Consider the following 112,258-nt stretch of genomic DNA (forward strand, 5'->3'; position numbering starts at 1 on the left):
ATCGAGCACGAGCCCGAAACTCACACAGCCGAAACCGAATTCGGCCCTCCTATCTGCGAGTTCACTCGCATCGAGCGACATCGTGTCGCAACGGCATTTCCGGACGTTCGGTTGCCGTCGCCTTGGTCGGTCGGCATATCGAATCTGGAACATGTTCTCCCAGTGGATCACCTGCTGTCGGTGGTCCCACGACTGCCAGTGGAACCTGCGTTCGCCTATCTGCTCGCCGAACTCGTCACCGTCACCGCCACCGTATGGAAGACGGCCTACAGTTTCCGCCACGACACGATCAGCGATCTCGGCATCACCACCTGCACACCGAACATGTGCTCACCAATGCATCTGGTCATAAACGCGACGTTCGTCGCGCTCGGTTCACTGACCATCGTGGGAGCCATCGGATTTCGCGACTACATCCCCCACGGGCCGCGCCAGTACGCCGACCCGATGTTGTTCTGCCCCAAACTTATTCACTGAAACCAGGTAGCTGACATGACCGTGTTGATCCTCGGAGCCGCCCTGCTCGTCACCGGGTTCCTACTCGGCATTTCCCTTCTCGTCACCGCAGGGATCGTGATCCTCCTCATCGGAGCAGTAATGATGTTCATGGGAATCGGGGGCGGTTCCGGACGCGGCTGGCGCCACTACACCAGCCGACCCCGCCGCCGTCGGGCGCGGCATAGCTGGTAGACCAAAAGCCCTCCTCGTCGTGGTCGCCGAGTTCGAAGCCGATCTCGGTGATATGCGCACCCACGACGGCATGGCAGAGGCCCGCCTCGAGAGCAAACAGCCGAAACTGGCTCTCGCCACCTGTGTTTGCGGATCGCCGCATGTGACGAACGCGGTCAGCAGCGCCTCGCGAAACGCGCCCTCGAGATCAGCCAGTGCGTCCCCGGGCCGCGACGCTCTCGACTGTCGGGTTCCACCTCGACCCGTATCGCAAGGGGAGGGCGGGCGAAATCCAGCCGAGCGGCGGATCGCGGGAGTACCGACATGCACTGCCTCAGCCTGGCTTTCACCGGGCAAATTACTCGACACCTCCCGAGCTGAAACAGTCGCTGGCCTGTTCCGCGGAAACCGTACGGCCTTGTGCCCCAATGTGTCACGCTGCCGACATGGCTTTCTTACGGGCAGATCGCATGCGCGTGCTGGTGACCCTCAACCAGTTCGAATCCCACTTCCGTGGACTGGTCACACTGGCCGACGCGATAAGCAGGCATGGCCACGATGTCCGCGTTGCGGCACCCCAGAAGTGGGGCGCCTGGCTGCACAGCAACTACGGAGTCGAGACCGTGGACGTGAACATACGGCGGGCCAACCGCGAGTTCGATGCAGCCATCTTCGGACTTCTGCTCGACCGGGACATAGACGCGTTCGACCGGATGTACATGACGGAGTTCCTCGGCGACCGGATCGCCCTGCGTATCGCGGAAGACGTACTGAACCTCTCCGAACGGTGGCGGCCCGATGTCGTCCTGCACGAGTGCTCGGAATTCGGCGGTTACCTGGCCGCGGAGGTGCTCGGAATACCACACGTCACGGTGGACATCGGCCCGCTGCAGCTTGTGCGAAACCTCCACGAAGACCTGATCCGACCCGCTCTGACCATTCAGCGGGCCAAACTCGGGCTTCCGGAAGAACCGTCGACACCGGGAATCCTGCGGCATCTCACGGTCTCCTTGACGCCGAAAGAATTCAATAACGCCGATCTCGACACCCCACTGGTCCGATACCGGCACGAACCACCGGTACGTCACAATGATCAACTGCTCCCGGACGTGTTCACGTCGATGCCTGGCGATAGGCCGATCGTTTACCTCTCACTGGGCTCGATCGGACCCTTCTCACCGCGGTTCAGGGATCGAATGGCCGAAATCTACGGAGAGGTCTTCGCGGCCTTGGCCGAACTCCGGTGTACCGCGGTCGTCTCGCTGCCGTCGCTGTACCAGGACATATTCCGGTTGCTACCGCCACACATCCATGTCCTGCCGTACGTCCCCCAGTCCCTCGTATTGGCGAACGTGGACCTGTTCATCACGCACGGTGGATTGAATTCGATGCGCGACACGATAACCTACGGAGTCCCGCATGTCGTACTCCCCTTCTTCGCCGATCATCCCGGAAATGCACGACGCTGCGAAACCCTCGGCACCGGCATCCACATCGATCCCATGACCGTCACCGCCTCGGATGTTTTCACCGCCTGCCAGCGGACCCTCGACGACCCTGCCTACCTGCAGGCCGCGCGAGCGCTCAAACGACATATGTGGGCACTGCCGCCACAATCTGCATTCGCCGATGACCTCGGAGATCTCGTTCTAGGCTCGCACCGGGAGAAAATAGAATGAATGATAGAGACAATCTGCTCACGATAGTCCGACGGTTCCACAATTCGCAAACCGAGCATCCCTTCGTCGCAGGCGTCACTGAGATCCAATCATCCGGCGCCTGCCTCAATGACGACGACCGCGTCGCCGTCGTCGAGGCCGCACTGGATATGCGTATCGCGGCGGGAATCCTGGCACATCGATTCGAGAACGAATTCGCCAGAAAAATCGGACTCCGCAAGGCTCGACTCACCAACTCCGGATCATCGGCGAACCTGCTCGCGGTAACCGCATTAACCGCCCCGGAGTTCGAGGATGCCCGGCTGCGCCCCGGGGATGAGGTCATCACGGCTGCGGCCGGATTCCCGACGACAGTGAATCCGATACTGCAAAACGGATTGAAACCGGTGTTCGTAGATATCGATTCCGCCACATACAACACCACACCGGAAGCCGTGGCGGCGGCAATCGGCCCGAGAACCCGTGCCGTCGTACTGGCACATACGCTCGGTAACCCGTTTCCGGTGGCAGAGATCTCCGCGTTGTGCGCGGAGCACGGCATGTTCCTGATCGAAGACAATTGCGATGCAGTCGGATCAACATACCAATTACGCGCTACCGGCACATTCGGTGACCTGGCCACCGTCAGCTTCTACCCGGCACACCATTTGACCACAGGTGAGGGCGGATGCGTCCTGACCAACAACCTGACAACAGCTCGCGTCGTGAAGTCTCTGCGCGATTGGGGACGCGACTGCTGGTGCGAGCCGGGCGAAAGCAACAAATGCGGAAAGAGATTCAATCAACAGCTTGGCGGGCTTCCCTACGGATACGACCACAAGTACATCTATTCGCATATCGGCTACAACCTGAAAACAACAGATATCCAGGCTGCGCTCGGGCTCTCCCAGCTGGCCAGACTAGACGATTTCTGCGCCCGTCGGCGTCATAACTGGCGTCGGCTTCGCGAAGGCCTGGACGGGATCGGCCATCTCCGCCTGCCGGAACCAACATCCCACAGCGATCCGAGCTGGTTCGGATTTGCCCTGACGGTGCTGCCGGACGCGCCTTTCGGCCGTATCGACATCGTCAATTTCCTCGAAGGCCGCAAAATAGCGACCCGTGGCCTCTTCGCCGGAAATCTCCTGCGCCATCCGGCGTACTCGAATATCGAGTGCCGGATTTCCGGAAGCTTGGCGGCCAGCGACTACGTCGCCGACAACACCTTCTGGGTCGGCGTATACCCGGGCATAACCGACGAGATGACCGACTACATGATCGCCTCGGTCCGAGAGTACGTTTCCGGCTACCAACGCTCCCGGGTCCGGCTCGTGGCGACCTCGCCCGAGGACAAGCGGTGAACAGGCTGGTGGTCACCGGTGCGGACGGACTGCTCGGCAGCGGGATAACGAGGGCGACCAGCCCGTTTCATCGTGCCGATCGACAGGTGCTCGGGTTCGGATCGAAAGAACTCGACATCACCGATGCAACGGCGCTGCACGACACCGTCGGCCCCGGCGATGTGGTCATCAACTGCGCGGCATACACCGGCGTAGACGCCGCCGAGACCGAAGCCGATAAGGCGTTCGCGGTCAACGGGGTCGGCCCGGGACTACTGGCCCGAGCCTGCGCGAACAAGGGAGCGCGACTGCTGCACATCTCGACCGCGTACGTCTTCGACGGGTCGGCGTCGAGTCCATGGGAGACCTGGTCACCGACCGCCCCGTTGAGCGTGTACGGAAGATCCAAGTTGGCAGGTGAGGAGGCCGCCCGAGCAGCGTTGCCCGATGTGCGGATCGTCCGCACCATGTGGCTGTACTCGGGGACCGACAGGGATTTCCCGGCCGCACTCGTGCGGAGATGCTCCCGGGGCGAGCACGTCGCGGTCGTCACCGACCAGATCGCGTCCCCAACCTACGTCGACGATCTCGTATCCGCTCTGTTCGACCTCGTCGCCCACCCGAATCCACCGCGACTGCTCCACGCGACCGGAGGCGGCGCCGCATCCAAATACCGATTCGCTCATGCGATTATCGAAGCGGCGGGACTCGATGCGGACCTGTTACGGCCCTGCCGGACATCGGATTTCCGAGATGCCGCAACCCGACCCCGGAATGCCGTTCTGTCGAATTCATCGTGGATCGACTGCGGCCTTACACCACTACCACACTGGCGTGACGGACTGCGTCGCGCTGTCAGGGCTGCAGTTCGGGACATCCGGCCGTGAACGGAGCGAACCGATGACACAGCGCTCGATGTCCGCGTACCTACGGCTGCGGCTGACTTCGGCCTACGCCGGTATCCGGCGCAGGCCTCGACCAACGATTCAACCCCGGCCACAAAACATTTGAACCAGACAACAACCCGAAACCGATCCAACCAACAGAACCCGACATCAACCTCTTCCGCTCAGCTACCTCCACTGGAATGCCGAAAAGTATTGCAGCTCAACAGAATGCCGGCGTCTCCATGTGATCACAGATTCTGTACTACGCTCTAGCGACGCACAATAGAAGTACTCGTGCACACATCTGCACCAATATTGTTGCGGCTCCATGATCGATTCCCCTCTCGCGCACAGATTCCTGACAGATCTGCCAAATTGCGTCACATCTGCCCCCTCGCGGAAGTTTGCGGGCGCAGGTTATCGCCGATGATCGCGGCCGTCATCCCGCCCCATTCCCCGCTACAAGAACTCATCCACGGCCACCTCCCGACATCCCGGACGGTGCGCCCTGCCGACGGTGATGTCGTCTACGGGATCTGCACCCTCGGCGACGGGGGCCGCGTCCTCGACAAGCTCGGCTTCGCCGCCCTCGACTGGCGACCGGGCACCCGCCTGGAGCTCACTTGTCTCGACGCTGGATTGCTGCTGGCTCGACCGGCCATCGACGGACATACCGTCATCGCCGCGGGTGGGTACTTCCGTATTCCAGCCCTTCACCCGGATGCTCCGCGCTACCGGTAACCAGAAACTGCTCCATAGGCCGTTGATGTATCAGCAGGACAGCACACCGACGAGCAAATTCGTTCGAGGAGCGACCCCTGCGCAATCGGTTTGCAACGCATAGCATTCGGGACATGCACCGTGGCAACTGGTTCCGTGTCCTGCTGTGCCTGGCAGTGCTCGGCAGTACCAGCGGATGTATCGGGGCGGTGGACCGCGCGGATTTCGAGGACCAGATTCGAACGCGCGGCGGCGGTCTGGTGAGCGCCCTGCCGCAGGCCGCGATCGCCGCGCTGGCCCAGCGCATCGACGCCAGCGACCCGGATGTGAACGTTATCCTCCTCACGGCACCGAACTCCACCCAGTTTCGGCTCGTCCTGAACAACCAGCCTGCCCAGGTGACCAACTTCCTCGCCGGAAGCGATTTCACCGCCCGCGAACCCACTGTCCGCCTGCGCGTCCGGCCGCACGGTCTGTCCCGCGTGATGGACGACTACTCCTTCACCCTCGGAGACCTGAGTGCCCCACGCCCCGTGCGGGTTTCCTCCTTCGACGACCTGGACGGCGAGAACTTCACGATCAGCGAGGTGCCCGGCCTCTCGCGTATCGAAGACATAGTCGATACCGCCCGCACGCGCAGCGAAATCCCCGACGGACAGGTCACCGCCATCGTGGTGAGCCGCTTCGGCCGCGACATCCGCATCGTCGCCAACGTGGTCTCCGCCCGCTCGGAGGTGGTCGCCGAATTCGACCGCACCGGCGTCTTCCTCCGAGCCCAGCAGGTATAGCCGATGCCCCGTGTAGTGACAACCCTCTCGACCGGCCTCCTCGTCGGTGCCTTCAGCCTCGTCGTGCCCGTCGCCATCTGGCCTGGCGAAGCGAAACTCACCGCGCCCCTGTTCTGTTCATCCCCGGCCACCGAACCCATGGTCGTCTCCGACACCTTCCACGACTCCGAAGGCACCTCCACCAACTACACCCTCTACTGTGTAGGAGACCACGGCATTCTCACCAACGAGGGCTTCGCCCTCCCGATGTTGGTGATGCTTACCGCGCACACCGTGATCGTGACCACCCTGGTACTGCTCGCCACATTGTTCAAAACCAGGACAGAGCCTGTGCGCGATCGGCCTGTACAAGGTCCCCTTCAATCAGAACCGAATCCGCACATCAGTACTGAAGACTACTTCGAACACTGACCCGCCGGCCGCCGCTCGGCGGCGGGCATGCAATCCCAGACTCGGGCTGCCCTGGCGCATCCGCGGTCTGCGGTTGCAGGCCACCGAGCTGGACTGGTCGACAGGCAACGGCACCGCGGTCGCGGGCACCAGCGAAGCATGGCCATGGCCATGGCCGGACGCCCCGCCGTGATCGGCGAACTCAACGGCCCCGGCCTACCACCCTCGCCGCACGGCTCGAGCGCTGACCGCCTGTCGTCGCACGGACGCTGGTTGCCGTGGCCGCCGGCCAGGCCGGGTGGCCCCGGTGCCCAAGGCTGGTGCCGGGCCGGTGAGTCGGACCCGAAATCCGCTGGCAGGCGGCATGGATTCCGCTAGCCTCGGGTTGTCCTTTCCGGCCCTGTGCTCAACAGCGGGCTGACCGTGGTGTTTCATCCCAGATCGTTCATAGCTGGGGGCTTTGTTCTCCAGATGTCGATGGACGTGGATTGGAGGCATGTGCGCAGCTCATCAGTGGTCCTCGCGAAGCGGCGCGCTGGACGTGAGAGTTCGTTGTCATCGAGCAGGTGGTGGCGTCGATGATCGGCCCCGTTATCGAGTTGGTAGTCCGCATAGGTGTGGGTGGCTTGCTCATCCTCGCCGGGTCCGCGAAGGCCGCTACTTCGGTGTCGTGGCGGGTGGAGTGGCTGGACTCTTATCAGTTGCTTCCTCATCAGGTGCTGCGCGCGACCGCATGGCTGCTCCCGGCGACCGAGGTGGTGGTGGGGGCCATGTTGGCGCTCGGAGCCTTCGATCGCGGCGGCGCACTCGCCGCCGCGGCAGTGCTGGCGATGATGACCCTCGCGGTGACGATCGCGCTGCTTCGTGGACAGCAGGTCTCGTGCGGGTGCCTGGGCAAGCTAGGAACGCTGATCTCGTGGCCGGTCGTGGCACGCAACCTGGTGCTCATCGCCGCCGTGGTCTGGACCGCCGCACGCGGGATGACCGGCCCGGCCATCACCGAGTTCGCCCCGGCAGTCCAGATCACCATCATCGGCGCTCTCGCCGCAGCGCTGAGCCTGCTGGCCTACCGACACCGCACGCCTGAACCGGTGCAGGACCCGTCGGCGCACCCGCACGCCCATGCCCCTACCGAACCGGCCGATCTGCCTTTCCCACAATTGAATTCGACTCGGCAGGCCCACCGGTGACCACCCGCCGAGATCTGCTCCGACGCCTCGGAGTCACCGCCGCGCTGGCCGCCACCATGTCGGCGATAACCGCGATCTTCCCCGAAATCGCCAACGCCGCCTGCGACTCGAACGGCTGCAAATGCGCGCCAGGAACGAAAGGCGGGGTGTACTGCGGCTGGTGTTCTGCGGTGACTTCCCCCGGTCAAGGCGGCAAATGGAGCGACGCCTTCCTGTGCAACGGAGAGCAATGCTGCCGCTACGGTCCTCGATCAAGCTGCGCCGACTCTTCGAATTTCTCGCCGTGCGGCTGAAAGATCTGAAGACCCCCGCCCGCAGCGGACTCGCTCGTCGCCACGTGCCCCGTCTCGCCGCAGGAATTGAAAGGAGAGTGTTATGACCCACCCCCGCAGGACTGTCCTCCGCCACGCCGGATACGGCACGGTCGGGGGCGCGCTCCTGGCCGCTCTGACCTCCGTGTTTCCGGAGTTCGCCTCCGCCCGCGCACAAACTCGAGGACCAGCCCAAGGGGTCTCGGCGGTGGACGATTGCTCCGATCCCCGTCGGTGCGAAGCACGATGCAAATGCAACGGCTACCAGATCGGCAAGTGCCAAACTATCAACGGCCAGGCAAAAGCCTGCTGGTGCAGCAACGATAACCAGCGCTGGTCTACGGCTCCGTCCACCTGCCCCTGAACATCTGACACCGCCGTCACTTACCGAACAGCACAGACTGGAACGCCCATGGTTCACCCTGCTGGGTTGGTCTGAACGGCGTCGCGTGGCCGCTTGCTGAAGTTTGCCGGGTCGGCGATCTGAATCCTTTACGGGCCAACGTCAGATCGGCTCGACGGCAACGTATTCAGACCGCAGCCCTGCGCTCGGCGCGAGCGATAAAAGCCAGAAGCGGACTTTCCCGGCTACGGTCGCGGTGTATGCGGTGGTGGCTAGCTCCGCGCCGATACCGGGCATGAAACCTACCTCGGTTCCACGCCCAATGGGATGCCTGGCCATTTCTGGTGGGGCGCGGCAGGCAAACAATGACACCGACACCGGGCTGTATACGAACAGTGGTTGTACTTCGCCCAGCAGGTTCCTCGGGTCTCGGCAGACGGACGAATACGCCGCGCCGTTCCAGACGTTCGTCAAGTTCGGATAGCAACCTGCCTCCAACACCGTCCGGCTGACCCTTTCGAACCGGGTCAGCCGGACGCACGCTCGTCGGCATGAACGCGCACAGCGGCATGGACGTGCGTTGCCGTTGTGGGAAGGCTGGGCGTCACCTGATCAAGCTGTCCACGAACGATGGCCGTAGCGTCGCATCGGTGAGTGGTGAGAGCCGTTACCAGGCATACGAAGCAGACCTATGGGAACGATTGGCCGCGCTGCTGCCCTCGGTCGACGACACCGAGAACTTTCGCGACTGCAGAAAGACCGGCCGACAGGAAGCCGGCCTGTGGATCTTGACGCGACAGTTACTCGAGCACGAAGTGCCCATCAACGATCGAACGCGCGCCGAGATCGAAGTGCTGGCCGAGCATTGGGCCGAACGACTGGTGCGTCACGACGAAATCATTGCTTGTGCACGGGATTCCGATGGCGAGGCTTCCATTCGACTGCTGCCTGACGATTCTTCGACGCCGATCGACCCAGCACAACTCGGCATCACAGACTCCAGCCTGACAGGTTTGCTCGTCGTTCCGTGGCTCGAATGCCTACGATGCGGGCAGGTGCTGGATCGCGTCCATGCATTGGAGCCGTGGGGCGATCTGCGGTATCTGGCTGCCTACTACACCGTCCGGCATCGTGCCGGGTCGGACGCTGCTCCCGAGATCTTCGACGGGGCGGACCTACACAGCGCGTTCGAGTTGCTACTGACCTGTAGCTGACCGCCAATGACCTCGATTCGGCTACCGCGTGTTCGACAAACCCACGCCGATCGCAGATGCGAGAGTTCCCCAGCGCAGCCACGGGAATAGCACACGGTTGTCCGTGGCCATGAGAAAGTCGCCACTGGTGGCCGGTCGTAGGTCGCCGTTGGCGGCCAGGTAGAAGTCTCCATTCCCTTGCTCGTCGTTTCATGCCCGGAGCTCGTGGCCTGGGCAGTGACGGTGATAGCGCCAACTGTCATCCGTCACTGCCCAGGGAGTTCCATTGAAGTCTGCGAGGGAGCGAATGGACATTATTTCCGCCTATCGAGAGGTCGGAACCTATCGTGGGGCCGCCGAGTTGTGCGGCACTACGCACAAGACCGTGAAACGGGTCGTCGAGCGTGTCGAGTCCGGCGGTCGGCCGCCGGAGCGGGTGCCGCGGCTGCGCAATTACGATTCGGTGCGCGAGCTGGTCGCTGAGCGGGTCACCAAGTCGAAGGGCCGGATCTCGGCTAAACGACTGCTCCCGGCGGCGCGGGCCGCCGGTTACGAGGGGTCGCCACGGAATTTCCGTCGGCTGGTTGCCGAGCAGAAAGTGTGTGGCGCAAGGATAATCATCGGGGTCGTCGCCCGGCGGTGTGGTCGCCGGGTGAGTATCTGGTGATCGACTGGGCGCAGGTCGCGCCCGGGTTGCAGTTGTTCTGCGCGGTGCTGGCGTTCTCGCGGTGGCGGTTCACCGCGTTCGCCGCTGATCAAAAGCAGTCGACCACGCTGGCCTTGATCGCCGAAGCGTTCGCCGCGATCCCCGTCATCAAGACCCTCGACAACTTCGACGTCGCCTCCTCGTCCATCGGCCAGGCCAGCTTCGACTACCTGTCGAGCCTGGAATGGGTTCGCGCGCAACACAATCTCGCGCTGATCGGGCCACCCGGAACAGGCAAAAGCCACACCCTGATCGGGCTCGGACACGCCGCCATCCACGCCGGACACAAAGTCCGCTACCTCACCGCAGCCGACCTGATCAACACCCTCTACCGCGGCCTCGCCGACAACGCCGTCGGCAAAATCATCGACAACCTGCTACGCGCGGACCTGGTGATACTCGACGAAATCGGATTCGCACCCCTGGACGACACCGGAACACAACTGCTGTTCCGGCTGGTCGCAGCAGCCTACGAACGCCGCTCACTCGCCGTCGCGTCACATGGCCAGCACCATCTCGATACCAGCGACGTCGCGATCGAGATGCCGACCGGTGAAGGCAAGACCCTCGTGGCGCTGTTGATTGCCGACTACGCGCTGGATCAGGGTTTTGTCGGTGGCCTACTTGACGGGAACTCGTCACCTAGCGGAGCAGGTCCAGGAAGAGGCCGACAAGCTTAACACTTCACCCGGTGCGGAGTGTTGATCGGCCCGTCCGGCATCGAGATCCGCCCCTATCATCCGCCGACCGCGCTTAATGCGGGCTACAGCCAAGCCAGACAACGGATCTATCTGTCGGCGACCCTCGGGTCGATGGATGACCTGCAGCGCCGCGTCGGCGGTGGCAAAGTCACCCGGCTGGTGACCGAACAGCCCTTGCCGACCGGTTCGACCGGCGAGCGGATGTTCGTGCTCAACCCGAGCCAGAAAAAGCCCTCGACCCGGCAGTGATCGCCTGGGCGGTTCGGCAGACCATCGCCGCCGGTGGGCGGGCAGCGTGGTTGTGCGCCAGCCACCCCGAAGCCGACGACGTTCAGATGCTTCTTACTGGCTTCGGCCACGACGTCTACCGGCTCCGCGCGGGAGATGACTCCAGCGTGGATGCCTGGAGCCGCGCCCCATTGGGCCACCTGGTTACCGCTGGCCGCTACGACGGACTCGATCTCGCCGGCGATGTGTGCGAGCTGGTAGTCATTACAACAGTCCCGCAATCCAGTAGCGAGTTCGAGCGATTGGGTGTGAATCTTGTTGTGGTCACACCTGATAACGTGTTGACGTTGAACGAGGTGTTTGCGACGTAGCTGACGCCCAGGTAGAAATGTTGCTCACGTGCGCACTGGTGGTAATTTCCCGGCATCTCGACGACGCGGTGTTGTCGGTGGCTCGGGTCGAACGCGCCGCCCTGCAGCGCCTCATGTCGGAACTGCTCAGCGCACCTGCGGTGCAGGTTCTCGCGCTGCTGGGAATAGACAACCACCATGATCATGTGGAGGTCGCCGTGGTGGCGATGCACGCGGTGATCGATCACGCGGCCGCCGACAGGATGGAGTTTCTACAAGGACTTCAACGCGTTGTCGGACCTGCGGCGTCGCCGGCAACGCCCGGGACCAGGTGTGGGCGATGGCTCGCTCGGGCCGTCTCGGACATCGACTGCGAGTTGGCGAAAGATTCGGGCAATCACTCGGTACCGGACCCGGCTGCCGGTGGGGGCGGTACCGACCGGATCACTAAGATCATCCGGCGCTCGCATAGCTCTTGCGGCGGAGACATCCTGTGGTGGCTGGATCCGGCGCCCGAACCGCACCCCGCCGACACGGTCGGCCCCGGAGTGGGGGCACTCCGATGCGGGTGATGTTCGTAGCGACACCGCTGATCGGGCATCTGTTCCCGATGATGCCTCTTGCTTTGCATCTGCGTGCGGAGGGGCACCGGGTGCTGGTAGCAACCGGTGGCGATGCCGCGACGGCGGTTTCCTCCGATGTCCCGGTTGTCGACGTCGCACCGCGCATCGGACACATCCGTGCCGTCGCACAGGGATTGGGCTTGCACCCGGTCCTCGCACTGCGATCCGCGGCGGGAATGGCCGACGCTCGCGGCGGCGCCCACGTGTTCGCCGTCACCAACAAACCGATGATCGACAAGCTCATTCGAGTGGCGGCCCGGTTCGCGCCCGACATTGTGGTGCACGAACCCTTCGCGTCTGCCGCGGCCATTGCCGCGGCCCACCTCGGCGTCCCCACAGTGCTGCACAATATCGCGCTGGACGACGGCACCGTAATTCGACGGGAACTGTTGCGGCTGCTCGGCGGTGCCGACATTCCCGCGAGCACGGCCACCCTATCGATCGCGCCGCCCAGCATCGTCTCTGTCCCGGGTTGGCCCCTGCGATACATCCCGTATTCGACACCGGGCGCATCCACGCCACGATTCCTCCTCGACTCCCCCCGCCGACCACGCATCGTCGTAACCCGAAGCACCATGCTCGGCGACGGCCCCGACGCGATGCTCCGATCGGTGCTACGGGCCGCGCCCGACGTCGACGCCGATATCGTTATCGTCCGCCCGAACCGAACAGTCATGCGCGCCACCAACCTTCCCGGCAACGTCCGAACAGTCGGGTGGATCGCGCTGCACGCCGTGCTCCCAACCTGCACCGCGATGGTCAACCACGGCGGCGCCGGCTCGGTGTATGCGGCTCTGCGCGCCGGAATCCCTCAGCTGGCGACCCCCGCCCCCGGCGACCGCAGGTGGAACGCGGTATCGGTGCATCGCCGCGGAGCGGGTATCGCGGTGCTGGGAAGAACGATCACTGCGGCGCACCTGCACACCTTGATCACCGACGCGCGCCTCGCCGACGCTGCCCGCGCCGTCGCGGCCGAGGTGGCCACCATGCCTGCCATCGACGAGGTCGCAGCCCAAGTCCTCGCATTGGGCAACAACCGGCCGCCCCTGCGACACTCCTGACCGACGACCGGGGGAACCCGGAGGCGATTCAGATCGACAACGACAAGACGAAGGCGCGGATCCGAGGATTGTCGCGGTGTCGCGTCAGATGGTCCAGCAGCTGCGGATCCCACCAGTCGATGGTGCCGCGGAAGCGATTGAGCAGGACCAGCGGGACACCACTTCGCGGACCGAGGCCTAAGATCGTCGCCCGGGAGTTCCATGCTCGCGTGACTGCGGCGCGCAGCGTCGGCGTGTCCAGGAACTTCATCGCCTTCTACTCTGGGGAAGCACTGGACGAGATGGGCAGCGATTCGATGCTGACGCCGATCTTCAAAGTTGCGCACACTGTTGATGTCGACCGCCCCGATCGCGCTGCCCTGGATCTGCTGCGGTTGATGCACAAGTGAGAAATCACCCAACCTCCTACCTCCACAACACCTCACTCCGGCCGGAAGTCGATGTGATCGGCCCAGGTGTAGGCGAGGAACCGCAGCATCGGGTCGTCGAGTCGCCACGGCTGCGCATCAACGCGCTTGTGAGGATGTGCTGCTTTCCCAAAGTTTCTCGCACTTCCCTTGCGGTGTTGGTGTAGCTTCCGCTCGCCAGCGCGGCGGCCTTGTCCTCCCAGATCCTTGCCCGGTGAAGTCGTCGATAGCGCGCGGCCGAGAATCCATTTCCGCGGTGTGCCTACCGCCATCCGTTGGGTTCCATGCGCATAACCGGCTGGGCATCGAGCATTTGGCGCAGCGCAGCATCGAGGGGCCAAGGAAACAGCAGGTCGTGGCCGAGCCGATTGTCCACCGCAGACACCGCTCCCCGCAGCATTGACGTGGTACCGACCCGGTCGACGATCGATTCGAACAATGGGGGCGGCGTCGCCAGGTAATACAGTGGCCGCCGCATTGTCCCCGCCGCTACTCGGCGAGTGGCCCCTCGCCGCAACGGCGCGCTCAATCCGGCGGCATAGAGCAGACCGTCGGGTGTTATCAGCAAACGCTCCGAGGTAACAGTGACGTTGCCGGTGGATTCGCCGCTGCCCCATTCCATCGCCGCAAGTCGGCCGTGCATCACACGCCATCGGGCGTCGTCGGACAGCACCCTTTCGACGTCGTCTCGGCACAACCACGGATACGGCCCGGCGCCGGAATCGAAGCATTGCCGCAGAGCCTCGTCGATGAAATCGAACAGTCGCTGGTTCATCACATGCTCCTCGATCGCGCGACATCCGGACAAGCTGCGTGTCGTCCGGCATAACTTCGTACTAGAAGCATCGCCTCGGCGGAGCGGTCGAGATCCATCATCGCGGCCTCGATATCGAGACTGGCTGGTGGTCGAACGACGGTTCCGCCGCACTCCGGTCCACTGCACCGTGACGCCCTGCGGCTCGGGGCGCGATTCTTCCTTCTTCGGCCAGATCAGCGGGACCCATGTGGTACGTCCGGATAGCTTCGGCTTCTCCGTCGACGCTCGTCACTTCGAACGCGAAGATGGCAACGCGTTCTCCCTTGGCCGGACGCCCGAACGGCCAGGGATTGTCGTACTGTTCCCCCGACGGATTCCCGATCGTCTTCGCGATTATCGTTGTCGGCTCACCCATGATTCTCGTTCCTCACTTTCCGCGGCTTCCGAAGCGTGGGGCCCGTCGCGGATCGAAAACAGCTGGTCAGCTCGACCATGACCGCATAGTCCACCCTATCGCCGGGGCGCTGGGCCGGCCGCCCTTTCGGTCGAGATCTGTGCAATCCGCCAGTCCGAAGCGTGCAACGAGTTCACCGTTGTCGGCATCGAGGGTGATGGTGGCACCGTCGTCGATGTCGCCGGACAACAGCGCCCGCCCAATGCGTGTCTCGACTTCGTGAGAGATGAAGCGCCGCAACAGCCGCGCGTCGTACACCGGGTCGTATCCCTCCTTTTGGGAGTCCGCATCCCTCGCGCTTCGCGCCGGGATCGCAAATACCACCAGGCCAATCCAGGAGCCGTCTGTGGTTTGCCCCCACGCATAGACCAGGCCGGACACCACCTGTGCAGTCGAGTCCGGACGATTTGACGCGTATCGTCACCGCATCACGACGGAATGCACCCTGCGGCGGGATCGCGATGCCCAAATTCACGTTCGCCGTACCGGTGGCCGAACTCGTTGCGGCCGTTAGCGACTCGGGTGGTGGTGACTAGTGGCCCGATTCCGCCTGGAAGAAGACCTCCCGATCCCCGGGCACGCCGTCCTGTCCAGCCGGCTGGGCTCGGAGGATCTGGACGAACTCATCGAAACCACGCGGCTGTGGGCGTTGCGGGCATCGTCGACTATCTCGCCGACGAATTCCAGCGCGCAGAGCACATCGACCTACGTGCCGATCCGCAAGCGCTGCAACGACTTTTCGAGGCGGCAGAGAAGGCCAAGGTCGAGCTGTCCTCGGTGTCACAGACACAGGTGAATCTGCCCTTCGTCACCGCCGACGCGAACGGACACTGAACGGGAGCGGCCCGGCGCGTCGAGGAGACTCGACGCGCCGGGTGTCGCGTTCCAGTTCCAGGACTTGGAACAGCGAACCCCGCCCGCCGCCACGATAAAACTCGAGCGTTGATAGCCGGAATGGCTGGCATGTTATGGGCGTAACGGCGCTGGCTCTGTCGCAACTGTAACTGCGGCTGCGGTTGTGTGGATCATGTCGAAGTTTCAGAAGAGGGGTGGCTCACGCCTCTGCGGGATGGCGAAACCCTAGTCCTCAACAGCAATTCAAAGTAGATGTCGACAACCGGCTTTCCAAGACGGACCGTCTGTCTTCCGCAACCATGCCTCCCGGTAGGCGTCCCGGTCAGCCTGGATCTGGCGGCGTGACTCGTCCGTCTCGAAGATCACGAGCGCGTACCTCATGAAGGGTTCTTCTCCTGAGTCAGGCGGTGATGCGGGCGAGTGCCCCGGTTTCGAGGGCTGTCCACATGGCACGGTCGGGGCCGAGGGTGATGCCGTGCGGCTCGGCGCCGGGGGTGGGCAGGTCGTGTGTTTCGATCACAGCGTCCGGCGTGACGGTGCCGACGCGGTTGCCGCCCCATTCGGTGAACCACAGGGTGTGGTCAAGGCCGGGGGTGATGGCGTGCGGTCGGCCGGAGCGGTCGGGTAGCGGGAACTCTGTGACGGTGCCGTCGGTGGTGATCCGGCCGATCTGCCCCGCGGCGATCTCCACGAACCACAGTGCACCGTCGGGTCCCGCGGTCATCCCGACCGGTGCGGCTGCCGCGGTCGGGAGCGGGTGCACGGTCACGATGCCGTCCGTGCCGATGCGGCCGATGGCGTTGGCCTGGTTCATGGTGAACCACATTCCGCCGTCCGGGCCCAGGGTGATGGCGGACGGGAACGCCCCGGTGGCCGGAAGCGGGAACTCTGTGACCTCACCGTCGGTGGTGATCCGGCCTATTCGGTCAGCGGCGGTCTCGGTGAACCACAGCGCCCCGTCGGGACCGGCGGCGATGCCGAACGGCCCGCACTGCGCCGTGGGTAACGCGAACTCCCGGACCGCACCGTCGGTGGTGATCCGGCCGATCCGGTGTGCCTGGTACTCGGTGAACCAGAGCGCACCGTCCGGGCCGGGTGTGATGATCGTCGGCCCACAGCCTGGGTCGAGTTGATGGTTCTCCGGCTCGCCGCCCGGCGCCAGCCGACCGATATGTCCACTGTGAACCAGCGTGTACCAGAGCGCGTCGTCCGGCCCGGTGGTGATCGCGTACGGCCCGTCGCCGGTCACGCTGTACTCCTCGATCGATACCCGTGTCATACGGCCTTCTCCAGTCCGTGCTCGGCGGCTGTGCGGGCGATTTCGGCGGGGGTGCCGGCCATGATGCTGCGGGCGTGCTCGGTGACGAGTTCCACCGGCCAGTCCCACCAGGCCGCGCGGCGCAGCGCTTCGACGTCGGCGGCGTCGAAGCGCTGCCGGATCGGACGCGCCGGGTTGCCGCCGACGATCGTGTACGGCGGTACGTCCGCGGTGACGACCGCACCGGCCGCCACGATGGCGCCATCACCGATGGTCACGCCGGGCATGACGATGGCCTGATAGCCGAACCAGACGTCGTTGCCGACCACAGTGTCGCCACGACTGGGCATGCCGGTGACGAGGTCGAGGGTCTGCTCGGTCCATTCGCCGCCGAACATGGTGAATGGGAAGGTGGACACGCCCATCGTCGGGTGTTCGGCGCCGGCCATCAGGAACCGCGTCTCGGCGGCGATCGCGCAGTACTTGCCGATGACCAGCCGTTCCGGGCCGTAGGCGTAGAGCACGTTGCGGTGCTCGAACTCCGTCGCGCCGTCCGGGTCGTCGTAGTAGGTAAACTCCCCTACCGCGATCTTCGGCGAGCTGACCAGTGGTTTGAGGAACACCACCCGCTCATGGGCCGGTAGCGGGTGGCGGGTCATCGGATCAGGTGTCAAGGTTGAGCTCCTGGTGACGGGATGTGCGGGCACGGGATCTAGGAAGACGTAGACACAGCGCAAGCTTGCCTGCTCGGTGACCATGACGACCAGCCCGATGATCACGGGAGGGCCATCGGCCGGTGCTAGTTCCCAGGTGAGGCGTACCACATGGTGGTGGCTGTCGACGCTCCCGGCCATGCGGTACACCAGACCGGGGAACTGCCGCTGGGCGGTGGCCACCACGTCCTCGATGGCGTCGCGGCCCTCGGCGGCCACGATCGGGTCGATGTAGTCGGCGTCGTCGGTCGTTCCATCGCATCCGGGTCTCATGCCCCAAAGCGATGTCCTCGACATCGATGAGGATTTCGTCTTTGCGTTGTTTGTTCCACACCTGCCGCCCGGTGTAGCGGGGTTGGACAGGATCACCCGAATTGCGCCCTTGGACCACGCCCCCGTATGACCGCGAAATCTCGTCAGCGTCCATCCCGGTCGAGCACTGGCAACACCGGCACCTCGCCCTCGGCGGTGGTCCCGGCGACCCTGTGGGCCGCCGGAAGCGACCCGATCGATCTCGGCGACCGATGGCCGCAACCGATCGTGTCTCGCGCGGTGCGCGAGTTCACCGCCCCGGGTGGGCGGGTGCTGTTGCTCGGCTGGCCCGCCCCCACGACTCGTGGTGGCCTGCACGCGGTCGCGGCGGACACGGCGGCGGCGTGCGCCAGCGTCGAGGCCCTCGGCCGCACCGCCCACCACGAACCCCGCACCCCGACCGGCACGGATGATGCGGTGGATCGGGTTCTGGACTGACCCCCGCGTGGCCCCGCCGAGAAGTGGTCACGATTTGCTTGCCGTTGACATCGTCCCCTTCGCAAAATCCTGAGCGGCGGCGCAGGGGAACCCGTACGCGAATGCCCGGACAGGTAGGGCTACGGGCACGGGTTGTGGCTGCTATCAGCTGTCACGTCGGGCGGTGCATGGGCAGGGAGTACAGGGCTGCGGGGGCAAGATGGCTTGGTTCGTTCGGTTCTGCCGAGCTGTTGACGAGTGCTGAGACGCGGGCCACGCTGCTGCGTCTCGTGAGCCTCCCGTCTCGGTGGCGAGGCTTCGCGCGTGGAAGTAGGTGGCTTCCACGCGTTCGAGAACACGGCGGACGCGGGCGCGCTCGGCGCGGCGGGGATTGAGTGGATGCACCAGGGGACGGCAAGCCGTGCGGAAGGCCTCCAGCGCTTGATCAAGATCACGTGCATCGAGTGCGGGCTTCGGGACGCTGGCCTGCGGCGCGCAGCGCACGAGGTGGTCGAGAAGGAAAAGTAGCTCCCTCAGACGCATTTCGGCGACCGTGCGGACAGCCATGGGGACGACCAGCGCGGCTGCCAGAATCCCGCACCCGGCCCCCAGAACGGTCTCCTGGACGCGAAGTGCGAGCAGCTGCGGGGAGAGCGTATGCAGGACTGCGAGCACCATGCTGAGCGAGCCGGTGATGAAGAAGGTCACCGCCCAGTAGCTGCCGGAGGGGGTGTAGAACATCCCGAAGATGCAGGCGAGGAGAAAGGCCAGGGCCAAGGTGGTGTGCCTGTCGGCCAGGGCGGCGAGGCCGTATCCGAACGGCACCCCGGCGACGGTGCCGATCAGCCGTCGGCCGCTCTGCAGCAGGACGTCCCCGGTGTGCTCGGCATTGACGAAGACGACCCATGCCGTGGCCACGGCCCAGTACCACAGGTGCGGGGAGAGAAGATGTCCGCCGAGTACGGCGAGCGCGGCCGCGGCGGTCACCTGGAACGCCTGCCGCGTCGTATGCCGCCACGGGCCTGACGGCTGTGCTGCCCCTGGACGCAGCGCCACACGGTCGCGCTCTGTCCGGTCGGTCAAGTCCGCCGTCTCCGCCTCCCTCATCGTGCTGGCGGAGGTCCCGGTCGAATCCTCCGCTGCGCGGATCGCGAGTACGCCGAGGCGTTGTGCGGTCGCGTCCGCACGTGCCGTCCGCTCCAGCTCCGCCGCCGTGTCTCGGAGCAGCCCGACGGGAGCCTCGTACAGGAATTCCTGAAGCAGCAGCGCGGAGGTGTGCAGCCGGTCGAGACGTCGTTCGACTCTGCGGACGCCAGCTCCGCCGTCTGCGAGTAGATCTGACGTGGCCTGCTGTGCATCACGAAGCCGTCTGTTGAATGCCGCCCTCAGGCGCCTCACGATTCCGTAGGACGTCGTGGGCACCAGACAGAAGCGAGTGACTGCGGCTGCCGCGAAGGCGACGGCCAACGCCCCAGTCAATTGCGGTAGTTGGTGGGGCTGAATCCCAGCGAACTGGGACAGGAAGTAGGCCATGAAGGCGAAGATCCCGAGGTCCAGGCCCCGTCGTCCGAAGCGGCGCGCATATACCGCGGTGAAGATCAGCAGTAGGAAGGCCAGGTGGGACGCGAAGGGGAAAGGCGCCAGCAGGCCCCCGGCCGTCAAGGCGGCTAGGGTCACGGGAGCCCCGGCGAGCAGAGTGAGGAACTGATTGCGGGGGTGCAGGTCGCTGCTCGCCAACGAGGTGACCACCGCTGTGAAGCCGCCGGCCAGAAGTACGACCGAGGGCTGATCCCGTACCGTCAGCGCGGCCAGGGTGAGAGTGAGGCCGAGGACGGCGCGCAGCCCGGCGGTCAGACGCAGCAGCCCCGGGTCGGCTGCGGCAACCCGGTCCCGTAGCGACGCTGTTTTCGCAGCCACCGTGGATTTCCGTTCCTTCGTCGTGGTCGGCCGCTCCCGTCCGGCCCCGACGAGCGGGGCCGTGTGCAGCCCGGGATCACTGGCCTGGGGCCCGCGTTTTCGCACGGCCTTGGGGACAAGTGGGGGCCTCGGGGTACCAGGGCGAAGGGGTCGCCTGGCCGGTTACTGCTTCCTCGCTCGTGTGGCCAGTCTGGTCCGGCGGGATGGCGGGCGGTATGCGTCAGGTGACTGCTTCCACGGCCAGGGGTGCCCTTATTCCTGGTGGCCGGCCGTCGCGAGGGTGCCCTCGATGAGGTCGCGCAGCTGGGATCGGGCGGTGATGCCCAGCTTGGGAAAGCTGCGGTAGAGGTGCGAGCTGACCGTGCGCGGGGAGAGGAAGAGCTTTTCGCCGATCTCTCGGTTGGTCAGCCCGCGGGCGGCGAGCCGGATAATCTCCTGCTGTTGCGGGGAGAGTTCGGCGAGCGCGTCGGGGGCCGCATCTGTGACGTCGAGGCCGGCGGCGCGCGATTCGGCCCGGGCGCGCTCGATCCACGGGCGTGCGCCCAGGCGCCGGAAGGTCTCCAGGGCCTCGGTGAGCGGCCCACGCGCCTCTGCGATGCGCCGACGGCGCCGCAGCCACTCGGCGAGGTCGAGCAGGGTCTGTGCGCGTTCGAAGGGCCAGTACTCCAGTACCGGATCCGCCAGAGCCGCCCGGAAGTGCGGTTCGGCGTCGTCGGGGTCCGCCAGCAGGCCACGGGCTCGGCTGATCAGCGCACGCAGACGAGGTGAAGCGTTGTCCGCCAGCGCAGATGCCGAGCGCTCGACGATCGCGACAGCCTCCTCATGGCGGCCGCAGCGCACAGCGGCGGCGGCCAGATCCGCGAGGGCCGGGTAGGAGGCGTGGTAGTGCACGGGCGCGCCGTCTACCGTGAAGACCATGCGGAGTTGGCCGTACGCGGTCTCGTAGGCGCCTTCTGCGGCTGCCGCGGCACCGAGCGCACGACGGGCATAAACGGAGACCGAGCGGCTTTCCAGCGGATCGATCAGGACGAGCGCGTCCTCGGCCCGGGCACGGGCCGAGGACGCATCGCCCTGGAAGGCCAGCACGGTGGCATCCACGGTGGCCGCACAGGCCACGGCGTGGTCGAGGCCGGCCGCCCGGCCGACTGCGGTGGTGCGGGCGCAGGCCTCACGGGCCTGTTCCCACCTTCCTCGCTCCAGGTAGGCCCAGGCGACCGCGCCGCCCAGACCCTCGGGCAGCGCTCCCTGCAGCTCCCAGCGGTCGAAGGCCTCGTCGAAGGCGCGGACGGCCTGTGGGGTCTCGTCCAGGAGCCACGCCATGATCCCGACGGCGGTGAGCCGCTCCGGCCGGGCTTCCGCCTCGGCGGCCAACTGCGGGAGCAGGCAGACGAGTTGGGCCCGGTCGTCGAAGGGGTCCGACACAGCCCTCACCCAGGTGCGCAAACCTGCGTGTGAGGCGTCCTCGGGAAGGCGCCGCAGGACCTCCTGGATGCGGTGGCGCTGGGTGTCCTCTCCGGAGTAGAAGCGGACCACGGCGGCGCCGGCCACGAGGTCCAGCCCGGCGGCGGGCTGGGAGGCCGCCAACTGCTCGGCGTCGTCGGCCAGCCGGGAGAAGACCACGCTGTGGCGCACGGTCAGGACCGCCAGCCGTCCGGCCTGCACGGCGGCGGAGGCCAGCAGGGTTGCGTCATCCGTGCGCGCGCGTGCTGCGGCGACCAGTTCCTCGACCCAGGCGATGTCTCCGGTGAACACGGCCGCCGCGGCGGCTTCGACCAGCAGCCGGGCACTGTCCTCGCGTTGCGGTGCGAGTTCCGCGGCGCGCTGCAGGGCCTGGGCCGCCGCCGCATGGCCGCCGCGGCGGCGGGCCCGGCCGGCGGTCCGCTCCAGCTCCGCCGACGCGGCCGCGTCCGGGTGCGGGCAGGCGGCGGCAAGATGCCAGGCACGCCGGTCCGGTTCGTCCCGCAGCATCTCGGCGAGCGCAAGGTGAGCCTCGCGCTGGGCGCCCAAGGACGCGGCGTGATACACGGCGGACCGGACCAATGGGTGGCGGAACCGGACGTCCCGGCCGGTCCGCCGGACCAGCCCGGCCTGCCCGGCTGGCAGCCAGACCGCGTCCTCGGCGCGCGGCAGCCCCGCCGAGACGGCGATCGCGGAGTCGGCGCTATCCATGGCGGCCAGGAGCAGCAGAGCCCGCATGGTGGAGGCGGGGAGACTGTTCAGGCGAGCGGCGAAGATCCGCTCCAGGTGATCGGTGAGCGGAAGCGGACCTGCAGACGGCAGCCCCGCAGCCGTGTCCTGTGCTGAGGCTGTCCTCGTCAGTTCCAACAGTGCCAGCGGGTTGCCGCCTGCCTGGTCGAGGATCCGCGACCTGGTGTGCCCGGTGGGGCTCTTCGGCTGCAGGTCCAGCAGCTGATTGGCCGCAGCTTTGTCGAGCGATCCCAGGGTGAGCATCGGCACATGACGGTCGAATCCCGGAAGGTGATCGCCGCCACGGGCACCGATCAGCATGGTGACCGGTTCACCTTCCAACCGTCTGGCAACGAAGGACAGCGCATCCAGGGAAGCACGATCGAACCACTGCGCATCGTCCAGCACCACGAGCACGGGATGGTGGTCGCCCAGGCCTGACAACAGGCTCAGTACGGCGACCCCGACCAGCATGAGATCGGGTCCCGGCGTGGCCGACCCCTCGCCGAAGGCGTCCTGCAGCGCCGCGCGCTGCCTCCCTGGCAGTGCGTCCACCTCGGCCGGCACCGGCCGCAGCAACTGATGCAGTGCGGAGAACGCCAGGCTCGACTCCGACTCGCTCCCCTCGGCCCGCAGTACGCGAGCGCCGCCGGCTTCCGCCCGGTGCACCGCGTGCTCCAGCAGCGCGCTCTTCCCCGTGCCCATGTCACCGACCAGCATCAGCACCGGGTCGGCCGACACCGAGTCCACCGCACGAAAGAGGCGTGCCAATTCCGCGTCCCGGCCGACGATCAGCTCCCCCGGATCCGGCTCCGGTCCCATGACCGCACCGCGGTCGCCTGTGTGCTCGTCCACGGAAGTCTCCCGGAATTGCGGCTTTCGATCGGAGTCGCCTTGCCCTGGCCCGCCCAGGCTACAAGCGGCCGGGCCCAGTGCCCAGGCCATGCGCGCAGGTGCAGTCACGTTACGGATACCGCGCGCACCGAGACCGCTCGTACGGTTCCAGGAAAACCTCCACATTCCCAAGGACGCCCCATGGAACAAATCACGCTCGGCAACGTCACCATCACACGGATATGGGAGTATTTCGGTTCCGTCGAAATGACGCCTGACACCTTCTTCCCGGAAAGCTCGAAGGAAGTCTGGGAGACCGGTACCGACTGGCTAGCCCCGCATTTCCTGGATTCCGAGACCAACATCGTGAATTCGGCGATCCAGACTTGGCTGCTGCGCAGCGAGGGCAGGACGATCCTGGTCGACACCGGCGTGGGCAACCACAAGGAGCGTCCCTACGCCCCGGTCTGGAGCCACCTCGAAACGGACTTCCTGGCCAACCTCGCGCGGGCCGGTGTCCAGCCGGAGGACGTGGACATCGTGATCAACACGCATCTCCACATCGACCACGTCGGCTGGAACACCTACCTGGACGGGCGGCAGTGGGTGCCCACCTTCCCCAACGCCACCTACCTGATGCCGAAGGACGACTTCGACTTCTGGAACCCAGAGAACGGACACCAGCCGCTGCTCGGCCGCGGCAACCAGAACGTCTTCGAGGACAGCGTCGCCCCGGTGCACCAGGCCAGCCTGACGCAGCTGTGGGAGAACAGCCACCAGATCGACGCGAACCTGCGCCTGGACAGTGCTCCCGGGCACACCCCCGGTTCCTCCGTGCTGACTCTCACCTCCGGCACGGACCGTGCGGTGTTCGTCGGCGACATGCTGCACAGCCCGGTGCAGATACTGGAGCCGGACGCCAACAGCTGCTTCTGCGAGAACCCCGCCGAAGCCCGCGCCACCCGCCGCAAGGTGCTGGGCTGGGCGGCCGACAACAACGCGCTCGTGATCCCGGCGCACCTGGGCGGGCATGGCGCCACCGAAGTCGTACGCGAGGGAAGCACCTTCGCCGTCAAGGGCTGGGCGCCCTTCACCCCGTACACCGAGCAGGGCTGAACCCGCGGAAAGGCACCAGAGATGAACCACCACGCCGAACCCGTCGTGACCACCACGCAAGGAGCCGTCCGCGGTCTGCGCCAGGACGACGGCACCGCCGCCTTCCTGAACATCCCCTACGCCGCCCCGCCCCTGGGCGCCGGCCGCTTCGCGCCGCCCGAGCCGCACGAGCCGTGGGACGGCGTACGGGACGCCACCGTGCCCGGCCCCAACGCGCCGCAGTCCGAGCGCAAGCTCGGCAGCATCGACATGGCCCCCTACTTCGGCACCGGCTGGAGCCGGGGCGAGGACTACCTCACCGTCAACGTCTGGACGCCCGCCGTCGCGCAGAGCGACCTGCCGGTCATGGTGTTCGTGCACGGCGGCGGATTCGTCGCCGGTTCGACACGGTCCGCGATGTACGACGGGTCCGCCTTTGCCCGCGACGGCGTCGTCCTCGTCACCCTCAACTACCGGCTCGGCATCGCCGGGTTCCTCGATCTGCCCGGCGCGCCCGCCAACCGCGGCCTGCTCGACGTCGTCGCCGCGCTGCGCTGGGTGCGGGAAAACATCGCCGGCTTCGGCGGTGACCCGGACAACGTCACGCTCTTCGGCCAGTCTGCAGGGGCCACCGTCGTCGGCGGCGTCCTGGCCGCCCCACAGGCCGCGGGCCTGTTCCACAGGGCGATCGTGCAGAGTGGCAGCGGCCTGGGGGCGTTCAGCACCGAGCAGGCCGCCCGCGTCACCTCCGCGGCCGCCGACGTCCTGGGCGTCGAGCCACACGTGGACGCCTTCGCGGGGATCTCCGACGAGCGTCTGGTGGAGGCCGCTTCCAAGCTCGCGGGCATCGATCTGCAGACCGCCACCCACCATGACCCGCTGATCGGGCTCAGCCCCTTCAGCCTGGTCCTGGACACCCAGCCCGCCGAAGCCGTCGCCACCGGACACAGCTCCGACGTCGACCTGCTCGTCGGCACCAACACCGAAGAGGGAAACCTCTACCTGGTCCCGGTGGGCAAGTACGCCACCTCGACCGCCGCCGACGTCGACGAGGCGGCGGCCCGCTCGCACCCGAATCCGGTGCAGCTCGTCGAGACCTACCGCAAGTCCCGCCCCGAGGCGTCCTTCGCGGGGCTGCGCTCCGCCATCATGGCCGACGCGCTGTTCGGCGCGGGCAGCCGCGCTCTGGTCGGCGCCCATGCCGCCCACCCGAAGTCCGCCACCTACGCGTACGAGTTCGCCTGGCGCTCCCAGGCCCTGGACGGAGAGCTCGGCGCCACCCACGCCGTCGAGCTGCCCTTCGTCTTCGACCTCGCGGACCGGCCCGAGCTGAACGGCCCCACCGCCCTGCTCGGCCCCGACAAGCCCCCGGCGGATCTCGCGGCCCGCATGCACGAGACCTGGATCCGGTTCGCCACCACCGGCGACCCCGGCTGGGACCCCTACGACACCGAGCGCAGGGCCACGATGCACATCGACGTCGAGTGGACCCAGATCGACGACCCCCGCAGCCAGGAACGACAGGCCTGGAGCTGACGCCCGTACCGGTCTCGCCTGCTCATCCCCTCCAAGGACCACCACCGCTTCAAGGAACACCATGACCAGAACCGTCATCACTATAGACAACGCACCCTCTCTGCCCGCCCCGCTGTCCCAGGGCATCCGCAAGGGCCCCGTCCTGCAGGTCTCCGGACAGCTCCCCTTCGACCCGAACACCGGCGAGGTCGTCGGTACCACCGTCGCCGAGCAGACCGCACAGGTCCTGCGCAACGTGAACGCCGTACTCGAGGCGGGCGGTGCGGGCCTGGAGGACGTCGTCATGCTGCGCGTGTACCTCACCGACCCCGCCCACCTGGCCGAGATGAACGAGGCGTACGCGGCAGCCGTCGGCGAGCCCTTCCCCGCCCGTACCACCGTCTACATGCAGCTCCCGCCGGGACTGCTCGTGGAGATCGACGCCCTGGCAGTGCTGGGCGACTGATCAGGATGGCCGGTCGTCTGGCAGGAGCGTGCACCAGTCTGAGGGTTCCGCCGGCGTACCTGCTCGAGGCCCTGTGCGCACTGATCGGACGACCGGCACCTCCCCGCGGGCCTCATCCCGTACGCCGCATCCACGAGCAGGTCCTCCAGACAGTGGGGTCGGTGCCGCCGGGCGTGCTCGAGCCGGGCGATGTGTGCGCGGCCACGGACGTGCGCGCGGGCCTCTTGAACGCCGAGATCCCGGCCCCCTCGGACACGGCCGCCCTCTGCATCCGGCGCACGGTCGACGACCTGGGACCGGCCGACCTGTGGGAACTAGCACGCTTCTCGGCCGTGACCCGGGACGATCTCTCCTGGGGCGCTGCCGCGGTCCTGGCGGGAGGAGATCCCGGCGCCGGAGACCTGCTGGACGAACTCGCCGCGCACACCCTCGCGGAGGAGGTCGCCGAACGGTCTCGGTGCCAGTGGGGCCGAGACCACACCGAGGCGGTACGCGCCGCGCTGTACCGGATTCTGGCCGACCTCGCCGACGCCCTCCTGGAAGTGTCGGAGTCGACCCCGACCCCCCTGGACTGGACCGTTCACGACAACGGCGGGAGGTATGTCACCACCGCAGTGGGCGACGGGGTCATGTACGACGTGCTGGTCGAGACGGCGCAGAACGCTCCCCCGGCTGCGGCACTCGTCTGGGACCCCCCGTCACCGCTCGCCGCACGTGCCGTCTGGCAGTGGCAGATCACCAGCGGACCGGTCGACCGTGCCTCTCACAGCTGTGCGCCCTTGCCCTCCGCACTCGCGGCACGGCATGCCGCCGAGTGTGCAATCACCGCACTCACCGCCGGCAGATGCGGGCTGTGAGCCACCTCGGCCTGCGCCGGACCCATGCCGCACCGCAGACGTGCGTTCCAACGCGGTACATGGACGCTGCGGTGAAGCAGCTGCGCGCGGACGGCTTCGACGTCCGTGACGAGGACGTGGCCCGCCTCTCGCCGTTCGTCAGGCATCACATCAACCTGCTGGGCCGGTACTTCTTCCAGCTTCCCGACCTGCCAGGCGGCCTGCGTCCGCTGCGCGCCCCGGACGCCACCGACGAAGAATGACCGGGTCCTGGCCCGCACCGCCGGACGGGAGGACCCTGGAGGTACGTCCGGCGTCGTCTTGGTTGCAGAAGACCTCGCTCCGGTCATCGAGCCTCCGGCAAACCAACACCCTCGCCCTCCACCACGCGGCCGACCACCTGGCCCGCCGAACTCTGGCGCCCCGGATCGACAACAGCCAGGTGGATTCACATCACCTCCCGTAGGTCCACCGGTCCGAGTCGGCCGCGGCTGCCATGGAACTATTGGGCTTTCAACTGGTGGTTCGGGTGTCTGATGTCTTGCCGTCGCCTGCGATGTCCAACCGGTGGTTGCTGCTGCGGTGGCGCACACCCTATGGTCGCGTTCGAGTTGGCTGATCGAGTGCGGGGCGGCTGGTTGTGTCGGTTGCGTGCTGCGGGTATCCGCGGGCGATCAGAGCTGCTCGGAGGTGCCAGATACCGGAGAGTTTGGTTGGGTCGAAGCCGGTGAGTTGGCCGATTCTCTTGAGTCGGTAGTCGACGGTGTTGGTGTGTACGTGCAGCGCCTGGGCGGTGCGTCGGCGGGTGAGGTTGTGGCTGAAGTGTCGTTGGAGTGTGTCGAGGAGTTCGGGGTGTTCGTCGAGTGGGGTCAAAATTGTGCGAAGCCATTCCAGACCAGGGCCCGGGCGGGTGAGCTGGTATTCCATCGCGAGTTGATCGAAGCGATATAGTCCGCGCGCATACTGCAGCCGCTGCACCATGTCGAGGAGTTCGTGTGCTTGATCGGTGGCGCCCGGAATACGGGAGGTCGGGGAAGTGACGACTGTGGCGGTGATGGGAACCTGTGCGGCGCGTGACAGTTCATCGATGAACGCGTCGAGGTCTTCGTTGGGCACCAGTGTCTCGGGTAGCAGGATCGTGCCGCCGTCGACGCTGAGTAGTGAAAGCGCATTGCCGGTGTACTTTTTGGCGAGCTCCGCTTGTATACGCCGAAGTTTGCGTCGTGCAACGACTTTGGCATCCAGGCGCGGGTTGTGTTCCTCCGGGTGTGCTGGGATGGCCACGGCGAGAATCCAATAGGATTCGGCGATCTCTATGCCGCACTCGCGCGCCATGGTAGAGGTGGAGTTGCCGCCGAGCAGAGCTGAGGTGAGCGTGTGCGCGGCGGTGTGGTGGTCGCTGACCACGGCCCGCAACTCCTTGACGTAGGCGTGGGAGACGGTGGCGGTGATTGTGTCGAGGATTTCGAGCAGTCGCCGGCTGGCCGACTTGATGCTGTCGAAGTCCGCGGCCGTCGCATCGGCGAGTACCAGGTCAAAGCCGAGCTTGAACCCTTCGTGTACCGCGTGGTGGATGGTGTCGATCGGGATGCCTTCGCGAGCCCAGCCTTCGGCGGCAGTCCGTAGTTTCTGGGTCCGCTCGGGGCCATCGGAGCCGTCGAGCATGCTCACGGCGAGCTCGAGGCAGGTCCGGGTGATCGTGGTGATGTCGCCATTGAGCGCCTCGCCGGGCAACGTCCGGCACGGAACGATGTGCTCGACGAAGTGGCCGACCATTTTCCGCGATAGTGTCCGGACGTCTTTCAATGGCGATGTGACGGGCTGGCCCGAGACGATCAAGTCCCGACGGGCTGAACTGGCGATGGTCATTGTGACTCCCTTCCATCCCCGCGGCGTGGCGAAGCACATAACGGTAACGTGGCGATCGCCGGTATCGGTCCGGCTATCTGCGCTTCTGGGTTTTGGGGAATGGAGTTGATCACGCCGCTGTGATCAACCACAGATCTGAAGGCGCCGCCCCTGGATACGCGGTCGCTGGATTGGTCAAACGTCCGGTTGGCGTCGCGTATCGGCAATACGTTGGCCGAGATCGCCGAGCACGCCACCGGGCCGAGATCGTAGGGAAGGATCACAATCGAGACGGCGCTCGGTTCGTTCGATCACTGAAATGAGCCGGTCAGCGCGAAGCCGCAGCGATCAGCCCGTACCGTCGATGTCTGAAGGGCGGCAGAGGGAGCGCCATGGCAGTGGACCCGCACGACGAACGTCGAACAGCAGGCGCAACATCCGCCCACAACGGACGCCCTCGACATACCGTCGCGGACCGAGTTCTCAAGGCCGGCATCGAACGTGCGCTCGTCGTATTCGACGCCGCCGAAGCCTCGGGTGCCCTCACATTCGATTGGTTCGAGCACGCTGCGACCCGCTGCGCACAGGACGGAATCCCGATCGAGACGGTCCACGCGGTGGTTACCGAAAGTGTGACAGCGGCGTTGGGCCGACTTGGTTCGGCCACCGGCGTCGTCGACGGCGGACGGGAAGTCGGGCTCGAACAAATCGCTCCCCCGAGTATCCTCGACCAGCTCATCGCCGTCGTCTCGCGCGCCTATGCCTGACCGTCGGTGGCATAGCCGGAGAGCTGGCGGGCACGGTTCCGGTGAGCAGCCGTTTGAGGATCCGCGATCGTGGTTCGCTCCGGCACCGGCGGGCGCCCGTCAGTGTTGTGGCGCGGAACATCGGAATGCAAGTACTGGACGAGTTTTCCGGGTCGCCGTCTACGAACAGTGCCGAGCAGCGGTGTCGCCGAACGATCTCCTCGATCTGCAGCCCGGAAAGACAACCCGCAGTCCTTGCGGCTGCATGGTCGACCTGTCCCTGCGGACATGTCACAGGTACCGGGTCGAGTGCGGTGCGATGATCCGATAGCCGGGATGCTGGGCGAACACCGCCGCTGTGGCATGGCTGCGAGAACGTCGAGGCCTGGCACGACTTCGATTGGCGTGCGGGTGAACTCGCATCCGATCGGTTAGACGGTGACCGGTGCGGCGGCGTCCTGGTCGGTGATCTGGCTGATGCCATCGGCGGTGACCTCCAGCACGCATGCAGTGGAGATATCGAAGAACAGGCCCGACACCGTCAGGCCGCGCTCCGCGACGGCCTCGCGCATAACTGGATGATGCTGCAGGGTCTCCAGCTGCACGGCGACGTTCACCATGCTCAGCTGAGCGGCCTCGTCGTAGCCCGCGGCCGCCGCAGCCAACCGCACCGGGTGCTCGGCCCGGTAGGCGTCCAGGCTGGGCCGGGCATGGGCGAGCCAGACGTCCAACCTCGGTCCGGCGGAGGTGCCGGCGAGCAGCGCCTTCATCGCACCGCACGAGGAGTGGCCGCACACCACCACGTTGCGCACCTTCAGGTTGTCCACCGCGAAGGACAGCGCCGCTTCCACCGAGGCGTCCGAACCGTCCGCGGGGTGCAGGTTGCCGACATTGCGGACGGTGAACAGGTCGCCGGGGCCGCTGTTGGTGATCACGTTCGGCACAATCCGCGAGTCGGTACAGGTGAGGAAAAGCGAGTGCGGATCCTGCCGATCCCGCAGCTCGTCCAGGTGTGGACGCAGCACGTGCGCGTGGCTGCGGTGATAGGCGGCCACACCGGCCGCGACCGCGTTATCGCTGCGGTCGCGCCACGGGCCGAGCGCCTCGTCGAGCATGCCGCGCGCCCGTCCGCGCCGTGGCGGTCCGGTCATGGCGTGTTCCATGCGCGCAGTGCCGATCTCCACGAATTCCGCTTTGCCGCCGATGCTTTCGTGCTGGCGGGTCCAGTCGTGGATGGCCTCGTAGGCGGCGTGGTCGAGGAAGTCGACGGTCAGCTCGACCAGCACGTCGGTGCCGGTCGGGACCTTGGCTAGTTCCTTGGTCAGCTTCGGCAGCGCCAGGAAGGTGCACGTGCCGTCGATGGTGACGATCCAGCGGTCGGTGCCCGCCACCGGCGCGGCCTGTACCGACACCTTCACCACTCGCCACAACAGCATCGCGAACGCCAGCGCCAGGCCGATCAGCACGCCCTCGAGCAGGTTCAGTAACACCACACAGACCATGGTCACCGCGTATACCGCCAGGTCGCCGGTGCGATGGGCGAGCCGGATGTGGGCCAGCTTCACCAGCTGCATGCCCACCACGATCAGCAACCCGGCCAGTGCCGACTTCGGGACCTGCTGTACGACGCCCACCAGCGCGATGGAGAACACCAGGATCCACACGCCGTGCAGAATCGCCGAGGCCTGGGTGCGCGCTCCTGCGGCCACGTTGGTGGAGCTGCGCACGATCACCCCCGTGACCGGGAGGCCACCGAGCATGCCGGAGGTGATGTTGGCCGCGCCCTGGGCCACCAGCTCGCGGTCGAAGTTGGTGCGCTTGCCGGTGTGTAGTTTGTCCACCGCCACCGCCGACAGCAGGCTCTCCACGCTGGCGATCAGGGCGATGGTCAGCACCGCAAGCGCCACCGCACCCCAGTTGCCGCCGGGCAGGCCAGGCAGGCCGATAGCGTCGAACAGCGAACCATCGATCTTGATGCGCTCCGGATCGCCGGGCAGCACAAGCGAGAGCACCGTACCCACCAGCACCGCCACCAGCGGGCCCGGGATCAGCCGCACCCGCTCCGGCACCCAACGCCAGGCGACGATGATGCCGATGACGACCACGCCGACCAGGAAGTCGTCACCATGCAGGTTCAGCAGCTGACCGGGCAACTCGGTGATGTTCTCGAAAGCCGGGCCGCGCGACGAGCCGCCCAGCAGCACGTGCACTTGCTGCAGGGCGATGGTGACACCGATACCAGCGAGCATCGCGTGCACGACTACCGGCGCGATCGCCAATGCGGCGCGCGCGATCCGGCTCAACCCGAACAAAATCTGTAGCAGGCCGGCCGCGACGGTGATGAAACAGGTTGTCTTCCAGCCGAACTGGTGGATGGTCTCCGCGAGCACCACGCTCAGACCGGCGGCGGGCCCGCTGACCTGCAACGGGGAGCCACCCAGGAAGCCAACGACAATGCCGCCCACGGCGGCCGCGATCAGGCCGGCTGCGATGGGGGCGTCGGAGGCGATGGCAATGCCCAGCGACAACGGCAAGGCGACGAGGAACACCACGATCGAGGCGGGCAGATCATGGCGAGTGATCGACGAAAGCCGATCGGACCAGAACCTGCCCGGCACGGCATCCGATTCGGGCGTCGTATCGGTGTCGGTGGACATATTTCTCCTTCACCAGGCCGATGGGCCGACCCGAGTTTGTCGAACATGTTCTCCAAACATCGAAAGCAGCTGCCGGACAACGATGTCCGAGAACTCGATGTCCAGCAGCCTCTCAGGCGTGAGGAGTTTCCAAGATCAAAGTACTGGCAGCAGCACAGCGAAAAACGGGCCAGGCGAATATTTGTGACCGACACAATTCCGAACGGCAGTGTTTTCGGTGCCACCACAACGCGTCTCGGACAGAGTGACCGGGAATTCGACCGACTCGAGAGCCCCACAAAGCGCAAGTACAAGCACAGATGCCACGGAAGCTGACGCGGCGGCCATGCCCTCGTAGCCGACCTCCAGGTACTCGACGGCTGCGACGAAAGACCACAATTGATCTTCAGAATTCTCGTGTGTATTCACAACGCAGTTGTTTTCGTGAATACCGCGGAATTATTGGGCATATCCACGAAAACTCCGCAAACACATAATCTGAGAACCCAAATTATTGCCGACGGCGGGCCGCGGTCCCGCAGGCCGTGATCTGATTGGGCCGCCTCGAGTTCGGGGCTTGTCACACAGCACAACTGAGGATGACTGTATGAATTCAAGAATTATCCGTCGACTCGCCGTATTCGCGTTCGCGCTGCCCGCAATCGCGTTGAGCAGCGGTACAGCCTCGGCAGCAGCCGCCACGGCCACTCCGGTCGGTGGCTCGGTGGAATTGTGTATTCCCATCCCCCTTGGCTCGGCGGAGAACACCTTCTGCCTGCCTATCGGCTAGTTCGAGTTGGGTGCGGCGGTGGCGAGACCGTTCATGGCTAGCAGGATTCTGTTTCCAGTTCGGAGTCGCCACCGCCGCGCGGCATCGGTGGAGTTCACTGGGTGGCGGTGTCGGCTCGCGGACGCAGTAGCGTCGGTTGCGGGCCATACCGGGTAGTGCGCTACTGGTTGAAAGCTGTTGTCACGCTGAATGTTCGACCTGACAGTGCCTGAACTGCGCCGGGCGCTGGTCGATCTCGCTTCTTTGGAGAAGGTTGTTGAGCCGACGGTTACGGGCTTCGATGGCTTGTGGGTCTCACTCACTTTTTCGCGCTTCTCGTGCCGCACTGTCCGGATTCATCGCTCTCCTAGCCTATTTGATCGGGTTGCCATTCGCGTCGTTCCTGACTCCCCTTCACCGCCGATGGGGTAGCCGGTCACGACTGAGCCGTCGGGAGCGACGATGACTTCGATTTGGACACCGTTGCGGGTGCCGTTGACCTTCCAGTTGCCGTTGTCCTAGAGGACTGGCGGCTGGGCCGAGTCCCTGCAGCAGCACAGCCACCGCGCCTGGGTTGTCGAGGGAGACATGGACGGCGGGGTCACGGGCAGGCTGCATCCGGGCCTGATCGTCCGGTCCACGAATCAACCTGCACCGGCACCGGTCGCGAACGTCGACGACAAGATCGGCCACCTCGAGTCGACCCGCCAGGCACCGGTTCCGGCGGGTCAGAAGATCCCGGCGATGTACGGCGCGCCGCTGCGTGTCCAGCCGGTCAGCAGCCCCTGCAGTTTTTCCTCCGCATACGGGTGGCCGGCCGCGGCGGCGGCGCGAAAGAACTCCGCCGCCTCGTCTCGGTCCCGTACCTCGAGGACCACCGCCAAGTTGTACATGGAGGTGACATCGCCCGCCGCGGCCCCACGACGCCACCACTGTTCGTACTCCGCGACCCGCTCGCACCGGAAGTACAACGAGCCGAGGTTGGCCATCGCCGCACCGGAACCCGCGTCGACGGCCACCCGCAACCACCGCTCGGCCTCCTCGTCCCGTCCCAGCTCCGACAGCAGGTTGCCGAGGTTGCTCATCGCCTTCGTATCCCCCGCCTCGGCGGCCTGCGCATAGAATTCGACTGCATCCTCTCTATCCCCTCGCTCGACCAGCTGCAACGCCAGATTGAATGCCGCGTCAGCATTCCCAGCTCCCGCTGCAGCCCGATACCAGCGTTCCGATTCAGCGAGCTGCCGCTGTTCGGATTTCAGAAACCCGAGGTTGTGCATCGCTTTCGCATCCCCGGCCGCGGCCGCCTGCACCCACCACGTCTCGGCAGTGGACTCATCGTCGCGTTCGACAGCCCGCAAGCCCAACGTCCGCATCGCACAGACATGCCCCGCCGACGCCGCCACCCTATATTCCGGCTCCGCCTCCGCCGCACGGTCCGCACGCGTCAACGCCTCAGCACGCTCGTACGCCGCCGCCCCACCATCACCATTCATACCGAACCTTCCCTGCGCTCACCCCCGACCGTATCGCGCTGCGCCAGTACGTATTCGCACCCCTGGCAAGCGCCGCCGCACGCGACTCGGGCGCTACCTGACGTACGGGCAGCACCCTACCCACCGGTAGTCACCGAACGCGGGCACCGAGAGGCCGCCGTCAGGCTCGGCTGCTCGACGGGGCGTGGCTCATCTCCGGCCCCTCGATCACGTTCGCGGCTGTCCAGCCGCCGTGCACCGCTGTCCGAGTGGACGATTGGGTGCGTCCTACCTTCGTGACGTGCCGTCGGTTGTCCGGAATGATCGGCAGGCCAGGTGGGATCGGTATAGCTTTCATCGCGCTGCTTCTCGATGGCTCAGGTGGCTCCCCCGCCGGTCCCACCACCTTGTTCCGACCGCTGATTAGGCGCTGCGGACCATCGCTGTGCAGGGCGTTGACGGCGGAACGGGGATGCCGCACGACACGATTGGATGAGGGATCGGAGGCATCACGGCTTTTGGTGGCGGGTATCGACATCGCCAAGGAATTCCATTGGGTGACAGTCGTTGTCACCGATACCGGCAGCGAGGTGATCTCGCGTCGGGTCGACAACGACCCCGACAGCACCAACAGGTTTCCTCGCAGAACTCGGCAGGCCGGAACCGAGCACGGGCCGGCCCCCTCGGTATCGACGTCATGGGTGGCATCGCCGGACTGGCCACCGCGATGCTGCTGGAAGCCGGTCACCAGCTGGTTCACGTGCCCGGCCCGACCGTGAACCGTGCGCGTCACGGCACGCGTGGCGGTGAGCACAAATCCGACCCCCGCGACACCCGGTCATCGCCGACCAGCTGCGGCTTCGGCAAGGCTTCCGGCCTGCGAGCACGATCGGCAACCGCCGCGACGAATGGATTACCGCGGGTGTGTTCGCGCGGCTGAAGACGATCGCGCTGGACACCTACGACCGCATCGTCGGGCTGGTCCTCGACGACATCGCTGTCGACGGCTGCATCACCAAAGCACCCGACGGTGGAGAAACATGCCGGACCGTCTCCGGTGGACCGCCACAAAAAGGGCATGAAACGGTCGCTGCTGGTCGACGGCTACGGCATCCCGCACAGGCAGGTCCTAGCCCGGCGCGAACCGCCCCGACTTTCCGCTGCTGGCCCTGACTCTCGATCGCGTCGACGACCTCGGGCCGTTGCCGGAGCAGATCACCGTGCACTTGGACTCCGGCTACAACTCGGGCAAGACCCGGGACCTGCTGGCCGGGCGCAGCCTGCAGGCCAGATCGCAACCAAGGGCGCGAAAGCGCCGATCCAGGCCAGCCAGCGCTGGCACGTGGAGCGAACGAATTCCTGGCACAACGCTTTCAACAGGCTGCAACGTTGCTATGAACGCCGCGAACGCGTCATCGACGCCTACTTCGACCTCGCCGACGCAAAGCACAAGCTGAGAGACTTCGAGTTATCCCCGACCCTGGGAGCCCTGCAGTATTGCCCCTTGCGCTCCGATCAAGATAGACACGATCCATGGAAACTAGTACGGCACATGTTCGGCTGAAACGTTCGCTGGCGGGCGTCGCCGCTGGTCTGGCTTTGGTTGCGACCATTGCTCCGACCGCGTCGGCCGCCTCCGATCTTTCTGCTGAAACCTCGACCACCGTAGCGGCTCCGATCGACTCGGGATCGTTCAGTGGCTCTGGATATCTGCTCAATGGTGTACTCAACCTCATTTGTGTACTCACTGGTTCACGGCCAACGTGCTGGGGCGACGTTCCCCAGTAAGTTCAGTTCGGTATAGCCCGAGCTTCTGCGGATCCGAGACAATAGATTGTCCTGCTATTGACTCAGCGATTTTCACCGGACCAGCACCGATAATCGGACGGGTCTGATGTGGCAGGTGCGGCACGACCGATTCGTGATGCCCGGTTCAGACCGGATGCAGGGCAACGCATTCCGTACAGCGTTCCCACAAGTCGGGGATCGGGTCCGACCAGGGGAATCGGTGAGGAAGGACCCGGACCTCGGTGCCCCATTCTGGTCGGCCAATTCCTGTGGCCACCGTGTGAGCGATCGGTTGCCCGTCACTGACGGCTTTTGATCGTTCGTGTGCGGATCTCGCTACGGGTGGAGCGTATGGCGTGGGATCCGGGGAGTGAGGCACAATGCGTCGGATGAGTGTTCAATATCCGGGCCCTCGAGCCCGCGGGGGTGGTCAGCATCCGCAATCTCGGCCGCAGGCGGATGTGCCCGAGGAAGCAGGTGAGAATCGCCTGGCCTTGGCGGCCGTGCTCGACGGCTTACTGGCCTTGACTGTCGGTCTGGGTGTTTCGGTACGGATTTTTCCTGATGCCGACGGCGCTGTGGAATTCCTCGCGGGTTTCGTTCCCTGTGTCTTTGCGGTATCTTTCGTCAATCACGTGATCGGCACATTGTTGGTTCGTGGCAGCGTCGCCAAACTGCTGTTCGGAATGCGGGTGGTGCGGTGGAAGAATGGCCGGCGTCCGCGCTTCTGGCAGACGTTGTGGCGGTGGCTGTTCGGCTTTGTTCTGATCGCGCTGCAGTATGTCCTGGAGGGTGCGAGCGTGGGGCAGGCGTGTGGTCTGCGAACCGTGCGTCGCCGCGACGAAATGCGCCGTGCTTCTAGGGCGGTGAGTGGCCACTGACGGTGTCCACGTCTTCGGGAGAATCCTTCGCTAAACGTTCGAGCCCGCCGCACTCGACGAACTGTGCGCGGCCAGCCTGCGCCTGCTCGAGGTGCGCCGATGAACACACCGACCGCCAACGCGGAAACCGTCGCCGCGGCACGGCTGCTGCTCACCCAATTGGGTATCTCCCCCGCCGACCTCGTGACCGTCGGCACCACGGCACCGACATTCGGTGAAATCGATCCCCGCGTCCGCGAAACACTCGAGGCGGGCACCAAACGCACACCTATTCCTGTTCGGGCTGGCCAGCAGTGTGCACGGAGGCTGGCCCTTCCCGGCGAACTCCAACCCAGCCGCGAGGTCATACTCGACGACGACCTCACGGCGTTCAGCTGCGGGATCGACGTCAGCTCGATCTCATCCGGGTCTGAGAACCGGCCCTACTGGATTCCGATGAGGCGGAGCCCGAAAGCCGCGTATTCCGTGGCGATCTGCTCGGGTGTGACGGGGCCTGGAGTCGAAACCATTGCGGCAGTGCGGTGCACATGGTCGCGATGGCACGGCCGGCGACGCGGGCGTGGTCGGGGGGCAGGTTTCCTCGGCGATCGCGGCATCCATGTCCTCGTCGAGGAGGTATTGAATCTCGTTGCGGGACGCGGTGATCCGGTCTCGGTTGGCCGGTGTCAGGCCGCGCATCTCGCTGGCTCCGATAATGTGTGGAATTCCAGGTCGAGCTCGGTGTCGCGGGCCTGGTCGGCTGCGTAGCGCAGGTTCTCCTCCTGTGCGGTCAGGATGGTCGCGAGCTTTACCGGATCGGATTCGGTGAGTGTGGTGGCGGCGGCCAGACCGTCCAGCACCGCGCGGACCGCGAGGGCGTCGCGCACCTGCTCGTCGTCGATGCGGCGACCCGGGCGGGACATTGACGGCCGGCCCCTCATAGATGAGCTGCTGGACGGCCTCGCGCACCGGGCTCCGGCTCACGCCGAGCCGGGCGGCCAGGGCCGGAACACTGGGCGGCGTGCCCGGCTCCAGCTCCCAACTGCCTGACCTGCCGGTGCGCGGATGCGCCGAGCAGCGCGGAGGTGGTCGGTCATCGCAGTCGGTCCTAATCAGTGAGCAGGATGGGTTCTCGGCCGGACTCGTGTTCCTGCGGTTGGTCTTTCGTTTTCGGTGGTGAAGTTACCCTTGCGCCCGGTAGTTGGCCTGCACGCGCTGAGCGAGGAAGTCGGCGGCGGTCACCGGCGGGTACTTGTGGCGTGGCCCCTGGATGACTGCGTCGCGGTCGGCCTGGGCGAAGTAGGCGATGCTGTAGCGGTCACCCTGGTACTCGCCCGCGCCTGGGCTGCGGACACGGTGGAAGTTCGATGGCAGTTCGTCATCGCTCCAGCGGGTGAGCATGTCACCGATATTGCAGGTGATCAGTGCGGACGACGGGGTTATCGACGTCCATTGCTGCTCCTGCATCTCCTTGCCGGGGCAGACCTGCAGGCCACCCTGCCCGTCCCGCTGGAAAAGCAGCGTCAGACAGTCGAAGTCGGTGTGCGCACCCGCACGCCAGCGACCCGGCACGCCCTGGAGTTCTGTCGGAACAGCGAAGTAGTGCAACAGCCGAAGCGTGCTCTGGTACTGCGGGGATTCCGGATCATGCGCCTTGGTGAAGTGATTGCGGTCCAGGCCGAGGCGATCGGCGAAGCAGGAGAGGACGCGCATCGCGACTGTCCACACCTGGTACTCGAAATCGAGCATGTCGGCGCGGAATTCGACCAACTCCGCTTCGCTCGGCCACAGCTCGGCCATATGCGGGCGGGTAATCTGGTAGGACTCCTTCTGATCGGGCACGCCGATGGACGGGCGTACCTGACTCAGGCTCTCCCACCCGGCGTTATTCGCCTTGACCAGTGGATATCGCGCCTTGGTCGACTCCGGGAGCGCGAAAAATGCTGCGGTGCGGGCGAATACAGTGTCGATCTGGTGCTGCGGGATGCCGTGCCCGCAGAGCTGGAAGAAGCCGATCTCGGTGGCCGCGGCCCATAGCTGGTCGGTGATCTCGGCGCGGCGGTCCGCGAAATCGGTCAGGTCGATGACGCGGATATCGCGGGCGTCGGTCTCCACGCCGAGGCCGCCCATCTGCTGCTCGCGGGATACCTCGGGCTGGTCGTAGCTTTCGGTCATTGTCAGTCCTTGTCTGCGTGGGGTTCTCAGCTGTCGACGTTGATCGTCGGGTCGAGGAATTCCTTGGTGACGACGTCTTGGGCGCGCAGGTTGTTCGGTATATTCGCGCCGCCGAGGCGCAGGATCGGGTGTCGCGGCCTTGACAGATACGACACGAGAACGCACCCCGATTGCTATCGGCAGTGAGATTTGCGTTGCAGTGCTGAGTGTCGGACCGGCGGCAAATTCAATGACCCGGCACGGACTCGAATCCTGTTGCCAGAGTGCGGATATCCGCGTCGGACAGCGGCGTGGGCGTGCCGCGGTCGACGAGATCAGCGAATCCTGCGTCATCCGCCATCACGGTGATCGTGTACAGCCGTTCGGTGCCGGAGGTGTTCAGAATGCGGTGTTCGGATCCTGGTTGCAGGATCAGTACGTCGCCCGCGCCGAGGTCGACGGCGTGTGTGTCGCTGTGCGCGCGGGCGGTGCCGGCCAGCACGATGAAGATTTCGGCTGAATCCTCATGGGAGTTCAGTGGTTGCGCACCGCCCGGCTCCCAGATTTCGAGGAATACGCTTGCGCTGGAGCCGTGTTCGGGTCCAGCGAGTGTGCACAGCCGTACCGTGTCCGCGGGTGAGATGAGAGCTGCCGACAGGTCGGCGAGGTGTCGTACGACGGGAGGCGCCCCAGCCATATCGGATCCTTTCGGGTAGACGTCGTATCGCCGCGGAACGCGGTTCAGCCGACGGGTGGTGTGAGCAGGGTGACCGGGCCGCAGTCGTGGCGGGTTACCGGCTGGCCGAGCATGTCGCGGGCCGGCACGGCGATCGTTGTTCCCTCCAGCATCGCCGCCGCGGCATGGGCGACCTCGGTGGCCGCGCTGGCCGGTAGTTCGCAGATAAGGTTGTGGGCGGCCAGAATTCGGGTGATCGGGAGCTTCGACAGTCGGTGCGTCGATTCGGCGAACCGGACTGGGTCGGCTCCGGCGCCGTGCAGCCAGTGGGCGGCGGCGAGCACCGTGTCACCCGAGAGCAGCGTGCCGGTGGTGTGGTCGAACAGGCACAGGGTGTCCGGCGCATGGCCGGGCGTGTGCAGTACCTCGAACCGTCGGCCACCCAGGTCGATGATTTCGCCGTCGGCCAGCGCCCGGCTGATCGGGGTCGGTGGTATCGCCCACTGCGTCAGGTCCGGCAGCGGGCGTAACCGACCGACCCGCGCCAGGGTGAAGAAATACTGGGCATCCAGCAGGGCGAACCGGTCGTACTCCGCGACCACCCGTGACATGGCGGCGGCATACGTACGAAGGAACGCTGGATCGGCGGCGGTGTGCAGGCACCCGGAATTCGGGTCCGCAGCCGTGGGATGCGCGGCGAAGTCGATAACGTCGACCTGCGCGGCGAGGTCGGCATTGCCGCCGCGGTGATCGATGTGGTGATGCGATGACACCACCAACACCGGCAGCGCCGTCAACGCCTGCACCACTTGGGATATCGGAGCGATGCCGAGCCCGGAATCGAACAGCAGCGCGGTGTGTTCGCCGATGACGAGGTAGCTGGCGACATGCCCGGGTTCGTTGATCAGGTGGATGCCCTCCCCGATGTCTCGAACATGGAACCAGGATTCGGCTTCGGCACAGAAGGTGGGAGCTCGTGAGGCCACCGCAGCTCCTCAAATGTTGATGACAGTTACATTTGCCAATGTAGAGGCGCCGCGTTTCCGGGAAGTAAAGGTTGCGGACCGACCGTCGAACGGAGCGAAGGTCGCAGTCCATCAACCCGTCGCGGCAAAAAGGTTCACAACAGCTTTACGTGAACAATGTTCATCACATCAACATTCATGGCTACCGTCTGACCGGTGATCTCTCCCCTCGATGACCTCGACGCCGACCTACGTTCGGCATTCGCGCGGTATGAAAGGGCCTTGATGGCCAACGATCTCGCCGAACTGGACGCCGCATTCGCCGACGGTCCTCGGCCGATCCGCAGTGATCCGGCAACCGCGCTGGTCGGCCACGACGCGATCGCCGAGTTCCGGGCCGGGCGAGCCGGCGCACCGACCCGCTCCCTCGTGCGGGTATATGTGCGCAGACTCGGCTCCGATGCCTCGGCGATCGTCGCGGAGACCCGCCGAACGGACGGTTCACAGGGTGTCCAAACCCAAGTCTGGGAGCGCGACAGCGGCGGTCGATGGACCATCACCGTGGCGCATGTGTCCGGCGGTGCCGCGCCCACCGACGGCAGTACGGTCAGCCCAGACTCATCAATTTGGCGTGTCGCGCCGGACGAGGCGCCGCTCGTGCGCGGCGGCCGAGGACCGCTCCGCGATGCGCGGGTGGCCGTCAAAGATCTGTTCGCGGTGGCCGGGCACGCGATCGGAGCGGGGAACCCGACCTGGCTGGCGGGAGCGCCGGTGGAGTCTCGTCACGCCGCGGCGGTATCCGCATTGCTGGCGGCAGGGGCCGATATCACGGGGATCGCGACCACCGACGAGCTGGCATTCTCACTTGCGGGCGCCAATATTCACTACGGCACGACACCGAATCCGGTTGCGGCGCATCGAGTCAGCGGCGGGTCGAGCAGCGGTCCGGCGGCCGCGGTCGCCGCCGGGTTCGCCGATATCGGCCTCGGCACCGACACCGCGGGCTCGATTCGCGTCCCGGCATCATATTGCGGGCTCTACGGGCTACGCACGACCCACGGGGTGGTCGCGCGGACGGGTCTGGTGGGTTTGGCACCGAGCTTCGATGCCGTGGGCCTGCTCACCCGCGATGCGACGTTGCTCGCCAGGGCGGGCGGGGCGCTGCTGCCGAATCAAGAAGTACATCCGGTCACCAGGGTGGTGGTGGCACCGGAACTGGTCGATCTGCTGGATCCTGCCGCACGCGAATCTTTTTGGGCTGCGGTGCAGGCACTGACGCTGCGCGATGCGGCCGCTGGAAACGTATTGCCACCGCCGGAGACGATCGCGCTCGACTACCCCGACGGCGCCGGGCTCGACACGGTTCTCATGGCATTCCGCACGGTTCAGGCCGCCGAGGCTTGGCGCTCGCACGGCACCTTCGTGTCCGCTCAGCCGACCGCGTTGGCGCCCGATGTCGCCGCTCGATTCCACGTCGGCCGCGAGATCGACGCCGCAACCGAGACCGAGGCACGCGGCCTGCTCGACGACATGAGCACCCGGCTGCGGCGGATACTTCCCCCCGGCGTCGTCCTCGCGCTGCCCGCCGCCTCGTCGGCGGCTCCACGCCGAGACGCTTCGTCGGCGGAGGTGGAAGCGGTGCGGCAGCAGACATTGCGATTGACCTGCCTCGCGTCGCTGGCAGGTCTGCCCGCGTTGTCGATGCCCCATCTCCGGGCGGGAAACCTGCCGGTCGGGTTGTGTCTGCTGGCCGGACCAGGACAGGACTCCACCCTGCTCACCTTCGCCATTCCACCTTTCGACCGACAGGACCACACCTGATGTCCCGAAACTCCTGGTCGCTGTCCGGCGACCATGCGGATCTGCGTCGCCCGATCCATCCGCCACACTCACTGGAGCTCGATGCTCTGCCGCAACGGGTGAGCATCGATCTTGCGCGCACCGCGTTGATCGTCATCGACCTGCAGAACGACTTCTGTCATGTCGACGGGTGGCTTGCGCGCATCGGAGTCGATGTCTCGCCCGCACGTGCGGCCGTCGATACTCTGCGGACGGCGCTGCCGGCCGTGCGCGGAGCCGACATCCCGGTCGTGTGGGTGAATTGGGGCAACCGGCCCGATCAGGCCAACCTGCCGCCCGGCGTGCTGCACGTCTACGATCCCGCCGGCACTGGCGTCGGAATCGGCAGTGCGGCAACCGCTTCGAGCACCGCAGTGCTCGAAGCGGGCAGTTGGGGCGCGGACGTAGTCGATGATCTCGAGATCGCGCCAGCAGACATTCGCGTCGACAAGTACCGGATGAGTGGATTCGTCGATACGGTTCTGGATTCCGTGCTCCGCAACCTGCGGGTCGACACCCTGCTGTTCGCTGGTGTGAACGCCGATCAATGCGTGTTGTCGACATTGATGGACGCCGCGAACATCGGCTACGACGTGGTGCTGCTCACCGATGCGGTGGCCACCACCTCGCCCGAATACTGTATGGAGGCAACGACGTACAACGTCCGACGGTGTTTCGGGTTCACCGCGACCGCCGCGGAACTCGTCCGTGGACTCGTCTGCGTCTAGTGCGTTGACGACGAACGTCCGCCGGATTGGGTGATACGCCGCCGGTTCCGGCAACGGGCCGGGAGTCCGTGACACTCTCGACGGCGGTAGTTGCTGTCGGGAGGGTGGGTTGGTCTGCGCCGGAACCAATTCGGGCCTGTCGGCTGAGCGACGCGGAAGGTCGACGGCCGCAGCCATCAGCATTCTTGACCTACGGGTCAATAACATTTAGAGTCATCGCATGGGCAGGCCACGGAACTTCGAAACCGATACCGTGGTCGAGCGCGCAATGGAAGAGTTCTGGACCCACGGGTACTCCGGCACTTCTCCCGCACAACTCGCCGAGGCCACCGGCGTCGGCAAGGGCAGCCTGTACCACACGTTCGGCAGCAAACGGCAACTGTTCGACCAGGCATTGGCCCGCTACGGACGGATGGGCGTGGAGCACGCCGAGGAGCTGCTGTTCCAACCGGGAAGCACCCGCGAACGCATCGGCGCGTACCTGCGTGAGACCGTGGATTCCGATGTCGCACAGCCGGTTCGGCGTGGCTGTATGGTCGTGAACACGGCCGCCGAGCTCGGTGGCCATGACGAGGAGATCACCCGGGCCCTGCGTGGCATCGAGGATGGCATCGTCGCCGTGCTGGCCGCCCGGATCGAACAGGGCCGACGCGACGGCGACATCGGCCCTGATGTGGATGCGCGGGCCACGGCCGAGTTCCTGTTCAACACGAGCGTCGGTCTGCGCATTATGGCCAAGACCCGCGACACCGAAGCGCTGTATCGCACCATCGACGTCGCCCTGACCGCCCTCTGACCGATCCGCCACATTGCGGTGGCTCTCGCATACCCCAATTTTTGACCTGCAGTTCAAGAAAGGAAGTCTCCATGGATCTCGAATTGACCGGCAAGACCGCCGTCGTCACCGGAGCCGGCCGCGGCATCGGCCTGGCCGTCGCCGAGACGTTGTCCGCCGCGGGCGCACGCGTGGTCGGCGCCGCCCGCACCATCACACCCGAACTCGAAAAGGCCACCGTGGCCACCGCTTCGGTGGATCTGAGCTCGCAAGACGGCGCCACTGCGCTCGTGGACACCGCGCTGAAAGAGCTCGGCGGCATCGACATCCTGATCAACAACGTTGGTGGCGGCGACCCCGACCAACTGACGCTGGGCGGATTCCTCGACAGTACCGACGATCAGTGGCGGCACCTCCTGGATGTCAACCTGTTCAGCGCCGTCTGGGCGACCCGTGCCGCCCTGCCCAGCCTGCTCGACCGTCGCGGCGCGATCGTGAACGTCTCCTCGATCAACGCACATCTCCCGTCCGCCGGGCCGGTCGGCTACAGCGAGGCCAAGGCCGCGCTCACCGCCTTCGGCAAGCGCCTGAGCGAAGAGTTCGGTCCGCAGGGAGTCCGCGTCAACACGGTCTCGCCCGGCGTGGTCGGCACCCGGATCTGGCGCGGTTCCGAATGGGTCGGCGCGAAGCTCGCCGCCGCACAGGGCGTCTCGCACGAACAGCTGCTGGCGGCGCTGCCGGACCAGTTCGGCATCGCCTCGCGCCGAATCTCCGAACCGGAAGAGGTCGCGGCCCTCGTGGCGTTCCTGGTCTCGGGCAAGGCTACCAACATCATCGGAGCCGACCTCGTCATCGACGGCGGGACCATCAAGACCAGCTGACCCCCTGCATCAGGACATCGCGCGGCCGGCGCGCTGACCGCCTTCGCCCCGGTGCGGCGAAGGCGGTCCCAGCGTCTGGATAAGGGCAGCCCCAGCGGCCCGGTACCGCCGCTCCGTTCGTTCCGCCGAATTCGATGCCGGACAATCAGCGCTTCACAGTTCGAGCACCAATCGTGCTCCAGCGCAGCGTGATACGCAGATCATCATGGACTCCCCCTCGGCGCGCTCCTCCGGCGACAGCACAGAGTCGCGGTGGTCCACCTCCCCGCTCACCACGCCCGTCTCGCAGGTACCGCAGGTCCCTTCCCTGCATGACGAGAGTGCGACCACGCCGCGTTCCTCGGCCACCTCGAGTATTGATCGAGTCGCCGGAACCGTGAGCGTCAGCCCCGACATCGCGAGGGACACCTCGAACGGGGCCGCGGCAGACTCCGCGATATCTCGCGCGACGAACCGCTCGGCGAACACATCGACCGCCTCGAGTCCCGCGCAAGCGTCCTCCGCGGCGGCGATCAACCCTGCTGGACCGCAGGCCAGTACCGCGGTTCCCGGCGTCGAATCGGCGAGGAGTGCCGCCACATCCAGGCGTCCCGCACGCACCGAGTGATGCGGCAGCACCGCATCGCTGTAGTGTTCGCGCAGCTCACGCAGGTAAGCCATGGCCGACTCGTCGCGGCCGGTATATATCAGCCGCCACGGCCGCCCGCTGCGCTGCGCGGCGGCGGCGAGCGCGAGCATCGGCGTGATCCCGATACCTCCGGCGATCAGCACGTAGCCGAGCGCACGCACGAGCGGAAAGTGGTTGCGCGGCGGCCGGATCGAGGCCGTTGCGCCGATCGACAGGAGTTGGTGGGCCAGGACCGAACCACCGCGCCCATGCGCCTCGCGCAATACCGCGATCCGATAGAGAATGGTGTCGTCGGGATCGGAAACCAGCGAGTACTGCCGGACGATCCCGTCGCCGAGCAGTAGGTCGATGTGTGCCCCCGCCTGCCACGGCGGTAGTCGGTCACCGTGCGGGTGGCCGAGGGTGAACTCGTCGATGTTCTCGGCCACTCGGCGGCGGTCGCGTACGACGACGGTGATGGAGTCGGAATCATTCATCAGGGCCTCCAGGAAATACGGGCCCCGCCTAGTTATTTGTCCCAGCCACGGGAATCCGCCTCGCGCCCAGCCGCTTTCACGACAATCAGCCTGGCATGCGGGCCGTCCACCACACGCCACCGGTGTGGTGTGCCGCCAGTGTAGTAGAGGCTGTCACCACCGGCGAGTCGCGCGTGGCCATGGTCACCGAGGTCGACCACGATCGCCCCCTCGACGACGTACACCCACTCGTCCTCGTCGTGCTCGAAGTAGGGCCCGAACTCGGCATGCACGTCGACGAATTCTTGCGGGTAGAACGATGCGCGCCCGTGCACCAGCAGCCGGGTCGAGCCCTCTTCCTGCCCCGATCTGGCGATACCCCGCGGCAGCTGGACGCCCTCGTGGGATCGGATCACCTGCCCCTCGGCGGTCGCTTCGGCGTCCTTGCCGCCGCGGGTGTCCGCCGCCAGCATCAATTCGACCTGGGTGGTTCCCAGCGCTTCGGCGATGCGAGCCAGCGTCAGCATGCTCGGCCGTGCCAGGCCACGTTCGAGCTGACTGAGGAACGGGTGTGAGATCTGCGCCTGCTCGGCCAGTCGGACCAGGGTGAGTCCGCGATCACGCCTGCGGCGGCGGATCTCGGCCCCGAGCATGGTTTGCGCGTCGACGGGCGCCTTTTTGGTCACGTTCTCCACCTTCATATCCCACCACCGATCGTCGAAGTGCGTCACGGACGGGCACCCGCACGCTAGATCACCCGTTGCCGCGTCGGCGAATTAACAAGACCGTAGCTGGCTCGTTCATCTACCCGAAACAAGGCGGCTGAATAGTGCTAAATGTTGATCACATCAACATTTGCTCTGTCCTTAACGTCTCGCCGACCAGCCACGAGCGGGCCACCACGACCTGTTTCTCTCTCGAAGGACCTCCATGGATCATCCGCTACCGCAGCGTGTTTCGCGCCTGTGCGGGGCAACCTTGCCCGACGGCTCGGTGGTCGATCTCGACATCGGACGCGACGGCGGGCACTCGCTGGTGACCGCAGTTCGCCCGAGTGCACCGGGCCGGATCGACGAAACCTCCGACGCATCAATAGATCTGACCGGTTTCGTGCTGTTGACCGCACCCGCCGAGCCACACGCACACCTGGACAAGGCGCTGAGCTGGGATGCGCTCACGCCGACCTTCGGCAATCTCGGAGCGGCGATCGACACATGGCGCCAGGGCAGTGCCGAACTGACCGAGGAGTCTTTCCGCAGTCGGGCGACCGCGGCGGCATCGGCCCTGTTGCGCAACGGCACGACCACCATTCGGTCGCACGTCGATATCCTCGGTGGCACGGACCCGTTGCGCGGTATCCGCGCGGTGCATAGCGTACGCAGGCGATTGTCCGGGCTCGTCGACATCGAGATCGTGGCGTTGACACCCCCGGCGGCCGATCCCGGACTGCTCCACGCGGCCCTGGACGCGGGCGCCGACTTGATCGGTGGCGCACCGCATATCGCGCCGGACCCGATCGCCGAACTCACCCGGCTACTCGACATTGCCGAGGCCCGCGGAGTCGGCGCCGACCTACACGTCGACGAGTTCTTGTGCGGCGACCACCACACACTCGCCCACTTCGCCGAGCGGGTCGCCGGGTGGCCCGCCGCCCGGACGCGCACCGCTGGGCACTGCTGCAGGCTCGGCACCATGGCCGCGGACGAACTGGGCGCGCTGCTGGCCACGGTGGCGCGCAGTGGCGTGGGGATCGTCAGCCTGCCCATCACCAATTTGTATCTGCAGGGCTGGGATGACCCGGTCGCTATGCCGCGCGGATTGACCGCACTCGCCGCGCTGCTCGATGCGGGCATCCCCGTCGCGGCCGGTGCCGACAATGTCCGCGATCCGTTCAACCCGATCGGCCGCAGTGACGCACTCGAAACGGCCGCACTGCTGATCACGGCCGGTCATCTGGCGCCGGAAGTGGCCGTGCACTTGGTTACCGACGGAGCGCGCGCGGTGCTCGGCTTGCCCGAGGCCGGCGCGAAACCCGGTGCCCGCGCGGAATTTCTCGCCGTACGCGGCAGCAGTCTGCTCGATGTTGTCGCGAACGCACCTGCCGACCGGATCGTCATTCGCGACGGCGCGATCGTATCCATCAGCCGAACCGACCATCGCACAGCCGATTTCGCAGTACTGGAGGTCTGATGTCCAGCATGCCAACCATGAGCGCCGCCCCGCCCCGCCCCGGCAGTCAGGTGCTCGGATTCGAATCGACCGAACTCACCTATCCCAACGGCACGGTCGCGCTCTCGGGCGTCGATCTGACAGTCCGGGCCGGTGAATTCGTCAGCGTCGTCGGGCCCTCTGGATGCGGGAAGTCGACGCTGCTTCGAATCGCCTCCGGCCTGGAGTCCGCGACCGGGGGTTACACCCAAGTCGGGGCGAATCGGATCGGCTATGTGTTCCAGGACGCCACCCTGCTGCCATGGCGCTCGGTGCGCGACAATGTTGCGCTACTGGCCGAACTCGATCACATGGCCAAGGCCGAACGCTATCGCCGTGCCGACGATGCCATCGAGTTGGTCGGTCTCGCTGGGTTCGCCGAACACCTGCCGCGCATGCTCTCCGGTGGTATGCGGATGCGGGTGTCGCTGGCTCGTTCGCTCACCGTTGATCCCGAGTTGTTCTTATTCGACGAACCTTTCGGCGCACTCGATGAGATCACGCGACAGCGGCTCGGCGACGAGATCACCGAACTGTTCGACGACCGCCGCTTCGCGGGCCTGTTCATCACGCATTCGGTGACCGAGGCCGTGTACCTCTCGACCCGCGTCGCGGTGATGTCGGGCAGGCCGGGCCGCATCGTCGAGCAGATCGACATTCCGTTCGACTTTCCGCGCCGACCGGATATCCGCTTCACCCCCGAGTTCACCGCACTCGCGAGCCGAGTCTCGCAGGCGCTGCGAGGAAGTCACACATGAGCGTCGAAATACTCACTGCCGCAAAAGTATCCGAGTCCGTTGTGACCACCGCCCCGGCGCGCACGTTCAAACTGCGTACGGTCTTTGCTCCGCTCGCGGTCCTGGCCATGGTGATCGGCGCCTGGTACCTCGTGACCTACACAGTGCTGGCACCGTCGCGCCGGTTTCTGATGCCGCCGCCACACGAAGTGGTGACCGAAGGCCTGCTCGGTCCGGGAGCGCCGGATATGTGGGAGGCGTTGCAGCGGACCGCTACCGTGGCGTGCACCGGTCTGGTGATCGCCGTGGTCCTCGGGATCGTCTGGGCGGTACTGATGGCGCAAGCTGGTTGGGCGGAGATTGCTCTGTTTCCATATGCGGTTGTGCTGCAGTGTATTCCGATCCTGGCATTGGTTCCGCTGATCGGCTTCTGGTTCGGTTTCGGATTCACCGCGCGGGTGTTCGTCTGCGTGCTGATCGCCCTGTTCCCGGTGGTGTCGAACACGCTGTTCGGGCTGAAATCGGTGGACAAGGGCCTGCGGGAACTGTTCGCGCTGCGCGCCACTGGCCGGATGACGGTGCTGCGCAAGCTCGAGTTCCCGGCCGCGATGCCCGCCATTTTCGCCGGTGTCCGGATCTCGGCCGGGCTCGCGGTGGTCGGCGCGATCGTCGGCGACTTCTTCTTCAAGCAGGGCGATCCCGGCATCGGCATCCTGATCGACAACTACCGATCCCGGCTGCAGTCACCCGAATTGTTCGCCTCGATCCTGCTGGCCTCCGGCCTCGGCGTCGTAGTTTTCGCGTTCTTCAGCTGGCTGTCTCGCCGGCTGGTCGGCGCTTGGTACGACTCCGCCCGCAACTGAAATCCCACCCTGCCGCTGCGCCCCTTTGGGAGAAACATGAGAATACTTAGTCTGCCGCGTTCGGCCCGCGTGACCGTATCGGCGACCGTCATCGGCCTCGCCGTACTGACCGGCTGTGCCCAAACCGACAGCCCGACAGCAACTTCCGGTTACAGCGGCCCGATCGGCGCGATCGACTTGAAGCAGGTCTGCCCGACAAAAATCGTGGTGCAGAGCGATTGGAACCCGGAGGCCGAACACGGCGGCCTCTATCAACTACTCGGTCCGAACCCGGCGATCGACGCCGCGGGCAAGAAGGTCACCGGTCCGCTTTTCGCCCACGGTGAGTACACCGGGGTGGACCTGGAGATCCGCGCCGGTGGCCCCGCGATCGGATTCCAGACCGTGACATCGCAGATGTATCAGGACGACTCGATCATGCTCGGCTTCGTCGACACCGACCAGTCCATCCAGTCCGCGGCCACCAAACCGACCACCGGCGTCTTCGCACCGCTGGAGATCAACCCGCAGATGATCATGTGGGATCCGGCGACCTATCCGAATGTGCACTCCATCAGCGACCTGAAGGCCGCGAAGGCGACCGTGTTGTACTTCCAGGGCGCCGCCTATATGGACTATCTGACCGGTGCCGGCATTCTCGACAAGAGTCAGGTGGACGGCAGCTACGACGGCACACCGGCCAACTTCGTCGCTGCCGGTGGCGCCAAGGCGCAACAGGGGTTCATCAGCGCCGAACCGTATCTCTACGAACAGAAGATCCCCCAATGGCACAAGCCGGTGGCCTACCAGCTGCTGCACGACTCCGGATACCCAGAGTACAAGTCCGCGCTCGCGGTCCGGTCCGGCAAGCTGGAGGCCGATTCGGCGTGCCTGCAACGCCTTGTTCCGGTGATGCAGCAAGCCGAGCTCGACTATTTCGCCGATCCGGCCACGGCCAACGATCTGATCGTGCAGGCAGTCGACAAGTACGACACCGGCTGGGTATACGACGCGGGCAACGCGGCCTTTGCGACGAAGCGGATGCGCGAGGCCGGTGTGGTCGGCAACGGCGGCAATGCCACGGTCGGCGATTTCGACGCCGCGCGAGTTCAGCGGGTCATCGACATCACCCGGCCGATCTACACCGAGCAGAAAGTCTCGGTCCCACAAGGACTGACGACCGAACAGATCGCGACAGACCGATTCATCGATCCCAAGATCGGATTCGCGTCGTGACCGCCGCCATGATCGAGGCCGGTGATCGTCCCGACTTCGGGCCCGAGCAACTCGACGGCCTGGTCGATGACCTGCTCGCGCTGCTCGGCCCGCGCGGCGTGAGCACCCTCGACCGCGCTCTGGACCGCGCCTCCCGTGACGGGTCGGGGATGAGCCCGATCCTCTCGGCCCAGCAACCCCTCGGGCGGCCGGACGCGGTGTGTTATCCGAAGACGGCCCAACAGGTTCCGGCGATTGTGCAGGCTGCGGTGCGTCGCGGCGTACCGATCACCGCGCGCGGCAAGGGCACCGGCAATTACGGCCAGGTGGTGCCGCGCTTCGGCGGCCTTGTCATGGACATGACCTCACTGGCCGTTATCCGGGACCTCACCGACACCACCATCACCGCGGAGGCGGGCGCCAGGATGATCAACCTGGAGCAGGCCGCGTGGGATGCCGGACGGCAGCTCTGGATGTACCCGTCGACCGCGCAATCCACCCTCGGCGGATTTCTGGCCGGTGGCTCCGCCGGCACGGGCACCATCGTGCACGGCCGCAACCACATGGGTTTCGTGGAATCCGTCGATGTCGTCTACGGCCACGAGGATGCCGAACTTCTCCACCTCGAAGGTGCTGCGGCACAGCCGATGGTGCATACCTACGGAGTGGCGGGGATCATCGTTTCGGCCACGGTCCGGTTGGAACCGCTGCAAGACTGGAGGTGCGTGTACGCCAGCTTCGGGTCCCATTACGAGGCCTTCCCGGCCGCCATGCGCGCCGCGTCGATCGAACCGAAACCGCGGCTGTTGTCCGCCGATGGTGCGACGATCGTCGACGCACTGCCGTCGGACCCCGCGTTGGTGCACGGCAGGGCCAGTGTCCGCGGCATCGTCGACGCCGCGGCGCTCGACGAGACGGTTGCGGTGCTGGAGGCCGGTGGCGGCCGGATCGAGGCGGTGCGCGAGGGGCTGGCGCAGACGATGCGGTTGAGCACCCTCTCTTACAACCACCCGACCTGGTGGCTGCAGAAGGCCGTGCCGGACACCTACTTTCACATGGAATGCCAAGGCGACGCGCTCGTCACCCGGCTGCGGGAGGTGGAGGACGTCTATGACGGCGGGATGCTGCACTTGGAAGTCGGGCATCAGACCATGTTCGGGATGATCAACGGCGTCTACCGCGATCCCGAACAGGTATTCGCGGGGGTGCCCGCGCTGGAGGCGCTCGGCGTCGCTGTGCATTCGCCGCACCAGTCCTATGTCGATCTCGACGCCGATCGGGTCCGGGCGCTGGCGCGCAGCACTGATCCGAACGGTCTGCTCAATCCAGGAAGGTGGCAGCGGTGACGACATCCACCCGGCACTTCGCCGATCTGACCACGGCCGAAGTCCCCGAGGCGCTGAGCCGCGACTCCGTGCTCGTGCTGCCCACCGGCGCGATCGAACCGCACGGCCCACATCTGCCGCTGCGCACCGATCTGGTGCTGGCCGAGGCCGTTTCCGGCGCCGCGGTCGATCGCGCCGCCGCCGAGGGCAGTGACGTATGGTTGCTGCCCGCATTGGGCTATACCAAGTCCGACGAGCATGCCAATCTGCCCGGCGCGATGTGGTTGCAGGCGGAGACGATGATGCGCGTCGTAGTCGATCTGGGGCGAAGCATCGCCGCGACGCCGGCGCGGCGGGTCCTGTTCGTCAATTGCCACGGCGGCAACTCGGCCCTGCTCGAGGTGGCGCTACGTGAATTGCGCCGCCGATTCGACCTGCAGACCTTCCTCTACGCATCGCCTGCCCGGCCGGGGCCGACGGAGGAGGGTTTCGGCATCCACGCCGGATGGGCCGAGACGTCGATGATGCTGCACGTGCGCCCCGATCTCGTCGATATGACCAAGGCGAAAGCCGCTGTACCGCACTCGATCGCGGGCCACAAGCACGTCGGATTCGGTAAACGGGTCCGATTCGGTTGGCTCGCCGACGATTTCGCCGCGTCTGGCGTGATCGGCGATCCGACCGGTGCGGATGCCACGTTCGGCGCCGAACTATTCGAGAGCACAGTCGGTTCCCTGGTGCAGGCCATCCCGGAGGTCAGCACCTTCGATCCCGGACGCGTCGGATGACCGTACTGACAATCAAGAATGCGACGCTGCTGCCCGTTGGGGGAGATCGCGAGTGGTTGCACGGCTGGATGACCGTCGATGCCGACGGCCGGATATCCGGTGTCGGAGAAGGAGATCCGCCTGCGGAGGGTGGTGAGGTCCGCGACGTGGCGGGCGCCATGGTCGGGCCCGGGTTCGTCTCCGCGCACAGCCATATCTTTACCGGAGGAATGCGGGGTGTCGCCGCCAACAGCACGCTTTACCCGTGGGTCACCCGCAACACCGAGATGCTGCTCGCCGCAGGCGCCGAGGACCTGTATTGGCTCACCCTGGCCGGGTCATTCGACTTTCTCGCCAACGGCATCACCTCGGCCTACAACTTCACCCAGAGCCGGGTGCTGGCGCTGTTCGACTACGCCTCATCGAGCATGAAAGCCGCCGCTGTTCGGCCGCTCGAGTTTCTCACCCGCCAGATCGACGCCACCAGCGACGCGGGCATCCGATTCGTCGCCAGCGTCCGCCTCGACGATGAGCAACTGCCCGAAGACGAAGCGCTCGGGACCTTCGGTGCGGTGATGGATTACGCGAAAACGACGGTGCCGCCGAATCTTTACCTGGGGGGATCGGTCTACGGATCCGTACAGTGGTCGACCTCGCCTGCCACCGCCGAGCGTGAACGCACCATGATGGACCGTCACGGTGTCACCAACCAAGCCCATTTCGTCGAAACCGCGGAACAACTCGACATCCAGCAAGCCAAGTTCGACTGGTACGACGAAGCCGGAGTCCTTGGCCCGGATTTCGCGTTCGGCCACTTCGTCCATCCCACCGACCGAATGATCGACCGCGCGGCCGAGACCGGATGCGCCATGGTGTGGCAGCCGATGTCCAACGGCCGCCTCGGATCCGGGATCGCCGATATACCAAGGATCTCGGCCACCGGCATGCGTGTAGGGATCGGGCTGGACGATCAATCGTGCACCGACGTGTCCGACCCCTTCGAAAACATGCGCACCGGCCTGTACACCCAACGCGCGCTGCACAGCGACGCAGCCATCCTGACACCGGCACAGATGCTCCGACTGCACACACTCGGCGCGGCATCAGCCATCGGCGCAGCAGACCGAATCGGCTCGCTGGAGGTCGGAAAATACGCGGACTTCATCATCGTCGATCCGTTCGACCCCGACACTGGACCAGTCTGGGACCCGGTCGCCACCTACGTCTTGGCCTGCTCGACACGCAACTTACGCGCGGTGTACGTCGGCGGGCACTGCGCATGGGCCGGTAACCGCTCGACCCATCCGCTCGCCGATCAGGCCACTCGCGAACTGCACCAACGAATGGTCCGAGTAGCGGCGGTCAACGGCTTTCACCCAGCCCTTCGGTCACAAACCCACCATTAGCCCGGCATTGGTCGCTGCCCACGGCGGCAGGGCGGACCTGACCTCGTCATTCCCCTGGCTCGTCGCCCGCCTCGGGCTCCCCGTACCCGAGGCGACCTGAGCGGACTACTGGGCCCGCAAACCGACTGCGGGGTCGATGAATTGGTTGGTAACCAGGTCGGCGGCGGCGACGCCGTCGGGAACCTGCTGACCACGACCGCGCAGCGTATCGGTCACGGCGGTGATGACGCGGTCGACCCGGGCGGTGTCGAAATTGCCCAGGGTGTCATCGGTTCCGTTTCCGACGATCTTCTCCGCGAGCTGAACCTCAACCGAGTTCGCATTGCCCGCCGCGGTGATCGGCGGACCGTCCGGAATGGTCTGTGCGATGCGCAGCAGTGCCTGATTCGTCGGCTCCGGGTTGGTCACGTAGTCGATCTCGGCCTGTTGCAGTTTCGGGACCAGCTTGGTCAGGCATGGACTCAGTTCGGCGAGTTTGTCACTGCGGACCGACCATTGATGCGGGTAGATCTCGTAGCCCGCCTTGTGCACGAGCAGATACTTCGTCGGCTCGAGCCAGCCCTTGACATCGTGTTCCCAGCGGTAGGGCTCATTGGAGACATAACCCTGCTGCATCACCTTGCCGCGCTCGGCGACGAACCGGCTCGGCGTCCCGTCGAAGGAGGCGTCGGCTTGTTCGGGCCGTATGTAGCCCTTGGCGATCAGGTAGTCCATGTAGATCTTGCCCTCGCTGTACACGACGGTCGCCCCGGTCGCGGCCACGTCGTTCCAGGACTCGACATGATAGGTCGCGGGATCCCACATCACGATCTGCGGATTGATATCGAGAGATGCGAAAACGCCAGTGACATTGAATTTTCCGCGCGCCTGCAGCGCCTCATCGGTCGGAATCATGCCGAGGGTGATGCTGGCGTCCTGATACATCTGCGCCGGAACCGGCTGCCCACCGAGGAAGGGACCGCCCAGGCGCACTTCGACATTGACGCCGGTATCGCCGAGTGGGCCGGAGTAGGCGCCCTTCTTGACGTCGACGGTGCCATCGGGTCCGACCAGTTGGAAGGCGGCGGCGCGTTCCGGTGTTGCGTACCAGTCCGTTTGGATCACGACGGTCGAGGGGCAGACGCCCGCGAGTTCACCCCTGCCGGTCGGTGCGGGTGTAGAAGTGGCACCGCTACAGGCGGTGAGCAGTGCGGTGCCGGACAGCGCGGCAGCGGCGAGGAGGCGTTTCTTCACGGGATTTCCTTGGGGTCGAGCGGGTTCGGAGCAGAGCGAAGCGGGTCGGCGTTACCTGCCGCGACGGACACCATGTGCGCGGTCGACGCGCCGTGCGAGGAAGTCGAAGCACCAGAAGAGGATCAGACCCACCAGCGAGGACAGCAGCAGCGCCGTGAGCAACTCCTCGGTGGCCAGGCGCTGGCGGTAGACATCGATCATGCGACCGATGCCCGGCTGGCCCTGGCGAAAGAAGAAGTCGGCAACGATCGAGCCGATCACCGCCATCCCACCGGAGATCTTGAACCCGGAGATCATGGCCGGAAGCGCCGCGGGCAGTTGCAGTTTCAGCAAGCGCTGCCAGCGATTGGCGCCGTGGAGGGTGAGCAGATCATGTTCGGCCGCAGCCACCGATTTGAGGCCGAACAGCGTGTTGGTAATGATGGGGAACAACGCCACCATCACGCATACGATCACGCGGCTGCCGAACTCGTAGCCGAACCAGAAACCGAACAGCGGTACCACCGCGAGGATCGGAATGGTCTGCAGGATCACCGCATACGGATACAGCGAATACTCGGCCCACCGCGCCTGACTCATGAGCACCGCGAACCCAACGCCGAGCACGATGGCGATGCCGAGCCCGACCAGCGCCACCTGCACCGTCGACCACAGCGCGGTCAGAATCTCGGTGCGCGCCACCGAATCCAGCAGACCGTGCGACACGACCGCCTCGGGTGCGGGCAGCAGGAATCGCGACTCTTCGGCCAGCAGAAAGTGACTCGCGATCGACCACAGCGCGATGACCATGACGAAAACGACGGCCGGTGCGATGATGCGAATCGGTGCGATCGGCGTGCGCCGGTACCGTTTTCCGGTGGCCGATTCGATCTGACTCGCGGTCGCCGCCGTGACCGGACCCGCAGTGGCGGCGGTCATGCGGCAACCGCCTGTCCGGAGCCGCGCAGCGCGGCGGACACATCGGCGGCGATATCGGCGAACTCGGCCGTATACCGTAGCTCCGGTGCGCGTGGAAAGCCCAGTGGTACCGGAATATCGGCGCAAACCCGGCCCGGCTGCCCGGCCAGCACGACGATCCGGGTGGACATGAAGACCGCCTCGGCTACCGAATGAGTGACGAACACCCCGGCGAAACCATCACGGCGGAACAGCGTCCCGACCTCCTCGTTGAGCCGCTGGCGGGTGATCTCGTCCAGCGCGCCGAAGGGCTCGTCGAACAGGAACAGTTCGGGCCGCACGGTGAGGGCGCGCGCGATGGAGGCGCGCATCCGCATACCGCCGGAAAGCTGTGCGGGCTTGTGCTTCTCGAACCCGGCGAGACCGACCCGCTCGATGGCGTCGCGGGCGGCAGCCCGGCGGGTCGCCTTGTCCACGCCCGCGAGTTCGGCGGGCAGTTCGACATTGCGCAGCACACTGCGCCACGACAGCAGGGTCGACTCCTGGAATACATAGCCGAGTTGGGCGGTCGCGACGTCGACAGTGCCCGCGGTGGCCCGCTCGAAACCGGCGGCCAGCCGCAGCAGCGTGGACTTACCGCAGCCGGACGGGCCGACCAGTGACACGAATTCACCATCGCGAATAGCGATGTCGATATCGGCGAGCGCCTGGGTGCCGTTCTCGAAGGTCAGGGATACGCCGCGGAACGCGAGGGCCGGTGCGGCATCCGCGGGACTGCGGTCGGCAGCGGTCGTATACGCAGATGCGCCCTGCGTCGTCGACGCTGGAGAAGCCGTTGTGCTCATGGACTAGTTCTATCGGCGGGTGATTGCCGAACGCGGTCGGCGCGATTACACGCCTGTTTCGTATACAATTTATTTCTCGGTAACGACCACACCGTCCCGGACGACGATCCGGCCACGTTTGAGCACCAGTTTGCGAGGCGGCAGCGCGACCACCGCGGCCGCCGGTGTCGGTGCGTCGACGACGAGCAGATCGGCCGATGCTCCGGCCATGAGCCCGTAGTCATCGAGTCCGAGAACCATTGCGCCACCGTAGGTTCCGGCGAGCAAGGCCAACTCGATCTCGGGATCGGCGACCAGCCGGTCCCGATACGCGACGCTGTTGATCCGACGCAGCATGTCGCCATCGCCGTACGGGGTCCACAGGTCCCGCACACCGTCATTTCCCAGCGCCAGGGTGGCGCCCGCGTCGTGCATGACCCGCACCGGCACGACGGGCGCCTCGCCAACCGCGCAGGTCACCATGGAAACACCTGCCTCGGCGAGGTTTTCGGCGACTCGCCGCTGCTCATCGGGTGCGAGGGCGCCCATCGCGTACGCGTGGCTGATCGTGACCCGCCCCGCCAGGCCGGTAGCGCGGGTGCGCTCGATGATGAGGTCGAATTCCCAAGCGCCGAGGGCGCCGCCGTCGTGCAGGTGAATGTCTATCTTCGCGCCGTGGCGTTCCGCGAGGCCGAAGATCACATCGAGCTGCCCCACCGGATCACGGTCATAGCCCGCCGGATCGAGACCACCGACGACCTCGACACCGTCCGCGAGCGCCGACGCCATCAACTCGGCGGTCCCCGGTCGGGTCAGCAGCCCGCCTTGGGGGAACGCGACCAACTCGACATCCACCCGATCCGCGTGCCGCGCGGCGGCTTCCCGCACCGCTTCCACACCGCCCAGACCGACCTCCGGATCGATATCGATGTGGCTGCGCACCTGTGTGGTGCCCCCGCTGATCATGGCGTCCAACAGGTTTGCGGCGTAGTCCGCGCTGGGCAGGCCGAGTTCGGCCCGCCGGCCCTCACCATTCGCGATGCGCCCGGGCAGGGTTCGGCCACCGGTGTTGGGTACCCATGGGCCGCCGAACAGCGTCTTGTCCAGATGGCAGTGCGTATCGACCAGGCCAGGAAGTACCAGCGCGCCGGCCAGATCGATGATCTCGCCGTCCGGCGCATCCAGAGCGGGCGCGATCTTCGCGATCCGTCCGTCGACGATGAGGATATCCGCGGTGTCGGTCGGCAGCCCAGGAATCCAGGGGCGTCCGCCTCGCAGCAGCAGGTTGTTCATTGAGCGTCCTCTCGGTATTCAGGGTGAGTAGTCAGCTGAGCAGCATCGTTGCCCCCGCACCCACGCCGAAGATGATGACCACGGCGCGGAAAGCGTTGGGGTGCAGCCGGTCGGCGAGCTTCGCGCCCACGACGCCGCCGATGAGGCAGGCCGGTGCGAGGACCGCGACCGAGAGCCAGTGCACGGGGCCGAACAATGCGACGGCAACCACGGCGGTCGTCGAAACCGTGAGGGTCAGTATGCTTTTCAGACCGTTCAGGCTGGTGATCGTGGCGTCGATGCCGAGGGCGAGTGTGGTGAGGACGACGATGCCCATGCCGCCGTTGAAATACGCGCCATAGGCACCGCCGAGGAATACGCCCAGGAACAGGGTTGTCCTGGAATCACCTTGTCGCGCGGTCAACTTCCGCGATACCAACGGCTGGGCGGCGAACAGTGCCGTCGCCGACAGAATCAGATAGGGCACCAGCGCGGCGAAGATCTGCGGCGGCGCGGCGAGCAGGGCGATCACGCCGCCCACCGCACCGGCCGCCCCGGTCGCGACCAGACGCGGGACGAGCGCGCGATAGTCGTCGAGTCGCCGTCGCAGCGCCGCCGCACCACCGAAATAGCCGGGCCAGACCGACACCGAATTGGTCACCGTGGCGGCGACCGGCGGCAGTCCCGTGGCGAGCAGTGCGGGAAATGAGAGCAGACTGCCGCCCCCGGCAATGGCGTTGCATACCCCCGCGCCGAAACCCGCGATGAGCAGTAGGGCCAGATGTGGGAGATCCATCCATGAAGTCCTTCCAACGGGTCCACGAAGACGGCCGCGGGCGGCGCGGCGCGAGACTCCGGCGATCAGCCGTTCACGGCGCCACCGCGCCGCGCTCGGACGCGGAGAACCGGATGCACTCGCTCACAGCCCCTCCAAATGGCTCTTTCTGACACAGCAGTGCACGCCCTTCACCACATCCACCACCTGAGAGATGCGGAAATCCGCTGCGGCACTGAGGTACGCGAGCGCGACGGCCGGGGGTATCCGATAGCGCGCACCGAGGAACGTGATGGCATTGCGGGTGGCCTGTTTCACCGCCTCGTCCAGATCGGTGTCCAGGCCGAGCAGCAGGTGGTCGGTCGCGGTCTCCGCATACGGAAGAGCCAGGGCGGCAGCCATTTTCCGCGCCCCGGGATCGGCGTGCAGTGTCAGTCGCACGGTGGCGCGCAGCGGGGCCTCGAAGGCGGTGAGCGCGACTTCACCGTCGCCCATCGCGAAATGCGGGTCACCCGCGTAGAACATCGCGCCCGGCACCTGAACCGGAAGGTAAAGCCGCGCACCGACTCCCAGCATCCGCACGTCGATATTCCCGCCGTGCCGGCCAGGCGGCACCGAATGCACAGCCTGTTCGGTGGCCGCGGCCACGCCCATGATGCCGAGGAAGGGGTCGAGCGGAAAGCGCAGCGCACGACCGTCACCGACATCTATCACCCCGCGCTCGGCCGCGTCGACGGTGGCGATCGTGCACACCGGCGGCACCGGACCATCCGGATCGTGGTCCCCGAGCTGCGGAAATTCGCCGGGCAGTGCACCTTTGCCATGCCGATTGCTGATGACGCCGTAGGGCGCGCGCCGCAGCAGTTCGAGCACCTCGACCTCGAGCACATCGCCGGGGCGCGCACCGCGCACCGCGATCGGGCCGGTCACCACGTGCGGCCCGTGCACGCTCGGGTCGTGTACGACCGAGCGTGCCACCTCCGCGGTGTCAGCCAGGATCTCTGTGATCCCACACGCTGCGAAGAAGGTCGCCGGATCCCGGCCCTGATCCTCGAGTATGCCTTCGTGGCTGATCGTGTCCAAACACACAGCCGTACCGGAGTCCACCGTGATCACCGGATTGGCGAGGGAATTCGGCAGTAGTCCCCAGGAGATCCGGTCGGGATCTGCGGGAAGGTATATGTCTGTGGAGCGGGCACCGGCACGCGACTGTAGTAAATTCATGGCATCCGATCCGACGGTTGAGGAGTGGATCGTATACAACCACTGCTCTCGGTCGTCCGCCACCGCTAGCGACTGCTTGCAGGGGCGCTCGAAAGAATCGGCCAGCGACTGCTTGCAGGTCGCTCGGAACAACACCACCCAGCGCGCTGTGGGAGCCATGTGAGCAGCACCACCCGGCGAATGACTCCGCAACAAGTGTGCCGAGCCATTCGCGACGACATCATCCGCGGCGTCTTCGCGCCCGGCCAACGGCTCACCGAGGACACCCTCGCCGAGCGCTACGGCGTATCCCGAGTTCCGGTGCGCGAGGCGCTACGCACCCTGGAGGCCGAGGGGTTCGCCTGGTCGCGCCCATACGCCGGGACCTTCGTCGCCGAACTGACCGAGGCCGACGCCGCCGATCTGCTCGAAATCCGCGCCTTGCTCGAACCGCTGTGCGCGGGCCGCGCCGCCGTGCGCCGCACCCCGGAGCAACTCGGCAGGCTCAAGGAACTCACCGAACTCGGCCAGGACGCCGTGCGCGACGGACGGTTCGACGAGCTCACCCGACTCAACAGCCGCTTCCACGAGGTGCTCGCCGAGGCCTCGGGCAGCACCCTGCTCAGCCAGCTGATCACCCAGCTCAGCTGGAAGATCGCCTGGGTATACGCGGTCGAACTGCCCAGGCGCGCCGAGGATTCCTGGCACGAGCACGAGGAGATCTGCGCCGCACTCGATGCCGGCGATCCGGAGCGCGCCACCCAGGTGGTCGCCGCACATATCGCCCACGCCACCTCGGCATACCGGCGCCGCGACCGCGCCGCTGATCCAGCGGCGCAACAGGATCGGTAACCCAGACGTCGCATTTCTCGCGGCGGAACGAAACACGAGGGTCGTATACAACCTTTGTCCGTTCTTCTCCCGGAGGTTGCCCATGGCGGATCTGCTGCTGCGCGACGCCCGCATCGCCGACGACGCGGCCTTGGTCGACATCGTCATCGACCAAGGCGTCATCATCCAGCTCGACCACCTACCGCCCGGGCGTGCCGACCACGAAATCGACTGCGCCGGACGCGTCGTCATCCCGGGACTTATCGAATCACACCTGCACCTGGACAAGGCACTGCTCGACCGCGAACGACCGAACCTCGACGGCACCCTGGCCGGGGCGATCGCGGTCACCGGCGAACTCAAGCGCACCTTCACCCGCGCGTCGATCCGCGACCGGGCACGGCGCGTTCTCGACCTGGCGATCACGAACGGCACCACCACGATTCGCGCCCATCCCGACGTCGACCCGATCATCGGGCTGCTCGGCGTCGAGGCACTACTCGACCTGCGCGAGGAATATCGCGGCAGAATCGACCTGCAGATCGTCGCCTTTCCGCAGGAAGGCATCCTGCGTGCCCAGGGCACCATCGACCTGCTGCGCGAAAGCCTGCGTCGCGGCGCAGATGTCATCGGCGGTTGCGCCTACAACGAAGCGACCGTCGCCGACTGCCGTCGCCATATCGATCTCATCTTCGAACTGGCCACCGAATTCGACGTCCCGATCGATATCCACGCCGATTTCGCCGACGACGCGACCGATCCCCGCTTCGCGCTCGCCGACTACATCGCCGAGGTCACCGAGCGCACCGGCATGCGAGGCCGAGTTGCGTTGGGCCACATGACTTCCCTGGCTGGACAGCCACCGAGGCAGCGCCGCGAAACCCTGAACCGTCTGGCCGCAGCAGGCATCGCGGTCGTCCCCCTGCCCGCCACCGACATACATCTCGGCGGACGCGCTGATACCACGAATATCCGCCGCGGCATCGCACCGATCCGTGAGCTCTGGGACGCGGGCATCACCACCGCGTACTCCTCCAACAACATTCGCAATGCGTTCACCCCCTACGGCAACGCCGACCTCCTCGACATCGGCCTGTTCCTGGCCCAGACCAGCCACCTATCCACTCCCGCCGAGCTGACCCGGATCCTGACCATGGCCACCACCCAGGCCGCCGCCGTCATCGGGATCGCCGATCGCTACGGCATCCGCCCCGGCGCCGCCGCGGATCTCGTCGTCCTGTCCACCCATCGCGTCGCCGATGCCCTACTCGATCGCCCGGACCGCTGCTACGTCATCAAAGCGGGCCGGATAGTCGCGCGTACCACGCGAACCCACGAACTGCTGCCCGCCGCCGATCCACCGGCACGGCAGCCACTGGCCAGCTGACATACGCCGAACAGCGATTCAGCCCAGCGAATCCGCTTCCGCGCGAAATGTCCGGCGATAGGCCAGCGGCGAGACACCGATCGAATCATGCAGGTGCGGACGCAGGGAACTGCCGGTGGCGAAACCGACCGGGCCTGCAATGCGGTCCACGGTCATATCCGTCCGTGCTCGATGCCGCAGCCTCCCGCGGCGACATCCCCCAGCCTCCATGACCCTGATCTTGCGCTCGAAAGCAAGGGCCCACCTGGGATGAGTGGGCCGAACCCATCACGACCGTGTGAGAGGTCCGACGCTGATGTTCCCCGAAACCCTCACCGCACGAGCCGTGGTCTACGACAATGGATCCCGCGAAATGGGCTGCGCCGAGCTCACCGCCCGCCTGCGCGAGGTCGGCTCCGACCACACACTGCACACAGCCGCACCGGCGCTCGGCGACCTGGTGCGCGGTATCGCCCTGCCGAGAATCGCCGAGGCCGTCGACGGCCTGCTCGACATCGATCTCGGTGACGCGGCGGTCGCCGGCTGGCGCCGCTGCGATCACCTCCGCTCCGCTCCCGGCGCGGCCCCGAGGAAATCGTCGAGCTGCTCGCCCACGAAACCACCCACACCTACCGCCCGAACCTGGAGATCCTCGTCGACAGGCAGTCCGCCGGCTCAGTCGCCGTCGAGCTCGTCCTCATTCTGGAGATCCAGCCGCTGGCCGCCACCGTCCGCCACGGCGCCCGAACTTGGTTGAAATGGTTGGATACGGGGATGGACGGCGGCCACCTGGAATCGGGTCTTTCCAAAAGCGTCTGGACCGACGCCGACTTCTCGGAGATGGGCTGGCACGACGCCACCATCCACGGCCTGTGTGTACAGCCGACCGACGGCGTCCTGCCGCGGCTTCTCCTCGATCTCGACTACATCGTCCGCTGGGTCCATCCGGTCCCACCGGCGACATATTTCTCCTTCTGGATGGCCCCGGCGACGCTCGTCTTCGAAGACGTTTGGGACCTCGAGGGGGACCTCGATTTCAAGGGCACGACCCCGGACCTGGAGATCGATGACCTGCACCGACTGGTACCCGACGATCGACGGGAGGACCTTCCGCTCTGGCACATCGAAGGTCATGCGTTCGATCTGAAGTTCCGCGCAACCGGTTACCACCAATACTTCCGAAAGACCCCGACACTCGCTTCTCGACATGCGCTCTCTCACGCAGAACGGGGTGGGTGCACCTTCGCCGAGGTCGGCTTTTGCTGACACGCCTGCCCTTCGAACGGCGGTGCGTGAGGCGGCGGTATCGGCGAACATGCCCATGGGTGGGGCGTGACCGCCAGTGCGGCGGACCAGAACGTTGTCGCTCGAAACATCCGCTTCGCGCCGGACCGCCATCGAGGTGAGCCAGGCGGCGCACGACCGACGTGCATGTGAGGTGGTGGAGTGCCGCGAAGCTGCGTCTGGAGCTGGTGTCCGCGCGTCCCGAGCCACTGCTGGACACAGCGACGGCCCAGGTCAACGATCTGATCAAGGCCGAGAACTTGACAGATCTCAAATCCCGGGAGCGCGCGGTGGAGGGTGCCTTGTCCGCGTTCATAGCAGACGCGGCGGCGCGACTCCTGACCGATTACCACGGCGGCGTAAGCAGGCGCTGAACGGCCGCTTACCGAGCGGTTTTCCGCCGGTCACAGCCTGCGCGAGATTCGGCCGGACGGTCAGCTTCTGAGACAACGGCTGCCCCGCCGGACGACGGACAGCCACCAACGGGGGCGACGGATACAGACAAGCGGGCATGTCGACGGCTTCTGATAGTCGTATCCCGTACCAACCGTCAACAACGCCTCACAGCATGAGGACTTGACTCAAGGGACTCAAACGCCGTCTGGCCGACCATGTTTGGCGCATCATGATCGCCGACGAACAACACCACACGATCGGGGCGGGCTCCGCAGGACAGTCGAGGGCGACTACGAAATCCTGCGCGGCCGGCTCAACCCCGCACACCAACACTTCGGATCGGTCACTTCCGGAACCCGCCACCGAACAGGCTACGACCAAACCCGCTCCAGCAGCTTGACGAACACAGACGAACGAACCCCCGCCTGGCCAGGATCGGCTTCCCAGGTGCCCGGCAAGTTCTCGAAGTCGAGCGCACCCGAACCAGCGGCCGCAAGATCAGCGGGGCGAGATCATCGCCCAACTCGAGGTGCCGACGCTAACCGATGGCACGGTAGACACGCTTGGCGCACGTGCGCTCACCTCCGAACACACGCTCCTGCCCACTGTGCTGCAGCAGATAGCTCGCGGACGAAGGGCACAGGTGCACTGGTCACACTGCGGGGATCACTCGCACCCGAGGGCGCGGTCATCAAAGCAGCGGCGGCGTCACCACATCGCGGGGCCCGCTCGCACTCGTGTGCAACGGCGATCGCATTCGCCTCGATGTACCCAACCGCACCGTTGATCTCCTCGTCGACGATGAGGAACTCGACATACGCCGTACCCGACCTGGTGCTGCACCTCCAGCATGATCGGGGGGAGCGATGCGACCGGACGCGAACCCAGCCCAGCCGGGGCGTCAGGGGCGGGCTGAGTTGATGGGCGCTTGGGCGGCGTCCGTGCCCCAGCTGGCCAGGAGACACAGCGCCTCCGCCGACGGCGAGCCCGGTTCCGCGTGGTAGACACACAGGTACTGCTCCGCGTCGTCCGGGAGGTACAACGTCTCGTACGCCAGGGTCAGCTCACCGACCAGAGGGTGCCGCATCCGCTTCACACCATGCCCCTTTTCCTTCACGTCATGCGTGGCCCACAGCCGCCGGAACTCCTCGCTCTTGACCGATAGTTCCCCCACCAGCGCCGACAGTTCCGGGTCGTCCGGATGCTGGCCCGCGTACAGCCGCAGATAGCTGACCATGTCGGACGCCTTGGAATCCCAGTCCAGGAACAGCCGCCGGTAGTCGGGAGAAAGAAAGGTCAGCCGCGCCCAATTGCGTTCTGCGGGCGGCAGCTGCCCCCAGTCGCCGAAGAGCGCCGCCGCCATCTGGTTCCAGGCGAGGATCTCCGACCGCGCCCCGGCCACGTACGCGGGCATCCCGTCCATCGACTCCAGCAGTTGCTGCAACGTGACCCGCACCTGCTGCTGCTTGGGTGCCCGATACTTGCGCCGCAGTTGCTTGGGCTTGGCGAGGCGGGTGAGGTGCGCGTGCTCGGCGTCGGTCAGCCGCAGGGCGCGCGCGATCGAGTCGAGCACCTCCGCCGACACATTGCGCCCGTTGCCCTGCTCCAGCCGTGTGTAGTAAGCCACCGAGACCCCGGCCAGCTGAGCCAGTTCCTCGCGACGCAGGCCCGGCACCCGCCGGTGCCGCCCTTGCCAGGGAATCCCTACGTCACCCGGCTCGAGCCGGGCCCGGCGCGTACGCAAGAACTCGCTGAGCTCGGCGCGCTGGTCCAGGCCGTCGGAGTGCGCGGCCTGAGCGTCGTCCGGGGCAGGATTGTCGCTCATGCTCTCCAGTATTCCCGGTCGTACGACTACGAGCCTGATCCTGTCAGTGGTAGGACCACTGGACGTACGCAAAGCACGGCCTAGGCGAGTGCCGGTTCGTCCAGCACGCTGGAAGCCATGACCACCACTGTTGCCGCATATGCCGCGCCCAGCGCCAAGGCTCCGCTGGAGCGCACCACCATCGAGCGCCGCACGGTCGGCGAGCACGACGTACTGATCGCCATCAAGTTCGCCGGGATCTGCCACTCCGACATTCACCAGGCCCGTGCGGGCTGGGGTGAGGCCATCTTCCCGATGGTCCCGGGGCACGAGATCGCCGGCGTCGTCGAGGCGGTCGGTTCCGGTGTGACGAAGTTCAAGGTCGGCGACCGCGTCGGCGTCGGCTGCATGGTCGACTCCTGCCGCGAATGCGAGCCCTGCCGCAACGGCCAGGAGCAGCACTGTGTGCAGGGAAATGTGCAGACCTACAACGGCATCGGCAAGGACGGCGAACCCACCTACGGCGGCTACTCACAGAAGGTCGTCGTCGCCGAGGCATTCACCGTACGCATCCCCGAGGGCCTCCCCCTCGACGTCGCGGCGCCGCTGCTGTGCGCCGGCATCACCACGTACTCCCCGCTCAAGCACTGGGGCGCCGGCCCCGGCAAGAAGGTCGCTGTGATCGGGCTGGGCGGCCTGGGACATATGGGCGTCAAGATCGCCCACGCTCTCGGCGCGGAAGTCACCGTCCTGTCGCAGTCGCTGCGCAAGAAGGACGACGGCCTGAAGCTGGGCGCCGACCACTACTACGCCACCAGCGATCCGAAAACGTTCGAGGAGCTGGCCGGTTCCTTCGACATCATCCTCTCCACGGTGTCCGCGCCGCTGAACTTCGGCGCCTACCTGAGCCTGCTGAAGACGGCCGGCGCGCTGGTGAACGTGGGCGCTCCCGAGGAACCCATCTCGCTGAACCTGTTCTCGCTGATCGGGGGCGCCAAGATCCTCGCCGGCTCCATGATCGGCGGCATCGCCGAGACCCAGGAGATGCTCGACTTCTGCGCCGAGCACGGCCTGGGCGCAGAGATCGAGCTGATCGAGGCGAGCCAGATCAACGAAGCGTACGAACGGGTCGACAACTCGGACGTGCGCTACCGCTTCGTGATCGATACGGCCACGATCTGATCGACACCTCGTTGGTCGGGGGCGCACTCACCGTGCCATCGGCCTGATCCCACGGGTAATCGAAGCCCTCCTCGGGCTCCGGCAACATCGCGCACAGAGAGATCGCCGGATCCCAGGAGGGCTCGCCATGTCCGCGGACGCTTGGTTACGCTTCGTCCTCCCCTGATTTCTCGTCTTTCTATGCCGCACATAGGGTGCACCGAAAGTCGGCTATGCGCTATCGGATGCCCTGGATCACTACACCCGCCGGCCCATCCGAAGAATCCGATACAAACCAGAATGCAAACCGTGGGGTTTCCGCGGGGCTGGGCCAAATAGAAACAGGTCAGGACCGGCACAATACCGGTCCTGACCTTCTATTTTGGTGGGCCTAACGCTCCACAACCCGAACACTCTGACAGTGGAGGGTCCTGAGATCCGGGTCAAGCCCGTAGGTCCCCGACGCACGGTCTCCGGTGGTGAGCGGTGATGGCGACCAGCAACCAGGATCACCAGCGGCCCCGGCGGACCGGGCGCTGTGGATACAGTGCGCATGCGTGACGCTGGTTTGCCTAGGTGCGGCCTACGCCTCCTACCGGCACGGGCGCGAGTTCGCGCACCGGTTCGGCGCGGACGACCTGACGGCGGGTATCTGGCCGCTGATCGTGGACGGCATGATGATGACGGCCACGATCGAGTTGTGGCAGACCAGCAAGCGACGGACCGGCAGTCGGTGGTCGGCGTGACTGGCGTTCCTGTTCGGGATCACCTTGTCCCTGTGCGCCAATATCGCCGCCGCGCCCGAGTTGAACGTGTTCGCGGTGGCGGTGGCTGCGTGCCCGCCGCTGGCGTTACTGCTGTCGGTCGAGCTGCTTCAACCACGCGCTCAAGCAACACCGCGCCGAGACGGGCCGCGAGCCCGTAGACGAGACCACCGAGACCGAATGGCCGCCCCGTCTCGTAGTCGTCTCGGGTGATTCTCGGCACGAGACGTCGACGGCCGAACAGAAGATGTGGGCGCACTACTGCGCCGAGCGAGCCGAGGGCCGGACACCAACCGGTGCGAAGCTGGATCGAATCGCCGGAACGAACAACTATGGGCGGCGCGTACTGCGGCGGTGGTGTGAGTCGGGCCGAATCACCGGTGCCGGTCTACCGCCCGGCCGGGTGCGGTCGGCCCCGAACGCTCACGGATCGAGTGAGCTGTTGGCACGATGAGACTATGAGCGGCGGAGTTCTCTATGACGGCTGGTGTGGTGAGCCCGTCGCCTGGGCGCGGGTCGGCGAACCTGTCATCGAGCAGGAATGGACTGAGCACGGCTACCTAGCGATTACCGGGCGTCTGAGCCCGACCGAAGCGGTACGGAAGTACGGTCCGATCACAGAAGTGGAGCTGGGCCGCAACGGCGGCTTTCGGTCGGTCACTTACGGCGACAAGAAGTTCATCTGCCGGTTCGTGGACCCACGGGGCACTGGGTTGTACGACGACGCCGTTGTCGTTGTCGACGACCCCGCCAAGGAGAACTGCGAATGCCCGGTCTGCGAAGCTCCGCCCGGTGCGCCGTGCGTGGACAAGAAGGGACAGCCTCGTGGGACGCATCAGAAACGGTCTCAGGGGCGTAGCCGCTGGGATATTGAGCGGGCACAGGAAGAGATTGAGCGGAAACAGGAAGCGGACCGGATCGCCGGTGAGGAAGCTCTAGCCGCCGAGCAGCGGAAACGCGAGATGGCAACGCCGCCCGCTGTCGGATCACTAATAGAGATCAAGCGATGGAAACCGGTCGAGCCCCCAACGTGGGAACGGGTTCCCGATGCCCCCGACCGCATTATTGTCAAGCGAACCTACGCCAACCAAACGGTTGAGGGCACTGCCGAGACCGGCGCGCGCATGTTCCTGGCGCGCAACAAGTTCACCGGTGATTGGTACGAAATCTGTGGCCAGCCAACATCGACGCGTTTGCCGTGCAGGAACGGCGGCGATGGGGTGCTGTGCCGGATTCGGCACAGGAAAGGACTACAGCTACGCGAAGATACGGTGTGGGATTCCAGCGCCGACTCCACATGACCTGACTCAGGACACGTTTCGGCTCGATCTCGGTCAGACTCGCCGCGCGCCGACCGGGTTGCGGGTCGAGCGACACTACGCGATCTCGTCGCTGGGAGATACCGAGGTTGCGGTGTCGATGGCGGGAACGTACAGGATGGCGCGCATACGGTCGATTCTGCTCGTCCGTCGGACACATCGCACCCGCTCGGATTCGGTTCGCTCCCACAGCAGCGAGCAAGGGCCTGTGGGCAACCAATCTGCGGACCGCATGTCAGTGGTCTCAAATACACTCTGCGACCATGACCACAGGGGAGTTTTCGTCATTCGCGATCGACACGTTGGCAGGCCCGGGCGCTCCGGATGGGGTGGTGATCCGGTCGGACCTGCTTCCGCCGAGTACACACGGGTCGAACATCCGCGGGATCGTGGACAAGAACGTCTGGGATGCGCTGCGGATTCCGGTGTGTTCGGCAGCCGGAAACCGCTGTGAGATCTGCGGTTCGCAGACAGTTAGGAACGGCCGTCCGTCTCGTCCAGATTGTCACGAGAAGTGGGTGTTCGGGTTCCGCGACCGGCAACCAGTGCAGCGACTGGCTCGCCTGATCGCTCTATGCCCCGGCTGCCACCAGGCGCAGCACTCCGGGTTAGCGCGTGTGCAAGGCCGCGAGCACGAGGTCATCGATCGATTGCGCAGGTTGAACAACTGGACGGAAGCCCAGGCTGACCAGGATCTGAACCGTTCGAGCGATCGATGCATGGCGTTGGACCGGTTCGCGTGGGAATTGGACCTGTCAGTACTACGGGGACGGCTGATCGTCAACGGCTATCCCGACTTACACATCCCTGCGGCCGATCGTGCTCGGCTAGGGAATTCGTTCTTCGGCACCCCACCCGCCGGGCAAGCCGGGTTGTCCTGAGCGGAATCGTTCACCGGGTGGCGGCCATGCGGCTGCCGTCGTCCGTTTGCGTTATCTACCGGAACCTCATGCCGCTGCGCCGTCGATTCCGGCGCGCCAACACGACAACCTGCGCCACTGCTGTCCTCCGGACTAGAGGCGAGCAGCCGCAGAGGGAGGGTTGAGACCGTGAATGATTACGACTACTTCCTGCATCATCCAGGGGACGAGTTCGTCGAAGCTGTGTTTCTGGACGGTTGGGACTACCAGAGCCTGTGGGGATGGGAACTGGGCTACTACTTCCTTCAGTTATGGCGCAACGATCTTCCCGACAAACCGTTTCTATGGATCACCCCCGTCGATCGTCCACTCCCGTGGTCCGGCTGCGTCGCTTTGGCAATGATGTGCGCAACCGGTGCAGATCCCGTATCGGTCTCGCGCGCACTGCGCATTCTGGCCCCGCCCGCTGTGCAGTCGCCCTACGCGGTCATCCAACGAGAACTCGCGGAGAACCGCCGCCACGCTTCTGACGATTACTGCGCAGGGCAGATCGATGCCTACGAATGGGCGCTCGGGCACAGAGCACGCCGCCCCGGGTCGGGTCTGGCGTGGTCGGGCGGTGTGCCAACGCACGACGATGTCACCGCCGAGTGGAACATCAACACCGGACGCCTCTATGAGCAGGCGGTGATGACCGATAAGCACGCGTCGGGTGTCGACGAGGCACTCAGCACGGTCATTTTCACCGCTATCGGCAAGCGCTGAGGTCTCCTGCCGTCTCGCCCCACGTACCACTCGGATACCTAGGGCGGCAACGCAACAGATGCCCGGCAGGATGCGGCAGGGCGGTGGAACGGGGCCGCGACGTCGGGTTGTGGGACGAGTCGGGCGCCGTCAGCGTCGTCGAACCGCATTCTCGCATCGGGTAGCGGATGTCGTTGCCGCGTCGACGATTAGCGATTCAATTTCGATCTGACGGCCCGCGCGAACGATCTTCCACGTTTGCTGTGTAATGTCCGCACGTGGCGCTCTCCAGTATGTTCAGCACCTCGTCGCGTGGTGAGTCGGCGCGGTGAAACAGCATCGTGCCGAGACCACCAGCGAGACTTGAGACCATCCCGCCGAGACCACGCACCTGGACCGCCTCGTCAAGGTCTCATCGCAGATCTGACCGGCACCGACATGGTCGTCGCCGCCGATGCCGGGATGCTGTGTGACGAACCTGCCCGCCCCTGGACGAGGCCGGCTGCAAGTTCATCGTCGGGTCTCGGCAAGTCAAAGCGCCGGGCGATCTGGCCTCCCACTTCCATTGGCACGGTGACCATTTCGCCGATGGTCAGATCATCGACACCGTCCACCCCGACGCGACGGGACCACGGTCAACAACATCAACAAGCGTGCCGAACCGGTCTGGATGCCCACCGACGAGAAAGCGTGGCGAGCGGTCTGGCACTACAGTTCGGCTCGCACCCGCCGCGACACCATCACACTCAACGCCCAGGAAGCGCGGGCGCGGGCAGCGGTCGACGGCAGCAAACCCGCGAAATCGACACGGTTCGTGAAAGTCGCCGGCACCGACCGATCGGTGGACGAGGCATCCCTAGCCAGGGCGCGATCCCTGGTCGGGCTGAAAGGCTATGTCACCAACATCCCCGTCGCCATGGTGGCCGACAGCGAGGTGATCGGAAAATACCACGACCTTTGGCACGTCGAGCAGTCGTTCCGGATGTCAAAGACCGATCTGAAGGTCGGCCGATGTTCCATCACACCCGCGACGCGATCGAGGCGCACCTGACGATCGTCTTCACCGCCCTCGCCGTCGCCCGCTACCTGCAAGAAACCACCGGTGTCAGCATTCAACGGCTCGTTCGGACCCTGCGGCCACTACAGGAGATCACCGTCGTCATCGCTGAACCCCACCTCGCCGCTGACCCGATCCACCCAGAAGCCACCGACATCCTCACTCGCCCCGCACATCCCGCACCCCTGGCATCAGGCGGCTCGAAATGGTCACCAAACCTGCTACTCAGGTGAGAGTGCGCGCGGCCAGGAATGACGGATGGCGTCGGTGACGTGGATCAGCGTGGTGAATTCATGGGAGTGAAGGCTGGTTGGGGTGCTGTGCATCGGCGAGGTTGGTGGAGTGAGCCAGCGCGTTGTACAACCAGTCGTGGGCTGGTCCGACAGTGACACGAGTTCCGAAGAACTCCTCAGCACGGAGTCGACGGTCCATGCCTGCGCCGATGAAACCCTGACACGGCTTGGGCTGGCCAGGTAGTCACTATCAACCCTGGTCCGTACAAACTTGGACCGAGTCAGCGCTACCCCATGATTCCGCAGCGTATCTATGGCGGCCTGCAATGCAGGTCTGCCCGCGACGGCACTTGGCTCAAGCACACGCGGTCCGCGTCGAACTCATCCTCAGCCATCTGCGAAGGACACTTCGCAGATGGCGTGTTAGCCTGGGGTCTCACCCGAGAGATACCGCATCACCCCGTCGAGATTGGCGTCCACGCGGGGCGATGCGGCCCCTACCCGCTTCGCCGACGGCGAGCAGGAAGAAGATAGACATGAGGACCGTCCGCTTCAACAGCTCATGGTACTGGCCCAGACGCGATAGGCGCACCGCCTGGTGCGGTGTGGTCATCGTCATCCTGGTCGTCGCAGTCTGCTTTGCCGCCGGGTACGGCGAAGCTGTGCTCGTGGCATTCCCCACAGCGGTGGTCGGCGCTGGGACGACTGAGATGATCAAGGCTGGCCTTCGGGCCAGGCCACGCAACGCATGACCGAGCGGGGGCGTGACGGTGACCGTCATGCCCCCGACCCTGCGGGCAGAAGAAGGAGGTGGATGCCGTGGCAAAGAACGAGCGCTTCGCACTCGGAGACCTGGCAGAGATAACACCTGGTCCCTCCGGCTCGCTGCTGGAAAAACTTGGTGACGAACCCGACGGCGTACCTGTCGTGACACCTTCGGACATCACCGACAGAAACCAGGTGAACACACGGAAGCTACGCAGGTTGCCGCACGATGAGGTAGCCCGGCTGGACCGATTCACCCTCCAACGAGATGACATCGTGCTCGTCCGCCAGGGATCGCTCGGCAGGTCGGCACTGATCGGCCAGCAATTGAAGGGCGCGCTGTACAACTCCTCCTGTGCACGGGTCCGCAGTCGCGACCACCGCGTACTGCCCGAATACTTGCACCTATACCTTTCCTCGCCCGGGATGCAGGAGGAGATGCTCAGACGTGCACTCCCCGGGACCGTCCAGTCCCTCAATGCCAAGATCTTGAGCAAGCTCCCGGTCACGCTGCCCCCGCTGGAGCGCCAGCATGACATTGCCGCGACTATCGCTGACATGGATGAACTCGCCCTCGCCCATCGAGAAACTGCAGATCGCCTCGATATCCTCAAGCTCACACTGCTCGACGACTTTCTGGACGGGGAGTAGGGCATGCGCACCACAGATCTCGCGTACAGGGTGTTCGAGGTCGCCAGCGTTCTCCGCGGCAAGATGGACGCCTCAGCGTACATGCGTGTCATGTCAGTTGTGCTCGTTCTCAAGTGGGCGCACGACCATCCCACAAGGCTGAAGATCCCGCCGGAGGCACAGTGGGATCGGTTGGTCGAAGCTGTCGACAGCTCACCGCGTGACGCGCTCGGGAACGCTGTATCCGCGCTGGTTTTCAGCAACCCTGATGTTTTTGACGACTCGTTCGAGCGCATGGACCTCAGCAAAAGATTGAGCAACGCCGAGGCCTGGCAGCTGATCACCATGCTCGACGAGGTCCCCTCGGACGGAGAGGATCCAAAGCTAGATCACGCAACTGGTCGGATCTACGACCAGGTCCTCGCCACGTTCATGGATGACGGCAAGCGCGGTAACGTCGGCACCCCACGCTCAGTCGGCCAGCTCATGGTGCACTTGGCCGATCCTCGGCCTGGTCAGTCGGTTTACGACCCCAGCATGGGTACCGGCGGTTTACTCATCGCAGCTGACGCATACGTTGCGGAGCGCACTGGTCGGCACGATGCACTTGACCTCTTCGGACAAGATGTGAGTGTGCAGCTGCGTACAGTGGCGTGGCTCAACCTGATGCTGCATGGGGTCACCAACGCATCCGTCCGGATCGGCGACGCGATCCTCGATCCGAGCCACCTCAACAGCGCTGGATCACCGAAGCAGTTCGATCGAGTGTTGACTAATCCTCCCTTTAGTTTGAGGTATCGACATGAGGTGTCGCGCATTCCGGCGCAAACACGGTACGGACACAGCCGCTCGGCAGACCTGATGTTCGTCCAACATACCGTAGCCTCGCTGACTCCCGATGGTGTGGGCGTAATGGCAGTTCCAAACGGAGTTCTGTTCCGAGGCGGAGAAGAAGGGGAAATCCGTCGCAGAATAATCCAGGACAATCGGATTTCAGCCGTAATCGCTCTCGGACGCAATCTATTCCCCACTACATCAGTACCATTCAGCATTCTCGTCCTCCGCGGAGAAAACACGGCACCGGGCAGTGAACGCGACATTCTGTTCATAAATGCCGAACACGAGGTCGATATCGCTCGCTCGCGAACTCACCTGGCCCCTCGTCATGTGGAAAGAATTGCGACCACGTTCCACAATCGCAAGAATATTAGCTACTTCTCACGGCTTGTGTCGATCGAAGAGATCACGAAAAAGGAATTCAACCTCAACGTCGGCAAATACATCTCTACGCGACCTCCGACTCATGCCAGACCGAGTATCGATGCCCTCCTCACTGGCGGAGTACCCGTCGGCGAAGTCGAGGTGCAGCGCGACCGGTTCGCCGCGTTCGGCATCGACTTGGCCGACCTATTCGTCCATGACAAGCCGGGATACCTCAAGTTCCCCCCACGTGGTTACGAGGCCGCTGCCTCAACCATCCCATCACTTGCCGCGCCGACCGAGGCCGTGTTCGCGGGTGCCGTCAAAGACTGGTTCGATAAGTTCCGGCTGAACCAGAGTGTGCTCACTGACCGGCCGCTCGACGGAGCGCGCATATATTTTGCCGAACGATTTCAGAATGCCCTCACCGGCTTAAGGGTCCTGAACGACGAACAGGTCGTCGGCCTCTTCACTGACTGGTGGATAACCAATCAGGAGAACCTCAACCAGCTGCACAACCGCGTTGACGACTCCGGCACACCCGCTTCTGATGCGTACACACCAATTCTTGACACCGTCGGAACCGATCTCGTTGCACGTGCCAGGAAGTTGGTAGCCCGAGAACGCAATCAGCTGGTCGATTGTTATCTGACTTGGGGCAACCAATACAGCCCATCTCTCAAAGAACTTGAACACCGGCGAGTGGATGCATCCTCACGCCTAGCGGCACGGATGCGAAACTTGGGTTACCAATGGCCATCCCCTGGAATCGAACCGTAGTCGCGACCGCGACTTATGCATTGATGGCGCGGCCCGCACGGAGTTGGCCAAGATCAACGGGAACCGCATTGTCCGTGGGTTTGGACGGCCGCCCCTCACTATGCACCACCGCCAAGCTGGCCCCATACCTCAGGTGATCTCGCGCCGAGATTGGTGTTCGCCCTGACTTGGTAAAGATCACGCGGCGTCCCTATCACTGAGGTGAACACCCCAGACGGTCCGCCGGATGTGCTGGGTCGGGGCGTTCGTCTGCGTACTGGTGCCGAGCAGGCTCGGCTGCGGAAGCGGTTGTACTGAACAAGCTTTGAAGACTTTTTCCTACAGATCCGAGCACGCCAGCCTGCTCTGAGCGATTACCAAGGCATGGAAGAAGTTCTCGAGCTTGACCTTGCCGGACTCTGCACGATCTTCCTGGGCTGGATCGGAGTGCCAGCTGGCCTGATCCTCGTGATCACCATCGTCATGTTCGTCCTAGGTTGGATCGACGCGGCCAAAAAGCTACGCAGTGGCAGCGCGGTGGTTGCCTCCGGGGCGCAGGCGCTTCTCGAACGCAGCGTCCCCCATACGATCTGGGCATTCTTCCTGATCGTGCTCTCGCAGGGACTCTTCGTAGCCACGATGTACTCGGCGTCCAACATGGACGACGTGTTCACGATCCTCAACGACGAGGACGGCTCGGTCAGCGGACCGGACGGCGCTACCGTCGCGGCGAGGTTCCTCGACAGCATGCTGCTCTCGATCACCCGCCCCGACGAGTGGTCAACCGTGTCAAGGTGGTTCTTCTTCGTCGCGGTCGGCCTGGTGGTCCTGGTCGACGCGCTTTTCGTCAAGGACGTGGAGCTGGGGCAGGACATCTCGGGGATGTTCGGGAAGCTGCTCTTCATCCCGTTCTTCTTATGCATCATCTGCGCGGCCATCGTCGGCTTCGTCGGCTGCGGGCAGGTGGCGACCAACGGCGGGCAGCCCGGAGGAGACGACCGCGGTGCCTACCTCGCCACATACGGCACGATCACCCTACTTCTCTTCCTGATCCCCTTCTCCTCGCTGATCAGTGTGGCGGCAGCCAACTACCTGTTCGCCCCAAGACCCGAGGGAAGCAGGCGTTAGTAGTTGTAAATTTCACGGCGTTAGAAGTGAACCCTCACGGGTTCAGGAGCGGTGGGCAGCAGATGACTTCGCCACTGTCCGCGCGCTGATCGATGATCACCAACGCACGCAGGGGCCCACCGCTTCGGTTCGTTCATCATGCCGGCCTTGATCTTGGCCTCCTCGTTCCACTTCATCGCACCGCCCGACGCCTCAGCGTTGCGTGCCAGGTACTCGGCGATCTTTACGATGTCCTCAAGAAGCTCGGAACTGTTCATGGTCGAAGTCTTGCCCCCCAGTCACCCTGACCGCGAGATCAGTGCCGTGAACCACGTACCTCGCGCTTCCGGCGGCGGTAGGCGCGCTGTCGGCAGGCGTCACTGCAGTAGAGGCGCGGACGGCCTCCCTGGTCCTGTCGGGCGTCGTAATTTGGTACTTGGCAAGGGCACTCGGTGCACTCACCCCACAGGAACGGTTCCAGCCAGCCGTGCACTTCGCACTCGACCAGCCCCTGCGCGTCCTTCCCGCGCTGGCCGATCTTGGCCATGGTGCGAGCGAGTTCCTCCGTGGTCGGCCTGCCTTCCGGGTCGGGCCACAACATCCTGGCGATGTTTTCGACGAACGCGATCGGGCCCGTACCCCCGTCCGGCGCGAGCGCGATACGTTCCAGATTCGTACACCAGGTCTCGATCTGCTCGATGAGGGCTTCATCCATGCCGTGCCACCACGCGGCGGCGGCCGTGTAGAAGACGCCGATGGCGACATTGGCCGCGGCATCCTTCTCGACCACGCGCCGACGGGCCGGACGCCGGTGCGTCATTACGCCGCCTCGTCGCGCTGCTCGGTCTCATCGGTGGGAGCCACGTGATTAGTATCGCGCTGCTCGTCGCGCTCCTCGGTGCGCTTGTGCAACCCGAAAGCCTGCGCGAACGCACCGAACACCGCCGGGATATCACGCTTGTCGGCGCGGGCCAGCGCCACGATGGTCACGGTGACCACGGCCAGCACGAGGATCACCAGCGGCCACAAGCCAACGGCCAAGACGGAGGAGAAGACGGCAGGGGCGGGGGAAGACAATCAGACCTCCGGGCACGAGAAAGGCCCCCAGCATCTGCTGAGGGCCTAAGCGGTATGGGCGTAGAAACGACGAAAGCCCCAGTCGCCGTGCGACTGAGGCTCCGGGGCACACCTGTGCCCGTGTGCAGCGATAGTAGCGCGCTTCACGGGCATCCACCCAATCGCCCTGGATCGAAAACGTGCAGGTCATCTGCGCGAAATCGGCGTTGTGCCGACCATCACAGGTTTCGTAACGCATTGCGCGGGTGGAACCAATGGCGCCCACGCGCAGCTGGTGGGCCCGGTCAGAGGTAAGGGGTAAGGCCTCTCCGGAATTCTCTGCGGTGGTCGCATACAGCAGAGTCAGCACGACAGCGGAGAGTAAGACAGTGAATTGATGTGCTGTAATTGCGCGGATAGCTCGCGCACCAGGATCGCGGGAACCTCACTCCCGCCAGGGTTGGCCAGTTCGAGGGGTGTCCGATTGCGCTGGTCCGCTGAGATTCACCAGGGAAACCAGCGCAGGAAACTCCCTACTTTGGAGGGCTCTCAAGGACCCGCAGTTCGTCGTCGATCGGAACGGTTGCCGGTGGGAGGGTTGTTATCAGCAACTCCTCGGCAGATCGCTTTCCGACTCGGCCCGCCGCCGAGTATCGAGTGCTGACCAGGCGCTTGCTGATCCGCCAGCAGCGCACACCGAGCACTTCGCGGTCTGAGCGCGACGGTGTCATTTGGTCGTGGGCGTACAGCCACTCGCTCTCGGTGAGCAACGGGTGGTCGTCGTAACTGAGCAACCACCGGAACTGTGCCTTCGTCCTCAGGTAGTCGGCAAGGCTGAGGTGCAGTGTGTAATCGCTGGGCCGGGCTGCCCCAAGTCCATCGCCGCCGTAGCCTCCGAGGGGATCAAACGAGGCCCGGTACAGGTGCGATGCCTTCTCGACGTAGGGCGGATCCAGGTAGGCGACCACCCGCGAGGGAAGGAGTTGCGGGTAATACTCGGGAACGTCGTCCAAAGTCTGGCGCCAGTCCTTGCACCACACGTCGACAAGGCGGCCCGTGTTGTAGAGGTGGCCGATATATCGGAGTCGGTCTGCGAGTGCATCAGAATTCCAACGGCAGCTGATGGGGTACGCGCTGGTCTGAGCTCGCCCCCCTATGGGCCCTGCTTTGCCGTGCAGGATGCCCGAGAAGGTGGTCCGATTGAGGAACAAGCACTGCGTCGCGGTGGCCAGCCGACGGTTGCGTGGACTCATTCTCGACCGGGGTGTCCAGGCACGCCAGTAGTCCCATCGTTCAACGGCTTTCTGGCCACCGACCCGGACATATCGCTTCCACTCGTCATGCATTCGATCGACCAGACGCTCGGTGTCATCGGCTGCGGTCTGCCAGAAGGCGGTGACCAGAGGGTCGGCATCGGCGAGAAGGATGCGCTCGACGGTGCCGTCTCCGATCATGCGCAGTGATGCTGACGCGCCTCCCGCGAACGGCTCTACGAGGAGGTTGATTTCGGGCACTTCCCGCGATTGCTTCGCCGATGTAATCACTCGCCCGATGACCGGCGCGAGCGAGGACTTGGCCCCGGGGTAGCGCAAGGGCGATTGGTAGCGGCCGCGGGCGAGGTCGTGTGCGACTGGCTCCAACTCTGCAACCAGCGGACGCGCCTTAGCGTTGATCGCTTCGCCGGAGCCGAAAAGATGTGCGCCCTGGGCGAGTTCGCGAGCGACGAGGTTGGTGGGCGGCAAGATCAACGACGGCATAGTGGTATCTTGCCGGACAGTTGAACGTTCGGGCATCCCGTCCGCCTACCTGGTGAAGTATGTCGGTGGTTTTACCGCCTGGAAGTCGAATTTCAGTCCTGGAATGTTCTGCTGCGCCATCATGGTCAGCACGGATCGTCCGACACCCAACGGCAGCGCGGCAGCCGAGTGCGCGAGGGCGACGGGAATGACCGCGTGCTGATACATCCGCGTTCTGAGCGAGTCCAGAACCTCGCAGATCAGGCGCAGTGTCGGGTACGCCTTCCATCCCTCGACCTCGGCGCCTCCATCGTAGGGTGCAAATCCTGCTGCTGGTAGGACCGTGATCACCAACGGATCGCCAGCACGAGTGCGATAGATAAAGCGCCGACCGTAGAACTCGTCCTTGCCGTATTGATTTGCCTCCGCCCTTCCCAGGACGCGGTTGATGTAGCTGGTCGGGAGCCGCATGACATGACCGACCGGGATCAAATCCTTGATCAGCTCAGCATGTTCGACGAAGGCCCCCTGCTTCTCGATACCGACCATGAGCGGAGCCGCCAGCCCCTGTTGCACGCACCAACCACTCAGATCGCTGAGATGTTCCTGGAACCGTCGCTTGAGCGGGGCCAAGGGCCCATGGAGTGCTAGCGGACCATCGGTGATGAAGATCGTATGCCGCAGCACATCGGGCGCGGTATCAGCAAAGAAGTTCAAGTAGCACAACGACATCAGGCGCTCGGCTGCTGTCATGACGCGCCCGAGCGGCTCGAAGTTCGATCCCTCGACCTTGTACTCCTCATGCGTGCGGAGCACATCCGCGAGAAACAAAGGCAGCTTGCACGACGGGCAGGACCCGCCGGTGCGGGTCACGGTGAGGGTCGACGCGCTCGCAGCCTTGAGCCCACAACTAGGGCAGACCCGCAGTTCAATCTGACGGGCAGGCGCATCACGGGTGCCATGCAGAGCCAAAAGTCCATCAGCGAGCGTCATTTCGGTGCTCGAGTCGAACCGCGCACTGCCAAGGAACGCATCAAGCTCGGCGCGCCAGGTTTCGACACCGCTCAGGCCCGGGCGCGCGAGCTGGGAGCCTGGGAGGGCAACATCGAACGCATACTCGCTGTGGGCTTGCCGGACGTCCCGCGGGTCGATGTATCGGGCACGGGCAAGTTCTCGGAATACATCCAGTCGAACCATTGATCCCGCGACCCGGAGGTAGCCAACCTTAACGGTGGGGTGCTCGCGGGTGGCCTCAACCTCGGTATCCGAACCATCGACCGTGATCGAGTAGTCCACATCGTCAGAGTTTCCGACCATGGGGAGTTCTTCGATCGGAGCACACAGCGCGGCGATGTCATCATCGCTGGTGGGGCGAGCGCTCGTAATGGCCCACCGTTCAAGGGCATCCTTGACGGCCTTGTTGCGGGCTGTACCGACGTGCCCCAGACGGGAGGCTTTCTCTCCTGGATAGGGCATCGACTACTCGCTTTCGGCCTGAGCATCCACGGCTGCGAGGCCAGCAGCTTTGCGAGCGCCGTTGACCATACTGTGGTCGAACTTGGTGATCTGCGCAGGCACGATGTACTTGCCGGAGTAGGTCTTCATCCGGACGAAGCCGACATCCTCGGCTCGAATGATGCTGGGTGTCCAGACCTTGAAGTCGTAGTAGTGCGCCAACTCCCGCGTCTCATGGTCGGAGTTCAGATGGGCGATCAGCCAATTCGAAGTGTTCGACAGAATTCGCTTGTCGACGGAGGTAACCTCCTGGGTCGCGTAGATCAGTCCCATCCTGTACTTGGCAGCCTCCTTGGACAGCCGCACCCAAGGGTCGTCGGCCACGTCTCGCCCGCCGCGTTCGAACAGGTTGTGGGCTTCTTCGACGATGATTTGCATGTTGACCGGTTCGTGGTCGGCCCGGAATCGCTCCCCTGCCCGGTTCAGGAGGTGACTGACAATCCGCTCCGACATGACCTTGGCCACTTGGTCGTTGCCGCTGGAGAGATCAACGATGGCGAGCCGACCGGCAAGCATGTCCTGCCACAGATGTTCACTGACATCTCCAGCGGATTGAGCACCATGGAATGCGCGGATGGACCGGATTGCGGCCGTCACACCCGTGTACTTGTAGACGCCATACAAAGCACTGAAGTGGCACTTCTCGGTTTCGTGCCACTTGGGGAAGTCGTCGGGGTGTTCGCCCACCCATTCCGCCAGAGCCCGCGCCCCGGATGGGGATTTCACGCGATAGCTTCCAGCTCGACCGGCCTGTTCAGCAGCGCCGGGATTCGCGGCAATGAAGGCGTTCATCGGTGGCGCCGGTGCGGCAACTGTGAGGATCTGCGGTAGCGAGTCGCCATGGAAGCCACATTTGGCCAGCAAGCCGTAGAACGCGACCATTGCCCAGCCCCATCGACTTTGCGCGCTGCGGTCATTGTTCTCGGGTTCGGAAAGAACCGCAGATCGGAAGTTCTTGCCGTAGTTCGTATTTACTGGCGCGGTGGCCTCGCTCACCAGGCTCCAGGCGGCTTCCAACACCTCACGGTCGTAGAAGTTGATCCGAAGTGACTTCTCACGGCTGTCTGACTGGCTCGGCTCCACCTTGTATATCCGGACCGTGCTGTCGTCGTCCCCGAGCAGGCGAAGCCCCGTACCGTCTTGCCTGTTGACGTTGGCGTATTCACCCTGAGGATCGAAGATCAGCTGACCAATTGCCCGGTCGTGCTCCGAGCCATACCGATGGACTGCGGTGACCAAAGTCTTGATCGTGTTGGACTTTCCAGTCCTGGTCATGCCGAAGACCGCAGTTTTACGGCCGATGAAGTCCGAAACGTCGATGCGGACCTCGGCCTGGTCGGTGCCAGCGATCAGCGCCTTCCGGCGAGTCGCAGCGAATCGAACTTTTCCGATAGGCAAGGAATCACGTGCCTCGGTCGGCTCCGGGTACGAACCCAGCCAGGACAGAATCTCCGTCGAAGGCAGGAAAACCTGATAGCGAGCAGATACCACAACGTTGTCAATATCGGCCCCGTACTCGATCCGCGCTTCTCGATCGTCGGTCTCGGTATAGAACGTGCCGAGCACCTCGCAATCGAAGGCGGACTGCTGCAGCTCGTTCCGGGTGAGCACGTCGGTGACATCGTCGAATCCGACGCCTGATGCGCCAGCATCACGAACAACCGCCAACCGAGTTTGGATCAGCTCCGACTCGTTGGGCAGCGGTGCCGTCCCGCGCACTCGGAGCAGAATGATCTCTTGATCCTCAAGAATGAACCCGGAGTCGGTGTTTTCGCCCGCAACCGCGAGTAGGAATCCGCCCCGGGGCACGCCGCCCGCCTCACGCTTTTTGAAGTCGTCAGTGAGGACGACCGCAGAATCGTAGTCGAGCCTGAAGATGCCCCCGACCGGTAGACACCCCCTGTTGATCAGCGCGGTGAGCGGCTTCTTGAGCTCTACGTTGCGCCGAACTTCGTCCCCAATGCCCATCCCGTGGCACTCCAATCGTCAGCCGCGCGCCCGCGCAGCACCTTCATCATGGCTTCACTCCGAGCTGCTCGAACGTTACACCCGGCCACCGACACAACTTGGGATATCAACCGGCCCAACGGTATTCGCATGAACCTGAACAAGCGATCAATAGCTGGCCAGGAAGCGTGCGAATTCGCTTCTGAGAGTGGGTAAATCGACCTGACGCCCCGACAGAAAGTCCAAGAGCTCCTGGAGTCCCAGCAGCTGGGTGACCATCGCGCGCGTTGAAGAAGGTGACCTCACGGATGGTGAACTCGTCCTGGAAGTCCAGCAACGCGTAGCCGACCATCTGAAACAGCATAAGAGCATCCAGAACGGTATCCCGCTGCCAGTGCGAGGGTCGCTGTTCGTAGCGCGTCGAGAGTGTTCGGAAAAGGCTTTCGTGCACGAGGTGCCGCCAATCGCGGCGGGTGGGTGCCCAGCCGATTCGTTCGAGCCCTGATCCCAGATCGGTGGCCATATGCCAAGGGTCCTTCGCGTTGCAACGCAGTACGCAGTCGCCGATGGGCGTTCCGGCGTGGACGATGTGCAGTGTGACGCCGTTGATCTGCCTGCGCTGCCAGACGTCCAGATCTGCATTCATCGTCAGATTGCCGGGGTAGTGGTCGACGTCCGGCATCGCACTAATGAGCCACGCAGTGCGGCCGCGGAAGCGGTTCTCGCATTGTGATCATCGTCTGGCAGCGGTGTGCCTGCTCTGGTTGACTGGCTCCGTGGTTCCGACGAGCACCATCACCCGCGTCCGCTCCCTCGACGGTCTGTACCTGGCAGCCACCCTCGTCACTCCCGATCAACCCACGACGCGCGCCGTTGTGCTGGTGCATGGTGGTGGCGTCACCCGCGAGGAGGGCGGCTTCTTCACCCGACTGGCGGCCGGCCTCGCCAATGCTGGCATCGCCTCGCTGCGGTTCGACCTTCGCGGCCACGGCGACAGCGAAGGCCGCCAAGAGGAGCTGACCCTCTCTACCATCCTCAACGACATCCGCGTCAGCCTCGCCGCTGTGCAGGACGCCACAGGTGCCAGTGACCTGGCGCTGCTCGGTGCCAGCTTCGGGGGTGGCATTTGTGGCTACTACGCTGCCAAACGCCCAGAGGATCTGTCTCGGTTGGTGCTGCTGAATCCGCAGTTCGACTACAAGAAGCGCACCATCGACACTCGCGACTACTGGACGAACGATGTCATCAGCGACGAGAAGGCCGAAGAACTCGACGAAACCGGAGCTATCCAGTTCACGCCGACACTGCGGCATGGTCGGCCGCTGCTCAACGAGGTGTTCTGGCTGAAGCCAAACAAAGTCCTCGGCGAGATCAAAGCACCGACCCTGATCGTCCACGGCAACGCAGACACCTTGGTCCCGATCGACGGTTCCCGCTCCGCCGTCGCCCAATTCACCGCACCCGTTGAGCTGATCGAAATCGAGGGATCACAGCACGGATTCGCCGTCCATGACGATCCGCAGTACCTCAACCCGAAAAGCCAGGAGTTCCAGGCCGAAGTGATCCGCATCGCGGCGGACTGGCTCACGGCCTAGCGCGACGGCATCAAGGCTTCACGGAGCTGTCGCACATTCGGCCGGTGATTCCATGGGTCGAGCGTCCGCACTACATCCACAACGACATTCATCGTGCGCTCCGAACGGGTCTCGCGTGCCACCGCGACCGATTTGGTTGCCACCGTGGCGGCCTCGTCTGGTTCGCCACTGAGTGCGAGCGCTTTTGCCTGTCGAGCACTGAAGAAACCAGCATCGCGCCGGGACAGTCCCCCATCGGCGAGCACCTGACCGAACAGTTCAATGGCCCGCTGCGGCTTGCCCGCCTCGGTGTAGCAGCAGGCTGAGCGAACCAGAAGCGTGCTCTCGTTGAAGTAGCTCACCAACCCTTGGTCGTCGGCACCGTTAGCCTCGGTGAGGAGGTGCTGAGCCTGACCAAGGCTTTGCTCCACGGCAGTGGCTGGTTCGCCAATCATGGCGAGCCCCAAGGCTTCCTGCTGCACAACTTCCGCCTGTACCCGGATCGGAAGCTGCCACGGCCCCTCTTTAGCGGCTTGCGCCAATCCGAGCAGCGTCCCCGCGTCGCGCGAGTCATAGGCCATCTGGGATTTCTTGAGCAGGACGTATCCCTGCATGGGTAGGCTGCCCGCGGCCTGCGCCCACTCCATCGCGCGGTCATACAGGAAGGTCGCCGTTACCGGGTCATGGAGATCGCGGTACAGCCAGCCTGCGAATTCCGCGCCATCTGATCCAACCGCCAGCAGTTGCCGACGCACGTCTGACTGAACATCCTTGCTGTGCCGTTGGATTGCGCCGAGCACGGCGAGCGTTAGTGGCAACGCTTCGGCTGGACCGAGGGAACCGTCATCGGCTTTGCAACGCGCAAGCTGAGCACGGAAGAACTCCAGGACCGAGCCATCGAAGTAGCGGTGGGCGTCCTCCAATGCCCGGCTCACTCGCTCCAGATCGTCACTGTGGCTAATCGGCGGGATGCCGGTGCCATCGCCAGCTAACCAATGGGCAAGCGCCAGCGCGTTATTACCTGTCGTGCTTGTAGGTTCGACGGCTACAGCTGCCGAGCGCAGGTCGTCGGGCAGCTTGAACCACAGCAACTCGGGCGGAATTCGGAGAATCTGTGCCCACCGCGTCAGTTTGGACAGTTGCTCTGGCGCTGAACCCTTTTCGATTCGACTGATCTGCACCTGTGTCATACCGAGCCAACTGCCCATCAGTTCCTGCGGCAGCTGTTGTCCGTGATACGGGTGGTTGCGGTACGCGAAGAAGACCCGGCCCATGTGCCAGGTGGCGAGAGCATCGCGCATTTGGTCGGTCTGCCAAAAGTCCGGCGGAAGCGTCGGCGGGCGGTGCCGCTGTCCCCGTGCCATGACTTCGCAAGCACCACAAACAGATTCGGCGTTGTAGCGGCTCAAGCGGTTGCCACAGCGCGCGCAATAGCGCTGGTAGTGCGGCGTTTCGGTCATGTGAACCGCTCCGGATCGTCCACGACGGTTGCCTTATCCCCCGTTTGCCCTGGTCAGAGAAAGCTACCACTGGCTTCCGTGATCGGTATGCGTTCCATGTATATCGCGTATTCGCCGTGGTCGTGGTGGTTTTTTGGCCGAAATCCGACGCTTGGGGACCAGACACATTCAGGCCCTCAAACGAAAGGAGTAGGCCGTGGCCCTGTCCCTTGTTGTACCCATCTTCGGTCCACCGGCCGCAGGCAAAACCGCTCTCACACTGCGCCTCGGATCGGCACCAGGGCGGCGTATCTTCCGACTGCGCGAGCACGTCCCCACAGACGTACTGGCCGCCACCGCGACCAGCAGCGAACGACTGGGCTGGATCGACGAGTTCACTGTCGGGGAAGCGCTGCGCTCGTACTTCGATGCCGCGCACGCCGATCCAGACGCGCATACCGTGCTGCTGGACAACTTCCCCGGTTCTGCGAGCCAGGTCGACCAACTGCTCACCACCCTTTGGGCGTTGACGCCACCCGGTCATATCGAGGCGATCGAAATCGTAACCGACGCAAGGACGCTCAAGCAGCGGGCGAAGAACCGAAAGGTGTGCCACCAGTGCGAGCGTGATCCCATCCGCGATCCCCGACTTTCAGCCATACCCAGCCGGGATGACCCCTGGCAGTGCGCCCACTGCGGTGGCTTGTTGCATCCACGGCGCGGCGACTCGCCCCGGCTGTTCAAGGCCAGGTTGCAGCGCTACCACCAGACGGCTGCCGGTATACGAGCAGGCTTCACCGACTCCGGTATTGCCCTCACTCAGCTCGACACCACCAACACCATCGACGGGGCGGCGAACCTGCTTGCCCCGCTCCTTATTTCACGGAGTTCCACACGATGAATACTGTTCCATTGCCCATGCCCAGCCTCAAACCGAGCAGTGATGGGTACGGCCACGCCCGCATGCCGCGCGGTGCCACCGTTCCTCAGCCGGACCGGATCGACCGCGTGGCCTACGGCCGCTTCCGCAACGTATACCTCTACATCACCGAGGCGTGCCAACTTCGCTGCGAGCACTGCTACATGGGCGAACGGCTAGACCGGGCGTTGAAGATGCCGCTGCCCAAGATCGTGGACACGCTCACCACGTGGCGTCGGCTGGGCGGGAGCAAATTGACCATCCTCGGTGGCGAGCCCACGCTCCACCCCCACTACTGCGAGGTGATCCGACTGAGCAAACAGCTCGGCTACGAGCACGTCATCACCACGACGAACGCTCAGAAACCGGCACTTCGGCGCTTCCGGCAGCTCGGGCCGGAGGACTTCGCCTACGTACAGGTGAGTCTCGACGGCGGCAGCCGCGAGACCCACGATGCCGTGCGTGGTGCGGGCACGTTCGATGAAGCCATGGAAACCACGCGGGAGCTGGCCGAACGCGGGTTCGACACTCGCATCATCTGCACGGTCAACAAGGCCAACGAACGAGATGTGTTCCAACTCCTCGACATTGCGGATGTCCTGGGGGTGAGCCTGGTGAAGTTTCACGTCTTCTCGACCATCGGCACCGGGCACGGCAATGCGGAGATGGCCATGACACCGCCGGAATGGGTGAGTTTCTGCGACACGCTCAATGATGTTGCGCCCCAGTACAAGACAAGGGTGTGGTACCAGCCGACGTATGCCCGGCGCGATCAGATGGAGCGCTACGCCGCCGAGGGCTATCAGGGGTGCATCGGCCGAACACTGGACCGGATTTCGATCTTCCCGGACGGCCGCTGCTACGTCTGCTCCTACCTGTTCGACACCGAGCTGCACTTCGCCCAGATGGTCGACGGGCAAGTGCAGCTCAACCACAGTGCCAACGAGTTCGAGCTGTTCACCAGTGTCCTCGCCGAAAGCTCATGCGGCGGATGCAAAGCCGGTGCCTGCATGGGCGGGTGTCCGGCCGAAGAGGTGGTGATGGGCCAGTCCTCGTGCACGGCCTACGAGGACATTGTGCCCGTCTGCCGCCTGTGGAAATCCAGCGCCAAGCCCGAGGAGTGAACCCAATGGACGATATGGATCGGATCGCCGAAAATCTGCGCTGGATCGACTGGGGCGACATCGACGATGTCGAGCTGAACTGTCGTGAGGCATTGAACGAACTTGCGGCCGAACCGCGAATTGTGCGTGCACGGCTGGAGGAACTACCCAACCGGCCCGAGCTGCTCGACCTGTGCGAGCACTACGACATCCTGGACAAAATCGTGCTGGCCAGCGGGGACGATCCGGGAGTACGGGTACGGCTGCATGTATTCCTGCCGGGCTACTTCGACCGCCCGCACAATCACCGCTGGTCCTACGCCAGCAAGATTCTGCGCGGGCACTACCGGCACTACTTGTTCGGCAACGCCGAGCTGGACGAACAGGTGGAGCCGAACAAGCTGCCAGTGCTGCACGTTCGAGAGGAGCCGGTGGGCACCAGCTACGCGCTGCACCACTCGATGGTGCATGCAGTAGTCGCGGAGCCGTTCACGGTGTCGCTCGTGATACGCGGGCCAGCCGTCAAGGACCGGTTCTTGGTTATGGATCGGCAGACGAACGAGGCGTGGTGGCAGCTCGGGGCCAAGGATGAGTCCGAAGCGGAGGCCAAGAAGAAACAGATGAGCCGTACGCGATTCGCGGAAGTAACTGGCTGGATGGATGAGTGGGGGTTGTTCTAGCTGGCGGCGAACTGTTGGCGACTGGCGATTAATGCCCGCAGTTCGGCCAAGGTCGGCAGTGGGGCACCCTGGTGTCGTGAACACCGGAGTGCCCCACTGGCCGATCCGAGCAACATACTTTGCCCCATGGAGCAGCCAGCCCAGAGGCCATAAAGCAGGCCACCCGTGAAGGCAGCACCCGCGCAGTGCGTATGTCGAACCTCCACCGGAAACGCTGGCACCGAGACCAGTTCCGACCGACTGAGCCCGACGGCACCATGGGCACCAGCGGTCACGATCACCCAGGCTGCACGAGTCTGGTCCAAGATGGATCGGGCCAGAGCTGGCGCATCGGCGTGGGCAGTGTCATCGACATTCGTTTGCACCAGCAGGCTGGAGTACCCGCGTACAGCAGCTGCCACCTCAGGCGCGAGCACGGAGCCACCGAGATTGAGCAACAAGAGCACCTCGGCGGCACAGGCAACCTCGATCACGCGCAGTGCAGCTGATTCGATCAGCTCGTAGCAATCCAGGTAAACGAATGCCGCATCCGCCAGCGGCGACAGGTCGGCACGCTCCAAACTGGCGACAACGCCCGGCAAATGGGCGAACCAGGTGCGGGTGTGCTGGTCGTCGCCACTCACGACGATTCGTGGTGTGACGACATCCGGCCCGATCGCGAAGGCATGCTGGACCTCGCGTTGTTCCAGCCAGCGGGCAACCCCTCGGCCGTGCTCATCGTCGCCAATGTCGTTGGCAATCAGCAGGGTCGGTGCTCCCAGAGATGCGAGCACCGCCGCTGTCGTTGGCCCGTCAGCCGCCACCGACCATTCGATGGTGCGGATTTCCGCTCCGTGGTTGGCGAGGGGGAATACGGGCACGGTCCATAATTCCGCCTGCGCCAGGTAGCTGACGCACATCACCGGGCCAGACGGAGGCACAGTGACCTACCAGCCGTAGGCCGAGAAGGAGTCGCCAGCCGCGATGCACTCCATCGCTGTGCGGCAGTAGGGGATCATGTGATCGGGCAGTGCATCTGCCGCGAAAGATTCGAGCGCACTGCACTTTTCAGGTTCCAGGTTGGTTGGCTCCCCCTGCCATGTGTACACGGTGAAGAAGAACGCTATGCGCCCGCCTGAGGACGAGTTGTGCATGATGTGGCTGAAGTGCACATCCTCCGGCGCGATGGCCACGCCGATTTCTTCCCTGGCTTCGCGGATCAGGGCGTCGACCACCGATTCGTCGGCTTCGAGATGACCGCTCGGCAGGTGCCAGGCTCCGTCCTCGAAGCCGGTGTTCTTGCGCTGGCCGAACAGCACTTCAGTCCCTCGGCGCAGCAGCAGGTGAACGTCACCAGTCACCTTGTGCCGCTGCGGCTTTGCTTCTCGGGCGAGTGCGGTCGTTGTGTCAGTCATCGCTTGGTTGTCTCCTCTCGTAGTGGTTGAACTGGTTGTTTGATGCATTGAGCCCCTGAACGCACCGAGCCTAGATCTCCCGTCATCGGTGCGATATACACCGAACGTATACCGACCAACGGGTCACGATATGGATCGGTCCCGCATGCGGATTCACCCTCGTTACCAGGCAATTCGGCTGTAAGCGGAACGGGAGTGGTGGACATGCGTAGGCCGCGACACATCCGGATCGAATCCGGTGCGCTAAGGTTGGACTATCAGGGGTCGGCCGAACAGGCCCAGAATGTCCCCGATGAGCTGGCCCACGGATCGCCGGAGGTCGTTGTCATGGTCGATGACAACCTGACCGAAGACCTTCCAACATTGCCGTGCTCGCAGTTGTGGGGGTGAAATTCGCTGTGACCGAACGGATTCCCCATCCTCACGGTATCAGACGTCACGTCACGAGCATTTGGGCCGAAACCACGCACCTGCGATCGAGGTCACGCTGTTGACTTCATCGCTGGTGGTGATCCTCTGGCCAAGTTCGCTGTTCTTCACAGCAGTAGCGTGTTTCCGAATTGGCAAGCGCTGGAAGTCAGTCCATACGCCGGACGGACGTGGTGGTGAGTTCATCAGCAGTCACCGTGACGACGAGGATCATTACTGTCGTGACGAAATTGAAAACTTTTCGGATCGGCGTTGTCCCGAAACGGCGTTTTCGGTGGAAGTAGTAAGTAGACCCCTTGCGCCAGCTAAGGGGACTCGAACCCCTGACCTCCACTCTGGAGTTCGAGTTGTCTTATGATCACCGCTGGGGCCGTTTATAGTTGGTAATCGGCTTCGATCACCGGTCGCCCACCCGAAACCGCAGGTCGTTTCCGTTCCCATGTCGACACGCCCCGTCGCCAACGCGTCGCGGCGATCGTGCGCGGCGCACGCCTGCTCGCACAGGCAAGAAAGCAAATTCGGATCCAGACATCGCCGCACATCGAGTCAGGACGAGTTCGGTCGTATCCACCTCGATTTCGAAGCCGTGCGGGTTGCTCGCCATCCGATGCCGCCGCAGAACCTTGGCACGTATTTCGGTGCCGGATCGGGTCGGGATAGCGGAGTCGGGCAGGGGCGATTCTTTCATGGTGTCAGTCCGCCGATTCGATGAGAGCAAGTATGCGGAACAGTTTGGCCAGTGCGACGATCGGGAATGCGAACAGCCATAGGTTGGGTATCCACCACATGAGGCTGTACTCGCCGCGGATCAGGTAGAAATTGAGTGCCATCAATCCGGCCGCGGAAGTCAGCGGCAGCGCGACGATGATCATCGGTAGGGCGACCGGCCGCCGTGGCCCGAGTGCCAGGCCGACCAGGCCCAGTCCGATTGCGGCTAGGTCGAGCCCGATAAACGACCAATTCCATTGCTGGAGGAACTCATCGGAGCCGACGCTGATGAGCCCTAAGACGGTGGCACCCCAGTAGGCGAGGAAACCGAGATCGGTCACCAGCATGGTCCGTTTGATCGGACGCAGGGTCCGACCGGAATGCGTTCTGGTCATCGGGATCTCCGAAACGTGCGGTGGTGGCTCGCGGCCCGCGGGCAGATGGGCAATTCGGCCGCGACAGACGGCGGGACGTTGAGCATGCTGTTTTCTACCGGCCGCAGCCAGCGCGACGCGCGGATCAGCAGCGATCCGGCGCATCTTGGCGGTCATCGACAGGGTCGAAGTGACGACGGGCCGACCGTCCGCACCCAGCAGCGGCGTCACCACGCATGCACCGACCGTCGTGCCGGACCGCCACGCCAGCACCCCCACCCTGCCGGTGCGCAGCCAGTCCCTTTTTTATAACCACGGTTACGACGGTGATATAAATAGGCCCAGCAAATAATCCACTTATGAGTAATGGCCTGGTCAACTGAATGTTCCCGCTCATTTCTCCTCTTTCTTTGCCTCGGCAATCTCAATAGGTTGCGTTGCCGGTGTCTGCGGGTGGCGCCGAAGCGCTGGGAACTCGGTGCGTTGCGGTGACGGTGATGGCTTCGTCATCGGGTTCCGGTCGGCACCACGTCCAACGGAGGTCACGAGCTGACGGGCGGGTCTCCAGGGCTCAGAAACCCTGGATGCGTCAGGCGTGTCGTGCGTCCGGGTCTGCTGCTTCCTCGACGGAATGGCCAGAATTCGCCGCGCGTCGTGGTCGTTTACCGCGGGCGATCTCCGTAGCGAGTGCGTCGAGTGGTTGGGCGAACTGCTCGATGGGGTCGGCCAATCTGGTCAGCCACAAGCAGGCCGCGTCCAGACCGCTGCGGTCGAGCAGGTAGAGCCGTCGAGTGCCCTCGGCGCGGACGCTCACCAGCCCGGCATCGCGTAGCACTTTGAGGTGCTGGGAGACGCCGGGCTGGGAGATCGCCGCGCGCTGTTGCACTGCGGCGACGATCGTGCCGGCCGACTGCTCGTCGGCGGCCACCAGTTCGAGGATGTAGCGGCGAACGGGATCGCCCAGTGCCTCGAAGATCCTCGCCACAGTGGCGCTCATCAGGATTCGGGACTTTCCTCGGGCGCAACCGTGTAGAAGCCCACCGTCTGCTCGGCGGCCCTGTGCGCGGACGCCGAGTCATCACCGTCGGCGATCGCCGCGTCCGCCCAGCTGACGGCCGAGGCCCGGATGAACTCGACTCCCTCGGGTGTGGCCGGAAACGTCATCGCTACAGCCTGGTCGACTTCCTCTCTGGTCGAGATGTGCAGACCCAACCCCATCAGGGCAAGATCCCAGCCGACACCGATGGCACCTGGTCCGAACTGCGTCCACAGCCCGGGATCCACATGCGCTTCGTGCACCAGCTCGAGGAGGGTGCCGCCATCGGTGGTAGTGAGGCTGACATCCAGCCACGAGACTTGCGGCCCCATCTCCCAGGTGACGGCGAACCGCTGCGGTGGCTCACATTGCTCGACCATACCGCTTGCGTTGCCCTCGATCTGGTAGTGACCGCCGACGCTCAGATCCCCGCTCACCGGCAAGAACCAGCGCGGTATCCGCTCGACATTGGTCAGCGCATCCCACAGATCGGCTTGGTCGGTGGGGTAGGCACGCCGGGCGACGGCGATCTTCGTCGGCGCGCCGTCGCGGGAGCTGGTGCGGATTTCGCGGGCCACGAGCCCGGCGATCGCGGCAGGGTCGGTCAGTAGCGGCATGACAGTCTCCTATATAAATTTGTACTTATATTCGTGGATGCTTACGTTAGCGGATATATCGCGGAACTCAACCCTCGGCCTCCCCTTCTACCTCCGGACCGCCAGCTTGCTTGGTGCTCGTTCCGGGTCGACGACCGGCCACGAGCGTCGCGGAGGAGGATTCGACGGGACTGTGTAACCGACCGAAGTCCCTACACCGGGACAACCGCCAGGCGGTGCTCGCTGCCCGGATCGGTCAGGAAGAGCGTGACAGTCTTCTCTATAAGTGTTTGCTTATATTAGCGGATATGCCGCGGAACTCAACCAGCGCGGCCAGCGATGGAGAGAACCCACGTTCCAGCAGCAGCGGGACCAGATTGAATACGCGGGCGAACGCGGTGAACGCGCCCAGGCTCAGCGCGACCACCAGCGCCAGGAATGCGGGGCTACACGAGATGGCGTCGTGGTTGGCGTAGGCGCGGTTCGGGGGCGTCGGTGCCTGTGGCCATGGGCCGCGCAACCCGATCCAATGGGCCGGGATCGTGACGACCGCCAAAATGGTGACAAGCAGGAGATAGATTGCGCGCCAATCGGTGTGCTGCACAAGAGCGGCGGTCAGTGGCGCGATACGGTGCTCGCTAGTCCGGCGGCAAGGGGCAGGATCATCAGCGCTTTGACATGGCTGGTGCCGTACCAGCGGGTCAGGGCCGCGAAGGCTGGCGGGTAAGTACCACGCCCGCGACAAGCCAACCGCCATAGAACACCACGAGATTCGGCGCGGTGGCGACGGCGGTCAACGCGGGACAGCGAGCACGGACCCCGCCGTCATGATCTTGCGGGGACCGATGCGGTCGATGACGCGACCGATCAGGACCGGGGACCGCGGCGGCGATGGAGCGGACCTAGCCGAACCAGTCCGCGCTGAACCGCAGCGCAAGTTCGGCGTCGAATCGTCGGCACGAGCAGATGTTCAGATAGGCCCGACCCAGCTTCTCGCTGAAATGCCCTACGAGGCTGGAGGTCTCGGTCAACTGCACCGCCGCTGGGCGTGGCAGTCCCGGCTTCGCTGCGCGGTCGCCCGGTTCCGCTCCAGCGCGGTGTGCAGCAGGTCGAGCGCGTGGTCGACGTCGGTCGCGGCGATGGCCCCGTATCCGACGATAAGGCCGTCGGGACCGTCGCCCATGCGATACCGGGAGATCGGGAAGATGCCGACGCCGTCCGTCCGCGCGTGAGCCGCGACGGAAGCCGCGTCGACACCGGGTTGGGTCCACGCCGACACGTGCAGGCCCACCGCCGACGGAATGACCGTCAGCAAGTCAGCGAAGCGCGTGGTCAACAGTTCGACTATCCGGTCGTGGCGGGCCTGGTACTCCCGGCGCATCCGCCGGATGTGTTTGGCCAGCATCCCTTCCTCGATGAAGCCGAGAAGCGCGGCCTGCGCGGGCTGCGGCGAATGCCAGTCGGTGACGTACTTCGCGGCGCGCAATGCCGCGAAGAGCGGCGCGGGGGCGGCGACGAAACCGATCCGCAGCACCGGAAGCATGACCTTGGAGAACGTTCCCACGTAGATGACCCGGCCTGCGGGGTCGATGCTGTGCAGCGGCTCGAGCGGACGGCCACCGTATCGGAACTCGGTGTCGTAGTCGTCCTCGATCACCACCACGTCGCGGCTACTCGCCCACTCCAGCAGCGCCCGCCTGCGCTGGGCCGACATCGGCATGCCGAGCGGAAACTGATGCGACGGGGTGACGTATAATATCCGCGTGTGATCGGGCAGCAGGTCGACCCGCATGCCCTCCGCGTCCACGTCGACCCCCACGACGTCGGCTCCGAGACTGCGAAACAGCTCCCGCACAAGCGGATAGCACGGATTCTCGATCGCCACGCAGTCGCCCGGCCGCAGCAGCACCCGCCCCACCAGGTCCAGCGCCTGCTGGATGCCCTGCGTGATGATGATGTTGTCCGCGGTCACCTGCACGGCACGCGAGACCCCGATGTGCCGGGCGATGGCCGCCCGCAGCGCGGGCAGCCCCGCCGGATCGATGGGCATTCCGGTGCCGATCGATGATGCCCGGAACGCCTGCGAGGTCAACCGCCGCCACGCCTCATACGGAAACAACCGCACGTCCGGGATGCCGGGCCGTAGGTCGTACGGCGGCGCGTCGGTGAAGAAGCCGGGCGTGGGCACCTTGATATCCATCCACGACGGCGACGGGTGGACCACCGCGACCGATGTGGGCACGGCCGGGCGACGCCGCTGCCGCGCGACCATAGCGCGCACGAAAATGCCTGCGCCGACCCGGCTTTCGGCCAAACCGTCGGCGACCAGTCGGTCGTAGGCGCCGGTCACGGTATTGCGCGACACCGCCAGCCTGCGCGCCAGTTCCCGGGAAGGCGGCAACGGCTGGCCCGGCGCCAGCCGCCCGTCCAGCACGGCGTCCTTGATCTGCCGGTATATCTGCCCGCCGAGGTCCCCGCGGCCGGTGAGGCTCACATGCAAGTCCACAGTCGGCCTCAGCCCTGGGCCGACGACGGAGGATGGGCAGGGCCGGTAGCCCGCCAAGCCTGCCCGGCGTCACGCGGGGCAACCGAAAGCGCCGCGATCACAGGTGAATCCAGCCGAGCATGCCTGAGAGTAATCAGGCATGCACGGGCGACGCAACTTCTCCGCTATACCGACAACGCCGGATGCGAAACTCGACGATTCCCTAACGCCGCGGGTGGCGCGAGCCACCCGTCACCATCGGTGATCGCGGAGTAGACCCAGGTCCACGAGAGACCACGGGCACCAGATACGGAGCGACGCTGCCCAACTTCTCACAGGTTTCCTCGAATTCCCGGTCCGGCCGCGACTGGGACACGATACCGGCGCCCGCTCGCAGCCACGCCGCGTCCTCGTCCTGGTACACCGCCCGCAACACCAGAGTCGCCTCCAGTGCGCCGATTTCCGAAAGTGTCACCACCGCACCGGAATACAGTCCGCGGGCAGCGTCGTGACGGAACACGGCGTCGACACCCGCCCGCTTCGGGATTCCGGACGCTGTGACCGCCGGGAACAACGCGTCCAGCGCATCCCACCGGGTCCGGTGCCGAGCGAGCCTGCCACGCACCGTGGAGGCCAGATGCTGGACGCTGCCGCGCTCGCGGACCGTCATGAAGTCTGTCACCGCCGCGGAACCCGGTTCGGTGATGGAGGCGACCTCAGTGAACGACGTTCGCACCGACACTGCGTGTTCCACGATCTCCTTCGGGTCCGACTCCAGCTCATTGCGGGCGGCCAGGTCTGCCGCGACGCCCTGCCCCAGCGCCCGGGTACCCGCCAGCGGTTCGGTGGTGACGACACCCTCGTCGTCGACCGACACCACCAACTCCGGGCTGAATCCAGCCGCGGCCAGCCCACCGAGCCGCAGCAGGAAAGACCGGGCGGGTGTGTTGTGTGCCCGGCCCAGGCGGTAACTGGCAGGCAGGTCGACCCGGAAGGGCAGCTCGACCCGGCGAGATAGGATCACCTTCTGGTAGTCGCCCGCGGCGATCTCCGCGACAGCGGTCGCGACCCGTGCACGGTAGCCGCAGACGTCGGTGCGCACGTCGACCGAGTGCGGTGTCGGCAGCGGCTCGGCCGGTGAGCGCAGCAGTTGCTCGATCACCTCGACATCGGCGGCGGTCGCGCCGTCGACGGTGACCTCCGATTCGGTGACCGTCACCTCGATTCGCGGAATGATCATATGTGCCAAGCTGGTTCGCTCGCTGAGGTGTCGTTGCGCGCCGAACGCATTGGCGCAGAACTCGAAGGCGATCCAGCCGTAGGCGGTGCCGGAGGCTCCTGCGCCGCAGGCCACCCGCAGCGAGTCGAACCCTCGCTCCAGCGCGTCCACGGGTCTGCCGGTCCAGCGTTCGCGAGTGGACGCTCCGGCTGCGCTCACCCGCAGCTCGTCGGTGTCCAGCTCGACCCGGCCGAGCGGGTCGGCGGCGAACACCCATCGACCGGGCCGCTCATAGACGACGTGGTCACCGAAGCGGCCGGAGCCGGCCAGCCGCGACACCGCGGTCACGGGATCGACCGCGCTTGTTATTCGGACGGATTCCGGGGTGGTCACTTGGTTCTCCATCTTCAGGAATTCGGGTCCGCACCGAGCATGCGGTCGACGAGTTCGCGGACATTCGCCAGTGATGTCAGCGAAGCGAGCTCGGTCTCCGGAATCGCTATGCGGTAGCGCTCCTCGATGCGTGTCGCGAGCTCGAGTTCGAGCAGCGAATCGACGTTCCATTCGTCGACGAAGTTTGTGTGGTCACCGATTTCGGCGGCGGGCACTTCCAACACGCGCGCCACCAATTGCCGCAGGTCCTCCGGGTCCACCCGCTCGGGGATGCTTCTTGTCATCGTTGCTCCAGGTCGAACTCGCGGTTTCCGACGCTGCGTCCGACCGGAACGGATGCCGCCGCATGCGGCGCGCGCAGGTGTAGGGTCATGACCTCGCCGCCGTGCTGATCGCCACAGGTGGCGTACACCGGGTTCCGGTCGCCGCCGTCGAACTGCGCCACCGCCACCACGCACTGGAGCACTCCGAGCGCCCCCGAGCACTCCCCCAGCCGTCGGGTCAGATCCAGGACCCGAATCGGCGAACCGAATTCCGGCGACACATCCGCCGGTGTCAGCCACAATCGCGGCGGGCGGGCCGCCGTGCGGATGGCGGCGACCACCTGATCGACACCGTCGCTGTGGTAACCACCGCCGACCAACGCCCGGACGATTGCCTGCCGATTCGCCGCGTGCGCTTCCGATTCGAGGACCACCGCTGCGGCTCCGTCGAGGACCCGTCGACCCGGTCCGAACAAGCTGCGCACCGGTCCGGTGTCCGGTTCGACCCCGACGACGACCGCAGCGTCGGCCCGACCCGCACCGATGAGCGTTGCGGCCCACAATAGTGCGTCCAACCCGCTGGCGCGCCCGCTGCACAGGGTGATATTCGGTCCGCGCAGCCCGTGCCGGATCGCGATCCACCCGGCGATGGCATTGGACGACACATGCGGCAGACCCAGCGGACTGAGTGCGGCAGTTGACTGCTCGGCGATCCGGTCGGTGAACTCGCAGACGCTGTCGAGGTTGCCGAAGTTGGAGCTGACCACGGTGGCTGTCGTCGTGTCCGCGCGGTCGGTCGAGTCGATGGCCAGGCTCGCGTCGGCGAGCGCCTGCTCAACCGCGCGCAGCGCCAGTCGCGAGGCACGGTCCTTGTGTCGCATGTGCCGTCCCGTGAGGTCGGGTGCCGGTCCGGCTCCCGGCTCGACCGGATCGGTCGACAGCAGATCGGCAGCGGTCTGCAAGCCCGTGACGGCGAGGCCGACTCCGGTGACCACGACCGCCCGGCTCGTCATCGCGTCCCCTTCCCGATCACGGCGACCGCATTGATGCCACCGAAGCCGAACGAGTCGATCTGCGCGACGGCCGGGTCCGCCCGCACGACGTCGCGAGCCAAATGCAGCCCAGCCGCCTCGGCGATCGGATCGGTGAGACCCAGAATCGGTGGCACCAGCCCGCGCCGCATGGCGATGGCCGCGACGATCAGACTCAGCAGCCCGGACCCGCCGAGCGTGTGCCCGGTCATCGACTTGATCGCGGTCATCACCGGTGGCGCGGCGGGCCCGCCGAACACGTCGGTCAGCACGGACGCTTCGACGGCATCGTTGAGTTGCGTTCCGCTGCCGTGCAACATCACCAGGTCTACATCGGCGGCGTCGATGCGGGCCCGTTTATGGGCGTCGGCGATGACCTCGCGGATGCTGTCCCGGTCCGGCGCCGTGGCATGGCGGGCGTCGCAGTTCATGCCGATACCGAGCAGGCGTGCGTGTGGTGCGGTGTCGGTCCCCGCCCGGCGCACGACGACTGCCACCGCGCCTTCGCCCATGATCATGCCCGCGCGCGCGGCGTCGAACGGACGCAGCGCCTGCGGCGTCCTGGTCTGAACGCGGTCGATGGTGCCGAACGCGCTCTCGGTGATCGAGTCGGTGCCCGCGACCACCACGGTCTCGGCGAGGCCCAGTTCGATCATGTCGGTCGCCATTCCCAGCGCATACAGCGACGCCGCACAGGCACAGGCAACGGTGTGCACACGTCCGACCTGGGGAAGGTCCCGCAAGGCGGCAGAGAAGTCGAGTCGATCGGGATCGAGCACATCCCCGGTCTTTCCGCCGGTTTTGCGCCACCAGAGTTCGGCGGACCGCTGTTCCCGCAGGGTGGTTCCGACCACCACCGGATACCGCTCGGCAGCCGCCGCGAGGTCCGCGTCGGCCAGCGCCGCCTCGATCACGGCGCGCAGCCACTCGGTAGCGCGGAACGGCCGGTCGCCTTCTGCCGTGCGGTCGTCGACCTCGTACGCGTGGCACGTCCGGTATTTCGCCGCGTCGAACGCACGCAGCTTCGAGATCCCGCTCCGCCGTGCGCACAGCGACTCGAAGATCGCGTCGGGCGTCTCCCCGACGGACGCGACAGCCGCCATCCCGGTGACATCCCAGGCCATCAGTTCGCTCCGATCGCCCGGAGCCGGTTTCGCGCGAGCTTGCCGGTCCATGTCGTCGGCAGGGCATCGACCAGCTCGATGCGGCCGGGACGCTTGAACGACGCGAGTTCGGCACGCAGACATGCGATGACAGCGCGACGGACGGTACCGGGCTCCCGGTCACTGTCCGCGACGACAAAAAGCAGCGCCTCCTGCAGCCCATGGCCGTCCGACACCCCGACCACGGCGCAATCGCGGACGCCTGCGAGAGCGCGGACGACACTCTCGATCTCGGCAGGCGCCACCTTGTAGCCGCCGAGATTCAGAAAGTCGTCGGCTCGACCGACATACTGGATCGGACCGCCGCGGGCACGCCGGACAATATCGCCGGTGTACGCGCCGCCGTCGGCGAAGGTTTCCCGCGTCGCCTCCGCCCGGTCGAGATACCCGGCCGCGATGGATGGGCCCGCGATGTGCAGGCGGCCTTGCACCTCGTCACCTTCGAGAATCTCGCCGTCCTGGTCGCGCACCGTGACCCGCACCCCGGGAACGGGCACACCGATGGTGCCGGGACCCGGTTCGGTGGGTGTCGTTGCCAGCATGATGTACAGCGCTTCGGTCGTCCCGAGACTGTTCACCAGCGGAACCCCGAGTCGCCGCATGACCCGTTCGCTCAGGTCCGCAGGCAACGCTTCGCCCGCCGAGACCGCCAGGCGCAGCCTACTGTCGGGGTCCTCGAACGATTCGGCCAGCGCGGCGTAGAGGCGCGGCACCGAGAACAGCACGGTCGGACGGTGGCGGCGCAGCGCGCTCGCGACGACCTGGGCGTCCACGCCGCCGTTGAGCAGCACGGTCGTCGCACCCGCGCGCAGCGGCAATAACAGGGAATTGCCGAACCCGTACGCGAATGAGAGTTTGGCCGTCGACAGCACGGTGTCGCTGGGAGCCAGCGCGGCTATCCGCCCGAACCCGGAGGGCACCCACTGCAGCGCGCTCGCCCGATGCGCGACCCCCTTCGGCACGCCGGTGCTGCCGGAGGTGTACTGCACCAGGGCTTCCTGATCGGGCAGCCACTGCTGCTGCGGCGGCAGCGCGGCCCGCTCGCCGGAGCGCCGTTGCCGCAATACCGACTCGCGGATCTGGTCCCCGTCGAGCTGCCCGATATCCGGCAGCACCGCGGCAAGTCTGTTGCGACGCGTCCCGGGGACGTCGACGTATCCGAACTTCACCCCGGCGTCGGCCGCGATGAACCCGATCTCCTTGTCCGACAGCGCCGGATTCACCGGGACCGCTGCGCAGCCGTGCCACCACAGCCCGAGCACCGCCACCACCGTGGCAACCGAGTCGTCCGCCAACACCATGGCCCGGCTGCCCGGCACGACTCCATTGTCGGAAAGCAGATTCGCGAATGCGCCCGCAGCCCGGAACAGCTCGGTGTAACCGACCTCGCCGATATCGGAATCGATATAGGCGGGCGCGTCTTTTCCGGGCGAATCGAGGTGACTTCCGACGAAGAATTCGACGAGGTTCACCGGTGCACCCCACCCGAGCCCTCGACGACCGCCAACGCGTCGCCAAGTGAATCCAGGCGCGCGATCGAACCGTCCGAAAGCGTAACCGAGAATTCGCGTTCTATACGGGCGAGTATTTCGGCCTTTTCCAGCGAGGAAGCGCCCAGATCCTCGTAGAAATGCGCCCGCACGTCCACACCATCGATGTTCATCTCGAGCACTTCGGCCGTAATAGCGCGAAGCCTGTCACAATTACTGCCGCCGTACCACTGTTCGGATCCGACCATATTCATATCCTGACAATTATGATTTCTATCATGGACGAGGCACTCGGAATACGGTCGTGCACCGGATCGGACGGTGTTGTTTCCCGGCGCGGTGGACAAGAATTCGCCCACCCGGTCCGCGATTTCTTTCCTCGTACGGATGCACCATATATTTCCGAACTTGCAAGGAAAAGTGCCAATATCGACGAACCGCAGTGGTCCAGTCGCGTGCCGAATGAACGCGAGGGCCCCGGTTGGAGGTGACCTCGGCCGCGATCAACGCCCAGCAGTCGCGGCCGAGGTCACAGCCGTGAGCGGACACGCGCCACAGATCATCCTGGCCGACCTGTCGCGACTCGCGGAGGTGGACTGGCTGGCCGACGAGATCATCGCCCGCACTTCGCGATTGGTGCACTGGTGAACAAGGCCAGCGCCGGTTGACTCGGTGGCCGCTCCGGAGCATTATGAACATAAGTTCATGAATGTGTGTTCATAATGCATGTGAGGAGATCGATGCAATGACCGATATCGTCAACACCGCCCAGTCCGAGGCCTGGAACGGATACGAGGGTGATCACTGGGCCGCGAACTACGACCGATACGACGCGGTCAACAGTGGATTCAACGAGCCGCTACTGGCCGCGGCCGAGGTGGGCGCGGGAGACCGAGTGCTCGAGATCGGCTGCGGTAACGGACAATTGACGCGGCTGGCGGCGGGGCGCGCGGCCGCGGTGACCGGGATCGACCTGTCGGGGCCGATGCTGGCCCGGGCGCGGGAACGCGCTCTCGCCGAGGGGGTCGGCACCGTGTCCTTCGCGCAGGGCGACGCGCAGGTCCATCCGTTCCCGGACGCGGAATTCGACGTGGCGCTCAGCCGGTTCGGCATCATGTTCTTCGCCGACCCGGTAGCGGCCTTCGCCAACATCGCCCGCGCGTTGCGGCCCGGTGGTCGGCTCGCGTTCGTGTCCATGCCGCCGCTGGCCGACTCGGACATCGGGGTCGTGTTCGGGGCGGCAGCGGTGCACCTGCCGGGCTTCGAGATCGGGCACGGCTTCAGCGGATTCGCCGATCCCGACGCGGTGCGGGAGTTGCTCTCCGCCGCGGGTTTCACCGCGGTCCGGGCGCAGCACATCGTCGCCGACAGCATCTGGGGCCGCGACATCGCCGACGCCGCCGAGTTCATCATGGACTGGGGCCCGGTACGGTATCACCGAGGCAGGCACGACTTCGCTACCGACGACCGGGTACGGACCGCGATCGCCGGTGCGCTGGAACCATTCGCCCGTCCCGCCGGTGTGCATCTGAATGCCACCGCCTGGCTGGTCACCGCGGTGACGCCGCTACCGTAGGGTCGTATGTCACCGAGAAAGGCGGCGGTCCTGCGCGATCGCGACGATTCCGACCTGCGCGAGCATCTGATCGCGACGGCCGAGCGGTTGCTCGCCGAGCAGGGCGGCGCGGGCCTGACCGTGCGTGCGATCGCGCGGGCCGCCGGGGTCGCCGACGGTGTGCTCTACAACCACTTCGCCGACAAGGAGGAACTGCTGGCGGCCGCGCTGCGCGCCCACGTCGACGCCGTGCATCGCGGACTGCCGCCGCTGCCCGCGCCGGGTACCACCTCGGTGGCCGACAACCTGACCGCCTACCTGCAGCAGGGGCTGGCCCTGCACCGCGCCATCCTCCCGGTCATGGTCGGCCTGCTCGCCCAGCCCGCGATTCTGGCGAAATTCGGTGCGGCCCAAGGCCGCGAACGCGATTGGCGCGACGTACTGGCCGACTACCTGCACGCCGAACGCGATCTCGGGCGCCTGGCCCCCGACGCGGATCTCGACGCCACCGTCACCATCCTGGTCGGGATCTGCCACGACGAGGTGCTGGCAGCGCTCCTTCCCGGCGGTGCCCGCCGAACGTCCCCGGTTTCGGCGGCGTCGGTGATCACCACACTGCTGACCGGCATCGGAATGGAATCGTTCTGACCGTCCGTGCGCAAACCACGGCATTCCGGAGGCTGACCGACCTGGGTCGGCAGACTCGAGACATCCGATAACGGGCTTCGAGGGTGCGGTGGCCAATTCCAGATCCGCACGCGTGCAGCGGAACGGAGGGTATCGGCCAATTCATCAACCGATTCGGAGCTGCTGACAGTGCGAGTATGAACGAATTGGATGCGGGCGACCTGCGTCCTGGGCTGTTCGGCGCCACCAACGTACTGTCACTCCGTTCCCTACGGGAGACGGCGGTCTCCTGTCCTCGAAGGGAACGTCCTGTATTGCCGTTGGTTGAGCGGTCGTCACGGTGAGATCGACTGCGCCGCAGGATGTCCGGTAGTGCCGAGTTTCGTATGAGTTGACCGGGACGATAAATGGTTCGAAGGCGATGTGGACGGTGAACTAGCATCGCCCGGTGGCGGATGTGGTGAATCGGCAGTGGGTCGTACGGCGGCGGCCGGAGGGCGCTTTGCGTGACGAGGATTTCGAGCTGCGAACGGGGCCTGTGCCGGTTCCGGGGCCGGGGGAAGCCCTGGTCAGGGTGCACTCCCTGGGTATTGATCCCACCCAGCGTGGCTGGCTCAACGAGGCCGACAATTACATCGACGCCGTACCGGTCGGCGCGGTGATGCGTGGTAGCGGTGTCGGCGAGGTGGTCCGCTCGAATGATCCGCGCTATCCGGTCGGAAGCTGGGTTGCGGGAATGGTGGGGTGGCAGGACTACGCTAGGGCGTCCGAAAGCGGATTGTTCGGGCTGAACGTGATTCCCGACGGTGTGCCGCCCACGCTCATGCTGAGCCTGTTCGGAGCACCTGGCCTGACCGCGTACTTCGGCCTGACGGACGTCGGTCGCCCTGAGCCGGGTCAGACGGTGCTGGTATCGGCCGCAGCCGGCGTGACCGGATCCATCGCGGGCCAGATCGCGAAAGCGTTAGGGTGCACGGTTATCGGGATCGCGGGCGGCCCGCGCAAATGCTCGTGGATCACCGATTGTGCGGGCTTGCACGCCGCCATCGATTACAAGCACGACGACGTCGACGCCTGTTTGACCCGCTTGGCCCCGAACGGCATCGACGTCTTCTTCGACGGTGTCGGTGGTCATATCCTCGAATGTGGTCTGGCGCACCTCGCACGCCACGCTCGTGTCGTGCTGGCCGGAGCCATCTCGTCCGGCTATCAAGGCTCCGACCCTTCACACGGCCCACGGAACTACATGCGCCTGGCCCTCGATCGAGCACGCATGGAAGGCTTCATCTTCCTCGACTATGTGGACCGATTCCCAGAAGCCTTCACAGCCTTGCGCGACTGGCACGACCAGGGAAACATTACGATCGCCGAAACCGTAAGCAGCGGACTGGAATCCGCACCGAGCGCGTTGCGCGCGGTCTTCGAGGGCGGCAACCTCGGCAAGCAGTTGGTCCAGATCGTGCAACCGTGATGCCACCATCGCGACAGTCGGCCATCAGCGATCGCGACGGACGAGCTGGGCGTGCCTGACGGCCGAACATCCGCCCATGGCAAAGTCGGTCTGCCACACCCGGTTCCGGTCCGTGGGCGGGTCATGGAACACCTTGCGCCGCAACATGGCCCACGACTTGCGGTCGGCGCGATATCCCCGCGGCGGCAGCAGCCCGCGACGCCGCAGCGCCCGCTCCACTGTCGACGTGGACAACTTCATAGCCGTCGGCGCGCATCAACGCCGCGATCTTGCGATGCCCCCACACCGGCCACTCCTCGGCACGCTTCGCCGCGATCGGCTCGAACCGCTCCACCGTCGACGCCGGCCACGGCCCCCGCGACGGGTCACCGCCGCGCGCAACCAGGACAGCTGTATCCATGTGTTCCCTGCGGGCATCGGTGACTGTGGTGACGGAACGTGAACGTCGCCGCATGAATATTTCTGACACGTCGACCGCTTTTCCGGTTGGCCGTGAGACTTCGTGGGCGGCCAGGGCGGTGCGGCGATCGTGACGACGGTCCCTGGAAGTGTCACCGTGGGTGTCGGCATGGGCATGGGCATGGGCTTGCGCGTCACCGTATTCGTCGGCGTGGATTGGGCTTGGACAGGGGCTCCGCTGGCGACAACAGCAACGGCACGTGACAGTGCCGTTCGTCGGCGACGGTGAAGGCAATGGTGACCTCAGGGTAGAAGGTCGCGACCCGCTCGACGGCTGGGCTGCGCGGGGCGAATGGCTCGCAACGGGCGGCCCAACCTTTCGGCATGCGTGGTGGTTGTTTCCTGTAAGGAGGTCGATGCCAATGACTTTCACTGGAGGTGCGCCGATGAACAGTGGCCGAACCGAGCAGGGGCGGACATGGTCGCGACGTTGCGCGGGATCGTGTGGGGGTGGGTTGTGAGGCTCCGTCGACTGCCGTACGGAGGATCCTTGTGTGGGCGTTCTCTTCCGCAGTGGATCGTCGTCGCGCTCGGTCTGGGTGTGCTTGTCATAGCGCTCGCCTCCGCCGCTGGCCCATACCGGCAGACCCGGGAGTTCCGGGCGGCCGTGGGGTGCGGGGCGAGTGCGGGCGACTGTTTGGCCAGTGAGCGGGGTTCCATTGCGGAGCGGCGCACCTACACCACGACGACGACGGAGACCGACTCCAACGGCCACATGAGCACGACCACGACCACCCACTACGAGGTCACCTGGCAGCGGACCGACGGGTCCCGGCAGACCTGCGAGGTGTCGTCGAGCTTCTACGGTAAGGCACGGGAGGGACAACCGGCCACACTGCGACTCTGGCGCGGGGAGGTCGTCGGCGTGGAGGTGACGGACGGGAGCGAGTGGTTCCTGCCGAAGTCCGGTAAGACGCTCGGCTACTGGCTGTTCCTGGCCTTTTTCGGCCTCGGTGTTCTGCTGTGGGGACTGTTGTTCGGCTGGTGGGACGGGTTGTTCATGCTCGCCTTCCGTACGTTCGCCTGGATGTTCATCGGCTTCGTGCCGGTAGGTATGACGACGGATGCCTTGGCCTACGGCCTGCGGCCCGGGGTCGGTCTCGGCATAGAGATCGCGTTAGGCGTCTTGTGCATCGGCGTCGCCGGTTGGATACTGATCGGCTCGCTCGACGGCAGGTGATGCGGGTGAGCGACCGCACGGCCCTCCCCCTACTTTTCCTGGATATCGACGGACCGCTGCTGCCGATCGGCGGGGATCCACGCCCGCGACCCCCGATTCCGGATCCGGAGTGGCACTTCGCGGGGCTGAAACGCGCGGCCGGGCTTGCGCTTTCGGCGCTGCCGTGTGTGCTCGTCTGGGCGACTGCGTGGGAAGAGGAGGCGAATACGGAGATCGCGACGCGGATCGGACTACCGCCGCTGCCGCGGGTCGCGTGGTCGCGGTCCACCGACGAACGTCAATATCGAGAAGACCGGCGGATCGGCTTGCACTGGAAGACACGAAATCTGGTGGACTGGGCGGCCGGACGCCCATTCGCCTGGATCGATGACGAGATCACCGATGCCGACCGGCACTGGGTGAGCGCGAACCATCCCGGGCATGCTCTGCTCCACCTCGTCGATGCCGTCCGCGGTCTCGATGACGCAGATCTCGTCGCGATCGGGGACTGGCTGCGAACGGTCCGGAATCAGCAGCCGTGACGCTCAGCTCCCCCCCGTACGGCGAATACGAGAACGGTGACAGCGGCAGCGGTCCGTGACACTGCCGTTCGTCAGCGACGGTGAAGGCGATGGTGACCTCCGGCTAGAAGGTCGCGACCCGCTGCGCTGCGAAATAGTCGCCGGTGCCGAATCGCAATCGCTAGGGACGCAGCGGCGGTGTTTGCTGATCCAGGCCGATGGGTCGGCCGCGCGGCGGGGGTGCCAGTGGTTCTGGCCCTTTTCCGACGGCCCCCTCCGAACCAGCCGTGCCCGATTTCCGTGGCGGCTTGCTCTCCAGTGCTCATCGTGGCCTGCCAGTTGGGCATGCGGCGTGGCAGGCGCGGCAGACGAGGCGGGTCTTGCCGCGACGAGCCGCCATCTGCTTGACCCAATCCGGTTGTGATTTCCGGCTTTTCGGGTTGAGGTCCTTCAATGCTCTCGAGTGGTGGACCTCGACCTTGTGGGTGGAGCCGCATCGTTCGCAAGCGCGACTACGAATCCCGCCCCGGCCACCACAAAGCCATGATCTGCATCGCCATGATCGCCGTCATGTCACGCCGCTTCGCCCGCATCTAACACAGTTGTCAGACGCTCACTTACAGGATCGTCAGTTTGATGTGGGCCCAGGCGTTGTTGCCGTATCCGCGGGGATTCCATATGGATGCTGGGCATTCGGGTTGTGTGGCTCCGGCATCGTCCCAGGCGCGAGCGGTGATGTTGAGTGGCCCGGGTCGCATGTCGACGGTCAGTGACCACGGCCGCCACGCCCACCGGCTGGGTGCGGGGTGCAGGTCGGCCTGCCGCCAGCTGCGGCCGTCGTCGACGGAGACGTCGACCCGTTCGATGCCGTGGCCGTCGCCGGCGATTGCCCATCCACGAACGGTACGGGAGCCACGCGGAATCTGATCGCCCTCGGTGGGCACGAGGATGTCGCAGTTGAGCGCCAGCGACGATAGCGAGATGCCCTCGCCCGGTGCGACCGCCTCTGGGTCGGCCTCGGGCGGAAGAATACGGTAGTCGAAGGCCTGAAAATAGTTCTGTGATGGCATGGATTGCACGGTGAGGGCGGTGACCCATTTGACGCTGCGAGCCCCGATGTAGCCAGGCACCACCACACGCACCGGGCCACCGTGAGCGCGCGGAAGTGGCTGAGAATTCATCTGCCAGGCCAACAACACCTCCTCGCGGAGCGCCTTGGACAGCGGGATGGAGCTGCCGTAGGACTGGACCGGCCGGGCCTCTTGGGCCACGTCGGGCGCAGCGAATGCGACGTGCAGACGGTCATCGTGGTCCACCCCGGCCGCCTGCAGCACATCGGCCAGCCTGGGCCCGACCCACTCGGCGGTCGAGATCGCGCCGTGCTCCCATGGCTCCTTGCCGGGGATCGGGCGCACCGCCAGCAGTTCAGCGCGCCGGTTGCCGGCACACGCCAGCGTCGCTACCACGCTGTGTTGCTCAAAACCGGTCGTCAGTTGGTCGTAGGTCACGGTGAGCGGATTGTCCACCCGGCCATCGACGCCCAACCGCCACTGCTCGGTGGGGATGTCGGGGAATGGACCGTGATTGCGCGCATAGAACGCGTCCACCGCGGTGATTTCGCTGCTCGCCAGCACCGATGGCGGCGGCTCGGCGTTGAACGGCAGCCGTCCCCGCACAATCATGTCCTTGCGCTTACCCCACATCTCACCGCCCCGCCAACGAGTAGTCGCGGACTGCGACTTCAATCCTATCGCCGGTTGAAGGGGATCTGCTGGGGTCGGCAGCCCGCAGAATCGCCAGGATCCCACCCAGGGTGTCGGCGCCTTCCTCACATCGAGCGCCCGCTGCCATCCTGGGCCTGCCGATACCGCCTGAACCCATGATGTGCTCGCCCAACGCAAATCGTAAAAGTTTGGTCGGTCGGGCGCGTACCGTTCGATATGTGGCAAGGGCCCGGCCGCGGTGACCGGTGACCGGTGCTCGGCAGCGTCCGCGCGGCCCGGCCGCGGTGCTGTCCCCGCTGAGACTCCGCAGGCGCAATCGGTGAGATGAACAACCGCTGGAGGGCTTATGACGCCCGTCGAGGCTAATGGTCTGGTCGTGAGGCCGTATCCGCGCAGGGTCGGCCTCGAGAGCTCCTACATCGTCGAGTTCGTCACGACGACCGATCCCAAGCAGTTGGGGATCATGTCTCTGTTCACGTCGTTTTCGTTTTTCTTCGGCAGCGGGTTGATGGCGTTTTTGCTGCGTGCGGAACTCGGCCGTCCCGGGTTGCAGAAGGGCGATCCCCCCGCTCGGTCCCCTTGCGGACTCCACGTGTCTTCCGGGCAGGAGCAGCAGCGATGAACAGATTGGTTCGGCTCTACACCGAACACGGTCAAAGCCCGTGGCTGGACAACCTCACCCGTCCCTACCTGCGTGACGGTGTTCTCGCGGCAATGGTGGCCGATGGGATCCGTGGCGTGACGGCCAACCCGACGATCTTCGCTCGCGCCATCGAAGCCTCCGACGCATACGACGACCAGTTCGCCGCCCTCATCGCCGCGGGCTCCACCGTCGAAGACGCCTATTGGGAGTTGGTCGTCGATGACGTCCTCGATGCGGCGACCGTCCTGCGACCGACCTACGACGCCTCCAGCGGTACCGACGGATTCGTCTCTGTCGAGGTCGCACCGGAACTGGCTGATGACACCGACGCAACAATCGCTGCGGCGCGCATGCTGCACCAGCGGGTCGCCCGCCCGAACGTGTTCGTGAAAATCCCGGCCACGGCCGCAGGAATACCGGCGATAACGGCGATGATCGCCGAAGGCGTCGGTATCAACATCACCCTGATCTTTTCCCTGGCCCGCTACCAGCAGGTGATCGAGGCCTTCCTGCAAGGCCTGGAGACGTTCACCGCACACGGCGGCGACCCCGCCACCGTCCACAGCGTCGCGTCGTTCTTCGTCAGCCGCGTCGACACCGAAGTCGACCACCGTCTCGAACACGTCGGCACCACCGACGCGCTCGCGCTGCGGGGGCGAGCCGCGATCGCGCAAGCCCAACTCGCCTACCAGATCTTCCGCGACAGCTTCACCGGCCCACGATGGGACTACCTTGCCGCTCACGGCGCGCACCCGCAGAAGCCGCTGTGGGCCTCGACGTCCACCAAGAATCCCGCCTACCCCGACACGAAATACGTCGACCGTCTCATCGGCCCCGACACCATCAACACACTGACCGAAACCACCATCGCGGCCTTCCTGGACCACGGCACGCTCACCCGCAGCGTTGACACCGAAGGCGCACCTCAGGCAGCCGCCGGGGTCATGCGTGAGCTTGCCTCCCTCGGAGTCGACATGGACGATGTCGGTCGCGCCCTCGAAACCAAAGGAGTCGCCAGTTTCCACGCCTCCTTCGCCGATGTGCTGACCGCACTACACACCAAAACCCGCCAACTCGAGCAGCGATAAACCGGGGATCGATGATGTCGACTCGACACGATGTGCAAATCCGCAGAATCTATGACGACCCGACCTCGCATGACGGCACCCGTGTCCTGGTAGACCGGCTCTGGCCCCGCGGCGTCAGCAAAACCAGGGCCCACCTCGACGAATGGTGCAAACAGATCGCTCCATCCACCGAACTGCGCAGATGGTACGGCCACGACCCGGAACTCTTCGACGAATTCGCCCGCCGCTACCGCGACGAACTGACCGAACCCGAGCGCGTCGAAGCGCTCGCCCACCTGCGCGAACTGGCAGGCCAGAACAAACTCACATTGCTCACCGGCACCAAGAACACCGACATCAGCGAAGCAGCCGTACTTGCCGATATCGTCGCACGAACGGGCAGATCCCCCAGAAAGTGACAGGCTACGACGCGACCCAGGTTGGCTGCGGAAACGCAGCCACGCCATACGTATCGCCGACGTCTACAGGTAGAGGCTATGTCGCACAGGGCGCGGCAGTGGGAATCTCATCTCGTCGATGCGAAGCGGGTCGCCGACTCGCGCTGGTGTTCATTTCGATGGACCGCTCGACGAAATGGTCCGACTTCCTTGTCCGCGAACTTCTGTCGTCCGCCTGATTGCACTGCACCTCTGGTTCGACACAGGAGCGGCTCATGGTGACGTTGGACCGGTTGGCGAACGTACTGGGTGGCTATGGGATCCGTTTGCGGTTGTGTTCGGTTCCACGGTCCACCCAATTGCGGAGTGTGGTGATCCACGGGGCCGATCAGGACCCCACGGAAGTGGGTGATGTGCTGCTGGGGATCGGGGCACGCTCAGTGTCGGAGGTGGTGGACTGGGCGGTGTCGGCGCGGGCTGTTGTCGCGCTCGTCCGTGGGGGTGAGCAGACCGCGGACGAGCCGGAGATCGAGGGGGTGGCGGTGATGGTGGTCGATCCTGCGGTGACCTGGAGCGAGGTGGCTGCGGTGGTCTATGGAATGGTGCTGGAAGGCCGCGAGACCGAGGCCGGTCGCGGCCCGACCGATTTGTTCGCCTTGGCCGACAGTCTGGCCGACGCGGTCGGGGGTGCGGTGACGA

115 protein-coding genes and 7 pseudogenes (1 of these 122 cut by a window edge) are annotated in these 112,258 nt (G+C 65.2%); 69 read left to right on the forward strand and 53 right to left on the reverse strand.

Going from position 1 to position 112,258, the window contains the following annotated elements:
• The 16 genes and pseudogenes from ACIBJI_RS32340 to ACIBJI_RS32415 form a co-directional block, all read left to right on the forward strand.
• Positions 1-477: pseudogene (locus tag ACIBJI_RS32340) on the forward strand (hypothetical protein); the annotation flags it as partial.
• Between the two features lie 15 nt (positions 478-492).
• Positions 493-690 (forward strand): hypothetical protein, encoded by a 198-nt coding sequence (locus tag ACIBJI_RS32345; protein WP_397087090.1) that lies wholly within the window; start codon positions 493-495, stop codon positions 688-690.
• Positions 691-1,115: 425 nt separating this feature from the next.
• The gene (locus ACIBJI_RS32350; protein WP_396958968.1) at positions 1,116-2,348 is read left to right on the forward strand and encodes a glycosyltransferase; all 1,233 of its coding nucleotides are present in this window, start codon (positions 1,116-1,118) and stop codon (positions 2,346-2,348) included.
• A complete protein-coding gene (gene rfbH, locus ACIBJI_RS32355; RefSeq protein ID WP_397087092.1) occupies positions 2,345-3,688 on the forward strand; it encodes a lipopolysaccharide biosynthesis protein RfbH in 1,344 nt (447 codons plus the stop codon). Before ACIBJI_RS32350 ends, rfbH begins: the two co-directional genes overlap by 4 nt.
• Positions 3,685-4,554 (forward strand): dTDP-4-dehydrorhamnose reductase, encoded by an 870-nt coding sequence (gene rfbD, locus ACIBJI_RS32360; protein WP_364358929.1) that lies wholly within the window; start codon positions 3,685-3,687, stop codon positions 4,552-4,554. The genes rfbH and rfbD overlap by 4 nt, the downstream gene beginning before the upstream one ends.
• Before the next feature lie 426 nt (positions 4,555-4,980).
• Positions 4,981-5,295 (forward strand): hypothetical protein, encoded by a 315-nt coding sequence (locus tag ACIBJI_RS32365; RefSeq protein ID WP_397087094.1) that lies wholly within the window; start codon positions 4,981-4,983, stop codon positions 5,293-5,295.
• Between the two features lie 113 nt (positions 5,296-5,408).
• A complete protein-coding gene (locus tag ACIBJI_RS32370) occupies positions 5,409-6,062 on the forward strand; it encodes a hypothetical protein (RefSeq protein WP_364358923.1) in 654 nt (217 codons plus the stop codon).
• Positions 6,063-6,065: 3 nt separating this feature from the next.
• A complete protein-coding gene (locus ACIBJI_RS32375; protein WP_364358920.1) occupies positions 6,066-6,473 on the forward strand; it encodes a hypothetical protein in 408 nt (135 codons plus the stop codon).
• Positions 6,474-7,030: 557 nt separating this feature from the next.
• Complete coding sequence (locus ACIBJI_RS32380; protein WP_397087096.1) at positions 7,031-7,642, forward strand: MauE/DoxX family redox-associated membrane protein; 612 nt, start codon at positions 7,031-7,033, stop codon at positions 7,640-7,642.
• Between the two features lie 1,304 nt (positions 7,643-8,946).
• The gene (locus ACIBJI_RS32385) at positions 8,947-9,510 is read left to right on the forward strand and encodes a hypothetical protein (protein ID WP_397087098.1); all 564 of its coding nucleotides are present in this window, start codon (positions 8,947-8,949) and stop codon (positions 9,508-9,510) included.
• Positions 9,511-9,775: 265 nt separating this feature from the next.
• Positions 9,776-10,296, forward strand: a pseudogene (locus tag ACIBJI_RS32390) (helix-turn-helix domain-containing protein); the annotation flags it as partial.
• Positions 10,288-10,875, forward strand: a pseudogene (locus tag ACIBJI_RS32395) (ATP-binding protein); the annotation flags it as partial. The pseudogenes ACIBJI_RS32390 and ACIBJI_RS32395, both read left to right, overlap by 9 nt.
• A 21-nt stretch (positions 10,876-10,896) precedes the next feature.
• Complete coding sequence (locus ACIBJI_RS32400; RefSeq protein ID WP_397087100.1) at positions 10,897-11,145, forward strand: hypothetical protein; 249 nt, start codon at positions 10,897-10,899, stop codon at positions 11,143-11,145.
• Entirely contained in the window at positions 11,142-11,495 is a 354-nt protein-coding gene (locus ACIBJI_RS32405) for a hypothetical protein (protein WP_397087102.1), read from the forward strand. The genes ACIBJI_RS32400 and ACIBJI_RS32405 overlap by 4 nt, the downstream gene beginning before the upstream one ends.
• A 38-nt stretch (positions 11,496-11,533) precedes the next feature.
• Positions 11,534-12,046: a hypothetical protein gene (locus tag ACIBJI_RS32410; protein ID WP_397087104.1), complete on the forward strand. Its 513-nt coding sequence runs from the start codon at positions 11,534-11,536 to the stop codon at positions 12,044-12,046.
• Positions 12,046-13,158 (forward strand): glycosyltransferase, encoded by a 1,113-nt coding sequence (locus ACIBJI_RS32415; protein WP_397087106.1) that lies wholly within the window; start codon positions 12,046-12,048, stop codon positions 13,156-13,158. Before ACIBJI_RS32410 ends, ACIBJI_RS32415 begins: the two co-directional genes overlap by 1 nt.
• Before the next feature lie 28 nt (positions 13,159-13,186).
• On the opposite strand, the gene ACIBJI_RS32420 is transcribed toward ACIBJI_RS32415, so the two are convergent.
• Positions 13,187-13,408: a hypothetical protein gene (locus tag ACIBJI_RS32420; protein WP_397087108.1), complete on the reverse strand. Its 222-nt coding sequence runs from the start codon at positions 13,406-13,408 to the stop codon at positions 13,187-13,189.
• On the opposite strand from ACIBJI_RS32420, the gene ACIBJI_RS32425 reads away from it, so the two are divergent.
• Positions 13,392-13,547 carry a hypothetical protein gene (locus tag ACIBJI_RS32425; protein ID WP_396957031.1) on the forward strand — a complete coding sequence of 52 codons (156 nt, stop codon included), beginning with the start codon at positions 13,392-13,394 and terminating at the stop codon, positions 13,545-13,547. The genes ACIBJI_RS32420 and ACIBJI_RS32425 overlap by 17 nt on opposite strands.
• Before the next feature lie 280 nt (positions 13,548-13,827).
• On the opposite strand, the gene ACIBJI_RS32430 is transcribed toward ACIBJI_RS32425, so the two are convergent.
• On the reverse strand, positions 13,828-14,340 hold the full coding sequence (locus tag ACIBJI_RS32430; RefSeq protein WP_364352960.1) for a hypothetical protein: 513 nt from the start codon (positions 14,338-14,340) through the stop codon (positions 13,828-13,830).
• 463 nt (positions 14,341-14,803) lie between these two features.
• Positions 14,804-15,160 carry a hypothetical protein gene (locus ACIBJI_RS32435; protein ID WP_397087110.1) on the reverse strand — a complete coding sequence of 119 codons (357 nt, stop codon included), beginning with the start codon at positions 15,158-15,160 and terminating at the stop codon, positions 14,804-14,806.
• 273 nt (positions 15,161-15,433) lie between these two features.
• Between ACIBJI_RS32435 and ACIBJI_RS32440 the strand changes: the two are divergent.
• A pseudogene (locus ACIBJI_RS32440) lies at positions 15,434-15,604 on the forward strand (Hsp70 family protein); the annotation flags it as partial.
• A 427-nt stretch (positions 15,605-16,031) separates the two neighbouring features.
• Here ACIBJI_RS32440 and ACIBJI_RS32445 read toward each other — a convergent pair.
• Positions 16,032-16,910, reverse strand: coding sequence for a virginiamycin B lyase (locus ACIBJI_RS32445; protein ID WP_397087112.1), 879 nt, complete (start codon positions 16,908-16,910; stop codon positions 16,032-16,034).
• Positions 16,907-17,875, reverse strand: a complete 969-nt coding sequence (locus ACIBJI_RS32450; RefSeq protein ID WP_397087114.1) for a CatB-related O-acetyltransferase — start codon at positions 17,873-17,875, stop codon at positions 16,907-16,909. Before ACIBJI_RS32450 ends, ACIBJI_RS32445 begins: the two co-directional genes overlap by 4 nt.
• 126 nt (positions 17,876-18,001) lie before the next feature.
• Here ACIBJI_RS32450 and ACIBJI_RS32455 point away from each other — a divergent pair, with 126 nt between their 5' ends.
• Complete coding sequence (locus ACIBJI_RS32455) at positions 18,002-18,352, forward strand: hypothetical protein (protein ID WP_397087116.1); 351 nt, start codon at positions 18,002-18,004, stop codon at positions 18,350-18,352.
• Between the two features lie 144 nt (positions 18,353-18,496).
• On the opposite strand, the gene ACIBJI_RS32460 is transcribed toward ACIBJI_RS32455, so the two are convergent.
• Positions 18,497-20,248 carry an FUSC family protein gene (locus tag ACIBJI_RS32460; RefSeq protein ID WP_397087118.1) on the reverse strand — a complete coding sequence of 584 codons (1,752 nt, stop codon included), beginning with the start codon at positions 20,246-20,248 and terminating at the stop codon, positions 18,497-18,499.
• A gap of 252 nt (positions 20,249-20,500) precedes the next feature.
• The gene (locus tag ACIBJI_RS32465) at positions 20,501-23,290 is read right to left on the reverse strand and encodes an AAA family ATPase (RefSeq protein ID WP_396957018.1); all 2,790 of its coding nucleotides are present in this window, start codon (positions 23,288-23,290) and stop codon (positions 20,501-20,503) included.
• 180 nt (positions 23,291-23,470) lie between these two features.
• Here ACIBJI_RS32465 and ACIBJI_RS32470 point away from each other — a divergent pair, with 180 nt between their 5' ends.
• From ACIBJI_RS32470 to ACIBJI_RS32490, 5 genes are all read left to right on the forward strand, one after another.
• Positions 23,471-24,385 carry an MBL fold metallo-hydrolase gene (locus ACIBJI_RS32470; RefSeq protein ID WP_364352939.1) on the forward strand — a complete coding sequence of 305 codons (915 nt, stop codon included), beginning with the start codon at positions 23,471-23,473 and terminating at the stop codon, positions 24,383-24,385.
• A gap of 21 nt (positions 24,386-24,406) precedes the next feature.
• Positions 24,407-25,900 (forward strand): carboxylesterase/lipase family protein, encoded by a 1,494-nt coding sequence (locus ACIBJI_RS32475; RefSeq protein WP_396957015.1) that lies wholly within the window; start codon positions 24,407-24,409, stop codon positions 25,898-25,900.
• A gap of 61 nt (positions 25,901-25,961) precedes the next feature.
• A complete protein-coding gene (locus ACIBJI_RS32480) occupies positions 25,962-26,345 on the forward strand; it encodes a RidA family protein (protein ID WP_397087120.1) in 384 nt (127 codons plus the stop codon).
• 161 nt (positions 26,346-26,506) lie between these two features.
• Positions 26,507-27,202 carry a hypothetical protein gene (locus tag ACIBJI_RS32485; protein WP_396957013.1) on the forward strand — a complete coding sequence of 232 codons (696 nt, stop codon included), beginning with the start codon at positions 26,507-26,509 and terminating at the stop codon, positions 27,200-27,202.
• Entirely contained in the window at positions 27,190-27,444 is a 255-nt protein-coding gene (locus tag ACIBJI_RS32490) for a Tn3 family transposase (RefSeq protein ID WP_364352927.1), read from the forward strand. The genes ACIBJI_RS32485 and ACIBJI_RS32490 overlap by 13 nt, the downstream gene beginning before the upstream one ends.
• A 331-nt stretch (positions 27,445-27,775) precedes the next feature.
• Here ACIBJI_RS32490 and ACIBJI_RS32495 read toward each other — a convergent pair whose 3' ends face one another.
• A complete protein-coding gene (locus ACIBJI_RS32495) occupies positions 27,776-29,050 on the reverse strand; it encodes a helix-turn-helix domain-containing protein (RefSeq protein WP_364352924.1) in 1,275 nt (424 codons plus the stop codon).
• Between the two features lie 371 nt (positions 29,051-29,421).
• Between ACIBJI_RS32495 and ACIBJI_RS32500 the strand changes: the two genes are divergently transcribed.
• Entirely contained in the window at positions 29,422-29,796 is a 375-nt protein-coding gene (locus ACIBJI_RS32500) for a hypothetical protein (RefSeq protein WP_364352921.1), read from the forward strand.
• Positions 29,797-30,206: 410 nt separating this feature from the next.
• On the opposite strand, the gene ACIBJI_RS32505 is transcribed toward ACIBJI_RS32500, so the two are convergent.
• Positions 30,207-32,432: a SulP family inorganic anion transporter gene (locus ACIBJI_RS32505; RefSeq protein ID WP_397087122.1), complete on the reverse strand. Its 2,226-nt coding sequence runs from the start codon at positions 32,430-32,432 to the stop codon at positions 30,207-30,209.
• Positions 32,433-33,018: 586 nt separating this feature from the next.
• Here ACIBJI_RS32505 and ACIBJI_RS32510 point away from each other — a divergent pair.
• Complete coding sequence (locus ACIBJI_RS32510; RefSeq protein WP_364352915.1) at positions 33,019-33,201, forward strand: hypothetical protein; 183 nt, start codon at positions 33,019-33,021, stop codon at positions 33,199-33,201.
• A gap of 707 nt (positions 33,202-33,908) precedes the next feature.
• On the opposite strand, the gene ACIBJI_RS32515 is transcribed toward ACIBJI_RS32510, so the two are convergent.
• Positions 33,909-34,673, reverse strand: a complete 765-nt coding sequence (locus ACIBJI_RS32515) for a tetratricopeptide repeat protein (RefSeq protein ID WP_396957009.1) — start codon at positions 34,671-34,673, stop codon at positions 33,909-33,911.
• Between the two features lie 676 nt (positions 34,674-35,349).
• Here ACIBJI_RS32515 and ACIBJI_RS32520 point away from each other — a divergent pair.
• The 3 genes and pseudogenes from ACIBJI_RS32520 to ACIBJI_RS32530 all read left to right on the forward strand — a co-directional run bounded on the left by ACIBJI_RS32520 (position 35,350) and on the right by ACIBJI_RS32530 (position 37,321).
• On the forward strand, positions 35,350-35,592 hold the full coding sequence (locus tag ACIBJI_RS32520) for a hypothetical protein (RefSeq protein WP_397087241.1): 243 nt from the start codon (positions 35,350-35,352) through the stop codon (positions 35,590-35,592).
• Positions 35,532-36,096, forward strand: a pseudogene (locus tag ACIBJI_RS32525) (transposase); the annotation flags it as partial. The gene ACIBJI_RS32520 and the pseudogene ACIBJI_RS32525, both read left to right, overlap by 61 nt.
• Before the next feature lie 733 nt (positions 36,097-36,829).
• The gene (locus ACIBJI_RS32530; RefSeq protein WP_397087124.1) at positions 36,830-37,321 is read left to right on the forward strand and encodes an RDD family protein; all 492 of its coding nucleotides are present in this window, start codon (positions 36,830-36,832) and stop codon (positions 37,319-37,321) included.
• Between the two features lie 665 nt (positions 37,322-37,986).
• Here the strand turns inward: ACIBJI_RS32530 and ACIBJI_RS32535 are convergent.
• The 6 genes and pseudogenes from ACIBJI_RS32535 to ACIBJI_RS32560 form a co-directional block, all read right to left on the reverse strand.
• Positions 37,987-38,223, reverse strand: coding sequence for a hypothetical protein (locus tag ACIBJI_RS32535; RefSeq protein WP_397087126.1), 237 nt, complete (start codon positions 38,221-38,223; stop codon positions 37,987-37,989).
• Between the two features lie 58 nt (positions 38,224-38,281).
• A pseudogene (locus ACIBJI_RS32540) lies at positions 38,282-38,416 on the reverse strand (hypothetical protein); the annotation flags it as partial.
• 66 nt (positions 38,417-38,482) lie between these two features.
• Positions 38,483-39,475 carry an isopenicillin N synthase family dioxygenase gene (locus ACIBJI_RS32545; protein WP_396957003.1) on the reverse strand — a complete coding sequence of 331 codons (993 nt, stop codon included), beginning with the start codon at positions 39,473-39,475 and terminating at the stop codon, positions 38,483-38,485.
• A gap of 26 nt (positions 39,476-39,501) precedes the next feature.
• Entirely contained in the window at positions 39,502-39,630 is a 129-nt protein-coding gene (locus tag ACIBJI_RS32550) for a hypothetical protein (RefSeq protein WP_397087128.1), read from the reverse strand.
• 71 nt (positions 39,631-39,701) lie between these two features.
• Entirely contained in the window at positions 39,702-40,151 is a 450-nt protein-coding gene (locus ACIBJI_RS32555) for a cupin domain-containing protein (protein ID WP_364352900.1), read from the reverse strand.
• A 44-nt stretch (positions 40,152-40,195) separates the two neighbouring features.
• Positions 40,196-41,116: an MBL fold metallo-hydrolase gene (locus ACIBJI_RS32560; RefSeq protein WP_364352897.1), complete on the reverse strand. Its 921-nt coding sequence runs from the start codon at positions 41,114-41,116 to the stop codon at positions 40,196-40,198.
• Positions 41,117-41,311: 195 nt separating this feature from the next.
• On the opposite strand from ACIBJI_RS32560, the gene ACIBJI_RS32565 reads away from it, so the two are divergent.
• From ACIBJI_RS32565 to ACIBJI_RS32580, 4 genes are all read left to right on the forward strand, one after another.
• A complete protein-coding gene (locus ACIBJI_RS32565; protein ID WP_397087130.1) occupies positions 41,312-42,916 on the forward strand; it encodes an AtzH-like domain-containing protein in 1,605 nt (534 codons plus the stop codon).
• On the forward strand, positions 42,916-43,662 hold the full coding sequence (locus tag ACIBJI_RS32570; RefSeq protein WP_397087132.1) for a cysteine hydrolase family protein: 747 nt from the start codon (positions 42,916-42,918) through the stop codon (positions 43,660-43,662). The genes ACIBJI_RS32565 and ACIBJI_RS32570 overlap by 1 nt, the downstream gene beginning before the upstream one ends.
• 220 nt (positions 43,663-43,882) lie before the next feature.
• Positions 43,883-44,458, forward strand: coding sequence for a TetR/AcrR family transcriptional regulator (locus tag ACIBJI_RS32575; protein ID WP_397087134.1), 576 nt, complete (start codon positions 43,883-43,885; stop codon positions 44,456-44,458).
• A gap of 71 nt (positions 44,459-44,529) precedes the next feature.
• The gene (locus ACIBJI_RS32580; RefSeq protein WP_364352885.1) at positions 44,530-45,318 is read left to right on the forward strand and encodes an SDR family oxidoreductase; all 789 of its coding nucleotides are present in this window, start codon (positions 44,530-44,532) and stop codon (positions 45,316-45,318) included.
• A 153-nt stretch (positions 45,319-45,471) separates the two neighbouring features.
• Here ACIBJI_RS32580 and ACIBJI_RS32585 read toward each other — a convergent pair whose 3' ends face one another.
• A complete protein-coding gene (locus ACIBJI_RS32585) occupies positions 45,472-46,422 on the reverse strand; it encodes a PDR/VanB family oxidoreductase (RefSeq protein ID WP_396956992.1) in 951 nt (316 codons plus the stop codon).
• A gap of 32 nt (positions 46,423-46,454) precedes the next feature.
• Positions 46,455-47,132 carry a helix-turn-helix domain-containing protein gene (locus ACIBJI_RS32590; RefSeq protein ID WP_396956990.1) on the reverse strand — a complete coding sequence of 226 codons (678 nt, stop codon included), beginning with the start codon at positions 47,130-47,132 and terminating at the stop codon, positions 46,455-46,457.
• Positions 47,133-47,331: 199 nt separating this feature from the next.
• On the opposite strand from ACIBJI_RS32590, the gene ACIBJI_RS32595 reads away from it, so the two are divergent.
• The 7 genes from ACIBJI_RS32595 to ACIBJI_RS32625 are packed head-to-tail and all read left to right on the forward strand — an operon-like array spanning position 47,332 to position 54,901.
• Complete coding sequence (locus ACIBJI_RS32595) at positions 47,332-48,591, forward strand: amidohydrolase family protein (protein ID WP_396956988.1); 1,260 nt, start codon at positions 47,332-47,334, stop codon at positions 48,589-48,591.
• A gap of 8 nt (positions 48,592-48,599) precedes the next feature.
• Positions 48,600-49,367, forward strand: coding sequence for an ABC transporter ATP-binding protein (locus ACIBJI_RS32600; RefSeq protein ID WP_396957063.1), 768 nt, complete (start codon positions 48,600-48,602; stop codon positions 49,365-49,367).
• Positions 49,364-50,209: an ABC transporter permease gene (locus ACIBJI_RS32605; RefSeq protein ID WP_396956987.1), complete on the forward strand. Its 846-nt coding sequence runs from the start codon at positions 49,364-49,366 to the stop codon at positions 50,207-50,209. The genes ACIBJI_RS32600 and ACIBJI_RS32605 overlap by 4 nt, the downstream gene beginning before the upstream one ends.
• 36 nt (positions 50,210-50,245) lie before the next feature.
• Positions 50,246-51,424 carry an ABC transporter substrate-binding protein gene (locus ACIBJI_RS32610; protein ID WP_396956986.1) on the forward strand — a complete coding sequence of 393 codons (1,179 nt, stop codon included), beginning with the start codon at positions 50,246-50,248 and terminating at the stop codon, positions 51,422-51,424.
• Positions 51,425-51,432: 8 nt separating this feature from the next.
• Positions 51,433-52,749, forward strand: a complete 1,317-nt coding sequence (locus ACIBJI_RS32615) for an FAD-binding oxidoreductase (protein ID WP_396957062.1) — start codon at positions 51,433-51,435, stop codon at positions 52,747-52,749.
• A complete protein-coding gene (locus ACIBJI_RS32620) occupies positions 52,746-53,516 on the forward strand; it encodes a creatininase family protein (RefSeq protein WP_396956984.1) in 771 nt (256 codons plus the stop codon). Before ACIBJI_RS32615 ends, ACIBJI_RS32620 begins: the two co-directional genes overlap by 4 nt.
• A complete protein-coding gene (locus ACIBJI_RS32625) occupies positions 53,513-54,901 on the forward strand; it encodes an amidohydrolase family protein (RefSeq protein ID WP_364352861.1) in 1,389 nt (462 codons plus the stop codon). The genes ACIBJI_RS32620 and ACIBJI_RS32625 overlap by 4 nt, the downstream gene beginning before the upstream one ends.
• Positions 54,902-55,006: 105 nt before the next feature.
• On the opposite strand, the gene ACIBJI_RS32630 is transcribed toward ACIBJI_RS32625, so the two are convergent.
• From ACIBJI_RS32630 to ACIBJI_RS32655, 6 genes are all read right to left on the reverse strand, one after another.
• On the reverse strand, positions 55,007-56,134 hold the full coding sequence (locus ACIBJI_RS32630; protein WP_396956979.1) for an ABC transporter substrate-binding protein: 1,128 nt from the start codon (positions 56,132-56,134) through the stop codon (positions 55,007-55,009).
• Between the two features lie 51 nt (positions 56,135-56,185).
• Positions 56,186-57,052 carry an ABC transporter permease gene (locus tag ACIBJI_RS32635; protein ID WP_396956977.1) on the reverse strand — a complete coding sequence of 289 codons (867 nt, stop codon included), beginning with the start codon at positions 57,050-57,052 and terminating at the stop codon, positions 56,186-56,188.
• Complete coding sequence (locus ACIBJI_RS32640; RefSeq protein ID WP_364352852.1) at positions 57,049-57,876, reverse strand: ABC transporter ATP-binding protein; 828 nt, start codon at positions 57,874-57,876, stop codon at positions 57,049-57,051. The genes ACIBJI_RS32635 and ACIBJI_RS32640 overlap by 4 nt, the downstream gene beginning before the upstream one ends.
• Positions 57,877-57,945: 69 nt before the next feature.
• Entirely contained in the window at positions 57,946-59,148 is a 1,203-nt protein-coding gene (locus ACIBJI_RS32645; RefSeq protein WP_364352849.1) for an amidohydrolase, read from the reverse strand.
• 31 nt (positions 59,149-59,179) lie between these two features.
• Positions 59,180-59,923: a sulfite exporter TauE/SafE family protein gene (locus ACIBJI_RS32650; RefSeq protein WP_397087137.1), complete on the reverse strand. Its 744-nt coding sequence runs from the start codon at positions 59,921-59,923 to the stop codon at positions 59,180-59,182.
• 123 nt (positions 59,924-60,046) lie between these two features.
• Positions 60,047-61,126 carry an acetamidase/formamidase family protein gene (locus ACIBJI_RS32655; RefSeq protein ID WP_364352843.1) on the reverse strand — a complete coding sequence of 360 codons (1,080 nt, stop codon included), beginning with the start codon at positions 61,124-61,126 and terminating at the stop codon, positions 60,047-60,049.
• A 159-nt stretch (positions 61,127-61,285) separates the two neighbouring features.
• Between ACIBJI_RS32655 and ACIBJI_RS32660 the strand changes: the two genes are divergently transcribed.
• Positions 61,286-61,957: a GntR family transcriptional regulator gene (locus ACIBJI_RS32660; protein WP_396956970.1), complete on the forward strand. Its 672-nt coding sequence runs from the start codon at positions 61,286-61,288 to the stop codon at positions 61,955-61,957.
• Positions 61,958-62,039: 82 nt separating this feature from the next.
• Positions 62,040-63,323 (forward strand): amidohydrolase family protein, encoded by a 1,284-nt coding sequence (locus tag ACIBJI_RS32665; protein WP_364352837.1) that lies wholly within the window; start codon positions 62,040-62,042, stop codon positions 63,321-63,323.
• Positions 63,324-63,341: 18 nt separating this feature from the next.
• On the opposite strand, the gene ACIBJI_RS32670 is transcribed toward ACIBJI_RS32665, so the two are convergent.
• Complete coding sequence (locus tag ACIBJI_RS32670; protein WP_397087139.1) at positions 63,342-63,473, reverse strand: hypothetical protein; 132 nt, start codon at positions 63,471-63,473, stop codon at positions 63,342-63,344.
• 127 nt (positions 63,474-63,600) lie between these two features.
• On the opposite strand from ACIBJI_RS32670, the gene ACIBJI_RS32675 reads away from it, so the two are divergent.
• The 4 genes from ACIBJI_RS32675 to ACIBJI_RS32690 all read left to right on the forward strand — a co-directional run bounded on the left by ACIBJI_RS32675 (position 63,601) and on the right by ACIBJI_RS32690 (position 65,836).
• The gene (locus ACIBJI_RS32675; RefSeq protein ID WP_397087141.1) at positions 63,601-64,059 is read left to right on the forward strand and encodes a hypothetical protein; all 459 of its coding nucleotides are present in this window, start codon (positions 63,601-63,603) and stop codon (positions 64,057-64,059) included.
• Between the two features lie 17 nt (positions 64,060-64,076).
• Positions 64,077-64,568, forward strand: coding sequence for a hypothetical protein (locus ACIBJI_RS32680; protein ID WP_364352831.1), 492 nt, complete (start codon positions 64,077-64,079; stop codon positions 64,566-64,568).
• A 167-nt stretch (positions 64,569-64,735) separates the two neighbouring features.
• On the forward strand, positions 64,736-64,960 hold the full coding sequence (locus ACIBJI_RS32685; RefSeq protein ID WP_364352828.1) for a hypothetical protein: 225 nt from the start codon (positions 64,736-64,738) through the stop codon (positions 64,958-64,960).
• Positions 64,961-65,647: 687 nt separating this feature from the next.
• Positions 65,648-65,836, forward strand: a complete 189-nt coding sequence (locus ACIBJI_RS32690) for a dihydroxy-acid dehydratase (protein WP_396957061.1) — start codon at positions 65,648-65,650, stop codon at positions 65,834-65,836.
• A 47-nt stretch (positions 65,837-65,883) separates the two neighbouring features.
• On the opposite strand, the gene ACIBJI_RS32695 is transcribed toward ACIBJI_RS32690, so the two are convergent.
• Positions 65,884-66,807 (reverse strand): helix-turn-helix transcriptional regulator, encoded by a 924-nt coding sequence (locus tag ACIBJI_RS32695; RefSeq protein WP_364352825.1) that lies wholly within the window; start codon positions 66,805-66,807, stop codon positions 65,884-65,886.
• A gap of 117 nt (positions 66,808-66,924) precedes the next feature.
• Between ACIBJI_RS32695 and ACIBJI_RS32700 the strand changes: the two genes are divergently transcribed.
• The 6 genes and pseudogenes from ACIBJI_RS32700 to ACIBJI_RS32725 form a co-directional block, all read left to right on the forward strand.
• On the forward strand, positions 66,925-67,968 hold the full coding sequence (locus ACIBJI_RS32700) for an NAD(P)-dependent alcohol dehydrogenase (protein WP_330256289.1): 1,044 nt from the start codon (positions 66,925-66,927) through the stop codon (positions 67,966-67,968).
• 536 nt (positions 67,969-68,504) lie between these two features.
• Positions 68,505-68,693 carry a DUF2637 domain-containing protein gene (locus ACIBJI_RS32705; RefSeq protein WP_397087143.1) on the forward strand — a complete coding sequence of 63 codons (189 nt, stop codon included), beginning with the start codon at positions 68,505-68,507 and terminating at the stop codon, positions 68,691-68,693.
• 476 nt (positions 68,694-69,169) lie between these two features.
• Positions 69,170-70,012 carry a hypothetical protein gene (locus tag ACIBJI_RS32710; protein WP_397087145.1) on the forward strand — a complete coding sequence of 281 codons (843 nt, stop codon included), beginning with the start codon at positions 69,170-69,172 and terminating at the stop codon, positions 70,010-70,012.
• 281 nt (positions 70,013-70,293) lie between these two features.
• A complete protein-coding gene (locus tag ACIBJI_RS32715) occupies positions 70,294-70,911 on the forward strand; it encodes a hypothetical protein (protein ID WP_397087147.1) in 618 nt (205 codons plus the stop codon).
• Between the two features lie 168 nt (positions 70,912-71,079).
• Positions 71,080-71,655, forward strand: a complete 576-nt coding sequence (locus ACIBJI_RS32720; RefSeq protein WP_397087148.1) for a hypothetical protein — start codon at positions 71,080-71,082, stop codon at positions 71,653-71,655.
• A 399-nt stretch (positions 71,656-72,054) separates the two neighbouring features.
• A pseudogene (locus ACIBJI_RS32725) lies at positions 72,055-72,924 on the forward strand (IS1634 family transposase); the annotation flags it as partial.
• A 436-nt stretch (positions 72,925-73,360) separates the two neighbouring features.
• Here ACIBJI_RS32725 and ACIBJI_RS32730 read toward each other — a convergent pair.
• Positions 73,361-73,537 (reverse strand): hypothetical protein, encoded by a 177-nt coding sequence (locus tag ACIBJI_RS32730; RefSeq protein WP_397087150.1) that lies wholly within the window; start codon positions 73,535-73,537, stop codon positions 73,361-73,363.
• 206 nt (positions 73,538-73,743) lie between these two features.
• Between ACIBJI_RS32730 and ACIBJI_RS32735 the strand changes: the two genes are divergently transcribed.
• From ACIBJI_RS32735 to ACIBJI_RS32745, 3 genes are all read left to right on the forward strand, one after another.
• Positions 73,744-74,340, forward strand: coding sequence for a restriction endonuclease subunit S (locus tag ACIBJI_RS32735; RefSeq protein ID WP_397087152.1), 597 nt, complete (start codon positions 73,744-73,746; stop codon positions 74,338-74,340).
• 3 nt (positions 74,341-74,343) lie between these two features.
• Positions 74,344-76,299, forward strand: coding sequence for an N-6 DNA methylase (locus tag ACIBJI_RS32740; protein ID WP_397087154.1), 1,956 nt, complete (start codon positions 74,344-74,346; stop codon positions 76,297-76,299).
• 363 nt (positions 76,300-76,662) lie between these two features.
• Positions 76,663-77,406 (forward strand): hypothetical protein, encoded by a 744-nt coding sequence (locus tag ACIBJI_RS32745; protein WP_397087156.1) that lies wholly within the window; start codon positions 76,663-76,665, stop codon positions 77,404-77,406.
• A gap of 20 nt (positions 77,407-77,426) precedes the next feature.
• On the opposite strand, the gene ACIBJI_RS32750 is transcribed toward ACIBJI_RS32745, so the two are convergent.
• The 7 genes from ACIBJI_RS32750 to ACIBJI_RS32780 form a co-directional block, all read right to left on the reverse strand.
• A complete protein-coding gene (locus tag ACIBJI_RS32750; protein WP_397087158.1) occupies positions 77,427-77,663 on the reverse strand; it encodes a hypothetical protein in 237 nt (78 codons plus the stop codon).
• Between the two features lie 38 nt (positions 77,664-77,701).
• Positions 77,702-78,205, reverse strand: a complete 504-nt coding sequence (locus ACIBJI_RS32755) for a hypothetical protein (RefSeq protein ID WP_397087160.1) — start codon at positions 78,203-78,205, stop codon at positions 77,702-77,704.
• Positions 78,205-78,462, reverse strand: a complete 258-nt coding sequence (locus ACIBJI_RS32760) for a hypothetical protein (protein WP_397087162.1) — start codon at positions 78,460-78,462, stop codon at positions 78,205-78,207. Before ACIBJI_RS32760 ends, ACIBJI_RS32755 begins: the two co-directional genes overlap by 1 nt.
• Before the next feature lie 512 nt (positions 78,463-78,974).
• Positions 78,975-80,198: a DNA adenine methylase gene (locus ACIBJI_RS32765; protein WP_397087164.1), complete on the reverse strand. Its 1,224-nt coding sequence runs from the start codon at positions 80,196-80,198 to the stop codon at positions 78,975-78,977.
• Between the two features lie 45 nt (positions 80,199-80,243).
• Entirely contained in the window at positions 80,244-81,653 is a 1,410-nt protein-coding gene (locus ACIBJI_RS32770; RefSeq protein WP_397087166.1) for a hypothetical protein, read from the reverse strand.
• A 3-nt stretch (positions 81,654-81,656) separates the two neighbouring features.
• Positions 81,657-83,660 carry an ATP-binding protein gene (locus ACIBJI_RS32775; RefSeq protein ID WP_397087168.1) on the reverse strand — a complete coding sequence of 668 codons (2,004 nt, stop codon included), beginning with the start codon at positions 83,658-83,660 and terminating at the stop codon, positions 81,657-81,659.
• 106 nt (positions 83,661-83,766) lie between these two features.
• Positions 83,767-84,321 carry a hypothetical protein gene (locus ACIBJI_RS32780; protein ID WP_397087170.1) on the reverse strand — a complete coding sequence of 185 codons (555 nt, stop codon included), beginning with the start codon at positions 84,319-84,321 and terminating at the stop codon, positions 83,767-83,769.
• A 94-nt stretch (positions 84,322-84,415) separates the two neighbouring features.
• On the opposite strand from ACIBJI_RS32780, the gene ACIBJI_RS32785 reads away from it, so the two are divergent.
• A complete protein-coding gene (locus ACIBJI_RS32785) occupies positions 84,416-85,234 on the forward strand; it encodes an alpha/beta hydrolase (protein WP_397087172.1) in 819 nt (272 codons plus the stop codon).
• On the opposite strand, the gene ACIBJI_RS32790 is transcribed toward ACIBJI_RS32785, so the two are convergent.
• On the reverse strand, positions 85,231-86,673 hold the full coding sequence (locus tag ACIBJI_RS32790; RefSeq protein ID WP_397087174.1) for an XRE family transcriptional regulator: 1,443 nt from the start codon (positions 86,671-86,673) through the stop codon (positions 85,231-85,233). The two genes, ACIBJI_RS32785 and ACIBJI_RS32790, sit on opposite strands and share 4 nt — an antisense overlap.
• Positions 86,674-86,869: 196 nt before the next feature.
• On the opposite strand from ACIBJI_RS32790, the gene ACIBJI_RS32795 reads away from it, so the two are divergent.
• The 3 genes from ACIBJI_RS32795 to ACIBJI_RS32805 are packed head-to-tail and all read left to right on the forward strand — an operon-like array spanning position 86,870 to position 89,354.
• Entirely contained in the window at positions 86,870-87,553 is a 684-nt protein-coding gene (locus tag ACIBJI_RS32795) for a hypothetical protein (protein ID WP_396956957.1), read from the forward strand.
• A complete protein-coding gene (locus ACIBJI_RS32800; protein WP_364352803.1) occupies positions 87,550-88,695 on the forward strand; it encodes a radical SAM protein in 1,146 nt (381 codons plus the stop codon). Before ACIBJI_RS32795 ends, ACIBJI_RS32800 begins: the two co-directional genes overlap by 4 nt.
• Positions 88,696-88,700: 5 nt before the next feature.
• Complete coding sequence (locus ACIBJI_RS32805) at positions 88,701-89,354, forward strand: hypothetical protein (protein WP_397087176.1); 654 nt, start codon at positions 88,701-88,703, stop codon at positions 89,352-89,354.
• Here the strand turns inward: ACIBJI_RS32805 and ACIBJI_RS32810 are convergent.
• Complete coding sequence (locus ACIBJI_RS32810; protein WP_397087178.1) at positions 89,351-90,214, reverse strand: carbohydrate kinase family protein; 864 nt, start codon at positions 90,212-90,214, stop codon at positions 89,351-89,353. The two genes, ACIBJI_RS32805 and ACIBJI_RS32810, sit on opposite strands and share 4 nt — an antisense overlap.
• Before the next feature lie 66 nt (positions 90,215-90,280).
• On the reverse strand, positions 90,281-90,796 hold the full coding sequence (locus ACIBJI_RS32815; protein WP_397087180.1) for an NUDIX domain-containing protein: 516 nt from the start codon (positions 90,794-90,796) through the stop codon (positions 90,281-90,283).
• Between the two features lie 156 nt (positions 90,797-90,952).
• On the opposite strand from ACIBJI_RS32815, the gene ACIBJI_RS32820 reads away from it, so the two are divergent.
• Positions 90,953-91,138, forward strand: a complete 186-nt coding sequence (locus tag ACIBJI_RS32820; protein ID WP_397087182.1) for a hypothetical protein — start codon at positions 90,953-90,955, stop codon at positions 91,136-91,138.
• 731 nt (positions 91,139-91,869) lie between these two features.
• On the opposite strand, the gene ACIBJI_RS32825 is transcribed toward ACIBJI_RS32820, so the two are convergent.
• From ACIBJI_RS32825 to ACIBJI_RS32880, 12 genes are all read right to left on the reverse strand, one after another.
• Entirely contained in the window at positions 91,870-92,493 is a 624-nt protein-coding gene (locus tag ACIBJI_RS32825; protein WP_397087184.1) for a DUF5360 family protein, read from the reverse strand.
• 355 nt (positions 92,494-92,848) lie between these two features.
• Entirely contained in the window at positions 92,849-93,256 is a 408-nt protein-coding gene (locus tag ACIBJI_RS32830) for an ArsR/SmtB family transcription factor (protein ID WP_397087186.1), read from the reverse strand.
• Positions 93,256-93,912, reverse strand: a complete 657-nt coding sequence (locus tag ACIBJI_RS32835; protein WP_397087188.1) for an SRPBCC family protein — start codon at positions 93,910-93,912, stop codon at positions 93,256-93,258. Before ACIBJI_RS32835 ends, ACIBJI_RS32830 begins: the two co-directional genes overlap by 1 nt.
• A 259-nt stretch (positions 93,913-94,171) precedes the next feature.
• On the reverse strand, positions 94,172-94,495 hold the full coding sequence (locus ACIBJI_RS32840; protein WP_396956948.1) for a hypothetical protein: 324 nt from the start codon (positions 94,493-94,495) through the stop codon (positions 94,172-94,174).
• Positions 94,496-94,793: 298 nt separating this feature from the next.
• Complete coding sequence (locus ACIBJI_RS32845) at positions 94,794-94,922, reverse strand: hypothetical protein (RefSeq protein ID WP_397087190.1); 129 nt, start codon at positions 94,920-94,922, stop codon at positions 94,794-94,796.
• Positions 94,919-96,385 carry a PLP-dependent aminotransferase family protein gene (locus ACIBJI_RS32850; RefSeq protein ID WP_397087191.1) on the reverse strand — a complete coding sequence of 489 codons (1,467 nt, stop codon included), beginning with the start codon at positions 96,383-96,385 and terminating at the stop codon, positions 94,919-94,921. The genes ACIBJI_RS32845 and ACIBJI_RS32850 overlap by 4 nt, the downstream gene beginning before the upstream one ends.
• Positions 96,386-96,599: 214 nt before the next feature.
• On the reverse strand, positions 96,600-98,000 hold the full coding sequence (locus ACIBJI_RS32855) for a salicylate synthase (RefSeq protein ID WP_397087193.1): 1,401 nt from the start codon (positions 97,998-98,000) through the stop codon (positions 96,600-96,602).
• A gap of 2 nt (positions 98,001-98,002) precedes the next feature.
• Positions 98,003-98,272, reverse strand: coding sequence for an acyl carrier protein (locus tag ACIBJI_RS32860; protein WP_397087195.1), 270 nt, complete (start codon positions 98,270-98,272; stop codon positions 98,003-98,005).
• Positions 98,269-99,264, reverse strand: coding sequence for a beta-ketoacyl synthase N-terminal-like domain-containing protein (locus ACIBJI_RS32865; RefSeq protein WP_397087197.1), 996 nt, complete (start codon positions 99,262-99,264; stop codon positions 98,269-98,271). Before ACIBJI_RS32865 ends, ACIBJI_RS32860 begins: the two co-directional genes overlap by 4 nt.
• Positions 99,261-100,406 carry a beta-ketoacyl synthase N-terminal-like domain-containing protein gene (locus tag ACIBJI_RS32870; protein ID WP_397087199.1) on the reverse strand — a complete coding sequence of 382 codons (1,146 nt, stop codon included), beginning with the start codon at positions 100,404-100,406 and terminating at the stop codon, positions 99,261-99,263. The genes ACIBJI_RS32865 and ACIBJI_RS32870 overlap by 4 nt, the downstream gene beginning before the upstream one ends.
• Positions 100,406-101,917 (reverse strand): AMP-binding protein, encoded by a 1,512-nt coding sequence (locus ACIBJI_RS32875; protein ID WP_397087201.1) that lies wholly within the window; start codon positions 101,915-101,917, stop codon positions 100,406-100,408. The genes ACIBJI_RS32870 and ACIBJI_RS32875 overlap by 1 nt, the downstream gene beginning before the upstream one ends.
• A complete protein-coding gene (locus tag ACIBJI_RS32880) occupies positions 101,914-102,183 on the reverse strand; it encodes an acyl carrier protein (protein ID WP_396956939.1) in 270 nt (89 codons plus the stop codon). The genes ACIBJI_RS32875 and ACIBJI_RS32880 overlap by 4 nt, the downstream gene beginning before the upstream one ends.
• A 497-nt stretch (positions 102,184-102,680) precedes the next feature.
• Here ACIBJI_RS32880 and ACIBJI_RS32885 point away from each other — a divergent pair, with 497 nt between their 5' ends.
• From ACIBJI_RS32885 to ACIBJI_RS32895, 3 genes are all read left to right on the forward strand, one after another.
• Complete coding sequence (locus ACIBJI_RS32885; protein WP_397087203.1) at positions 102,681-103,511, forward strand: class I SAM-dependent methyltransferase; 831 nt, start codon at positions 102,681-102,683, stop codon at positions 103,509-103,511.
• 6 nt (positions 103,512-103,517) lie between these two features.
• On the forward strand, positions 103,518-104,138 hold the full coding sequence (locus tag ACIBJI_RS32890; protein WP_397087205.1) for a TetR/AcrR family transcriptional regulator: 621 nt from the start codon (positions 103,518-103,520) through the stop codon (positions 104,136-104,138).
• 427 nt (positions 104,139-104,565) lie between these two features.
• Entirely contained in the window at positions 104,566-105,588 is a 1,023-nt protein-coding gene (locus tag ACIBJI_RS32895) for an NADP-dependent oxidoreductase (protein ID WP_396956936.1), read from the forward strand.
• A gap of 121 nt (positions 105,589-105,709) precedes the next feature.
• Here the strand turns inward: ACIBJI_RS32895 and ACIBJI_RS32900 are convergent, their stop codons facing one another.
• Both ACIBJI_RS32900 and ACIBJI_RS32905 read right to left on the reverse strand, forming a co-directional pair.
• Positions 105,710-105,988: a hypothetical protein gene (locus ACIBJI_RS32900; RefSeq protein ID WP_397087207.1), complete on the reverse strand. Its 279-nt coding sequence runs from the start codon at positions 105,986-105,988 to the stop codon at positions 105,710-105,712.
• A gap of 193 nt (positions 105,989-106,181) precedes the next feature.
• Positions 106,182-106,373, reverse strand: coding sequence for a hydroxyisourate hydrolase (locus tag ACIBJI_RS32905; protein WP_397087209.1), 192 nt, complete (start codon positions 106,371-106,373; stop codon positions 106,182-106,184).
• A gap of 164 nt (positions 106,374-106,537) precedes the next feature.
• On the opposite strand from ACIBJI_RS32905, the gene ACIBJI_RS32910 reads away from it, so the two are divergent.
• Together ACIBJI_RS32910 and ACIBJI_RS32915 are read left to right on the forward strand one after the other, a co-directional pair.
• The gene (locus ACIBJI_RS32910) at positions 106,538-107,227 is read left to right on the forward strand and encodes a hypothetical protein (RefSeq protein WP_397087211.1); all 690 of its coding nucleotides are present in this window, start codon (positions 106,538-106,540) and stop codon (positions 107,225-107,227) included.
• A gap of 5 nt (positions 107,228-107,232) precedes the next feature.
• Positions 107,233-107,748 (forward strand): HAD domain-containing protein, encoded by a 516-nt coding sequence (locus ACIBJI_RS32915; RefSeq protein WP_396956931.1) that lies wholly within the window; start codon positions 107,233-107,235, stop codon positions 107,746-107,748.
• 301 nt (positions 107,749-108,049) lie between these two features.
• Here ACIBJI_RS32915 and ACIBJI_RS32920 read toward each other — a convergent pair whose 3' ends face one another.
• The gene (locus tag ACIBJI_RS32920; protein ID WP_397087239.1) at positions 108,050-108,247 is read right to left on the reverse strand and encodes a hypothetical protein; all 198 of its coding nucleotides are present in this window, start codon (positions 108,245-108,247) and stop codon (positions 108,050-108,052) included.
• A gap of 97 nt (positions 108,248-108,344) precedes the next feature.
• A complete protein-coding gene (locus ACIBJI_RS32925) occupies positions 108,345-109,430 on the reverse strand; it encodes a sulfite oxidase (RefSeq protein WP_364352978.1) in 1,086 nt (361 codons plus the stop codon).
• A 367-nt stretch (positions 109,431-109,797) separates the two neighbouring features.
• Between ACIBJI_RS32925 and ACIBJI_RS32930 the strand changes: the two genes are divergently transcribed.
• The 4 genes from ACIBJI_RS32930 to ACIBJI_RS32945 all read left to right on the forward strand — a co-directional run.
• A complete protein-coding gene (locus ACIBJI_RS32930; RefSeq protein WP_364352767.1) occupies positions 109,798-110,073 on the forward strand; it encodes a hypothetical protein in 276 nt (91 codons plus the stop codon).
• On the forward strand, positions 110,070-111,182 hold the full coding sequence (tal, locus tag ACIBJI_RS32935; RefSeq protein WP_397087213.1) for a transaldolase: 1,113 nt from the start codon (positions 110,070-110,072) through the stop codon (positions 111,180-111,182). Before ACIBJI_RS32930 ends, tal begins: the two co-directional genes overlap by 4 nt.
• A gap of 14 nt (positions 111,183-111,196) precedes the next feature.
• Positions 111,197-111,580, forward strand: a complete 384-nt coding sequence (locus ACIBJI_RS32940; protein WP_397087215.1) for a DUF488 domain-containing protein — start codon at positions 111,197-111,199, stop codon at positions 111,578-111,580.
• A 254-nt stretch (positions 111,581-111,834) separates the two neighbouring features.
• Positions 111,835-112,258: the 5' end (the start) of a helix-turn-helix domain-containing protein gene (locus ACIBJI_RS32945; RefSeq protein ID WP_364352758.1), read on the forward strand. The gene runs 1,100 nt beyond the window's last position; only the first 424 of its 1,524 coding nucleotides appear in the window; the start codon lies at positions 111,835-111,837; its stop codon lies off the right edge, out of view.

The organism is Nocardia sp. NPDC050408, assembly GCF_044458905.1.
GTDB lineage: Bacteria > Actinomycetota > Actinomycetes > Mycobacteriales > Mycobacteriaceae > Nocardia.

Bases quoted from the DNA above. Each gene is read 5' to 3' on its own strand.
- ACIBJI_RS32345 (WP_397087090.1), top strand. From the start codon at position 493: ATGACCGTGTTGATCCTCGGAGCCGCCCTGCTCGTCACCGGGTTCCTA.
- ACIBJI_RS32350 (WP_396958968.1), top strand. From the start codon at position 1,116: ATGGCTTTCTTACGGGCAGATCGCATGCGCGTGCTGGTGACCCTCAAC.
- rfbH (WP_397087092.1), top strand. From the start codon at position 2,345: ATGAATGATAGAGACAATCTGCTCACGATAGTCCGACGGTTCCACAAT.
- ACIBJI_RS32365 (WP_397087094.1), top strand. From the start codon at position 4,981: ATGATCGCGGCCGTCATCCCGCCCCATTCCCCGCTACAAGAACTCATC.
- ACIBJI_RS32370 (WP_364358923.1), top strand. From the start codon at position 5,409: ATGCACCGTGGCAACTGGTTCCGTGTCCTGCTGTGCCTGGCAGTGCTC.
- ACIBJI_RS32375 (WP_364358920.1), top strand. From the start codon at position 6,066: ATGCCCCGTGTAGTGACAACCCTCTCGACCGGCCTCCTCGTCGGTGCC.
- ACIBJI_RS32380 (WP_397087096.1), top strand. From the start codon at position 7,031: ATGATCGGCCCCGTTATCGAGTTGGTAGTCCGCATAGGTGTGGGTGGC.
- ACIBJI_RS32415 (WP_397087106.1), top strand. From the start codon at position 12,046: ATGTTCGTAGCGACACCGCTGATCGGGCATCTGTTCCCGATGATGCCT.
- ACIBJI_RS32420 (WP_397087108.1), bottom strand. From the start codon at position 13,408: ATGAAGTTCCTGGACACGCCGACGCTGCGCGCCGCAGTCACGCGAGCA.
- ACIBJI_RS32430 (WP_364352960.1), bottom strand. From the start codon at position 14,340: ATGAACCAGCGACTGTTCGATTTCATCGACGAGGCTCTGCGGCAATGC.
- ACIBJI_RS32445 (WP_397087112.1), bottom strand. From the start codon at position 16,910: ATGACACGGGTATCGATCGAGGAGTACAGCGTGACCGGCGACGGGCCG.
- ACIBJI_RS32450 (WP_397087114.1), bottom strand. From the start codon at position 17,875: ATGAGACCCGGATGCGATGGAACGACCGACGACGCCGACTACATCGAC.
- ACIBJI_RS32455 (WP_397087116.1), top strand. From the start codon at position 18,002: ATGACCGCGAAATCTCGTCAGCGTCCATCCCGGTCGAGCACTGGCAAC.
- ACIBJI_RS32470 (WP_364352939.1), top strand. From the start codon at position 23,471: ATGGAACAAATCACGCTCGGCAACGTCACCATCACACGGATATGGGAG.
- ACIBJI_RS32475 (WP_396957015.1), top strand. From the start codon at position 24,407: ATGAACCACCACGCCGAACCCGTCGTGACCACCACGCAAGGAGCCGTC.
- ACIBJI_RS32480 (WP_397087120.1), top strand. From the start codon at position 25,962: ATGACCAGAACCGTCATCACTATAGACAACGCACCCTCTCTGCCCGCC.
- ACIBJI_RS32490 (WP_364352927.1), top strand. From the start codon at position 27,190: ATGCGGGCTGTGAGCCACCTCGGCCTGCGCCGGACCCATGCCGCACCG.
- ACIBJI_RS32495 (WP_364352924.1), bottom strand. From the start codon at position 29,050: ATGACCATCGCCAGTTCAGCCCGTCGGGACTTGATCGTCTCGGGCCAG.
- ACIBJI_RS32500 (WP_364352921.1), top strand. From the start codon at position 29,422: ATGGCAGTGGACCCGCACGACGAACGTCGAACAGCAGGCGCAACATCC.
- ACIBJI_RS32505 (WP_397087122.1), bottom strand. From the start codon at position 32,432: ATGTCCACCGACACCGATACGACGCCCGAATCGGATGCCGTGCCGGGC.
- ACIBJI_RS32510 (WP_364352915.1), top strand. From the start codon at position 33,019: ATGAATTCAAGAATTATCCGTCGACTCGCCGTATTCGCGTTCGCGCTG.
- ACIBJI_RS32515 (WP_396957009.1), bottom strand. From the start codon at position 34,673: ATGAATGGTGATGGTGGGGCGGCGGCGTACGAGCGTGCTGAGGCGTTG.
- ACIBJI_RS32520 (WP_397087241.1), top strand. From the start codon at position 35,350: ATGGGTGGCATCGCCGGACTGGCCACCGCGATGCTGCTGGAAGCCGGT.
- ACIBJI_RS32530 (WP_397087124.1), top strand. From the start codon at position 36,830: ATGAGTGTTCAATATCCGGGCCCTCGAGCCCGCGGGGGTGGTCAGCAT.
- ACIBJI_RS32535 (WP_397087126.1), bottom strand. From the start codon at position 38,223: ATGTCCCGCCCGGGTCGCCGCATCGACGACGAGCAGGTGCGCGACGCC.
- ACIBJI_RS32545 (WP_396957003.1), bottom strand. From the start codon at position 39,475: ATGACCGAAAGCTACGACCAGCCCGAGGTATCCCGCGAGCAGCAGATG.
- ACIBJI_RS32555 (WP_364352900.1), bottom strand. From the start codon at position 40,151: ATGGCTGGGGCGCCTCCCGTCGTACGACACCTCGCCGACCTGTCGGCA.
- ACIBJI_RS32570 (WP_397087132.1), top strand. From the start codon at position 42,916: ATGTCCCGAAACTCCTGGTCGCTGTCCGGCGACCATGCGGATCTGCGT.
- ACIBJI_RS32575 (WP_397087134.1), top strand. From the start codon at position 43,883: ATGGGCAGGCCACGGAACTTCGAAACCGATACCGTGGTCGAGCGCGCA.
- ACIBJI_RS32580 (WP_364352885.1), top strand. From the start codon at position 44,530: ATGGATCTCGAATTGACCGGCAAGACCGCCGTCGTCACCGGAGCCGGC.
- ACIBJI_RS32585 (WP_396956992.1), bottom strand. From the start codon at position 46,422: ATGAATGATTCCGACTCCATCACCGTCGTCGTACGCGACCGCCGCCGA.
- ACIBJI_RS32595 (WP_396956988.1), top strand. From the start codon at position 47,332: ATGGATCATCCGCTACCGCAGCGTGTTTCGCGCCTGTGCGGGGCAACC.
- ACIBJI_RS32600 (WP_396957063.1), top strand. From the start codon at position 48,600: ATGCCAACCATGAGCGCCGCCCCGCCCCGCCCCGGCAGTCAGGTGCTC.
- ACIBJI_RS32605 (WP_396956987.1), top strand. From the start codon at position 49,364: ATGAGCGTCGAAATACTCACTGCCGCAAAAGTATCCGAGTCCGTTGTG.
- ACIBJI_RS32610 (WP_396956986.1), top strand. From the start codon at position 50,246: ATGAGAATACTTAGTCTGCCGCGTTCGGCCCGCGTGACCGTATCGGCG.
- ACIBJI_RS32615 (WP_396957062.1), top strand. From the start codon at position 51,433: ATGATCGAGGCCGGTGATCGTCCCGACTTCGGGCCCGAGCAACTCGAC.
- ACIBJI_RS32625 (WP_364352861.1), top strand. From the start codon at position 53,513: ATGACCGTACTGACAATCAAGAATGCGACGCTGCTGCCCGTTGGGGGA.
- ACIBJI_RS32635 (WP_396956977.1), bottom strand. From the start codon at position 57,052: ATGACCGCCGCCACTGCGGGTCCGGTCACGGCGGCGACCGCGAGTCAG.
- ACIBJI_RS32640 (WP_364352852.1), bottom strand. From the start codon at position 57,876: ATGAGCACAACGGCTTCTCCAGCGTCGACGACGCAGGGCGCATCTGCG.
- ACIBJI_RS32645 (WP_364352849.1), bottom strand. From the start codon at position 59,148: ATGAACAACCTGCTGCTGCGAGGCGGACGCCCCTGGATTCCTGGGCTG.
- ACIBJI_RS32650 (WP_397087137.1), bottom strand. From the start codon at position 59,923: ATGGATCTCCCACATCTGGCCCTACTGCTCATCGCGGGTTTCGGCGCG.
- ACIBJI_RS32655 (WP_364352843.1), bottom strand. From the start codon at position 61,126: ATGAATTTACTACAGTCGCGTGCCGGTGCCCGCTCCACAGACATATAC.
- ACIBJI_RS32665 (WP_364352837.1), top strand. From the start codon at position 62,040: ATGGCGGATCTGCTGCTGCGCGACGCCCGCATCGCCGACGACGCGGCC.
- ACIBJI_RS32680 (WP_364352831.1), top strand. From the start codon at position 64,077: ATGGACGGCGGCCACCTGGAATCGGGTCTTTCCAAAAGCGTCTGGACC.
- ACIBJI_RS32695 (WP_364352825.1), bottom strand. From the start codon at position 66,807: ATGAGCGACAATCCTGCCCCGGACGACGCTCAGGCCGCGCACTCCGAC.
- ACIBJI_RS32700 (WP_330256289.1), top strand. From the start codon at position 66,925: ATGACCACCACTGTTGCCGCATATGCCGCGCCCAGCGCCAAGGCTCCG.
- ACIBJI_RS32710 (WP_397087145.1), top strand. From the start codon at position 69,170: ATGAGCGGCGGAGTTCTCTATGACGGCTGGTGTGGTGAGCCCGTCGCC.
- ACIBJI_RS32715 (WP_397087147.1), top strand. From the start codon at position 70,294: ATGACCACAGGGGAGTTTTCGTCATTCGCGATCGACACGTTGGCAGGC.
- ACIBJI_RS32730 (WP_397087150.1), bottom strand. From the start codon at position 73,537: ATGACCACACCGCACCAGGCGGTGCGCCTATCGCGTCTGGGCCAGTAC.
- ACIBJI_RS32740 (WP_397087154.1), top strand. From the start codon at position 74,344: ATGCGCACCACAGATCTCGCGTACAGGGTGTTCGAGGTCGCCAGCGTT.
- ACIBJI_RS32745 (WP_397087156.1), top strand. From the start codon at position 76,663: ATGGAAGAAGTTCTCGAGCTTGACCTTGCCGGACTCTGCACGATCTTC.
- ACIBJI_RS32750 (WP_397087158.1), bottom strand. From the start codon at position 77,663: ATGAACAGTTCCGAGCTTCTTGAGGACATCGTAAAGATCGCCGAGTAC.
- ACIBJI_RS32755 (WP_397087160.1), bottom strand. From the start codon at position 78,205: ATGACGCACCGGCGTCCGGCCCGTCGGCGCGTGGTCGAGAAGGATGCC.
- ACIBJI_RS32765 (WP_397087164.1), bottom strand. From the start codon at position 80,198: ATGCCGTCGTTGATCTTGCCGCCCACCAACCTCGTCGCTCGCGAACTC.
- ACIBJI_RS32770 (WP_397087166.1), bottom strand. From the start codon at position 81,653: ATGCCCTATCCAGGAGAGAAAGCCTCCCGTCTGGGGCACGTCGGTACA.
- ACIBJI_RS32775 (WP_397087168.1), bottom strand. From the start codon at position 83,660: ATGGGCATTGGGGACGAAGTTCGGCGCAACGTAGAGCTCAAGAAGCCG.
- ACIBJI_RS32780 (WP_397087170.1), bottom strand. From the start codon at position 84,321: ATGCCGGACGTCGACCACTACCCCGGCAATCTGACGATGAATGCAGAT.
- ACIBJI_RS32790 (WP_397087174.1), bottom strand. From the start codon at position 86,673: ATGACCGAAACGCCGCACTACCAGCGCTATTGCGCGCGCTGTGGCAAC.
- ACIBJI_RS32800 (WP_364352803.1), top strand. From the start codon at position 87,550: ATGAATACTGTTCCATTGCCCATGCCCAGCCTCAAACCGAGCAGTGAT.
- ACIBJI_RS32805 (WP_397087176.1), top strand. From the start codon at position 88,701: ATGGACGATATGGATCGGATCGCCGAAAATCTGCGCTGGATCGACTGG.
- ACIBJI_RS32815 (WP_397087180.1), bottom strand. From the start codon at position 90,796: ATGCATCAAACAACCAGTTCAACCACTACGAGAGGAGACAACCAAGCG.
- ACIBJI_RS32820 (WP_397087182.1), top strand. From the start codon at position 90,953: ATGCGTAGGCCGCGACACATCCGGATCGAATCCGGTGCGCTAAGGTTG.
- ACIBJI_RS32830 (WP_397087186.1), bottom strand. From the start codon at position 93,256: ATGAGCGCCACTGTGGCGAGGATCTTCGAGGCACTGGGCGATCCCGTT.
- ACIBJI_RS32835 (WP_397087188.1), bottom strand. From the start codon at position 93,912: ATGCCGCTACTGACCGACCCTGCCGCGATCGCCGGGCTCGTGGCCCGC.
- ACIBJI_RS32855 (WP_397087193.1), bottom strand. From the start codon at position 98,000: ATGGAGAACCAAGTGACCACCCCGGAATCCGTCCGAATAACAAGCGCG.
- ACIBJI_RS32860 (WP_397087195.1), bottom strand. From the start codon at position 98,272: ATGACAAGAAGCATCCCCGAGCGGGTGGACCCGGAGGACCTGCGGCAA.
- ACIBJI_RS32865 (WP_397087197.1), bottom strand. From the start codon at position 99,264: ATGACGAGCCGGGCGGTCGTGGTCACCGGAGTCGGCCTCGCCGTCACG.
- ACIBJI_RS32870 (WP_397087199.1), bottom strand. From the start codon at position 100,406: ATGGCCTGGGATGTCACCGGGATGGCGGCTGTCGCGTCCGTCGGGGAG.
- ACIBJI_RS32880 (WP_396956939.1), bottom strand. From the start codon at position 102,183: ATGGTCGGATCCGAACAGTGGTACGGCGGCAGTAATTGTGACAGGCTT.
- ACIBJI_RS32885 (WP_397087203.1), top strand. From the start codon at position 102,681: ATGACCGATATCGTCAACACCGCCCAGTCCGAGGCCTGGAACGGATAC.
- ACIBJI_RS32890 (WP_397087205.1), top strand. From the start codon at position 103,518: ATGTCACCGAGAAAGGCGGCGGTCCTGCGCGATCGCGACGATTCCGAC.
- ACIBJI_RS32900 (WP_397087207.1), bottom strand. From the start codon at position 105,988: ATGGATACAGCTGTCCTGGTTGCGCGCGGCGGTGACCCGTCGCGGGGG.
- ACIBJI_RS32905 (WP_397087209.1), bottom strand. From the start codon at position 106,373: ATGCCGAAAGGTTGGGCCGCCCGTTGCGAGCCATTCGCCCCGCGCAGC.
- ACIBJI_RS32925 (WP_364352978.1), bottom strand. From the start codon at position 109,430: ATGTGGGGTAAGCGCAAGGACATGATTGTGCGGGGACGGCTGCCGTTC.
- ACIBJI_RS32930 (WP_364352767.1), top strand. From the start codon at position 109,798: ATGACGCCCGTCGAGGCTAATGGTCTGGTCGTGAGGCCGTATCCGCGC.
- tal (WP_397087213.1), top strand. From the start codon at position 110,070: ATGAACAGATTGGTTCGGCTCTACACCGAACACGGTCAAAGCCCGTGG.
- ACIBJI_RS32940 (WP_397087215.1), top strand. From the start codon at position 111,197: ATGTCGACTCGACACGATGTGCAAATCCGCAGAATCTATGACGACCCG.